Below are 96,462 nucleotides of genomic sequence, written 5' to 3'. Positions count from 1 at the left end.
GCCTGCCAATTTTTGCTTTATACGCTTGTTATTATAATAATAGATATAGTCTTCAATTCTCTTTTTTAATTCCTCAAATGAGCACAGTGCTTCTCCATAATACATTTCCTGTTTCATTAACCCGAAAAAATTTTCCATAGGTGAATTATCTAAACAGTTTCCCTTTCGAGACATACTCTGGAACACCTTGTATTCCTTGAGGGTACTTACCCATTGAATATGTTGATACTGCCATCCTTGATCAGAATGTATAGTAGTTCTGAACTTTGAATCTTTAACTATTTCTAGTGCTTCCCCGAGAGGTCTGAGCACTAATTCTAAGGTTGGACGCATACTTATCCCATATGAAAGAACTTCACCGTTGAACATATCCATAATTGGATTTAGATATAGTTTTACATTGTCTGAACACTTGAATTCTGTGATATCAGTGGTTAACTTTTGATGATAAACATTTGTGTAAAAACGACGATTGATAAGGTTTTTGGCAACATTTCCAGTGGTTCCTCTGTACGAACTATACTTACGTGATTTTCGCCCAAACTTATCTGCTTTGAGTCCAAGTTCATCCATGATTCGTTGAACTTTTTTATGATTGACCTTAACCCCGCGATTCTTCAATTCTAGTTTGATACGACGGTACCCATAATTGCCATTATTTTCGTCAAAAATGGATTGAATACTTTCCTCCAGCCCCTGGTCTGGGTTTTCCTTCTTCATCATTTTAATATGATAATGATAGGAGGACTCGGGAATGCCAACTATTTGTAAAACATCTTTTAGTTTGAAGGTTTCTTTGAGTTCGAGTGATAGCGCTGCTTGTGCTTTTCGAGATAGTTTTCCGGATCCATCTGAAAAGCTCGTAACTTTTTTAAGTATTCTACCTCTAAACGAAGAAGCTCGTTTTCCCGTTCCAATTTTTGTTCGTATGTCATTTCTTTTTCTTCGGTGTGTTTATTTTTTCTATTCTTAGCTTTATCAGACATGGATGGCCGTCCTTTCGGTCTATCCAGGGCTTCAGGACCCCCCTCGAGAAATGCCTTCTTCCAAGAGGCTATCATAGGAGTGTTTGTTAGCCCAAATTTAAGGGCTGTTTCAGTTTCTGAAGAACCTGTTCTCTGCATAAAGCTTAATACATCTAGCTTAAATTGAACAGAATATGTTTCCTTATTTTTCTTCTTCATTAAGCCTTCCACACCAAATCTCTCGTATATTTTTACCCATCTCAAAATTGGTGTACTGTCCTTCATACCATACTTTTTAGCCAAAAGGTTATATCCCAATTTCCCCTTTTGATACTCTTTGACTAGGTTTAACTTAAATTTTTCACTGTATTTAGCCATAAAAATACACCCCGAAAATTAGATTTTACTCTAACTTTTGGGGTGCAGTACAGAATTAGCTTCTGCTTTTTGAAATTGCATAATTATTATTGCTCTGAATTTTGTCTGCCTGTAGGATGTGTTGCCTTTTCCATTTCTTCAGCAGCCATCACATTTTTTGTATTAATCGCGTCGTTACCTGGTTTTCCTTTTTGACCGTTTTGCTTAGATTTTGCCATGATCTCACCTTCCTTTCCCATATCCTGTTATTAAGCTTTCCAACTGAAATGGAATTATGTAATGATAAAAAATACATGCCTTTCGTGATAAAAAGAAAAAGCAAGTCAGTGATTACTGACTTGCTTGGACTAAACGATCATATTTACTCTCAATGTGCCTCGAAATATGTGGACGGATAATATCAACCGCCTTCTTAATACCTTCTAAATCAATACCAGTTTCAATACCCATTTGATGAAGCATAAACACAACATCTTCCGTTGCGACATTTCCAGTTGCGCCCTTCGCAAATGGACAGCCACCTAGACCACCAGCCGATGTATCAAAACGAGAAATACCAGCTTGGAGGGCAGCAAAAACATTTGCTAACGCCATACCCCTTGTATCATGAAAGTGTGCTGTAACTAAGGTATCTGGAAATTCTTCTTTTAATCTAGAAAAAAGCTCATAGCTTTCTTTGGGATTTGCCATTCCAATCGTATCAGCTACACTTAGCTCATCTACACCATATTCTACGAACGAAGAACATAAATTTACAACGTCCTCCACATTCATTTTTCCTTCATACGGACAATAAAAAGAAGTAGAAATACAGGCACGGACGAAAATATCTTTATCCTTTAATTCCTTAATAACGGGTTGCAATTCAAGTAAACTTTCAGAAGTAGTTTTATTTATGTTTTTCTTATTGAATGTGTCACTAACACCAACGAATACTGCAACAGCCATACAGTTTGATTCAAGTGCCATGTCTACTCCTTTACGATTTGGGGCAAGGACGATGTTGCGCGAAGAGTCTTGAACTGCTGCGACAATCTCCTTTGCATCCTTCATTTGTGGTACCCACTTTGGAGAGACAAAGCTCGTAAGTTCTATTTCATTTATTCCAGACGCCTTCAGAGCATGAATAAACTCAATCTTTACATCTGTTGGAACTAAGCTTTTATCGTTTTGCAATCCGTCCCTTGGTCCCACTTCAATGATTGTTGCGTGTTTAGGTAAATTCACGGGTATTCCTCCTGTCACAAAATCAATCTATCTCCTATTCTATTCAATCCTAAATGTGAAAAGCAAGAATAATAGAAAAGTTGACAAAATTAAAGGAATTTTGCCACTTTACTAGAAGTAAATATAGGTGTAGATGGTTTTATTAAGGAGGACAAAAAATGAGTTCAAAAGAAGTAGTTATTGTTAGTGCTGTACGTACCGCTATTGGAAGCTTTAATGGTTCACTTGCTTCTGTAAAGGCGACAACACTTGGAGCAACTGTCATCAAAGAAGCTTTATCACGTGCAGGATTAGCAGCTGATCAAGTAGATGAAGTTATTATGGGGAATGTTTTGCAAGCTGGTTTAGGTCAAAATCCTGCCAGACAAGCAGCAATTGAAGCAGGTTTACCAGTGGAAACCCCTTCAATGACAATTAACAAAGTATGTGGTTCAGGCTTAAAGGCTGTACATTTAGCAACTCAAGCAATTTTGGCAGGAGATGCAGACATTGTCGTTGCAGGTGGAATGGAAAATATGAGCCAAGCTCCATATATACTTAGAGGAGCTCGTGACGGCTTTAAAATGGGAGATCAAAAGCTAGTAGATAGTATGATTCATGACGGGTTATGGTGTGCGTTTAACGATTATCACATGGGAATTACAGCCGAAAACCTTTGTGATCAATATTCTATTTCTAGAGAAGAACAAGATACATTTGCTGCATTAAGTCAACAAAAAGCAGTTGCTGCAATAGAAGCAGGAAGGTTTAATGATGAAATTGTACCTGTCGAAATTAAGACACGTAAAGAAACAATTGTATTTGATACAGATGAGTATCCAAAACCAAATTCATCTGCTGAAAAATTAGGTGGTTTACGTCCAGCCTTCAAAAAAGATGGCTCTGTAACAGCTGGTAATGCATCTGGAATTAATGATGGAGCAGCAGTAGTTATAGTGATGAGCAAGGAAAAGGCTGAAACACTGGGAATTATACCATTAGTAACGATTAAAGCGAACGCTAGTGGTGGAGTAGATCCTTCCACAATGGGTATAGGACCTGTACCAGCAGTGAATAAAGCACTTGAAAAGGCATCTATGTCATTAGCTGATATTGAATTAATTGAAGCAAACGAAGCGTTCGCAGCTCAATCTTTAGCAGTAGACCGTGAACTTCAGTTTAACAAGGAAATTTTAAATGTAAATGGTGGAGCGATCGCACTAGGACATCCAATTGGAGCGAGTGGAACAAGAATTTTAGTTACACTTATCCATGAAATGAAAAAGAGGAATGCAAAAACAGGACTCGCAACCTTATGTATTGGTGGAGGCCAAGGGGTAGCTACTTTACTTGAAAATGTATAAAACGAAAGCGGTTACACAAAAGGAGAGGTGAGCGTATGAAGCAAATATATACTTCTTTTCAAGAGGCAGTGCAGGATATTAAAGACGGTTCAACAATCATGGTTGGGGGCTTTGGATTATGTGGGATTCCTGAAAATTTAATTTTAGCTTTAGTTGAATCAGGAGTTAAGGATTTAACGGTTATTTCTAATAATTGTGGAGTAGACGATTGGGGTCTTGGTTTATTAATGAAAAATAAACAAATCAAGAAAATGATCGGCTCTTATGTTGGGGAAAACAAAGAGTTTGAACGCCAGGTGTTATCAGGTGAAATCGAAGTTGAATTAGTTCCACAGGGTACTTTAGCGGAAAAGATTCGAGCGGGTGGAGCGGGAATTCCAGCTTTTTATACACCAGCTGGAGTTGGAACACCGATTGCAGAAGGTAAAGAAACAAGAGTATATAATGGAAAAGAATATTTACTTGAGGAAGCGTATACAGCTGACTTCAGCTTAGTTCGCGCTTGGAAAGCTGATAAGATGGGGAACTTGATTTATAACAAAACGGCCCAAAACTTTAACCCTATGATTGCTACAGCAGGCAAAATCACAATAGCTGAAGTGGAAGAGCTTTATGAAATTGGAGAGCTGGCTCCAGATCAAATTCATACACCGAGTGTCTATGTTCAAGCCCTTATCGTAGGAAATCAAGAAAAACGAATTGAACGTAAAACGGTGAAAAACTAGGGAGGAGGGTACATATGTCAAATATCCGTGAAAGAATTGCCAAGCGAGCAGAAAAGGAAATTGAAAGTGGTTATTATGTAAATCTTGGTATCGGTATGCCAACATTAGTAGCAAACTTTATTTCGGAACATAAACAAGTTGTGTTGCAGTCTGAAAATGGATTACTTGGAATCGGACCATACCCAACTGAAGAAGGTGTGGATGCAGACTTAATTAATGCTGGAAAAGAAACAGTAACCACAATTCCAGGAGCTGCTTATTTCAACAGTGCAGAATCATTTGCCATGATCCGAGGTGGTCATATTAACATTGCGATTCTTGGGGGCATGGAAGTATCTGAGCATGGTGACCTAGCGAACTGGATGATTCCAGGAAAAATGATTAAAGGAATGGGCGGAGCAATGGATCTCGTTCATGGTGCACAAAAGATCATTGTGATCATGGAACACGTGAATCGTGATGGCGCACCGAAAATATTAAAGGAATGTACCCTACCTCTAACAGGTAAAGGTGTTGTGAATCGAATCATCACCGATCGTGCTGTGATTGATGTGACAGAAAATGGCTTGAAGCTTGTTGAAGTTGCAGAAGGTTATTCAGTTGAAGACATCCAGAACTCAACAGGGACAGAACTAATCCTTGATGAAAATGTGAAACTGAATAGTTTTTAACCTCTATTCAACTCACTTCTTTGATATAATAATTTCATCTGAAAGGGTGAAATATAATGGCAAAGAAACGAAACAAAGGGCATCAGCAGACGAAAAAAGTAGAAGACGATAAGCTTTTACTTCAAGAACGGCTCCAAGGTGATTTAGTTGAAAAACTAAAAGCAAAACAAAAATCACTTCGTGAAGACCAAGAGCGGAAACAAGAAGAAGAACTTGCACGAAGAAGAGAAGAAGCAAGACTCCGAGAAAAAAATAAATCGTTTGAAGAGTTATTGAACGAAAGCTCAATGGATTGGAATAAATACAAATAATTAAACAAGCAGACACTATTTTTATATAGTGTCTGCTTCTGCGTTACTTTCGGTTTTCCGGGACTTCTGTTGTATCAAAATTGGCTGCAAGTTGAGTTAAGTTATCCAGTATGTCATGTCCTGTTAATGGCAAACCATGTCCTGTAATCGCAACAGTAGCATTCAATCCAGCGAGTTTCTTGACAGAGTTTGATGCTAAGCTCCAATCTATTGTGAAATAAGCTGGCGGTCCATGAATTTCTTGCTTTTGTGTAAGTACATCATATAACGATTCTTGTTCCACCGTTACAAATGCATCACCTGCAATTAATGCACCATCTCTTTCGCGGTAAAGAGAAATATGTCCAGGTGTATGACCTGGTGTGGAAAGGTACTTCCAATCTGGTAAAACTGGAATTGATCCATCTTCTGGTAATAATTGCAGTGAATCTGCGATATCAATGCTATGTCTTGGGAAGAATGGAGACATTTTCGCTACAAGTCCTTCTACCTCTGTGTTAGGAGGAGGGTAATCTTCTTTTCCAGTTAGAAAAGGTTCCTCTAGCTTGTGAGCGAAAACTGTGACATTCCATTTTTTGATTAAAGCTTTTAAAGCACCGATATGGTCAAAGTGTCCATGTGTTAATACAATTCCCTTACATTTCGCATTCTGCCCAAAACGGTTTTCAACTTCAGCTAATATCATATCCTCGGAATCAGGCATACCAGCATCAACCAATATAAATTCCTTCGTGTTTGGGTTACCGATAAAGACAATATTGACGATTTGAACAGGAAAACAATATAAGTCTGGCAGCACCTCAATTCCTATTCCACTCGTAATACTTGTTAATGGCATTTTAGACACAATCATACCTCCAATTTATGTTCTAGAAATAGTATGGTTGGGGAAGTAATAAAATATGTTTTAAATGAAGGTTGTTTTCGCATAGATTGTTGTTATTAGGACTAGTCAAGAAAAACATAATAGTAAGATTAAGTGGCATCCTTTCTCAAATGTTAATGGTCCATTTTTTAGACCTATTTAAAATGCCAGGAATTTGATTAAATGAACATTGTTTACGAAGAGAGACTAATTGAAAGGGGTACAGAATGAGGAAAATCGAAGTAGTTCCATACCAGGAAAATTGGAGGAACTTATATCATACCGAGGAACAACTCTTAAGAAACGTTCTAGGTGAACAGTTATCCCAAATTCACCATATTGGAAGTACGTCTATACCTAGAATGATGGCAAAACCTATAATCGATATATTAATTGAAGTAAATAACATCGATAAAGTGGATTCATTCAATCATATATTTATTAAAATCGGCTACGAACCAAAAGGTGAAAATGGAATTAAGAATCGTCGTTATTTCCAGAAAGGAGGAAATGACCGTACTCATCATGTTCATATTTTTCCTGCAGGACATTCAGAAGTTACAAGACACTTAGCTTTTAGAGATTATTTGATTGCACATCCTACTGAAGCAAAGAGATATGAAGAGTTGAAACGAAAACTAGCATCCCAATACATTCACAATCCAAATTTATATAGTGAAGGGAAAAATGAGTTAGTTAAAGAATTAGATAAGAAAGCAAAAAAGTGGTACGAGTAAAGTACCACTTTATCTATGTTGTTGATATTGATCTGCACGTATAATTTCTTTAATTCCGTTGACCTCTTCATCAGTTAGAGGAGCAGACATAGCAGATTTAACATTATCTTCTACCTGCTCGATTGAGCTCGCCCCTGGAATGACAGCTGCTACTGCTTGCTGATACAAACAATATCGAAGGGCATATTCCTGCAGATGTCTCTCCCCTAGAGATTTTTGTAGTGCTTCAATGCTTTGGGTTAATTCCTGATTCGATAAATGTAAATAGCCGTTTGTTGATATTTTCTCCCGCCATTTATCTGTTAAAAGTCCTTTTGCCAATGGACCTCTTGCTATTACACTTACGCTATTTTCAGAAAGCAAGTTGATGATTTCTTCTTCGGGTCTCTGATCTAAGATACTATATTGCATCATTACACTAATTATTGATGATTTCTTTACATACTCACGGATCACATTTGGACGTATCGATGAAATACCGTAATATCTGATCATTCCTTCTTTCTTTAACTCCTCAAATGCCTCAATTGTTTCGTCAATTGGGTCTTCAATGGTTCCGCCATGCAACTGATATAAATCTATATAATCAGTACCAAGCCGGAATAGGCTATCTTTTACAGCCTTTTTTATATAAGCTTTGCTCGGATCCCAGCTCCAGCCCTCTTTGTCATGATCAAACTTATTGCCAACTTTAGTGGCAACAATTACTTCGCTTCGTCTATGTTTAATTGCAGAACCGACAACTTCTTCATTTACACCAAAATCATATAAATCTGCTGTATCTAAATAGTTAATTCCTAAATCAAGAGAACGGTCAATAATTGCCCTTGCTTTATTCTTTTCCGTTCCAAGCGACATACAACCTAATCCGATTTCACTTACTAATAAATCAGAGTTACCAATTGTTCGATAGTTCATGTAATCCCTCCCGTACCACTTTTATCATATCAAAAATTACAATTAATATTAGTCATAAAAATTTATTTTTCATTAAGTAGGACAAACTATTAACAAACAACAGAGAGGAGTTTTTATATGGATTATAAGCAAAGAGATCAATTGCTCGCTGATTTTATTCATTCACTTGAACCGATGTTAGAGAAGTATGATTTAGATGATATAGGTATTTACGAAGAAGAAGGACAAGGCTCGAATTATTTTATGGGGTACACCATTCGCAAAGATGGGAAGGCCTTTATGATTAACCGTCCATACGTAAAAAACGAAAACAAAGAGCTAGCTTTGGAAAAGGATGAATGGACGATTCAAACTGATGAAGGCGATGAAGTGAAAGGAATTCAGTCGATGGAAGAAGTGTTTGAGAAAATCAATAATGGGATATTGCATTGAAATGAGCCAGTAGTATAACTGGTTCATTTCTAATCTAGTTGTTTATCCGGAAATGGAATAACTTTACTACGTTTTTTAGAGGCAACCCTTTCATTTTTAATCCAATCAGAAACCGTTACATAATCTTTACCATACTCTTTTAGCTTTTTTCTAATTTCCCATGACTTTCCAACTAAAGCAACACTAGATTCTTGTATATAGATTTTCAAGCCGCACACCCTCCTAACTAACTATGATAGAATGTATGAAGAGCTTGAAAAAGATAGAACGAGGAGAGAGAAAAATGAACAAATTTGAAGAAAATACTCTATCATCTCAAACCATTTTTCAAGGTAGAGTCATTGACTTAATTGTAGAAGAAGTGCAATTACCAGATGGCAAAACTAGTAATCGTGAAATTGTGAAACATCCCGGTGCAGTTGCTATAATTCCAATTACAGCTGAAGGGAAAATTATTTTGGTTGAGCAATTTCGAAAGGCATTAGAGCGATCAATCATTGAGATTCCTGCAGGGAAGCTTGAAAAAGGTGAACAGCCAGAACATACAGCAATAAGAGAATTAGAGGAAGAAACAGGTTACAATTGCAAATCTCTTACTCATCTGATTTCCTTTTACACGTCTCCAGGATTCGCAGACGAAATCATTCATCTTTATATAGCTGAGGGACTAACAAAGAAACAAGATAAACTAGATCTTGATGAAGATGAATTTGTTGAAGTAATGGAAGTATCTTTAGAAGAAGCTGTCCAGTTAGTAAAAGAACAAAAAATTTATGATGCGAAAACAGCTTATGCTATTCAATATTTACAAATGAAAAGGGTAGTTGAACAAAGATAATGGAAGAGTATTTTGCAGACTTACATATACATATCGGAAGAACGGCTTCTGGGAAACCAGTTAAAATTACAGGTGCTAGGTCGCTAACTATTGAAAATATATTAAAAGAATCTACAAATGTAAAGGGCATCGACATAATAGGGGTTATCGACTGTCATGTCCCGGAAGTGTTAAGTGAGCTACAAGCACTTATACATACAGGCGATGTCGTCGAGTTAGATGAGGGAGGATTACGTTTCCAACATGTAACACTCATTCTCGGTAGTGAGATAGAAATTTATGATGAACATTGTAAAGGTCCCATTCATGTTTTAGCTTTTATCCCAACGATCTCCAAAATGCTTGAGTTTTCTTCATGGATGTCTGATCGAATGAAAAACATTACGTTAAGCTCACAACGAATGTATGAAACAGGGAGAAACCTTCAAGAAAAAGTGAGGGAACTTAATGGGCTATTTATTCCAGCGCATATTTTCACTCCTTATAAAAGTTTATATGGAAGAGGCGTGACGGCTACTCTTGAAGAAGTGTTCCATCCTGATTATATTGATGCAGTTGAACTAGGTTTAAGCTCAGATACAAATATGGCCGATCAGATTGAAGAACTTCATCGATATAGTTTTGTTACGAATTCAGATGCCCATTCATTACCGAAGATTGGACGAGAATATCAAAAAATTAAAATGAAGACTCCATCTTTTGAAGAACTAAGAAAGGCTCTGCACGGAACTGATGGTAGGGAAATTGTTGCCAATTACGGTTTAGATCCGAAGCTTGGTAAATATCATCGTACAACGTGTGACGATTGCTTAACCATCTTAGAAGATACAACGGAAGCATGTTCGAATTGTGGGAAAAGTAAAGTTATAAAAGGGGTTTATGATCGTTTACTCGAGTTAAAGACTCATTCCGGTGATAACCAATCTCGCCCTCCATATATCCATCAAGTTCCTCTTGAATTTATCCCGGGACTTGGTAAAAAAACGATGTTAAAGCTTCGTGATTATTTTAAAACAGAGATGAATATCATACACGAAGCACCAGAAGAAGCACTTCGATCATTGCTGTCAGAAACGGTTGCTGAATCGATAATAAGAGCAAGAAAAGGAACGCTTTCTTTCCAAGAAGGCGGAGGCGGTAAATATGGGAAGGTTAATGTGTTTTAAGTAGAAAGCCCCGTTGGTAGGGGCTTATTTAATTTTAGCAAAAACGCAGGTATCTCTTAACTGTTTTCCTTTCACATCATAAGCGTCATTTCGAAGAATTCCCTCTAAATCAAAGCCGAGTCGTTCTGCCACTGCACGGCTTCTTATGTTTTCAGTGTCACAACGAATTTCAACACGCCTTGCTTCAAGTTCCTTGAAAGCAAACTTTGTAATTCCTTCTACGGCTTCAGTCATATAACCCTTTCCACTATGACGAGTATCAATCCAGTAGCCAATCTCAAACTTACGTACCTCCCAATTAATACGGTGCAATCCTGAAGAGGCGATAAAGTCTCCTGTTTCCTTATGGAAAACTAGTAATCTTAAATCCTCTCTTTTTAAGAACTCTGCATGTGATTCGCGAAGGTTAACTTCGGTTTCTTCCTCGGTTTGCTCCTTTTGGGCGAACGGTAGCCATTCCCTCAATTCATTACGGGAAGCTACAATAGCATCATAAACAACCTTTCCATCACCAGGTAAAGGCCAACGAATTAAAAGACGGTCAGTCGTAAATTCAGTGGGGAAATCTAGCATAATCGGGTTCATCTTTGTTCACACTCCTCAGCTTTTTGAGAGTATATCATATTCTTTACTATATGTGGAAATATTTTCTTCTAGTAAATGGTCATAGATTTCATTTTTCCTCATAGAATCAAGTAAGAGTTCCTTACTAGATTATAAATATACATGTTAGGTGACAATTTGATTCACCAAGCATTTAACAGAATAATATCAAGTTACTTAGAGAAAACAATATAGGAGGATGAAACAATGCGAAAACAATCTTGGAAACATAAAATAGCGCAGCACTTAAAAGACCACTCGTCCATATATTTATTTATCACAGTATTATTTATGATGGGAATTGTTTTTGGGGCGATTGTTGTTAACAGTTTAAGTATTAGTCAGAAGACAGATTTATATTTATATATAAGTCGCTTCTTTGGACAAGTTTCTAATGGAGAGCTTACGAATTCCAATGAAGTATTTATTCAGAGCTATCTTCATCATATTAAGTATGTTGTCTTAATGTGGATTCTAGGAATCTCGATTATTGGTCTACCAGTAATATTAATATTATTATTTTTAAAAGGGATCGTGGTAGGATTCACTGTCGGTTTTCTTGTGAATCAGCTTGGCTGGGAAGGGTTTTTACTTTCATTTGTGTCGGTTTTACCACAAAATTTAATCATAATTCCTGCATTTATCATAACTGGTACAGTAGCAGTTTCTTTCTCTTTACGATTAATCGGACAAATATTAGTAAAGCGAGCGAATATGCCGTTTATGCAGTTTTTTGTTAGATACACTGCCGTAGCAGTTGTTGTGTGTTTATTTATTTTAGTTGCATCTGCTTTCGAAGCATATAGTTCACCTATTTTAATGAAACAAGTTGTTCAAATTATCAATAAATAATTATTATTAAATAAAAATATCTCTAAATATCAGATGATAATTATTTTATTTTGACACTTTCCTCTCATTTGCTATAATTAGGTAGTGAAGGGCGAGGGAGGGAATTTATTTCATGGAAAATAGAATCGACCGGATAAAAAAGCATTTGCATTCTTCCAGTTACAAACTTACTCCTCAACGTGAGGCAACGGTTAGGGTGCTCCTAGAACATGAGGAAGATCATTTAAGCGCGGAAGATGTGTACCTCCTCGTTAAGGAAAAATCTCCTGAAATTGGACTAGCTACTGTATACCGTACGTTAGAATTATTAACAGAACTAAAAGTAGTAGATAAAATTAATTTCGGAGACGGAGTTTCTAGATACGATCTTAGACAAGAGGGAGCTGCACATTTCCATCACCATCTGGTATGTATGGAATGCGGGGCTGTTGATGAAATTCAAGATGACTTATTAGAGGATGTTGAACAAATCGTAGAACGCGATTGGAACTTTAAAATAAAAGATCATCGTCTTACTTTCCATGGTATTTGTTATCGCTGCCATGATAAAGTAGATGCGGAAGAAGAATAATAGTATGTAAAGAGGCTGGGACATAGTATTTCAGCCAATGATAGACCCGACTATTAGGCAATAGCTTTTACCTAATAGTTCGGGTCTTTATTTGTTGCTTTTAATAGATTTGTTTGATTTCGCATACTATTTTAAAAACTAGTGGAATGGAGCGGAAGACACTCGACTCCTGCGGGAAGTAGAGGAAAGGCTGAGACCCCGCAGGCGTAGCCGAGGAGGCTCAGCTTCCTCCCCGCGGAAAGCGAGTGTCTGCAGCGCAATGGAACGAACTAGTTCTTCCACTTAACTGATTAATAAATAACAAAGGGTACGAAAAAAGTATAATATCCAATAGGTAGAATAATTTAGATGTTTTTCGCATTTGAGGATGATTTTTTAGTTATGTCCCAGCCTCTTTACTCATAATTTATTTCAAATACTTTAGACACCAACGGATCATCACGTATGTTGCATTCTAAAGTAATCAAAATCGGATGGTCTGGTGTATTAGGGTATTTTGCCTATCATCAGTAAATTGAACTGTATAATTCACCAATATTTATTGAATAGACAAAATCCATTAATTTATGTATAAAGTTTGTCCTTCTTGGCATATCTTCTAATAAAGAAGAGAAGGTGTATTGGGGGCAATGACATGAAAACGTGGCTTCAACTAGTATTAAATACATTAAAAGTGTTCCTATTGTTTACGGGATGTACAATTATGTTTTATTATGGACTTATGTGGATTAATCAGGAGTATCAAAATTATCATCGCTATGATGAGCCAAAAGGTTCTGCCATCAAGGTAACAGCAAGTCTGACTGAGCCTGAATCTACACTGATTGACCGCTTAATGTTATTTTATAAGTCCGGGGAGTAGAATAAATTGAATGATCAATTACAAGATTTCTTACACTATTTAGTCGTAGAACGAGGACTATCTGACAATACAATTACTTCATATAAACGGGACTTGAAGAAATATATTCAATTTCAAGAAGAAGTAGAGAAGCTTCAATCTTTTGAGGAAGTGACACGCCTACATATTATAAACTTCCTAAAGCATATTAAGGAACTAGGACATTCATCAAGAACAATTGCTAGACATATTGCTTCGATTAGATCGTTTCACCAGTTTTTATTACGAGACAGAGCTGTTTCACACGATCCGTCCGTTCATATTGAAACACCACAGCCTGAACGTACGTTACCGAAAGTATTATCAATGGCTGAGGTTGAGCAGTTATTAGATTCTCCGAGTCTTGATACTGCATTTGGACTTCGTGATAAGGCGATGATTGAAGTTCTATATGCTACCGGAATTCGTGTTTCGGAATTAATTGGGCTAAATTTAGGGGATATCCATTTAACGATGGGCTTCTTAAGATGTATAGGAAAAGGAAACAAGGAACGAATTATACCAATTGGCCGAGCTGCAACCGAATCTCTTGAACAATATATGAATCAAGCAAGAGGCAAGCTAGTCGGTAAAACCAAAACAGATGCATTATTTTTAAATCATCATGGAAATCGACTATCACGACAAGGGTTTTGGAAAATTTTAAAGAGACTGACGGAAGTAGCAAATATTAAAAAGGAACTAACTCCTCATACGTTAAGACATTCTTTTGCCACTCATTTATTAGAGAATGGGGCAGACTTAAGGGCTGTTCAAGAGATGTTAGGACATGCAGATATATCAACGACACAAATTTATACACATGTTACAAAAGCTAGATTAAAAGACGTATATAAAAGCTTTCACCCAAGAGCGTAGTAGAGAAGAGGATTCTCTACTTTTTTTATGTTATAGATTGATAGTTTCCTGAATCAACGTTATACTTTAGTTGTCTGACCTCTGACGTTATTAAACTTGAAAGTTACATAGTAATTGGAATAATGAATGGGAATAATACAAAAACTAAAGAAGTTACTTAAGGAGGTAAAACATGAGTAAGTATCCTTTTAATCGGATTTTTTTAATTGTAATGGATTCAGTAGGTATTGGTGAAGCACCGGATGCAAATAAATTTAATGATGTTGGATCAGATACATTAGGACATATTGCTGAGCATCGAAATGGGTTACACATGCCTAATATGGCAAAGCTCGGTTTAAGTAATATTACAGAAATTAAAGGCATTGAAAAAGCAATGAAACCCCTTGCTTATTATACGAAGATGGAAGAGTCTTCAAATGGTAAGGATACAATGACAGGTCATTGGGAAATCATGGGCTTACATATTGAAACACCCTTTAGGACGTTCCCAAATGGTTTTCCAGATGAATTAATTCAAGATCTAGAAACGAAAACAGGACGCAAAATAATAGGAAATAAGCCTGCTTCTGGCACTGAAATATTAGATGAGTTGGGCAAAGAGCACATGGAAACAGGTGCGTTAATTGTCTATACATCCGCTGACTCTGTATTGCAGATTGCAGCTCATGAAGAAATCGTTCCATTAGATGAATTATATGAAATTTGTGAGTATGCTAGAAAAATTACGTTAGACGAAAAGTATATGGTTGGTCGTATTATCGCTCGTCCTTTTGAAGGGGAACCGGGTAATTTTAAAAGAACGGCGAATAGACATGACTATGCATTAAAACCTTTTGGACGCACAGTTATGAATGAATTGGCTGACAATCATTTAGATGTCATTGCTATTGGGAAAATTTCTGATATCTATGACAATGAAGGCGTAACTAAAACGTTACGAACAAAGTCCAATATGGATGGCATGGATAAGCTAAACGAGACAGTCGCAATGGATTTTACTGGCCTAAGTTTCTTAAATTTAGTAGATTTTGATGCGTTATTCGGACATAGAAGAGATCCGGATGGATACGGCTTGGCATTAGAAGAATACGATGCTCGTTTACCAGAAGTGCTTAACAACTTAAGAAATGATGATCTCTTAATCATCACAGCTGACCATGGAAATGATCCGGTTCATCATGGAACTGATCATACGCGTGAATATGTTCCATTACTAGTATATAGTCCATCCTTTAACGGTGGAAAAGAATTGCCAATCCGTTCTACTTTTGCTGATATTGGTGCATCTATTGCAGAAAATTTCAATGTGACCTTGCCAAAGCACGGCACAAGCTTCTTAAACGAATTAAAATAGGGGGAGATTTAAATGGAAAAAATTCAAATTGAACGTGCCGCTTCTTATATTAAAGATAAATTAACTTCTGGACCTAAGATTGGATTAATATTAGGTTCTGGTCTTGGGGTGTTAGCTGAAGAAATTCAAAACCCAATCACATTGCCTTATCATGAAATACCGGAATTTCCTGTTTCAACAGTAGAAGGACACGCAGGTCAACTTGTCATTGGGGAGTTAGAAGGAATACAAGTAGTTGCCATGCAAGGAAGATTCCATTTCTATGAAGGATATTCATTAGATAAAGTGACGTTCCCTGTACGCGTTATGAAGGAAATTGGTGTAGAAACAGTAATCGTAACGAATGCAGCAGGTGGAGTAAATACTTCATTTAAAGCTGGAGATTTAATGTTAATTACTGACCATATTAATAACATGGGGCAAAACCCTCTAATTGGTCCGAATAATCCTGAATTTGGCGTTCGTTTTCCTGATATGTCTGCTGCTTACTGCCCTAAACTACGTGCAAAAGCAAAAGACGTTGCATCAAGCTTAGGTATATCTTTACAAGAGGGAGTTTACGTTGGTAACACTGGTCCTTCCTATGAAACTCCAGCAGAGGTTCGCATGATCCGTACACTTGGTGGAGACGCGGTTGGTATGTCTACCGTTCCAGAGGTTATCGTTGCACGTCATGCTGGCTTAACCGTTTTAGGGATATCTTGTATCTCGAACATGGCAGCGGGAATTTTAGATCAGCCATTAACCCATGATGAAGTGATGGAAACGACAGAAATGGTAAAAACAAGCTTCCTATCACTTGTAAAAGGAACGGTTAAGGAGATCGGGGGAAACAATTAATGGAGAACGTTTATGGGAAAATGAGAGAAGCGGTTGAGTATATTGAAAGTCAAACAAAGCTTAAGCCAGAATTCGGGCTTATCTTAGGCTCTGGACTTGGGGAATTAGCTGATGAAATTGAAGATGCTATAAAAATTGATTACGAGAACATTCCGAACTTTCCAATTTCAACGGTTGAAGGACATGCAGGGAAGCTAGTAGTTGGTAAACTATTAGGAAAAAATGTTATTGCGATGCAAGGTCGGTTTCATTACTATGAAGGCTATTCAATGCAAGAAGTCACATTCCCTGTTCGTGTAATGAAAGGATTAGGTGTTCATTCAATCGTCGTAACAAATGCTTGTGGTGGAATGAATAAAGACTTTGTACCTGGTGATTTAATGTTAATTGAGGATCACTTAAATATGACAGGGGCAAATCCGTTAATTGGTCCAAACGAAGCAAACTTCGGTCCTCGTTTCCCAGATATGAGCCGCGCCTATTCACCAGAATACATCAAGAAGGCTAAAAAAGTTGCACAAACCTTAAATATAAATGTCCAACAAGGTGTATATGCTGGAATAACAGGACCTACATACATGACACCAGCAGAATTAATCATGCTTCGCAACTTAGGTGCAGATACGATTGGGATGTCCACAGTACCTGAAGTAATTGTAGCGAGTCATATGGGATTAAAGGTATTAGGAATATCATGTGTAACAGATATGGCGATCGGTGAAGAACTAGAGCCATTAACTCACGACCAAGTTGTAGAAGTAGCTAACCGAGCAAAGCCGAAATTCATTAGCTTAGTAAAAGAATTTTTAGCGGTTGTTTAATCAGTCAAAAAAAATGAGGTGTTTGACTAATGAGAATGGTTGATATTATTGAAAAGAAGAGAGACGGAGAAGCTCTTACAAAAGATGAGATTAATTTCGTCATTCAAGGATATACAAACGGAGAAATTCCTGATTATCAGATGAGTGCTTTTTCGATGGCGATTTATTTTCAAGATATGTCGCCTGAAGAGCGTGCCTATCTAACTATGGCTATGGTTGAATCTGGAGACCAAATTGATCTATCCATGATTGATGGGATAAAAGTAGATAAGCATAGTACAGGTGGAGTAGGCGATACGACAACATTAGTATTAGGACCACTGGTGGCAGCAGTTGGTGTTCCGGTAGCTAAGATGTCTGGACGTGGTTTAGGTCATACTGGTGGAACAATCGATAAATTGGAAGCGGTAGATGGATTTACAGTTGAAATTTCGAATGAAAAATTTATTGACTTAGTGAATGAACATAAAATAGCAATTATTGGACAAAGTGGAAACTTAACACCTGCTGATAAAAAGCTTTATGCATTGCGTGATGTAACCGCAACAGTAAATGCCATTCCACTAATTGCAAGTTCAATTATGAGTAAGAAAATTGCCGCAGGTGCAGATGCTATCGTACTTGATGTAAAAACAGGTGCTGGAGCCTTTATGAAAGATCTAGAAGGTTCTAAGCAACTAGCTCAGGCGATGGTTGAAATTGGTAATAACGTTGGACGGAAAACGATGGCGATTATATCTGACATGAGCCAACCTTTAGGGTTTGCGATAGGTAACTCATTAGAAGTTAAAGAAGCAATCGACACCTTGCAAGGAAAAGGACCAAAAGACTTAGAAGAGCTTTGCTTAACACTTGGAAGTTACATGGTTTATTTAGCTAATGAAGCTTCTTCACTTGAAGAAGCCCGTCAAAAGTTAGTAGACGTAATGAATAACGGAAAAGCACTTGAAACTTTTAAAATCTTCTTAACTAATCAAGGTGGAGATGCTTCGGTAGTTGACAATCCAGAGAAGCTTCCTCAAGCCAGCTATATTATAGAAGTTCCTGCTCAAGCGGACGGTCATGTATCCGAAATTATTGCCGATGAAATTGGAACAGCTGCAATGATTTTAGGAGCTGGAAGAGCAACGAAGGAATCTACAATTGATTTGGCAGTAGGTTTAGTCTTAAATAAGAAAGTCGGAGATTCTGTATCAAAAGGAGAATCTCTTGTTACCATCCATAGTAACTCAGAAAATGTGGAGGAAATAAAGAACCGAATTTATGAATCCATTTCAATATCTGATACCAAGGTAGATGCACCAACATTAATTTATACGACAATTACTTCTTAAACTGGGGAAATCTCCCCGGTTTTTCTTTATCTCCTAGACTTTCTCCTCCACTCTTAATGGTCTCAAAAGAAAAAATTGGATATTCTTCCAAAATTCCTGTATAAATGTCATCTGTTTTGAAAATAATGACAGGTATAAAGAATGGAGGGTTTCTGTAATGATGAAAAAACTTTTACACCGTATTGTATACATCTCTATTGCGTTATCATTGTTTTTACCCACTTTTGCAATGGCTGAAGAATCTGAATTGAACTTAGCTGCGGATGCAAAATCTGCAATCCTGATTGAACGTGATACTGGAACAGTTCTTTATGATAAGAATAGTAATGAAAAGCTTCCACCAGCAAGTATGACGAAGATTATGACAATGATTTTAATTATGGAGGCTATTGATAAAGGGAATTTAATGCTAGATGAAAAGGTTCGAACTAGTGAATATGCCGCTTCAATGGGAGGTTCTCAAATCTTCCTAGAGCCAGGTGAGGAAATGACAGTTGAGCAAATGTTAAAAGGAATTGCCATAGCATCTGGTAATGATGCATCTGTTGCAATGGCTGAAAGAATTGCAGGATCAGAAGAGAACTTCGTCAAAATGATGAATGAAAAAGTGAAGGAACTTGATTTGAAGGATACTCACTTTGTCAATCCAACCGGTCTACCTGCAAAGGATCATTACAGTACCGCTCATGACATGGCGTTAATGGCGAAAGAACTATTAAAATACGAGATGATCACAAAGTTTACTAGCCTATATGAAGATTATTTGCGCGAAGGAACTGACAAGAAGTTTTGGCTTGTTAATACAAATCGTTTAGTAAAGTTTTATCCGGGAGTAGACGGATTGAAGACGGGATATACAAGCGAAGCGAAGTATTGCTTAACTGCTACAGCGAAGAAAGATAATATGCGTGTCATTGCAGTAGTTATGGGTGCCTCCACTCCGAAAGACCGTAACGCACAAGTAACAAAGATGTTAGATTATGCATTCAGCCAATACAAAACACATCCAATGTTAGAACGTTCTGCAGTCGTTTCTAAGGTGAAAGTTAGTAAAGGCGCAACAAAGACAGTAGATGCCGTTACATCAGAGAGCATTTCAATATTAACAAAAAAAGGTGAAGCGGTGGATGATGTTACTCAAGAAATCGTTTTAAAGGAGGATCTAAAAGCTCCTGTTAAAAAAGGCGATGAAATTGGACAATTAATATTAAAGAAAGACGATAAGGTAATGATTGATAGTAAACTTGTAGCAGCAAAAGATGTTGAGATGGCATCTTGGTGGCAATTATTTAAACGTACCGTTGGTTTATTCACGAAAACTTCCTAATATGTTGACTAATTTAGGCGAAAAAGCACTAGTTTTGTCAGGTGGGAAGGAATTTGACATCTTTTATAGAAATTGACTCACTAGCTTAAATTAAGGAGGAATAGGTAGTGAGTCTTTCCATCGACTTAGAAGTTAAACACAACGTACTATGCATCCGTCTTGTAGGAGAGTTAGATCATCATACAGCGGAAGAGTTGCGTACAAGAGTTACAGATTCATTAGAAAAGAATTCAATTAATCACATCATATTAAATTTAGAGCATCTTTCTTTTATGGACAGCTCTGGTTTAGGTGTTATTTTAGGACGTTATAAGCAAATTAAAAACGCGGGTGGAGAGATGGTAGTTTGTTCAATCTCACCTGCTGTAAAACGGTTGTTTGACATGTCAGGTTTATTTAAAATTATTCGCTTAGAAGAAAGCGAACAGTTTGCACTCCAAACATTGGGGGTGGCCTAACATGAGAAACGAAATGCATATTCAATTTTCTGCTCTTAGCCAAAACGAGTCATTTGCTCGTGTTACAGTAGCTGCTTTTATTACTCAACTTGACCCAACCATGGATGAGCTAACCGAGATTAAAACAGTTGTATCAGAAGCAGTTACAAATGCGATTATTCATGGTTATGAGAATGATCCAAAAGGAATTGTTTATATCTCCGTTGTATTAGACGAAAATACTGTTCATCTTACAATTCGTGATGAAGGTATTGGAATTTACGATGTAGAAGAAGCTCGTCAGCCATTATTTACAACAAAGCCTGAGCTTGAGCGTTCTGGAATGGGCTTTACCATCATGGAGAACTTTATGGATGATTTTGATATTGATTCTCATGAAACAAGAGGAACTACCATCCGTCTAACTAAGCATTTAACGAACAGCAAAGCGCTTTGTAATTAAGGGAGAATGGTGTATGGATGTGGAGGTCAAGAAAGAGAAGAACGAAACATACTTAAAAGATCATGAAGTAAAAGAATTAATTAAGCGAAGTCAAACTGGTGAGCAAGCAGCTAGGGACTTAATCATTCAAAAAAACATGCGTTTAGTATGGTCAGTGGTTCAGCGCTTCTTAAATAGAGGCTATGAGCCTGATGATTTGTTCCAAATTGGGTGTATTGGTCTCCTCAAATCGGTAGATAAATTTGACCTGACTTTTGACGTGAAATTCTCAACGTACGCAGTACCGATGATTATTGGAGAAATTCAACGATTTATCCGTGATGACGGAACGGTAAAGGTGAGTCGATCGTTAAAAGAAACAGGAAATAAAATTAGAAAAGCAAAGGACGAACTATCAAAAATTCTTGGAAGAGTTCCGACGATTCACGAGATTGCGGAGAAATTAGAAATAACTCCGGAAGATGTTGTTCTTGCTCAAGAAGCGAGTCGTGCTCCATCTTCGATACATGAGACAGTGTATGAAAATGATGGAGATCCGATTACACTTTTAGACCAGATTGCGGACGAAACCGAGACAGGGTGGTTCGATAAGATAGCACTTAAAGAAGCGATTAGAGACTTGGATGATCGGGAAAGACTTATTGTGTACTTGCGATACTACAAAGATCAAACACAATCAGAAGTCGCCTCCCGTTTAGGGATATCACAAGTTCAAGTTTCAAGGCTAGAAAAGAAAATACTACAACAAATGAAAGATCGAATGGGCGTTTAATCCCATTCGATCTTTTTTAATGTTTCCATGCTTTATCACTTTAAAGGAGTGGGGGCCTGTCCCCCACTCCCTTAAAGTGATAAAGCGAAAAGCTTGGTAATTAATGGAGTCTTCGCCATTTGAGAATCAGAGAATCTGTTAACAAGCATACTACATCTACAAGGAAATTCTTGTGTAGGATGTGAGAACGATGGAAGAAACTTTATATATTAGAATGCGCCACAAGATCTTAGTCAAACCTAATCACACCGTAACCATCGGAAATCTTGCGCAGATTATTTCAAGTGAATCGTTAAAAGAAAAAATCGAAAATATGGTCGTTTATCATGTCAATATGAGTGATAAGAACATTGTTGTTATTGATGTGATGACAGTTATTGATAAAATTCACTCCACATACCCTGCTATTGATATTCAGTCCATTGGACCGACACAATCTATTGTCGAAATCGAGTATAGGAAACGGAAGTTCTCACTAGTGTACTTCATTGGTGTTTGGCTACTCCTTTTTATCGGTGCGGCACTTACCATTATGAACTTTCATGAAGATGTTAGTATGAGAGAAGTACATCAACGAATTTACTTTATCATTACAGGTAAACACAATGAAAAACCATTATTACTTCAGATACCTTACTCGTTTGGTCTTGGTCTTGGTATGATTTTATTTTTTAACCATTTATTTAAGAAGCGTATTAATGAAGAACCAAGTCCACTTGAAGTTGAAATGTTTAACTATCAACAAGATTTAGACCGATACGTCATGCTTAAAGAAAACAAAGAAAGTGTAAAGAAGTTACACGATGGTAATTAAATATCTCCTCGTCATATTTATCGGTCTTGCAGGTGGTCTCGCTGTTGGTGCAGGAATTGTTGCCTTTTTATCGGTACTAGGAATTATACCAAGACTAACACAACTTACAAAAACAGTAGCCTATGTACAAGGTTATGAATGGGGAATAGTTGGAGGAGCAATAATTGGTGGGATTCTAAGCTTGAGAGACTATAGTTTCTTTATGTCATCCTATTGGCTAATTCCACTTGGAGCAATGTATGGAATATTTGTAGGTATGTTAGCTGCCGCATTAACAGAAGTGTTAAATGTTTTTCCAATCCTTTCAAAACGCATGGGTATTTATGATCGAATTATCATTTTACTCATGGCAATCGTAATGGGAAAAATTGTAGGTTCACTTTATCATTGGATTTATTTTGTGGATTTATAGAAAGGAGAGAGACGCTTTGGGTAAGAGGACTACAATGAAAAAGGATTACTTAAAGCAAATAAAATCTTTTCACCCCAAAACACCGTATATTTCAAACTGTATAAAGGCCTTCATAGTGGGAGGTTTAATTTGTACACTAGGACAAGTCATTCAAAATTTTTTTATTGACGTATTTGACTTTACAGAAAAAAGTGCGGGTAATCCAACCGTCGCTACGTTAATACTCCTATCATCTATATTAACTGGCTTAGGTATTTACGATAAAATTGGGCAGTTTGCTGGAGCGGGATCTGCTGTTCCAGTGACAGGCTTTGCTAACTCCATGACGAGTGCAGCATTAGAACATCGTAGTGAAGGAATTGTTTTAGGTGTTGCTACGAACATGTTTAAATTAGCTGGGAATGTCATAGTATTTGGAGTTGTGTCTGCCTATATTGTCGGCATTATTAGATATATCATTCGATTCGTTTTCTAAGAAAGATTTGGCTATCCTGGAGGGAAGAGTATGAAGCTAGCTGGAAGACAAACATGGTTGTTTCAAGATGACATTTTTGTTCAATCCACCGGCACAGCAGTTGGTCCAATGGAGTCGAATGGACCCCTAAGTTCTTATTACGATAAAACTTTTAATGACTTATATTGTGGGGAAGAAAACTGGGAGCTTGCGGAAAGACGTCTAATGAATGAGGCGATTGAGTTAAGTTTGTCAAAAGTAAATGCCACAAAAGAAGACGTTGATTTACTTCTAGCGGGAGATTTACTTAATCAAAATGTAACCAGTAATTATGTAGCTAGAACACAGCAAATACCATTCTTATGTATGTTTGGAGCCTGTTCAACTTCAATGGAAACACTGGCGGTAGGATCAGCGTTACTTGATGGTGGTTTTGCTAATCAAGTGATTGCTGCAACAAGTAGTCATAATGCTACTGCAGAACGGCAATTTAGAAATCCAACGGAATATGGTGGACAAAAACCGGATACAGCTACTTTCACGGTTACAGGTGCTGGCTCAATTATGATTTCAAAAAAGAAAAGTCCGATTAAAATAACAAGTGCCACGATTGGAAAGGTGATCGATTACGGTGTAACAAATCCAAACGATATGGGATCGGCAATGGCACCAGCTGCAGCAGATACAATTAAACAACATCTACTCGATTTAAATCGGACACCAGAAGATTATGACTTAATTGTAACAGGTGATTTATCCTCTGTTGGTTCTCCCATTCTTAGAGAATTATTATTAGAAGACGAAATAGACATTTCCGCTGTTCATAATGATTGTGGATTAATGGTGTATTCACCTGATCAAGAAGTATTTGCTGGAGGTAGTGGCTGCGGCTGCTCTGCAGTTGTAACATATTCTTATCTTTTAGATCAAATCAAAGTTGGTAAATATAAACGTATTTTCGTGGTTGCGACAGGTGCCTTATTAAATCCAATTATGATTCAACAAAAAGAAACGATACCTACCATTGCTCATGGTGTTGTGTTCGAAGCAAATCAAGAAGGTGAGAATTCATGGAATACGTAACTGCATTTTTAGTTGGCGGTGCTATATGTATTATTGGTCAGTTGCTTTTAGATTTCGCTAAACTAACACCAGCTCATGTAATGAGTATTTTTGTCGTAACGGGAGCGGTTTTAGATGGTTTTGGAATTTACGACAAGCTGATTGAATTTGCAGGAGCAGGGGCTACTGTACCAATCACAAGCTTTGGACATTCCTTGCTTCATGGTGCAATGGAACAAGCAGATGAACATGGATTTGTAGGAATAGGAATGGGAATATTCGAGCTAACGAGTGCAGGTATTTCTTCTGCAATACTATTTTCTTTTATCATAGCCCTAATCTTTAAGCCGAAAGGATAATGAGGATGGAGAAGAAGAGAAAGGTTATTCTTGTAACAGATGGTGATGAATATGCATTGAGAGCGGTCCAACATGCGGCGACAAGCATTGGTGGACGTTGCATTTCGCAATCACAAGGTAATCCCTCCCTGCTTTCTGGAAAAAAGCTAGTAAACCTTATCTTACAAACTCCATATGATCCTGTTTTCGTTTTATTTGATGACTGTGGCTACATTGGCGAGGGAGCAGGAGAACGTGCCTTGATATACGTTGCGAATCACAGGCAAATTGAGGTTCTAGGGGTTATTGCTGTTGCCTCAAATTCCCACCAAGATGAATGGTCAAAGATTGATGTATGCATTGATCGATTTGGAGAATTAACAGAGTTTGGCATTGACAAAAATGGACTACAGGAACTAGAAGTTGGCAGAATAAATGGAGACACAGTATATTGTCTAGATCAATTAAATGTACCAATTATTGTTGGGATAGGTGACATTGGCAAGATGGCAGGAAAAGATGATATTTCAAAAGGATGTCCAATTACGATGAAGGCAGTTGAAATCATCCTAGAAAGGAATGGACTTAATGAGCGAGAAATCGAAAAGTAATGAACCGATATCTCCAAAACTTGCGGCTAATGAGCAATATTTAAAAGACCGCGTAGGTTTTGGTACTAGCTTTGATTTAGGGATACGGAAATTTAAAATATTAGGAACTAATATTAATATGCTCTTTATAAGCGGGCTAGTTGATTCACAATTTATAGTTGACATACTTAGAGAACTTGTTGACCTGAATGAAAAAGAAAAAGCGAATGGTAACGCTATAGGTGTACTTGAAAACCGTATTAATCATCAACAGGTTGCTGTAATTCGAAATCTTGATGAGGTTGTGGATCAAGTACTTTCTGGTTTAGTTGTATTTTTAGTAGAGGGTGAAGAAAAAGGATTAGTAGTTGACCTTAGAAGCTATCCAGGTCGTTCGCCACAAGAACCAGATACCGAGAAAGTAATTAGGGGAGCAAGAGATGGTTACACTGAAAATTTGATAGTCAATACAGCATTAACGAGAAGAAGAATAAGAGATGAACGACTACGAAACGAGATATTAAAAGTTGGTGAACGCTCGAAGACTGATGTATGTATTTCTTATATATCTGATGTTGCAGACCCGGATCTTGTTGATATTATAAAAAAGGAAATCCAAAGCATTGAAACAGATGGATTAACGATGGCAGATAAGACAGTAGAAGAATTTATCGTTAAACAAGGCTATAATCCATATCCACTAGTTCGTTACACGGAAAGACCTGACGTTGCTGCGGCACATCTATTAGAAGGACATGTCATTATTATGGTAGATACATCACCAAGTGTCATTATTACGCCAACAACGATGTTTCATCATGTTCAGCATGCAGAGGAATATCGTCAAGCTCCATCAGTTGGAACGTTTGTTAGATGGGTCCGTTTTCTTGGTATTATTGCATCTTTATTCCTTTTACCTTTATGGCTATTATTCGTTCTTGAACCACATCTTTTACCTGAACCTATAAGCTTTATCGGACCAAACGAAAAGACGAATATCCCGATAATTGTTCAGATTTTCCTTGCTGATTTTGGTATAGAGTTTTTAAGAATGGCAGCCATCCATACTCCAACTCCATTATCAACAGCGATGGGGTTAATAGCAGCAGCGTTAATTGGACAGATCGCGATCGATGTAGGAATGTTCGTGCCTGAAGTCATCTTATATGTTGCTGTAGCCGCGATCGGATCGTTTACTACTCCAAGTTACGAGTTAAGTATTGCAAACAAAATGTCTAGACTAATTTTGTTAATACTAGTAGCTCTATTCCACGTGCCTGGTTTAATAGTAGGGTTTACGTTATATGTATTATTTCTAGCGAGTATTCGATCGCTCAATACACCATATTTATGGCCATTTTTACCATTTGAACCGATGGCGTTTTTGAAAATCGTGTTCAGACCTTCTGTGCCTGGCTCTAAATATCGTCCTAGCATTGTAAATGCAAAGAACCGTAAAAGACAGCCTGCTTAATCTATTGCATGAATTATCTAAATATGATATCGTTTGTTTAGCGAAGTAAAGTGCTAAACACTATAATTCATACAGTTAATAGCGATGAATCGCTATTAACTGTTTTTTTAAATTGATAATGAAGCTACACTTTGATTATGAGGAGAGAGTATGATGTTCTTACACGGTACGAGTACGGTAAATAATAAAGGTCACCTAGAAATTGGCGGAGTTGATACAATTGACTTGGCTACGAATTATGGAACACCGCTTTATGTTTATGACGTTGCCCTAATAAAGGAACGTGCTCAAGGTTTTATCAAAACTTTTGATAAATTAGGTGTAAAGGCTCAAGTCGCTTATGCTAGTAAAGCTTTCTCCTCAATCGCCGTGTTTCAACTTGTTGAAGAGGAAGGTTTAAGTCTAGATGTCGTTTCGGGTGGAGAATTATATACGGCCATTGCTGCCGGATTCCCAGTTGAACGTATTCACTTCCATGGTAATAATAAAAGTGTTCATGAAATCGAAATGGCTCTTCAAGCAGGAATTGGATGCTTCGTTGTTGATAACTTCTATGAGTTAACACTTTTAGAGGAAACGTGTAGACAACTGCAGAAAAAAGCAAAAATCCTTATTCGAATTACACCGGGAATCGAAGCCCATACACATGATTACATTTTAACTGGACAGGAAGATTCGAAGTTCGGTTTTGACTTGCAAAGTGGACAGGCTGATGAAGCATTGAAGTTAATTCAAACGTTTGATTTTGTCGAGCTACTAGGAATACACTCCCACATTGGTTCGCAAATTTTTGAAACAACAGGATTCATAATGGCTGCAGAGAAGCTATTTGAGAAAATTAATGATTGGAACATCAAGTTTAAGTACACTCCTAAAGTTGTAAACTTAGGTGGAGGATTTGGTATTCGCTATACTTCAGAAGATGATCCTATTCCTGTTTCTCGATATGTTGAGGAAATTGTGGCTGCAGTGAATGTGAAAGTAAAGGAATACAACCTTGAGATGCCTGAAATTTGGATTGAGCCAGGAAGATCTTTAGTTGGAGATGCTGGAACAACGTTATACTCAATTGGTTCAAGAAAAGAAGTACCGAATGTAAGAAAATATGTGGCAGTTGACGGTGGAATGAGTGACAATATTAGACCTGCATTATATGAAGCAAAGTACGAGGCAGTCATTGCGAATCGGATGAGAGATGAAAATGAAGAAGTCGTTTCAATAGCGGGTAAATGCTGTGAATCTGGAGATATGTTAATATGGGATCTTCCGTTACCTAAAAGTACTTCTGATGATATATTAGCTGTATTTTGTACAGGTGCCTACGGTTATTCCATGGCAAACAACTATAATCGCATCCCACGTCCAGCTGTTGTGTTTGTGGAAAATGGACAGGCTGAATTAGTAGTAAAACGTGAAAGCTATGAAGATTTAGTAAAATTAGATGTACCTTTAAAAAAAGTAATAAAACAAAAATAAGAGCCAACCGGCTCTTATTTTTTGTTTGGATTGCTTTCAGATCGTTACGAAAAAAATTAGTTAAATAGAGCTTTAATTGCATCAATAACACTAACTAAAAATTCTTGAAGTTTCGTTAAGAATGATTGACCTTCTTCAGATTGTAAGAAAGTTGTTAGCTTTTCTTTTGCAATATTTAATTGATCTCCTACTTGATTCCAATCAATATTTAATTCTTTCATCTTATTGAATAGGGCAATTAAGCTATTAATATCTTGTTCTGTTAATGTAACACCAAGCTCTGCTGCTGCTGCTTCGATAATTGCGCGCAATTCCGCATCTGTTTTTGGTGCGTTTTTCGCCATTTCTTCTTTAATTTTCGCCATTAGTGCAGCTGCTTCTTCTGTACCTAGCTTATCACCAAGTTCAGCCGTTTTAACCATTTCCTCATTGGCAACTTTTTTTACATCCTCAGGAATTGCTTCATCAGAAGATAACTCATAAGCCTTAATTAACCCTGTAAGGGCTGCTGTACCGGATACATCAAACGGTGCTGTGATGTAGATTGTCGCATCTTTTACACCAGCTGTAATAAGAGCGTTTGTATACATCGCATCTGTTACCCATGTGATGTTGTTCGTCTTTACTTTTAAACCTGAGTTTGGTTCATCTATAGTAATGATCGTAGATGAGATTGCACGAGAACCAATTTGTCCTTTTGGTATGAACTCACCTAAATATTTGTGTTCTTCGTCATTTGAAACTGTTACAACTTGAATATCAGCAGGTGCTTCCATTTCAGCTAACATTGCTGTCTTTTGTTCTTCAGTTAAGTTTTCACCAAGTGTTACAATTTTGTCTCCAACCGCTGCATCAGCCATTGCTGTAATTGGTAGTGTAAATAGTGATAAAAGTAATAGACCAATAAAAAACTTCTTTTTCAAGGATATCTCTCCTTTCAAATTTTCCACCTATACAGTATATACACGTTTTAGGGCAGAATATAAACCATAATTTACTATACCATAAAAAATAGTACCCGTGTCCTATAAAAGGATGTTAAGGTAAAAAATGTAAAAGACCGACTATTATGAATAGACGGTCTTTTGGTAAGTTATGATATAAAATTAAGCTTCAGTAATTTCTACTTTCTCCATTACATCACCATTTCTCATTGCTTTAACATGTTCCATTCCAGAAGTTACTTTACCGAAAACAGTATGAACACCGTTTAGATGTGGTTGTGGGTCATGAACGATAAAGAATTGACTTCCACCAGTGTCTTTACCAGCATGCGCCATTGATAATGATCCTTCAACGTGCTTATGAGGGTTTCCTTCTGTTTCACATTTAATAGTGTAACCAGGACCACCAGTACCAGTTCCATTTGGACATCCACCTTGGCTGACAAAGCCAGGAATAACGCGGTGGAAAGTTAACCCATTATAGTAACCTTCATTTGTTAGCTTTTCAAAGTTTGCAACTGTACCTGGTGCTTCATTTGGATAAAGTTCAAATTCAACTTTTTCTCCATTTTGTAAATGAATAGTCCCTTTTTTTGTAGACATAACGACATCTCCTTTTATGTATCAAAATTAAACAAGTTCTATCATACCATTTTTATATGTAAATGAAAAAGAGTATGGATTATTTATTCAGTTTAAATGGATAACAACTGTATAAACTAAACACTAGATTGAAGAGAAAAGGAGGGATATTTGTGGTAAAACGTAATGAAAAAACCTCAGAACAGGTAGACCAAAAAGCATTAGTGAACGAAAAAGCACATAGAGAAAACAAGCACATCCGCCAAGTTAGCCCAACTGGCGTTCCAAATCAATAAAAAGAGTCAAGGAGCCAAATGGCTTCTTTTTTGTAGGTGAAGTCTTACCCATCTCTAACATATAGCTTTTTGTATTGTGTATAATAGTTGGTTAAAAGATTAATTTAAATGATGTGGATCCACCAGTCTTTCCTCAGTCCAAAAGCTCAAACTAGACAACGAAGGAATGAATTATGCTATAATGATGAAAATTAAATAATTATCCTTCGGGGCAGGGTGAAATTCCCTACCGGCGGTGATGGGTCAATACGATCCAAAGCCCGTGAGCCTTTTATTTTATGTGTCATAAAGAGCTGATTTGGTGAAATTCCAAAGCCGACAGTATAGTCTGGATGGGAGAAGGATGTTAACGTAATAAGAGGTAGTACTATTTAAATAGTATGATTTTCTGTCACTTTGCTCATTTGTAATTTTATATACACATTTGAGGTTTATTTGACATGCACAGAAAACCTTTTATTTATACATACATCTAACTCCTTAGGAAAAACTCCTAAGGTTTTCTTTTTTTACCATATGCTTTTGAACTCATCAAATTAGTCAATAAGATAAAAGTGAATTATACAATTTTTGGAGGTTAAGCTATGACTGACAAAGAGTATATGCAGGTTGCTTTAACTCTAGCAAGAAGTGTGAAGGGGCAAACATCACCAAATCCTCCAGTTGGCTCTGTTGTTGTAAAAAATGGACGTATTATTGGAATGGGTGCTCATTTAAAAGCAGGTGAGGGACACGCAGAGGTTCAAGCGATTAAAATGGCAGGTGGAGAAGTTGAAGGAGCTACTGTTTATGTGACATTAGAGCCGTGCAGCCATTTCGGAAAAACCCCACCTTGCTCTAACCTTTTAATAGATAGTAGAGTTTCACGTGTTGTAGTTGCAACAACTGATCCTAATCCGTTAGTCGCTGGTAAGGGAATTGAACGTATTCGTAAAGCTGGTATTGAAGTTGAAGTTGGAGTTTTGCAAGAGGAAGCAAATGAGTTATATGAGATGTTCTTTTATTATATCTCAACGAAAAAACCATATGTAACTTTGAAAACAGCACTAACTCTAGATGGAAAAACTGCTTCTCATACTGGTAGCAGTCAATGGATTACTGGCGTGGAAGCAAGAGAAGATGTACATAAATATCGTCACACCCACGATGCCATATTAGTTGGTGTAAATACAGTGCTTAAGGATGATCCAAGCCTTACAACGAGGTTGCCTAATGGAGGATTACATCCAACTAGAATTGTGTTAGATCATCATTTGAGAACACCACTCGATGCTAAGCTGGTAAATGATCAAGAAAGTACAACATGGATAGTAGTTAACTCACATGTAACCGAAGAGCAAATGGCACCTTTCATTGATAGAGGAGTAAAAATTATTCAGCAAGCCGGTGAGAAAATAGATATACCTTCGTTATTAGAAAAGCTTGGTGAACTTTCCATTACGTCGATACTAGTCGAAGGCGGCTCTGAAGTGAATGGGAGTTTCTTGCAACATCATGCGTTTAATCAAGTTGTGACGTATATAGCCCCAAAACTAATTGGTGGAAAGCTTGCCCCAGGTTTTATAGGTGGGACAGGAATTGCAGATATGAATGATGCAGCACAATTACAATATAAATCAATTGAGCAACTGGGTGAAGATATAAAGATTGTCGCTGTTCCATATCACTCATAAAAGGGGAGGAACAATTGTGTTTACAGGTATTATAGAAGAAATAGGAATTGTTGAACGTATGGTTCAGCAAGGGGAAGCAATTGTTTTAACCATACAAGCAAATAAAATTTTAACAGATGTTCATCTGGGTGACAGTATTGCAGTTAACGGAGTCTGTCTAACTGTTACTTCTTTTACAAATCATCGTTTTTCAGTAGACATCATGCCAGAAACAGTTCGTTCCACATCGCTCCAACAATTACGTAAAGGTTCGAAAGTGAACTTAGAGCGAGCGATGTCAGCAAATGGACGCTTTGGTGGTCACTTTGTTTCAGGACATGTTGATGGCGTAGGGACAATTGTGAATAAAACGAGAGTATCAAACGCTATATACTATGAAATTGAGCTACCAGAGGAATTAAGTAGATTTGTTTTACTTAAAGGATCGATATGTGTAGACGGTACAAGTTTAACGGTGTTTGGTAAGGCCGATCGTTCCTTTACTATCTCACTTATTCCACATACACTATCTGAGACTATCATCGGTGCGAAAGATGCTGGAGATATAGTCAATCTTGAGTGTGATATGTTGGCAAAATATATTGAGCAGTTTGTCATGATGAGAGAAAGCAATACGAAAAAATCTAGTATATCGGAAGGTTTTTTAAAAGAACAAGGTTATATGTAGAAACATCGGAGAAGAGAGGTTGATGGAAATGTTCGATCGAATTGAAGAAGCAATATATGAATTAATGCAAGGAAATGTTGTTATTGTGTGTGATGATGAAGATCGAGAAAACGAAGGTGACTTTGTTGCAATAGCAGAAAAAACAACACCTGAAGTCATTAACTTCATGATTAAACATGGAAGAGGATTAGTGTGTGCACCAATTACGGAAGAAAACGCTAGAAGGCTGGATTTGCTACCAATGGTAAATCACAATACAGATCCTCACGGAACAGCCTTTACAGTAAGTGTAGATTACAAAACAACAACAACTGGCATAAGTGCGTTTGAACGTTCTGAGACGATTCAAAGACTTATTGATGCGAATGCAAAAGCCGGTGATTTTAAAAGGCCAGGACATATCTTTCCGTTAATCGCAAAAGATGGTGGAGTATTAAGAAGAGCGGGACATACCGAAGCTGCTGTGGATCTAGCAAGGCTTTGTGGATCAGCACCAGCAGGAGTTATTTGCGAAATTATAAATGAAGATGGGACAATGGCACGAGTTCCCGATTTACGTAAAATTGCTGATGAATTTGATATAAAGATGATTACAATAAAAGATTTAATATCTTATCGCAGAAAAAAAGAAAAATTAGTTAATCGTGAAGTTGAAGTAAATTTACCGAGTGAATTTGGTGAATTTAAAGCGGTTGGCTACTCAAGTGTCATTGATAAAAAAGAACATGTAGCCTTAGTAAAAGGTGAGTTTACTGAAGATGAGCCAGTTCTTGTTCGTGTTCATTCAGAGTGTTTAACAGGTGACGTATTTGGTTCAAACCGTTGTGACTGTGGTCCACAATTGCACGCAGCGCTTGCCCAAATTGAGAAAGAAGGCAAAGGTGTTCTCCTTTATATGCGCCAGGAAGGACGTGGTATTGGTCTAATTAATAAAATGCGCGCTTACAAGCTTCAAGAAGAAGGTTATGATACAGTAGAAGCTAATGAGGAGCTTGGATTTGCTCCAGATTTAAGAGACTATGGAATTGGTGCTCAAATCCTTAAGGATTTAGGTATAACCAAGATGAAGCTTTTAACAAATAACCCTAGAAAAATTGCAGGGCTTAATGGATATGGTCTTGAAGTAGTAGAGAGAGTAGCACTTCAATTGCCGTCGAAGAAAGAAAATGAAAGATATTTAAAGACAAAGCATGACAAATTGGGGCATATGCTACATTTTTAAAGTAATTCGTAGATTGCGTTAAAATACAGAGTTATGTATTATACAACATATATACATACGATAACATAGGGGGATCATATAAATTATGAGTAAAGTATTCGAAGGACATTTAGTTGGCACCGGGTTAAAAATTGGAGTAGTTGTAGGGCGTTTCAATGAGTTTATAACGAGCAGATTACTAAGCGGTGCTGAAGATGCATTTAAAAGACATGGTGTAAATGAAGATGATGTAGAAATCGCTTGGGTTCCTGGTGCTTTTGAAATTCCGTTTATTGCAAAGAAAATGGCAGAATCTAAGAAATATGATGCAGTCGTTACATTAGGGACTGTTATTCGTGGTTCTACTCCACACTTTGATTTCGTATGTAGTGAGGTTGCAAAGGGAGTAGCATCAACTTCGATGCATAGTGGAGTACCTGTAATTTTTGGAGTTATCACAACTGATACAATTGAGCAAGCCATAGAGAGAGCTGGTACAAAGGCAGGAAATAAAGGCTGGGAAGCAGCAGTTTCTGCAATTGAGATGGCTAATCTATCTCGTTCTTTTTAATGAATTGTAAATTAAATGTTATTCTTTAGAGAAAGCAGACTTGGTTGTCGATACGAGTAGTGCAACGGACAACCAACTTTCTTTAACTTGAAAAATGTTTAGTTATATAGTATAAAAGCTTTAAAAGTGTTCTATGATGTCTAACTAATAGAAAACATCAAGACGATGATAGAAATGTAAACGTGTTTTCCTAAAAAGAGGATATATCTATCATTTGAAAGTTATTTTAATAATGAGGGGTAACTATGTTAATTCGATACAAAAAGAATTTCGAAAAAATTGCAATGGGTCTTCTTTCTTTCATGCCTACAGAGAAGGATTTGAAGAAACTTCAACAGTCGATTAAGCAGTATGAGAGTGAGGAAAACTGGCAATTATTTCTTTGGAAAGAAGATGACATTATCGGGATCATAGGAATTTCCGCTCAAGATGATAATAAAGTTGAAATTCACCATATATGTGTTAATCCATCCCATCGTCAACAAGGGATTGGAAAGAAGATGGTAAAAGCACTTGGAGAATTATTAGTTGACAAAGAAATTGTTCCAACAGAGCAAACCGCAGCATTCTTTGAGAAGTGTGAAAAAAAAGAAGAATAGATCAAACATGGATGTCCTTAGATGGGCATCCATGTTTTTTGTTAGACTACAAGTTATATTTCCTTTGTTTCATCTTCTTTTGCTGTTCTCTTTCTTCAATAACATCTGATCTGTCACGAAGTTTATGCTTATTCACAATTAACTCATTGTTTAAATCACTGTCACTCAACCATGTTATATCTTTTTCTGAACAAAGATCTAAACAGAGTTTTAATAAAAGACTGTCTTTAATTGGAAGACTGATACTTCTGTAGGGTTCCTTTTTTTCTTGGCTAATCATTTGTTTGCGTATGAGTGCGAGGAGTGCGACATCATCCAATCCAAGCTTTAATATTGCTTCTTTTTCTTTTTCAAAGATTGATAATGCATTTTTCATCATTCTACGAGCGCCACCAAAGTTAGATCGTCGATGGTGATAAAGGGAAACAGCTACTTGGATAAATGCAACCCAATACTCCTTTCGCTTTCCTCTTTCGTCCTCTTTCCAATATTCCTCCAATATTTCATGACACTCAAAATAATCACGATCACCATGAAAATGAACAAGATACTCAATATAAGCACGAGGATACATTCTAATCACACCCTAACTTCACATATTCCTAATTTTGCTTAACTCTTAGTGTACCACAGAACTAATCATCTTTATCACGTTAAAGTGTTTGTGAATTGTTGACTTCGTTGTTTTGTTTACCAAGCTGAACCAATGATGATTAATAAAATAAACAGCACGATGATTAATACAAAGCCTTCATTTCCTTTTACTACGTCGCCCATGTTGTATTGCCTCCTTGTATATGTGTACATGGATAGTATATGCTGGGTGCACTTTACGGTATGGGCATGAGCCCTATTGATGTGTTTATGATGAAAAGAAAGGTTACACAATGATTATCACCGTGGAGTAAACCAAGTTTTTCTAATAAAATACTATTGGACTATGTCGAAATATGGAATATACTAAGTTTATTAGTGTAGGACGAATATGGTGGGATGAATGTGCAACAGTATAGTGTGAAACTGGATGCATTTGAAGGTCCTTTAGACCTTTTATTGCATTTAATAAATCGATATGAAATCGATATATATGATATACCGATGGCTGAATTAACAGAACAGTACTTATTGTATATATACGCCATGCAAGAACTGAAGCTCGATGTGGCCAGTGAGTATTTAGTAATGGCAGCAACATTATTAGAAATTAAAAGTAAAATGCTACTTCCTAAGAAAGAGGAAGAGCTTTTTGATGAGGATTTAGAACTGGAACTTGGTGATGATCCTCGTGAAGAATTAATGCAACGGTTAATTGAGTACCGAAAATATAAAGAAGCTGCTGATGATTTGAAGAGCTTGGAGGAAGAGCGAGGACAAATGTTCACGAGACCGCCAAGTGATTTAAGTGAGTTTAATAGTGATACCCAAGAAGCGCCGTTAGATGTCAATATATACGATATGTTAGGAGCAATGCAAAAACTCCTAAGACGTAAAAAACTACAACGACCGCTTCAAACAAAAATCACGAGACAAGAAATTCCAATAGATGTAAGAATGACACAGATTATTGATGAATTATCACAGCTTAAACCAAATGAAAGAAAGAATTTTCTACAATTGTTCCCATATGAAGACAAGGAGCATATAGTTGTAACTTTTCTTGCACTACTAGAGCTAATGAAAAAGAATACGATTATTCTTGATCAAGAAAATAACTTCTCAGATATCTTTTTATCATTAAAGTAGGCGGTATGAAATGAGACTCAGGGCCTAAAAGAGGGGAAGAGACATAATGGATATTCATAACTGGAAAGCTATCATTGAAGGACTATTATTTGCAGCAGGAGATGAAGGACTTACAACGAAGCAAATGTGTACGGTACTTGAACTGCATCCTGATACAGTGGTTGATATTATTTCAGAAATGCAGCTAGATTACGAGAAAGAAGATAGAGGCATCCGCATTGTTGAAATTGCAGGAACCTTCCAATTAGCAACAAAAAAAGAACATGCACCATACTTTAAAAAGCTAATGGAAAGCCCAACTCATAACACGTTATCACAGGCTGCTCTTGAAACATTGGCAATTGTTGCCTATAAGCAACCAATTACAAGAGCAGAAATTGAAGAAATTCGAGGAGTAAAGACAGAACGTCCACTTCAAACTCTTGTAACAAAGTTGCTTGTGAAAGAAGTCGGACGAGTAGAAGGTACTGGTAGAGCGATCTTATATGGAACAACAAAGGAATTTCTAGATTACTTTGGTTTAAAGTCTATTGAAGAACTGCCACCACTTCCTGAAAATACAACTGAAGAATACGTACAGGAAGAGGCCGATCTATTTTTTGAAAAATTTGCAGAAGCATTTGATGATATTTCATAGACATATGGTAAGATAGTAAAAAATACACATAGAAGGTGAGCGCATGCAAATTTTAGAATGCAAAGGGTATGAGCTTGAAAAAGCTCAACCTAATACCTCTGAAGATTTTTTTAATCGTTCAGAGGTCAGATTTGTTGAAGATGGAGAAGAGAAAACATTTCACCTTTTATACATTCGTTACTTTGATGAAGTGTTTTCACAATTTACTCCATTTCAAGAAGACCCAATATTTAATATTGCAGGTAAAGAGGTATTTTTCAAAGACATCGTTGCGATTGTGTGCCTAATTAAGAACCCAAGCTTCCGTCATCGCAAAAGAGTGTACATTAATACTCAAAAGGAATTTGAACAATATTTTTCAGAAATTAATGTAGATAAGCTCAAGGAATTAGTTGAAGGTGTCCTTCAACATGGAAAATACAACTTAGATTCACCACTATTATTCATTGAACAATCACATTAGACATACATATTGATAAGTAGATATTCGGGAGGAGAACAACATGGGGAATGATATCGTCCAAACTCAGGTCCAACAAGTAGAAGGATTTTTAAAAGAAACGGTCTTCCTAATCTCTGATTATCTAAACGAAGCGACTCTATCATCTATGAAAAAAGAAGGATTAGAGGAAAATGAAGAATATTATAAACAACTGCTATCAGGTCTTCGTCGTTTAGAAGTGTTTTGTTCAGAAGGACTTGATGCTTGTTCTGTTATTATGCGTAATTCTACATTCCGTAAGTCAACAGCAGAACAGACGCTTTATAAAATTTATCATCAATGCATTGAAGAGTTTTTCTCTCCGAAAAATGATACATGGTTTGAAAATAGTCGCTCGGCCTATACAGGTAAAAATGCAATAAAATTTAAAGAAGAAACTCCAGAATCAGTAAAGAATCTATTCTCAAAGCTAGAAGGACGATTCCAGGCGGTTCGTGAAGAATTAGAATATTACGAGACAGATTATCGTACAAAGATGATGCAGTCATAGTAGAAGGCTTATGTTCTGTAAACAATAATTTAAGTGAAGTTGCTTAATAGAAAGAGGTTGACTCACAAGGTCGTTAAATGACGACCTTTTAGAGTCAACTTTTTTTGTTGTTTTTGTAATAAAATGGTTATTTGGTTGTGGTGAATTAATATCAAAAAGGACGTTTTTTTTGAATTGTTTCTTTTCGTACTACTTTTTTATAGTATTCTACTAACTACTACATAGAGTAATGGAGCCGAAGGGCACAGAGATCATTTATAAAATTACAATAAATTACTTATTAGAAGGCTCTTTTCGTAAAGATTGTTGCTATTTGGATAGCTCTGCTAAAACATTGAGTTGATTGGAGCGGAAGGCACTCGACTCCTGCGGGAGATAGAGGGAATCGTGAGACCCCACAGGCGAAGCCGAGGAGGCTCACGTCCCTCCCCGCGGAAAGCGTGTGCCTGAAGCGGAAATCAACGGACCTAAAATAAATTCTTTTTTTGTAAAAATAGCAACAAAGTATGCGAAAACAGCCTATTAGAAAAACAAGGCTGCCCAAAAGTCATCTATTCCTGACTTTAGGTAGCCTCTTTTCTTATGATTTTGTTCTAGGTTTCGTTGGATCGCAATTCGGGTCTCTTACGACCTCTGTTGACTCTGCTAATTTTGTTAAGTAATAGCACTCTTCTCTTGCCATGTGATCGGCCATTAAAGGGGATAATATACTTAGCGTTTGCTTAGATAATTCTAATTCTTCAATCTCACGTAAAAACGCCTTAAAAATGGTCATTTCTAAATCAATTTGATGATGGAAACGAGCTAAAGCAGGAAAAGTAGATAAATTTGTCCTTAAATAACCAGCCATTTCAATTGCTTTTAAATAGAACTCTTCAAACTGTTTCGTAAATATCGAACTCTTTAATTTTAAATCTTTTTCTGTATGATCCAGTCGATCGTTAATAGCTCCTGCATGACCGGCAGCATCGATAAGCCATAGCAAATCATGATGGAGAGGATGTTCAATAGGTGGTACTTTATTTTCCAGATAGTATTTTAATAATCTTATAAATTCTTCCACTTCATTCACCATGTGGTTTATAAACGTCGGTGGTAAAGCAATTGTTACTTCTTTCAACAGTAACTTCTCTAATAGGGTTAACTTCAGTTTCCGTATTTCTAAACTTGATTGGTAAGCTTCTTGAAGTAATCTTGCAAGTTCTTCATCCGTTACATTTCGTTTGGACCGTATTAATAGTTCGTCAAAGGCACGAGTAAAATTATTTGCTTGGTTAATAAATTCTTTTTCTTTCGGGGCTAATGATTCACTTAAAAATCTACCATGATCGCCAAGCACCTGTAACCAAAAATGAAGCTCGAATAACGCGGAGTCTTTGTATGTTCTCAAGAGAGTAACCCTCCTCCTTCCAATAATACTTATGAGTAAAGATGACAGAAAATGTATGTACATCTTCAATAGGTAAAAGCACTTACCATCCTATTTCTTCATACGATAAAAGCGTGATAAAAGTGGAGGAGGAATAGGATGGATATCAAAGGGATTGAAAAGTACTTATACGATGTAAGTAACTGGGTGACTTCCGTATTATCTATTTTAGAACGAGATGGCTTGAGATCTGAGGATGAAAAACATCTTCATACGGAACTTATTGTTTTTTTAAACAAGTTAGAAGATGTTGTAACAAATCGACCAATTACGGTAGAAGAAGTTTCAGAATGTCAAAGAACAGCAAATGAGATTTTTTCCTTCTCACAAATTGTTTTTGATCTAGGAAGTGAAAGAATAAAAACACATAAACGTGTTCCTATCGGTGGACATACGTTGCCGCCTTTACCTTATCCTTACAATGCGTTAGAGCCTTACATTTCTGAAGAAATAATGCGATTACATCATGATATACACCATAAAAGCTATGTGGACGGTTTGAACAAAGCTGAAAAGATGATGGAAAAATCGCGTGCAACCAGTAATTATGACTTATTAAAGCACTGGGAGAGAGAAGCGGCTTTCCACGGTTCTGGTCATTATTTAAACACGATTTTTTGGAACGTCATGAAGCCAAATGGCGGGGGACTTCCAAGTGGCGGATTAGCATCTCAAATTCAGAAAGACTTTGGTAGCTTTAATCAATTCAAAGAACACTTTACAGAGGCGGCTAAAAAAGTGGAAGGTGTAGGCTGGTCATTATTAGTTTGGTCACCACGTGCTCAGCGGTTAGAGATTCTACAAACTGAAAAACACCAACTGATGACCCAATGGGACACCATACCATTACTCGTTTTAGATGTATGGGAACATGCCTATTATCTTCAATATAAAACAGCCAAAGATAAGTATATTAACAATTGGTGGAACATCGTTAATTGGGAGGAAGTAGAGAATCGATTTGAGGTAGCCTATAAATTAAAGTGGGATTCTTATTAAGGGAATATAGTATGCGGCAGATAACAATCGCTTTATATTTGATTAAGAAATGATAAAAAATATAACTTATGGGTCGTTGGAATCCAGTTCCAGCTCCAAGCCCACCTGATGTCAAATAACCAGGAGGGAGGAAAATGGAAGTGCTCCATTTTATTCTCTCCGGAACATTTGCTGTGCATGAAGCTAAACGGTGCGCCATGAGCCTTTAGTTCTTTATTAAGGCTGTTTTCTCATAGATTTTTGTTTATCGAACAAATCTAGAAACACATAATAAGTAAGGTTTTCGGGCATCTTTTCGTCAAAGATAATGGATGTTTCACCTGTAATGATCCATAAAGATGTGAGAATTAAATCAAGATCAAAAATGTTTACGAAAAGAGCCCTTAGTAAAGAAAGAAAAAATCTCCCCAGTAATAGGATGAAAATGTTTTTTTCATTCATAAGTGGACATGTCGTGCATAAACTTGTACAAAACATGGAATAGAAGCGGGGGAATACATAATGAGGATACAATCATCGCTCATATACATACTGCTTATGACAATTTTAATATCAATCATACCAGCAAACAAAGCGATGGCAGCACCAGGTGTAAGTGCAAATGCAGCAGTATTAATTGAACAAGAGTCAGGAAGAGTAATATTTGGGAAACATGAACATGAAAAAAGAAGAATTGCAAGTATTACGAAAATCATGACCGCTATTCTTGCAGTAGAGTCAGGAAAAATGGATGAGACCGTTACAGTAAGTAAAAATGCAGAGGGAACAGAGGGATCTTCTTTATACTTAATTGCCGGTGAGAAAATTAAGCTTCGTGACCTCGTGTATGGATTAATGCTGAGATCTGGTAATGATTCTGCTGTTGCAATTGCTGAACACGTTGGTGGCAGTGTTGAAGGTTTTTCTTATTTGATGAATCAAAAGGCTGAAGAAATAGGAATGAAGAACACAAATTTCCGAAATCCACACGGTCTTGATACACATGAAGATCATTATTCATCAGCATATGACATGGCGATTCTCACTAGATATGCGATGCTGAATAAAGAGTACGAAGAAATTGCAGGGACGAAAGTGCATAGGGCTCCACATCCAGAAGGGAAGTGGGATCGTGTTTGGAAAAACAAAAACAAACTTGTAACAGGGTTATATAAATATTCAACTGGTGGGAAAACAGGATACACGAAACGTGCAAAACGTACGTTAGTATCGACTGCTTCAAAAGATGGAATGAATTTAATCGCAGTTACATTAAATGCACCAGGTGACTGGAATGATCACATTGCAATGTTTGATTACACCTTTAAAAACTACGAGCTTGTTAAAGTGTTGGATAAAGGAGTAATTTCGAAAATTAAAGATCCGTTTTATAAAAATAAAGTGTATTACAATCATGACTTCTCATATCCGGTTTTAAAGGGTGAAGAGAGTAAATTTAAGGTGAAAATAAATTTATTAACAGCCAAAGAATCATGGAAATCTCCAGAAGATATACCGGTACCAGTTGGAAAAGCATTCATATATTTAGGTGACTCCGTTATAGGGGAACAGTCTATCTTCTTTGAAACAGAAAATATGCCACCTCCAAAGGAATCGTTCCTGGATATATTTAAAAACCTATTCTTTACGTTTATGGGTTTAGCCAGCCATGGTTAATATCATTTGGGTTGGTTTAGCGATTATAGGAATCATTTTCGCGATGATTAACGGAACGATGAAACAAATAAATGAGGCTGTGTTCACTGGAGCAGCGGAAGCTGTTACGATTTGTATCGGACTTATTAGTATCCTTGTCTTTTGGCTTGGTTTAATGAGAATTGCTCAAAATGCAGGATTATTAGAGGCGCTTGCTAAATTGTTTAGGCCGATTGTGAGTAGATTATTTCCTGAAGTGCCAAATAATCATCCAGCAATGGGGTATATTTTGTCCAATATGATTGCCAATATGTTTGGTTTAGGTAATGCGGCAACTCCTATGGGGATTAAGGCAATGGAACAGTTGAAGGAATTAAATGGTGGCAAAGATTCTGCTAGTCGATCCATGATTACCTTTCTAGCGATAAATACATCTAGTTTAACACTCATTCCAACGACGGTTATTGCGATTCGAATGCAATATGATTCCGCAAGCCCAACAGAAATTGTTGGAACAACCCTTATTGCTACGTTTCTCTCAACGATTGGAGCCGTAATGATTGACCGCTATTATTATCATAAGAGAACAAAGAAAGGGGATAATCGTAAATGACTATTATATCAGCTATATCGTTATGGTTAATCCCTATTATTATAGGCTTTGTACTCGTTTATGGAACAATCAAAAAAGTACCTACTTATGAGAGCTTTGTTGAAGGTGGAAAAGAGGGAATTACAATTGCTTTTTCAATCATTCCTTATTTAGTAGGGATGTTAGTAGCCATATCCATCTTTCGTGCATCTGGGGCAATGGAATTTTTTACTGGATTGATCAAGCCTTTCTTTGACATGATTGGTGTCCCAGTAGATATTGTACCTTTAGCTCTAATCAGGCCAATCTCTGGAACTGCTGCTCTAGGGATGACGAGTGATATAATAAGTACCTACGGACCAGATTCTTTTATCGGTAGGCTTGCATCTACTCTACAAGGAAGTACAGACACAACATTTTACGTATTAACTGTTTATTTTGGTGCAGTTGGCATAAAAAAAATGGGAGATGCCCTGAAAATTGGTTTACTTGCAGATGTAGTTGGAATCGTAGCTGCAATTGTTGTTTGTACATTAGTCTTTGCATAATTTGATCGTTATTCAAGCTCGTGATTCCTCACGGGCTTTTTTCTGTCCCAAAATATGATTCTTGTGTATTAAGTGTGGACAAGATAATATGTAGTGTGAGGTGAAAAAGAAATGGAACGTTTACAAAAGGTAATTGCACAAGCAGGTGTTGCATCGAGAAGAAAGGCTGAAGAGCTTATACTTGAAGGAAGAGTGACAGTGGATGGAAAGGTAGTTAAAGAACTTGGAACTAAAGTTTCTTCTAATAACAAGATTGAAGTAAATGGTATTCCTCTTGAAAGAGAAGAGCCAGTATATTTCTTATTATATAAGCCAACAGGCGTGATATCAGCCGTTTCTGATGATAAAGGAAGAAAGGTTGTTACAGATTTTTTTCCTTTAATAAAAGAACGTATCTATCCAATTGGACGCTTAGATTATGATACATCTGGTGTACTTCTATTAACGAATGACGGAGATTTTGCTAATCTCCTTATGCATCCAAAGCACGAAGTAGATAAGGTGTATATTGCGAAAGTAAAAGGAATTCCAACTAGAGAGCAGTTAAAGCTATTAGACAGAGGAATCCGTCTTGAAGATGGCTTAACCGCACCGGCTAAAACAAAATTAATAACTTTAGATAAAAAGAAAAACACATCAATTATACAAATCATCATCCATGAAGGCCGTAATAGACAAGTGAGAAGGATGTTTGAGGCAATTGGATGTCCAGTAATGAAGCTAAAACGTGAACGTTATGGCTTTTTAACGGTTCATGGGCTTAAGCCAGGTGAATCAAGAGAATTAACTCCTCATGAAGTAAAGCAACTACGTGCTCAATCTCAAGCTAGTAAATAAAAGGTTAACACGACTAAGAATGTCACATAAGATTCATATTCTTATTTTTGTAGCATCATTTTAGGATGCTATAATAATAGGGTATGACTATATAGGAATGGTGAAAATACTGTTCTTTTCTTCCAACAAACAAGGAGAGAGAGCTTATGAAACAAAAGAGGCTTTGGTTACGCACGAGTATATTAATACTGCTAGCAGGTGCTACAGTCTATACGTTGTATATTAACTTCTTCACTGAAAGAGAGAGAGTACGTGTTGGTAGTACAGCACCGAACTTTATTCTCCAGGATCTTGAAGGGAATAAGTTTGAGTTAGAAGACTACAGAGGTAAGGGAGTTTTCCTTAATTTTTGGGGGACATACTGTAAGCCGTGTGAAGCGGAAATGCCGTACATGAAAAACCAATATAAATATTTTAAAGATCAAGGTGTAGAAGTACTAGCACTCAATGTTGATGAACCTACGCTTGTGATACAAAAATTTGTAGACAGACACGGGCTAACATTCCCAGTGCCGGTTGATAAAGGACTGCAGGTCATGCATGAATACGGCGTGGGTCCGATTCCAACGACGTTTTTGATTGACAAAGATGGAGAAGTAGTCAAGATCATCACAGGTTCTATGACAGAAAAAATGGTGCATGATTATATGAATATGATCAAGCCATAGGATACAAGTAGGTGAAAGAATGAAAGACGTTAAATGTGAGTGTGGTCATATTAATCCGAATGGAACCGTACTGTGTGAATCATGTGGTAAACCAATTGGAGACGTAATGGATCAAAAATTAGTAGATATGCGGTATGACGGAAGTGCGAGACGTTCGCAAGTTTACAAAAAATCGATTATTGACAGAATTTGGAATTTCTTCTCTTCGGTTAAAGTTGGTGTTTGGCTAATTATTATTACACTCATAGCATCAGCTTTTGGGACAATTTATCCCCAGCATATGTACATACCACCGACAGTTAGTCCTTCAGAATATTATGAGGCTACATATGGCTGGACAGGAAAGTTATATTATTTACTAGGCTTTCATGATTTATATGCTTCCTGGTGGTATTTGTTGTTAGTAGCGAGTATAGGAATATCATTAGTCATTTGTTCGATTGACCGTGTAGTTCCCCTTTATCGTGCGTTGAAAAAACAAGGTGTCATTCGCCATGAAGGGTTTATGAAGCGTCAAAAGCTTTTTGGAGTATCAACTAGTCAGCAAATGAATCAAAACTTTGCGACAGCTGAAGCAAACTTGATTCAGCGTAGATATAAAGTACGTAAAGAAAATGGTCACTTATTTGCTGAAAAAAATCGTTTTTCTCGTTGGGGTCCTTATGTTAACCATATCGGACTGATTATCTTCTTAATTGGGGCAATGCTCCGCGCTGTACCAGCTATGTACACAGATGAGGTACTATGGATCAGAGAAGGAGAGACGAAACAAATTCCTGGCACAGAGGGAATGTATTACTTAAAGAGTGAAGCTTTTATTTTAGAAGTGTATGATAAAGAGAAGGATCCAGAAGTGTTTAATGAGGCGTTGGAACGTACAGGATCCGTTGTTAAAAACTATCAAACTGATTCGATTCTATATGAACGCCAAGGAGAGTATGTTCCAGGCGAAGAACCAGAGCTGAAAGAAGTAAAAACACATCCTATTCGTGTAAATGAACCTTTAAAGCACGAAGGATATGCACTCTATCAAGTAGATTATAAACTTAACGAACTAAGAACAATGAGCTTTAACTTAGTGAACAAAGCAAGTGAGACAGGTTTCGGTACATTTACAGTAGATTTGTTTAATCCAAGTGATCAATATGACTTAGGAAATGGCTATCGTGTAGAAGTATTAAGTTATTTTTCGGATTTTTATTTTGATGAAGAAGGAGTTCCTGCATCTAAATCTAAGGTGCCTAATAACCCAGCATTCTTCTTTAAAATGTTCACACCTGATACTCCGGATGGAGAAGTTAGCTTTGTAGCAATTAGAGAGAATAGTGAACCTCTTGGAGAAAATCAATATAAGATTCAGTTTGCAGGAATTGAAACTCAAAATGTTTCCGGTCTTACTGTTCGTAAAGACCATACTCTCTGGATTTTAGGAGTAGGTGGTGCAATCTTTATGATAGGTGTAATTCAAGGAATGTATTGGAATCATCGTCGTATTTGGATTAAGCAAATCGATAACGAAATTTGGGTCGCAGCACATACCAATAAAAATTGGTATGGTGTTAAGAAGGAATTGGAGTTTATTGTAAAAGGTACGGAAATTCAAGTGCCGATAGATCAATCTGAGACAAAAGTGTAAAGGGGGAGCCATAACGTGGTTGCACTTAGTAGTAATTTACTTTATGTATCCTTTGTATTATATTTAGTTGCTACCTTCTTCTTCGGTGGAGCAATTCGAGATAAGCAAAGTGAAACACGTATCAATAAGTGGAGCAAAATCGGTATTGTTGTAACAATTATCGGATTTATTTCACAATTAGGCTATTTCATCACAAGATGGATTGCTGCTGGACATGCTCCAGTAAGTAATCTATTTGAATTCACGACATTTTTCGGAATGGCATTAGTATTAGCATTTATCTTTATTTATTTCATTTACAAAAGCAGTGTATTAGGATTATTTACTTTACCTGTAGCAATATTAATCATTGCTTATGCTAGTATGTTTCCTCGTGATGTAGCACCATTGATTCCAGCACTACAAAGCGATTGGTTGCATATACACGTAACAACTGCTGCATTAGGTGAGGCAGTACTAGCAGTCAGTTTTGCATCTGGATTAATTTATTTAATTAGGGTAGTTGATCAATCAAAGGCTAGCTTACGTACATTTGGTTTAGAAGCTATTTTATATAGTATTCTAAGTGTTATTGGATTTATTGGTGTAACAATCGGGTTCTCAATGGCAGATTATGAAGCGAAATTTAATTGGGAAGATCCTAATCTAAAGCAAGAGATAGAGTTAGTATATAACCTTCCACCACTTGTTGGACCTGCTGGTGGAGATGAAATTTCGACTGATGCAATGCATCCGATTATGGACGCACCAAAATGGATGAAAGGTGAAGCAGCTCCTAAAAAGTTAAATACGCTTATTTTGTCAATTCTTTCTGGTTTAGTATTGTACGGTTTGATTAGACTTATATTAAGAAAACGTATTTCTGCGGCGCTTCAACCACTACTGAAGAATGTGAATCCCCAGCTTGTAGATGAGATCACATATCGATCTGTAGCAATTGGATTCCCAATTTTCACATTAGGAGCATTAATCTTTGCTATGATTTGGGCACAAATCGCTTGGACGCGTTTCTGGGGTTGGGATCCAAAGGAAGTGTGGGCATTAATAACTTGGTTATTTTATGCAGCTTTTCTTCATTTACGACTTTCACAAGGTTGGCATGGTGAGAGATCAGCATGGCTAGCAACACTTGGTTTTGCCATCATCATGTTTAACCTAGTAGTAGTAAACCTAGTAATTGCAGGCTTACACTCTTACGCCTAAAGAAAACAACATGACTATACAAACTTCGAGAATCTGCATACAGTTTAGATTTAAGAAAAACATAAAAAGCCTTCATGTAATGTGAAGGCTTTTTTTGAAAAAGAATAATAATGAGGTGTATTTGAATGAGTCAAGACGTAACGATTTTAGTTGTAGACGATGAGGAACGTATTAGAAGATTACTAAGAATGTACCTTGAAAGAGAAGGTTACATAATTGAGGAAGCAGAGGATGGTATCGAGGCTTTAGACAAAGCGTTAGAAAAAGAATACGACTTGATTCTTTTAGATGTGATGATGCCAGGTAAGGACGGAATTGAAGTTTGTAAAGACCTTCGTGAAAAGAAGGCAACACCGGTTATTATGTTGACAGCAAAAGGTGAAGAAGTGAATCGAGTTCAAGGATTCGAAGTTGGGACAGATGATTATATTGTCAAACCATTTAGTCCTAGAGAAGTAGTATTGCGTGTAAAAGCATTACTAAGAAGATCCTCGAAATCACATTTTGTTCAAAATGATAAATCATCAGTAGATGTACTTGTATTTCCACACTTAACTATCGATAATGATGCACACCGCGTTACTGCTGACGGTAAAGAGGTTAGTTTAACTCCAAAAGAGTACGAGTTATTATACTTCTTAGCTAAATCACCGGATAAGGTTTTTGACCGTGAACAGTTATTGAAGGAAGTGTGGCATTATGAATTTTTCGGTGATTTAAGAACTGTCGATACACATGTAAAACGGTTACGAGAAAAGTTAAATAAAGTTTCCGAAACAGCCGCAAAAATGATTATTACTGTTTGGGGAGTAGGCTATAAATTTGAGGTTATCGAAGAATGAAACTTTGGAATAGCGTTGTAGGAAAGCTTTGGATGACCATCTTAGTCCTTGTGTCATTCGTTCTTACAATTTTAACAATGATGTTATTGCAGTTTTTTGAACAATATCATGTGAACGAAGCTGAAGATGACTTGGAGCAGATTGCGAATAAAATAGCGTTTATACTTGAAGAACACGAAAATCAAGAGCTTGCTCGCTCCATTGCGTGGGAAGTCATTGATCCACTAACGAAAGTATTAATCGTTGAGGATGAAGACCATTATTGGTATTCGACGAGTGAAGAGGAATTGCCTGATCTTCCATTAACCGCAATAAAAGAAGATGAAGAACTTTCAAAAGTGATAACAAACAGTGAAGTTGTGATTAAGAAAGCGTCTAACACATTGCTATCGGAAGCTGAAAAAACGAATAACGAGGAAGTCATGATTGTTGGAGTACCATTTGAATCCAAAAATAATAAAGTTGGTGCTGTCTACCTCTACCAATCCCTAAATGTTATTCAACAAACAACAGAAAAAACAACTCAGTTAATCTTTTTAGCCGCGTTTATCGCATTTGTTTTAACAACCTTCTTTGCCTTTTTCCTCTCATCGAGGATTACTTTACCCTTAATCAAGATGCGTGAAGCAGCCTTTCAAATGGCAAAAGGTAGATTTGAAACCAGATTGCCAATTATGACTCGGGATGAAATTGGTGAGCTTGCCATTGCCTTTAACAAAATGGGAAAGCAGCTTAAGTTAAACCTTGACGCTTTGCGACAAGAAAAAGAACAGCTTTTCAGTATTTTGAGCAGTATGGCAGATGGGGTAATTACATTAAACAGAAGTGGAATTGTGCAAGTCTCCAATCCACCTGCCGAGCGATTTTTGCAAGCATGGTATTATGAACAAGGGATGCAAGACAATATTCCGCCTGAACTTAAAGAACTATTTAATAGAGTAGTATCATTTGAGAGTGAACAGTCGATTGAAATTACATTTCAAGGTAGAACATGGGTTATTGTGATGAGTCCTTTGTATAACGGTTCTCAAATTCGTGGGGCGGTTGCTGTATTACGAGATATGACTGAGGAACGTCGGCTTGATAAGCTAAGAAAAGACTTTATTGCGAATGTATCGCATGAACTTAGAACACCAATCTCTATGCTTCAAGGGTATAGTGAGGCAATTATTGACGATATTGCTGAGAGTGAACAAGAGAAAAAGGAGATAGCTGGCGTTATCTATGAAGAATCGCTTCGAATGGGCAGGCTAGTTAATGAGCTTCTTGATATTGCAAGAATAGAAGCAGGACATATTCAGTTACAAGAAGAAAATATTCAGCTTCAAGATTTTGTAGATAGAGTTGTTCGTAAATTTCAAGGCTTGGCAAAAGAAAAATCCATTTCATTATCAACTACCTGTTCAGATTGTAGTGGAACATTCACGTTTGACGTGGATCGAATGGAACAAGTGTTTACCAATTTAATTGATAATGCAATTAGACATACTGAACCATCGGGTGAAGTAGGAGTATATGTACAGTTACTTGAAGATGGATTAAAGGTAGATGTTCAGGACTCGGGCTCCGGAATACCAAATGAGGACTTACCTTTTGTGTTTGAACGCTTCTATAAAGCAGATAAGGCAAGGACAAGAGGGAAGTCAGGGACTGGTTTAGGTTTGGCTATCGTTAAAAATATCATCGATGCTCATCAAGGAACCATTTCGGTTCATAGCAAAATAAACGAAGGAACGACATTTTCTTTCTTTTTACCTCGAAAATAGAGAGATTTTCGCAGGTTGTGGCGAAGATTCTTGTTTCATAAGAAACATTTTTACCAATTCTAATATGTACAAAATAGGCTGTTCCATGCTTAGAACAGTCTATTTTCTTTTTTATAGTACAAGTTTTTACATTTTTATATATCATATGGTGACAGTTTTTCACATTAGGGTTATAATTACTTTGTCATAAAAAAATGAATAAGCAATAAACAGGTGTTAAGTTATCTTTAAGGAGATTCTTAACTTAAAAGGGAAGTTTGGTAAAAAGCCAACGCGGTCCCGCCACTGTAAATGGGAGCAACCTATATAAAGTCACTGTCTAAATAAGATGGGAAGACATAGGGAGCTATGATCATGAGCCAGGAAACCTGCCTGTTTTTCTGCACCATAAAAACCTACGCGGATAGGAAGGTGTTAAGACGAAATAGGAAAGCGTATGCCATTTCCTGAAATCTTGACAGCATATCCTCGTTTGAGGATTTTTTTTATGTAGTTTTTTACATAGAATAAGTTAGGGGAGAGAAGTATGAAGCTTAAGTTTAAGAGTGTGTTATCAATTTTACTAGCATTCGCATTAGTATTTGGGGTATACCAACCTATTGTACATGCGAATGATTTAAAAGAGACAATTACAGTTATCGGTTCAGGTAATTCTGGTACTCTAGTAACTGAAACAGAATTTACTTACCAAGAAAATATGACAGCCTTTGATGCACTTGTAAATACAGTGGGTCAAGATCAAGTAGAGTTCACACAGTATAGTTTCGGTAAAATGATTACAAGTATTATGGGAGTTGGAGGAGACCAGGATTCTTATTGGACCTTCTATATTAATGGTATTCAGGCTCAAGTTGGAGCAGATAGCTATAGAGTTCAAGACGGTGATGAACTAAGCTTTAACTATGTAAATTCAAAGGTAGCTTCTACGAGCGAGGCAATCTTGGAGGTTAGTAACAAAGAAGTAGGAGATGTATATAATCAAGCACTTGCTTTTATTAATGAACCAACTGCACTTGATTTGTTAATTGTTGCTCTTGGACATGAAAATGTACTTACTACTAAATATCCTTTTGGAGTAATGATTGATTCTATTAACGGTATATCAGCTACTAGTAGCAATTACTGGATGTTGTATATTAATGGTAAATCTGCTGATGTTGGAGCAGATGGCTATAAGATAAAGAATGGTGATACTATAAGCTTTAAATATGAATCATCTGGAGATCCGACTGAAGGGGAAGAAACTCCAACTACAGGTGATGTAAAACCAGTATCAACAGAAGAAATTAAAAAGAGTATAGATAATGTAACTACCTATATTGCAACAAATAATATAGGGGAGTGGGAAGCTGTTTCTCTAAAACAAGCAGGCAAAACAATTCCAGCTAGTTATTTAGAAAATATAAAAAAAGTTATTAAAGAAAAGCAGGGGAAATTTTCTAAGGTTACAGATACAGAAAGATATGTTCTAGGAATTCTAGCTGCTGGCGGAAATCCTTTAAATATTGAAGGATACAATCTTGTAGAGGCGATTTACAATGGTAACTTAACAAAGCAAGGTCTTAATGGTGTAACGTATGGCCTTATTGCATTAGACAGTGCAAACTTTGAAGTTCCTCAGTCTGCAACATGGACACGCGAAAAGCTAGTAAACCATTTATTGACAAACCAAAATTCAGATGGAGGTTGGTCTTGGGATGGTGGTAGCACCAGTGATTTAGATACGACTGGAATGGTACTTGCTGCATTGGCACCTTATAAAAATCAGTCACATGTAAAACAGCCAATTGAGAATGGTGTAAACTATTTATCAACTCAATATAAAGCTGGAAAAGTGGATAATAGTTCTACTGCAGCGCAGCTTGTTATTGCTTTATCAGCGTTGGGAATTGACTCAGCTGGTGCTTCATTTACAAAAGACCAAGCAGCTGCAAACACTGTTACAGCACAAGCTACTAGTACCGCGGAAAACTTAATTTCATATTTGGTTTCTTTCCAAAACAGTGATGGTGGCTTTGATTGGCAAGGAGGAGACACGAGTGATTCATTTTCTACAGCTCAAGCCGTTCAAGGGCTAGTATCTTATCAGTTATTCTTACAAGGTAAGGGATCACTCTATCAGTTGCCGTTACTTGATCAAGCACCACAAACACCAATTGAAGAAACTCCAATTAAGCAACCAAATTCAAACGAAGCTGGTGGTAAATTACTTCCGAACACTGCAACCAACACGTCTAATTTAATCGTAATTGGAATGCTTTTACTATGTATCGGAATAGTAAAGCAAATTGTGGATAGAAGAAAGAAGGCTTAATACATGAAAATTAAATCCTCCCTCTTGTTTATAGCAGGAGGGCTCTTTTTTATCATAGTAGCTGGATATCAGTATTTTGATAGCACTCATAAACAAGGTGAAGCTTTAGAGCAAGCTAAATTGATGCTTAGCAAAGGAAAAGGTACATCAGAAGAAGTAGAGCTAGAAGAAATTCCAACACTACAAGATAAGGATGTAATCGGTATTCTCAAACTTCCGACACTTAATGAAATATTACCTATCATAAAAGGAACTACAGAAGAAGCTTTGGATAAAGGTGTTGGCCATTATGAGGGCACAGCCCTGCCTGATGGAGAGGATCAAATTGTTTTATCGGGTCATCGTGATACAGTATTCAAGAGATTAGGGGAATTAGAGGTGGGAGATGAGTTAGAGGTTGAGATGTCTGATGGAACTTTTACCTACGTGATTGAAGAGACTTTTATTGTCGAAGCAGATGATAGGACAGTTATTAAGTCTACTTATCCTACAGAGCTTTTAACAGTCACTACTTGCTATCCATTTAATTTTGTCGGGGATGCGCCACAGAGATACATTGTGAATGCTAAAAGGAAGTTATAGGAGGATATACAATGAGAAAACATATAAAATTGCTTTCAATCATTCTCTTTTCTTTATTGATTGCTGTCTTTAATGGCTGTGAAAATAATCAGATGAGCACAGCAACTGACTCTTCAAAGGAGAAATCAGTTGAAGTAAAGGAAAAAGATGAAATAAAAGATACCAATGAAGGAAATATATCTGAGCAAGCAGATCTGTCACAAACTGAACAAACTCCATCTGTGCAGGCTAAGGAAGGAGCTAATAGTACAGATCAGCAAGCTGCAAATACACCTAAAGGAGAGTCGCCGAAATCAACGATCACTAAACCATCTAAACCTAATAGTGAGAGCAACACTGCCCCTTCCTCTCCAGCAGTGCAATCACCAAAAGTAGAAGAGAAAAAAGAAGAAAAACCGGTAACACCACCAGTAGAAGAGAAGAAGCCTGAGAATTTACTAACTGTTTCAACTGTAATTAAAGGACCTAAAGATGTGGGTACGATTGCAGGTTCGACTACAGTAGAGGTTAAAGAAGGTGCTACAATTCTCGATGTTTTACTTTTAGTAGCAAAAAATAAAGGTATTATGGTCGGTTATACTGGTAATGGTCCTACTGCTTATGTTGAAGGAATTCACAATATCTATGAATTCGATTATGGACCTAAAAGTGGTTGGACCTGCCAGAGAAATGGTGTAACGTTAGATAGAAGTGCAGATGCCATTCAAGTAAAAAATGGCGACCATATAGATTGGATTTATAAGGAAGATTAATTGGAGGAGTAAACATGTATTACAGCTTTGATCGCTTTCATCCCTTTGTAACGTTTCTTTATTATGTGGCTAGTATTACAGCGTTTACACTCTGCATGCATCCATTCTTCATAATTGTGGGTACAGCCATTATACTTCTACTAAATTTTGCACACGACCGAGGTCATGCGCTACGAAAATGGATTGCCTTTATTATAACTACCGGAGTTATTATATTTATCATGAATCCTCTCTTTAATGAGAGAGGGCTTCATGTAATGATGGTGTTATTTAACCATGTAATTACATTAGAAGCTATTATATACGGTTTTATGGCCGCATTTTCATTAATTGGTGTAACGATGATCTTTGTAAACTACAATGAAATTATGACCCCTAATAAACTCCTTTTTCTTTTTTCTAAATCTCTTCCTAAGTTCTCAATATTACTTATGTTAACACTCCGCTTTATTCCTTTGATGAGAAGAAGGCTAGAGGAAATTACTAATATCCAAAGGAGTAAAGGGATATCGTTAAGCAAAGGAAAATGGAAGGATAAAGTGTCTAATGGATTATCAATTGTTCAAGTATTAACGACTTTTTCTCTTGAGGAAGCAATACAGACTGCAGATTCAATGAATGCACGTGGATATGGAACGAATCAACACAGAACGAGCTACAATCATTTTATATTTAAGAAGAAGGATCTATTTCTAGCGATCATTGTTTTATCGCTGTTGCTAATGATCATTCTCGGACGTGTAAATGGAGCAGGACATTTAACAGTCTATCCGGTTATGGACCCACTGTTATTAAGTCTACATGAAGAAATTATTTTATTACTGTATAGTGTGTTACTAGGAATTCCAATTTTATTAAAAGCAGGGGGCTACTTAATTTGGCGCATATCAAAATAAACAATCTTTCTTTCACCTATCCAGAACAAGATAGTCCATCTCTCATTGATAATACTATTTCAATTGAGCATGGGGAATTTGTAGTCTTGTTTGGCCCTTCTGGTAGTGGGAAGAGTACTTTGTTACGATCGTTAAAAAAAGATATTACCCCACATGGTGTAACTTCTGGGGAAATTTTAATTGATGGAGTTTTGATACAGAAAATAGATTCATCAGATATAGGATACGTTTTTCAAGATCCTGAAAATCAAGTTGTAGCCGACGAAGTCATTCTTGAATTAGTTTTTGGGCTTGAAAACTTGGGGATGAAAACGAGCGAAATGAGAAACAAGGTAGCCGAAATGGTTCATTTTTTTGGTATTGAATCCTTAATTCATAGAAAAACACATGAATTGTCAGGTGGACAGAAGCAAATGGTAAACTTGGCTTCAATTTTATTAATGCAACCCAAGATATTGTTGTTGGATGAGCCGACTGCTCAACTTGACCCGGTAAGTGCTAAGGAATTTATTAATATTTTAGTTCACCTTAATGAAGAGTTTGGAATGACTATAATACTTGCAGAACATCGATTAGATGAGGTGTGTTCCTTGGCAGACAAAGTGATATTGATGGAACGAGGAAGAATCTCTGAACAAGGAGACCCAAGAGAGGTACTAAGAAAACTATGGAATACAGCAAATCAATCATTTATTCCGAGTATCCCTAAAGCCGCATTGGCTCTTTCGATGGTTATTAGTGAAAAGCTGTTACCACTGAATGTAAAGGAAGGCAGAGTATGGTTAAATGATGTATCCTTCAATCAGAATTTAGTACATGAAACTATACAAAATGCTGGAACGCCACACATTACCGCACAAAATATTTACTATCAATATTCAAAGGGTACACATGTTTTAAAGGAGCTGGATTTATCGGTAAACAAAGGAGAACTGTATGCTCTACTTGGTGGGAATGGAACTGGTAAATCAACACTATTACGAGTGTTAGCAGGAATTATCAAACAAAATCATGGAAAGGTGTTTCTTGATGGTAAGGCAGTATCCTTCAAAGGTGAATTTGATTTTGTTAAAAAAGTAGGTTATTTACCTCAAAGTCTTAAACCCTTCTTTATTCATGATACAGTTCAATTAGAAATATATGAAACAATGAAGCAATTTAATATTACAGATCAACAGAAGCTAAATGTGTTACTAGACCAATTGGACGTCCGTCATATACTTGATAAACATCCATACGATTTAAGTGGTGGAGAACTACAGAAGGCAGCACTAGTCTGTTTACTCGTAAGAGAACCGGAGTTGTTAATACTAGATGAACCGACAAAAGGTTTGGATGCTATATCCAAAGAAAGATTAGCTAGTATCTTAACAGAATTAACGAACAAAAACATAACCGTTCTTTTTTCAACACATGATGTTGAGTTTGCTGCCAGATATGCAACAAGATGTGGAATGTTGTTTGAAGGTCAAATAACATCTGAGGAAACTCCTAGGGAATTTTTTAAAGGGAACTTCTTTTATACTACAATGATTCAACGGTTACTAAGACATAAAAAGGATAATCAAATTGTCACACTCGAGGAGGCAATCTCAGCATGCTCACTAAAAACAGAGTAAGTCTCATTTTACTCTTACTCATTTTTATTTTTCTGTATCTTGCTCTTCAGTTAGAAGAACATTATTTATGGATAAGCTTTGGCTTTATTATTTTTACAATTCTATTGGTTCTTGTTCGCTTTGAACGCGGCTCATTAGAAGCTCGTGAAATTGTTTTATTGGCCATTTTAGCTGCAATTGCCGCTGTTGCCAGAATTCCTTTTGCTAGCATCCCAAGTGTGCAACCTACAACCTTTATAATCATGATGTCGGGTCTTGTTTTTGGTGCACAGAGTGGCTTTTTAATAGGTTTGGTTGCTGCTCTTGCATCTAATATGATTTTAGGTCAGGGACCTTGGACTCCATGGCAAATGGCAGCGTGGGGGATGGTAGGACTTACAGCAGGAATGTTGCGAAACACACCTTTATTAAGATATAAATGGGGAAAAGTATTGTTTGCTATAATTTGGGGATTCTTGTTTGGTTGGATCATGAATCTATGGGGGCTGCTTACAGTAACAGGTTCAGGGATGCCATTAGATCGTAATGTGTTTCTAACGTACTTTGCTGCTAGTGCATTGTTTGATACGATGCACGCTGCCTCTAATGTATTCTTCTTATTATTATTCGGTGATACTTGGATTAAAATATTATCCCGATTTAAGAAGAAATATGGATTACTTTATGAAGTGTAGTTTAAGATAAATACTTGTTCTTCAATTAAGGGGTAAGGTTACTTATCCTTTTTTTTATTTATTTTTTTAGTTTATGTTTAAGAGAAAGAAGACTCTCAATGTTTCTAAGAATGTTATGGTCATAGATTCATATCAAATGCTACAATATGGTGGACATCATAATTTTTTTACAAATTTTTGTAACCTATTTCATTATATAACGACTAATTTATTGTACGGGGAGGGTAAGGCATGAACACCGTATTTCAGGAGCTTTATGATAAGTACCACCAAGATTTATTTCAGTTCCTATTCTACATGGTTCGAAATCGTGAACAAGCTGAAGACTTAGTACAAGAGGTGTACATTAAGGTGTTAAAAGCGTATGAAAGATTTGAAGGGAAAAGCAGTGAAAAAACATGGCTTTTCTCCATTGCACGACATGTTGCAATTGACCATTTTCGTAAGCAAAAGGGCTGGAAGCAACGATTGATGGAAACATTTGATTGGAACACACAACAAGTAAAAGACAATCAACCTTTACCTGAAGAAATAACTTTACAAAATGAAGAAATAAAACAAATGTATTATTGCTTAGACCATGTCACAGTAGATCAAAGAGCAGTAATCTTATTAAGGTACATGCAATCATTATCTATTACAGAAACTGCGGAAGCATTAGGCTGGACAGAGAGCAAAGTGAAAACAACACAACATAGAGCATTAAAGCAACTTAAAGCCTACATGGAAGAACAAAGGGCAAAGGAGGGGAGTACAGATGAAAAAATCAGAGTGGAACGATAAGCAACTTGAAGAACTTCTAGAAAGCATGCCTAAAGTATCCGACCGTCAAAGTCCTGATGCCCTCTATCGTAAGATTCAAGCACGTTTACAAGAAGACGAAGTAAAATATACAAAGAAAAAGAAGACGTGGGTACTCCCAAGCATTGCAACTGTTGCTGCGTTATTCCTTATATTCCTAATCGGTTCAAATATGATGGACATTCAAAACCTTGGCAATGGAAGTAATGATAAATTACAAATGGAAAAGAGTGCAGTTCAAGATCCGGAAAAACCTGAATCTGAAGGCAGTATTGATTCTAGAGTAGCGGAGAATAGTGATGCTGCTGCTTTAAAAGATGATAGTGGAGAAGCTGAGCAAAAGAGCTTAATGATGAGTGTGGAGGAACAGACTGTTCCTTTGGTGAATGAAGTGACTGATGATCAGACTTTAATAACTGTAGGGGTTAAGGATGAGCAAGTGCAAATTGTATTTCCAGTCAGTTTTTTACACAGAAATAATGAGATTACGAAAACGGAGATGTTACAAGATATTATTTCTAGATTTCCAGAAGGTGAATTTGGTGTATTACACATAATTAGGGAATTCAAGTTCGAACAAATTACTGAAAGTGAAGTCAAAGTAATCGTCCCTAATAATCTAACTTTAAGCTCCCCAGGACAGGATATTAAAGAACCAATAATTGAAACATTAAGATGGATGGGGTATAAAAAAGCCCAAGTTGTTTATGAAGACGGTCGTCAAGTTGAAGATGCAATGTCAGGAGGAACTGTAGGTCCCATCGAAATACAAAGTCAAATGAAGGGATATGTGATTCACCGAACAACAACTAATAAAGTGTTTCTAGTACCAACATTATCCCCTAGTACTAGTTTTGAAAATGCTTTAGAAATAATGAGTCAGCCAGGATTTCAGATTGAACCTTCAATTGAACAAGGATTAATTAATAATGTAATAGTGGAAGATAAAACGGTCACAGTTAGTTTTACAAAAGAAATTGAGAACTCAATTCAAAATGATTTAATGATCAAAGCAATCTTACTATCTGCTAAAGAGTTCGGATATGAACAAGTAAAATTTGAAAATACCGTTGAACAAATCGGTGAGTATCCTTTAAAAGATCCAAAGGGTAATTCATTAGCAATAAGTGTACCAATCGCACCAAACTATATGGAAATCCCTAACAAATAATAGAGACTTTAAGTCTCTATTATTTTTTTTAGTTCTACTCGTTTGCATGTCCTCATAAGTTATAACGATAAACGATAGAGGAGGACAATCATGCTAGATTTATCAAGGCGTCTATTAATCGTAATTATAATGGGATTTTGTATTGCTTGTATGTTTTTAAGTGTGAAAACGGTAAAAGCGGAATCTAATTCTGTACATATATTATCAGAAACAAAGGAATGGGTATGGCCGATTGAAGAAGGCCGAATTAGTGATCATTTTGGTACGAGGCATGGAAGACATGATGGCTTAGATGTTGCAGCACCAAAGGGTACACCTATATATACGGTTGATGCTGGAACTGTAACAAAGTCTTATTATTCTTCCTCGTATGGGAATGTTATTTTTGTTATGCATCCGAATGGCTATGAGACGGTATATGCACATTTAAGCAAGCGTTTAGTAAAAGAAGGTGATATCGTCACCAAAGGCCAACAAATAGGGAAAGTCGGTAATACGGGTAGATCTAGAGGTGCTCACTTGCATTTTGAAGTGCATAAAGGAGAATGGAATATCAAAAAATCAAATGCAATCGATCCTCTCCATACTCTCGATGTATCGGTATTCATTGGTGAAGGTAAAGAAAAAAATGTATTGGCTGAAAAGAAACAGGAAGTAAAACTAGCAACTCTAGAAAAAATTTATAAGGAACAAAATGTATCTGACCTCATGCTAACTGACGATTCATCTAATCAACTACTCGCTAGCTCTGTAGTCGTTTCTAATGATCTGCAGGAAATTGATGTCATAGAGGAAGTGGAAAAGTTAATAGTATCTAGTGAAAAAGTAGTTACTCTTACTGTAGAAGAAAATATGACGCTGTGGCAATTAGCGAATCAATATCAAGTCACGATTGAATCGATTAAAATATGGAATCAATTACAATCTGACATGATCCAAATAGGTGAAAAGCTTATAATTTATCCTGATCTAGAAAAAGTGTACATAGTAGAATCGGGAGATACGCTCGAAATGATAGAGTCCAAAACAGGTGTATCTATTAACGAAATAAAAGAATTCAATAGCTTAGAGAATGACAATCTATATCCTAATCAAGTGTTATCGATTGTAAGTGAAAATCAACAATAAGCTTTTGTTTACGTATTGACTCACTTATAGAAGTTTGTAACGAATCTTAATAATATTGAACTCTGCTGCGCCTGTCCATTGACAAGGCGCTACAAGTCGTGCCAATTTTTATAAGTTTTTGCAAAATAAAAAACCTCTGATTTCACAGAGGTTTTTTACACGATACCGAGAATAAGTATACTATTCAAATTTTAAAGCGTCACCATCAAATGGCTCATCAGCAACTTTAATTGAGTCTGTTGGACAACCTTCAAAAGCATCCATCATATCCTCTACTAACACATCTGGAATTTCAACGATACCAGCATTGTCATCTAAAGTTACAAATGCAATACCTTCATCATCGTAATCATAAATGTCTGGTGCTGCTGCTCCACAAGCTCCACATGCGATACATGTTTCCTTATCAACGATTGTATACTTTGCCATCAAAAAAACCTCCTGAAAATTATTACACATTTAGTTTATGCTAGGATACCTAGTATTGGTGACCCATCTAAATTACATAATTGTAAAAAGTGAAATTTAGATAGTTTTTATTTCCACATTCATTATTGTAAAACTGTTTGGCCAACTTTTCAACAATAAACTCATTGAGAATGCTTATCACATAAGGGTTTACTCTATATTAATACCCTTAGACGCTATTTCTAAACTAACCTATATCGATCAAAATTTGCTAAAATGAAGTGTAGGACATGAAAGGGAGTATTCAAGTGAACTACTTTCCATTAGTAATTTTATACTGTATTAAAAAAAATAAAGGGGAAAGAAGTATCTCCTCGATTTATCATTTGTTAAAAGGAAAAAGGTCTGCACAAACCATTCAAGATGCAAAGCTTTATCAAACATTTCATTTGTTTGGTGTTTTTCCTTTACTCGATAGAAATGAACTTGAAGAAAATGTCTTCCTGTTGCAAAAGAAGTGTGCAATAGAAAGTGATTCAGACAACAGCTTTGTTATCACTAAGTATGGTGAGGAGTTACTGACTACTTTTTCTCTTCCTTCTTCACTTAACGGGTGGAAATACGCTCAAGAGACATCAATTTTTTGGGGGCGGTTGTCACTACTCGTTCAGGTTTGCTCAAACTTAATGAACCATGAAACACGTTATATTCCTATATCAAGAGATGTGCATCTTCTCCAATGGGTGAAAAAGTACCTAAATAATATGAGTTTCACAAGAAATGACTTTAGTCAGAAGCTCTATAACGAGTTTGTAAATGTTTTAGAAAACATGGATGAAGTAAGGGCTAGTATATTTGTCTCTAAATTAACAGGACATAACCGCATAGGCAGTACGAATGAACAGGTTGGTGAACAATTATCGTTAAGTTCGTTTGAAGTGTCTGTTTTATTTACTTCAACAATCCATCATATTTTAGCTTTAACCGAAAACGAGAAAAATAAATATCCATTGTTATCTAATATAATGGGAACAAGTCATAAAAAGTTAACCTTAACACAATCAACTGAAAAGACGTTTGAATTAGTGAATCAAGGATATAGCATTGAAGCAATTGCGAAGATACGTCAGTTAAAGAAAAATACAATTGAAGATCATATTGTTGAAATTGCATTATCTGATGAAGCTTTTGATATCTCACCCTATATTAAGTCTGATACATTTAAACAGATTGAAGAGTGTATTATGCGATTAAAGACAAATCAGCTTAAATTAATAAAAAATAGTCTAGAAATTCCTGTTGGTTACTTTGAAATACGATTAGCTTTAGCGAAAGTAGGTAGTACAAATGCAACTTGAGCAAATACTCTTGGACCGGTTTGGTTTTACCGCCTTTCGAGAAGGTCAAAAAAGTATTATTGAAGCAGTCCTAGATCAAAAGAATGTTGTTGCGATGCTCCCGACGGGTGCTGGAAAGTCACTATGCTACATTTTACCAGGTTATGTGTTGGAAGGAAGTGTAGTAATCGTTTCTCCTTTACTATCTCTCATGGAGGATCAAGTACAACAGCTACAAATGATAGGAGAAAAGAGAGTCATTGCGATTAACAGTTTTTTGAGTTATGAAGAGAGGATGACAACCCTACAATCGCTAGGAAAGTATAAATACATTTTTGTATCTCCTGAGATCCTTCAAAGCACAGCTTTGAAAAAACAATTGAAGAAAATAAAAGTTTCATTATTTGTCGTAGATGAAGCACATTGTATTTCTCAGTGGGGGCATGAATTTAGAACGGACTACCTAAAGCTAAATGAAGTGATAAAAGAACTAAGTACCCCGCCAGTTCTAGCGTTGACAGCTACTGCGACGAACAAAGTGATTTATGATATTGTAAGCTCATTAGGACTTGAGGATGTCTCTTATCATCTTCATTCTATTGATCGACCAAATATTGCGATTCATGTAGAAAAGTTAAACACGATTGAGGAAAAGAAAAGTAAACTTCTAGAGTGGGTAAAAACGTTACAAGGTCCCGGCATTATTTACTTTTCAAGTAGAAAGTGGTCAGAGCATATTAGTGCCTATTTAAAGGAAAATGGAATTAGCGGGGTATCTTATTATCACGGTGGGATGGAAGCGAGTGAACGAATACTTATTCAACAGCAATTCTTAAATGATCAAATCCAATTAATTTGTTGTACGAATGCATTTGGAATGGGAGTCAATAAACCGAATGTGAGGTACGTGATTCACTTTCATTATCCGAGCAATATGGAATCGTATTTGCAAGAAATAGGTCGCGCTGGAAGAGATGGGAAAAGTAGTATTGCCATACTTTTAGCCAGTCCTTCTGATGAAGAGATACCACAAGCATTAATTGGACAAGAGTTTCCTGCGATTGATGAGCTAGAACATTTATTGCATTTAATAAATGAACAGTATAGTCAAGGGTTAGCTGTAAATGAAGAGTATATACTGTCACGTTCTACACTCACGGAAACACAATGGAGATTTATAAAATACCAGCTAGAAGTAAATGGATGGTTGGAAGATTACGATATAATGCGCAAACTTGAAGTCGACATTATTATCAAATCAATTGAAACGGTTATTAAGAATAGGTTACTCTACAAGAAATCAAAGCTACATGAAATGAAAAGGTGGTTAGAGTCTATAACTTGTAGAAGAGAGGCATACCTTTCAATTTTCAATGAAACATTAACGAAATCTATAGATCAATGCTGTGACCTATGTTCGCTTCAATATGAGGGGTATACTAAATCTACAGAGTTCATAAATCCAGTACACTTTAAGGAATGGAAAAATGAATTACAACTAATTTTTAAAGTAGGTGGGAAAAGTGCAAAGTCAAGCTGATATGGTAAAACAACTTTCAGAACGAGAGCTGCTTTTCCACCTATATGTAACCCAACTTATCTTGATTATTACCTCTGCAGTTTTAAGTTTGTTTCTATTTCAGGATGTAAATGCCTTTCAGGCTATTTGGGAGCTGAATATAAGAGATATTTTGTTTTATGGAGGACTTACTGGCTCATTAGTCGTTATTATTGATTTCATCTTAATGAAGGTACTCCCAGAGCACTTTTTTGATGACGGTGGAATTAATGAAAAAGTGTTTCAGCATCGTTCTATTATTCATATATTCTTCTTGTCATGGATCATCGCTATTTCAGAAGAATGGTTATTTCGAGGGGTTATACAAACTCATTTCGGTCTTGTTTTTGCCAGTCTCGTCTTTGCGATGTTGCATGTTCGATATTTAAGAAGATGGTTTCTGTTCACAATTGTTATGACGTTAAGCTTTATTTTAGGTTTACTGTATGAATACACAGAAAGTCTTTGGGTAACAATCTTTGCGCATTTTTTAATTGATTTTATATTTGGGGTTAAAATACGACTAGACTATGTACGGAAGCAAAAGGGGTGACATACGTGTCCAATCCAAGGGATCCGAATGATCAAGCAAATCAACTAAGAGAAAAGATGAAGACAAAAATTAACCCAAAAGCTTCGTCGCAGGATGTTCTTGCACTTCCCCCAAGAAGCAAAGTTCATAATGTGAGAGATGAGAAAAAGAAGACAAAGGTAAAATTTAAGTACCCACTCGTACGGTTTTTAGCGTTCTTGTTTGTGTTATTACCTGTTGCTATTTTGGTTTATACATTTTATCTGAGCAGTGAGCTTCAAGAGAAGAAACAATTGCCGAAGAAGAGAGAACAATCTCCATATAAAGAGGAAATTTCAATAAATCTTAATAATGATGAAACAATTATACATTCTCAAGGCTATGAAGAAGAATCATCAGCTGTAAACGAAGAGGAATATAAAATCTTATTCCATACTGTTCAAGCAGAAGAAACCCTTTATACAATTTCACAACATTATTATAACAGTCGTGAAGGAGAGGCACTCATTAAAGAGTGGAATGATTTAGACACAAACGAAGTAACAAATGGACAAGTGTTAAAAATACCGTTGAAATAGTCCTTTTAGGGCTATTTTTTTATGAGTTGTTGCAATTTATATCAAAAAATTCTTTTAAAAAGCAATGATAACTTTTTTATACTATTTATTAGGACAAGTGAATATATGTTAGTAAAGTACGGTTTTTTTAGGAGGCTTACATTGTGGAACAATTTATTAAAGACTTTGGTAGTCATACAGATGAGCCGACAAAGGTAATGTTACAAAATGTGTATAACCATAAAAAGAAATTTGATAAATTTAAGCAAAAGTTAATTCTTTGTACATGGGGGTCTTTAGTCACTTTTCTTTTTCTATTTTTCTATATGAACTATTTTATAATCAAACCCAATGCAGCAAGTGCAGAGAAGATCTTTTTAGTGATTGTTCAAGATAGTTTGTTATTTTTACTAATCGGGATTTTGATTTTTATGAGCGGGTTAGGTACGTATTATAAAAAGAAAAAAGATAAACATGAAAAAGAGTATCAGGAACTGCGAAAAGAAATAGTAAGCAAAGCGCCTCTTCAATGGAGATATCCATTTGACTGGGAGAAGAGAAATGAAGTGTTTACAAAGATGAAGGAAATGAAAGATATTAATTTATATCATGAAAATAAATGAGGCTGGATTTGTTTGATTTTTCATACCATTTATAAATACTAGTGGAATGGAGCGGAAGACACTCGACTCCTGCGGGAAGTAGAGGAAAGGCTGAGACCCCGGAGGCGTAGCCGAGGAGGCTCAGCTTCCTCCCCGCGGAAAGCGAGTGTCTGCAGCGCAATGGAACAAATTAGTTCTTCTACTTAACTGATTAATAAATCAACAAAAGGTACGAAACAAGTATACTTAATAGGTAGAATAATTTATTCTACTTTGAGGATGATTATATTTAGTTTTCCAACAACAAATAAAGACCCGAACTATTAGGTAAAAAATCGTTCGGGTTTATCAATTGCTGAGTACTTAAGTCCCAACCTGAAAATTATAGATAATTAGAAGACTTTCTTTTTGCCTTGATCATCTTTTAATATTTCTACAGCTTCGCGGAATCTTTGTGAGTGAATGATCTCTCGTTCGCGTAAGTAGCGTAAACCGTCATTTAAATCAGGATCATCGCTCATATTAATAATCCATTGATAAGTGGCTCTAGCCTTTTCTTCAGCCGCAATATCTTCGTATAAATCAGCAATTGGGTCACCCTTAGCTTGAATATAAGACGCCGTCCAAGGAACACCAGCGGCATTATGATAGAAGAGAGCACTATCGTGATTTGCGTAATGGGCATCAAGACCTGCTGCCTTCATCATCTCTGGAGTTGCATCTTTTGTTAGCTTATAGATCATTGTTGCAATCATTTCAAGATGTGCAAACTCTTCAGTTCCAATGTCTGTTAATAACCCAATTACCTTATCAGGAATTGTATATCGTTGGTTTAAGTAGCGGAGTGCCGCTGCTAATTCTCCATCAGCGCCACCATATTGTTCAACTAAAAATTTTGCCAACATCGGATTACATGTACTTACTTTAACAGGATATTGTAGCTTCTTCTCGTATATCCACATTCTAAAGCTCCCCCCTTAATCAGTTTAAAGTTGCCAAGGCCAAGGACCGTCATCCCAATTCCATGGATATCCTGAATAACTATTTCCATACTGTTGAAGAGGTCCAAATTGTGATTCAATTTGCTTTTTTAATAGCCCTCTTTGTTTCGCAAACTGATTAAACTGCCTTATCGCTTCATAATCATTCGGATGAGTATCTAAATACAAAGTTAAGTCAACTAAAGCAAAATCAACTGCCTGTAAATCCTCCATCAACGCATAAAATTCTGGCGGAAGCTGTTTCACGTTAAGCATCCTCCCTTACAGGTTTTTCATATGGACTGAAGTAGGGATCATAAAAAATCGGCCACAACGTCCCTTTGCATAACGCTTCTTTTGGAGAATACTGTGGTAAGCCTTGTGGCTGAAATCCTACGTAAAGATTTGGCGGTGTCGAATATGTTTTTACTGGAATTGGCGGACATGGATCGAACGGACTCGCGTACGGATACCATTTTTTATAATGAGTAAACATAAAAATAAAACCTCCTATTCTTGATGAGATCATGATTTCGTGATGAAAAGGTTTTCTTCAATCATTGTATGGGCGAGTTTAATAAAAAATGTTTCAGTGTGAAAGGTTTTTTTGAGTGAATGTTGAATATAGTGAGTGTAAAGGAATTGAAAGAAAATGTTTTTGGGTATTGTTGATAAATAAGGGGAGTGTCATTATGTTCGTAAAAAGTATTATGATTGCAAATCACCACAGTTTTACTGTTGATTTTAATTCATCATTAAGTGATACGTTAAACTTTCTAGAAAAGCATGATGTTGATGGTATGCCAGTATTACAAGAGGGGAAGTATGCTGGTATCATTACAAGATTTCACGTATACGAAGAATTCTTTAAAAGTCCTCAAGATAAAGAAACATTCCTAGCAGAGAAAACTGCAGGTGAAGTTGCAACACGAAAAGATATTTATCTTAATGGGGAAGAGATTTTCGAAAATACGTTAGTTAAGCTAAAGGATACACCTTTATTAGCTGTTGTTGAAGAGGATTTAACATTCTTAGGGATTGTTACTCGTTCAGATGTTCTTGAACAATTCGAAAGTGCATTTGGCTTGCACCGTCCAGGAGTAAGAATTGCATTTACGTCTGTTGAAACAGAAGGCCGTATCGCTAGATTAGCTGAAATTGCTAAACATTATCATGAAAAGATTATCTCACTTGCAACGTTTGATGAAACAGATAAATTAGTTAGAAGAATTGTAATGAAGGTTGAAAAGAACGATAATATGGATAAATTCGTTAGCAAACTAGAAAGTGCTGGCTTCCGTGTCTTAGATATTCACGAAGATTAATTCGAAGTATCATCTTCATCCCTCTTGCCTCATACATGTAGGTAGGAGGGATTTTTATGTTTACTTATGTTCTATATAATTCAGCAGGTTTTATGTGCAGTTTACTTTCAGCTATCCTAATTCCACCCTTTTTATTTAATTACTCAACGCAATTTATTTCAGCAGTCATATTAGATCCTGCATCGTTTGTCATTGGGATGTTCTTTTTCTTAATCGGATTTCTTGCAAGTAGCGCACTATTTAGAAATAGTATTGAGTTACTATACGCTTATAGTAAAAAGGGAAATATAAGCCTTGGTGAGATTTTTGTTTCTTCCCTATATTTATTAAACTTTATTGTTTTATTTTTATTAAATTTTTCTGTTTTCCTGTTGTTTTTTCTAATGACCGTGATCTATGGTATGATTTCTATAAACTTAAAGAGACATTTATCGTATGAAAGAAGTAGGGAGGAACTATGACTTTATTCATAACCATCTTTATAGGAGCATGTTTATCCATGCTTCTACTTTTATATATGTATTTTGAGGCACATAAAAATGTAATAGTATCTTCTGAATTATACTTCAATGATTTTCCAGATAGTTTTGGGAAAATTAGAATCTATTTTATATCAGATATTCATAAGCGTGACATCTCTTCTTCGATGTTAAATTCGATTGTAGATAATGTAGATTTAGTGATTATCGGTGGAGATTTAACCGAGAAAAATGTTCCGTTCACAAGAGTAGAAGAAAATATCAAAAAGCTACGAGCGTTAGGACCTTGTTATTTTGTTTGGGGAAACAATGATTATGAAGTAGATTACAGGAAGCTTGACTCCATCCTGTTAAGTAATGGAGTCAAAATATTAGATAATACATCAGTAACATTTGAGTCAAGTACCGGTGAAAAAATTTGTTTGCTTGGAGTAGACGATATTGCTAAGGAACGGGACCGCTTAGATCTTGCAATCCTTGATTCGCATGACCCTAGTTTTAAAATTTTAGTCAGTCATAATCCACAAATTGTAAATCAATTGAAACTTGAATATCATATTCGACTAATTTTGAGTGGGCATACTCATGGTGGACAAATCCGCATAGGGAAATTCGGACCATACAAACGTGGAGGAGTTTTTACATACGGGCATTCAAAGCTTCTTATTAGTAATGGGTATGGAACAACCGCAATACCATTAAGGTTAGGAGCACCTGCTGAAACTCATTTACTAACCATTGCTCATAAAAAATAACTTGAAGCAGTGTTGAATCTAAATTGATACAATGAATATAAAAAAAATAATAAACAAAAGTTATACAAAGTTTACACACAACTGAAGTTGGGCTATACTTCTAACAAGAAAAAGTATTTAATGCCCTTTTGCAACAAGTTTTCGACGGTATTCTAAAGAATACAAACTTATGGTTGGGCATAGTATAGTAATTGTTTATTGGAGGACCAGTGTTATGTCAGAACCAAAAGGAAAATATAATATTAAAGCTGTATCACAAATGCTCGGTATTCAAGCTGGTACCCTTCGTGCATGGGAGAGAAGATATCATATCATCGCACCTGTTCGCAATGAAGCAGGACATCGTCTATACACGGAAGAGCACGTAAAACTACTAAAATGGCTTATCCAAAAAATAAACAAAGGGTTTACCATAAGCCAAGCCATAAACTTATTAGAAAATAGTGGCTTAATTACTGAGACATCCAATCACAGTGAATCAGAAGGCTATTTTGATGATGAACTTGCAGACAAGCTATTAGATGCTCTAATGCATTTTGATGAAAATAGTGCACATGAGTATTTAAATCAGGCCTTTAGCTTTTATTCAATCGATAAAGTGGTCATTGATATACTGGGAGCTGTCTTAGTTCGGACAGGGGATTTATGGGAGAGAAAGAAAATAACAAGTGCTCATGAGCATTTTGCTTCTTCTTTTCTCAGATCAAGAATTGGGAATATCATGCATTCACTACCTACAAACTCATACTTACCAAAAGTAGTGGCGGTCTGTGGACCGAATGAATTACATGAATTTGGCTTACTAATTTTCACCCTTTATCTCCGTAGAAAAGGATATGAAGTAGTCTATTTAGGTGGCAGTATAGCACCTGAGGATGTGGATATAGTGTTAAAAGAGGTAAATCCTAAGTTCCTCTTCTTATCGTGTACACTCGGTATGAATTTACCTGAAACCTTGATACTAGTTGATCGATTAATAAACGAATTTCCTACTGTCGAAATTGGAGTTGGAGGAAATGCTCTTCAATTTACAACACAAGATCAAAAGGATTTATATCAGAGGCACATAGTTGGAAATACAAAAGCTGAGTGGGATTCTTGGCTAGAATCTAGAATGTAGAAGAGAATTTGCGATGAACCATCTTACTATCTTCTCATATAGTATTAGTAAGGGTGTGGGAGTTGGTAGTAGGGAGGTTACCCAATGCGCTTAGAACGTTTAACCTACAATAAGATTAAAGTATTCCTCACATTTGATGACCTTTTGGAACGTGGATTAACGAAGGAAGATTTATGGCAGGATGCTCCAAAGGTTCAACAATTGTTTCAAGATATGATGGATGAAGCGAGTATTGAGCTTGGATTTGAAGTAGATGGCCCACTTGCTGTAGAGGTATATTCATTGCAAGCTCAAGGAATGGTTGTAATTGTTACAAAAGAGGGAGTACATCTTGAGGATGATGACGACTTCTTAGATGAATATATTGAAATGCAAGTAACAGTTGATGAGAGTTTGGATATTTTCTATGAATTTAATTCGTTTGAAGATGTTATCTCATTATCCAATCAATTGATTGCACTAGAAATTGAAGGAGGCTCATTATACTTCTTTCAAAATCACTATTATTTATTATTTCAAGATAGTGATATAACAGGTCGCTTAATTGATGATGTAATTCCAGTTTTAGCTGAATTCGGAAACTCGGCAACTGTTACAATTTATCGAGTATGTGAGTATGGTAAGGAAATAATGAGTGAAAATGCTGTTAAACAGATTTACACGCATTTTATAAAAAATCAATAACCTTTACAGTTTCCTATAGCTGTAAAGGTTTATTATTATCTCCCGAAAATGAATAAAAACGAAGATTGCTTGGTAAAATAGAAAAGGCAAAAACCGTTGTAAAAATACAAATTTTCTAAGTATTCAGTCCTCTTCTTCCTTGATGTATATATAATGAAATCGTTTACAAAAAACTTTCGAAAAGTTTATTTTTCTATCTTTGCATAAACTAATTGAAGGTGTATACTATGTACGGGTAGCTAGACAATACTTATTAGTTGAAAATTTTTGGGAGGTTTACAGATGGTAGCCGAAAAGAACACAGATCAATCTCATGATGGTGAAGATAAACTAGACGTTTTAAAATCAACTCAAACTGTCATACATAGTGCATTAGAAAAATTAGGATACCCAGAAGAAGTTTATGAACTATTAAAAGAACCGTTACGTTTAATGACTGTTAAGATTCCAGTAAGGATGGATGACGGTTCTGTTAAAATATTTACAGGATATAGAGCTCAACATAACGATGCAGTTGGACCTACAAAGGGTGGTATTCGTTTCCATCCGAACGTAACAGAAAAAGAAGTAAAAGCATTATCTATTTGGATGAGCTTAAAGTGTGGTATTGTCGATTTACCATACGGTGGTGGTAAAGGTGGAATTGTCTGTGATCCACGTGAGATGTCATTTAGAGAGCTTGAACGTTTAAGCCGTGGATATGTTCGAGCAATTAGCCAAATCGTTGGTCCAACAAAAGATATTCCAGCTCCAGACGTATTTACAAATTCACAAATTATGGCTTGGATGATGGATGAATATAGTCGAATCGATGAATTTAACTCACCTGGATTTATTACCGGTAAGCCGCTTGTACTTGGTGGTTCACATGGTCGTGAATCTGCAACGGCCAAAGGTGTTACGATTTGTATTAATGAAGCAGCTAAGAAAAAGGGAATCGATCTTGTAGGAGCTCGTGTTGTCGTACAAGGGTTCGGTAATGCTGGTAGTTTCTTAGCAAAATTCATGCACGATGCAGGAGCAAAGGTTATCGGTATTTCAGATGCTTACGGTGCACTTCATGATCCGAAGGGATTAGACATTGATTATTTATTAGATCGTAGAGATAGCTTTGGAACTGTAACAAAACTATTTAACAATACAATAACAAATAAAGAACTTCTTGAGCTTGATTGTGATATATTGGTTCCAGCTGCCATTGAGAATCAAATTACAGAAGAGAATGCACATAATATCCGTGCAACGATTGTAGTTGAAGCAGCTAATGGACCTACTACTTTAGAAGCGACTAAAATTCTTACTGAGCGTGGAATTCTGTTAGTTCCTGATGTACTTGCTAGTGCGGGTGGAGTTACGGTGTCTTACTTCGAATGGGTTCAAAATAACCAAGGTTATTACTGGACAGAAGAAGAAGTTGAAGAAAAGCTTGAAAAAGTGATGGTCAAATCATTTAATAACATTTATGATACTGCGCAGTCCCGCCGTGTTGACATGCGTTTAGCTGCCTATATGGTTGGTGTTCGTAAAATGGCTGAAGCTTCTCGTTTCAGAGGCTGGATTTAATTCTTTGCAATAACTTTAAATAAACCCTATCATAATTTGTATGATAGGGTTTTTGCTTTGTATTTTCTACAAAAAGAGGAGGACTAATATGCAGAGGGAAGATGTCATAATTATTGGTGGTGGTCCTTGCGGGTTAGCTGCAGCAATAGCTCTAAAGGAAGTCGGCTATTCTCCATTAATTATAGAAAAAGGAAACATCGTCAATGCGATTCATCATTATCCGACACATCAAATGTTTTTTAGTACAAGTGAAAAATTATCAATAGGAGACATACCATTTATAACTGAAAATCGAAAACCTCTACGTTCACAAGCACTAGCTTACTATAGAGAAGTTGTCAAGCGAAAAGAGCTTCGAATTCACTCTTATGAATTGGTTACACAAGTAAGAAAGGAAAACGAACTCTTTACAGTTTCAACTTCAAAAAACACATATGAAACGAAATATGTAGTAGTTGCGACTGGATACTATGATCATCCCAATCGTTTACATGTACCTGGTGAAGAGTTAGATAAAGTTTCTCATTATTTTAAAGAAGCACATCCTTATTTCGATAGGGACGTTGCCGTTATTGGTGGTAAGAATTCCTCTGTTGATGCAGCCCTAGAACTAGAAAAGGTAGGAGCTAGAGTTACTGTTTTATATCGGGGTAATTCATATTCACAAAGCATTAAACCATGGATTTTACCTGAGTTTGATTCATTAGTGCGAAATCAGCTTATTACAATGAAGTTTAACGCCAATGTAGTGAAAATAACTGAACAAGATCTAACTTATGAAGAAGATGGTAAGGAAACAACGATTAAAAATGATTTTGTGTTTGCTATGATTGGGTATCATCCAGACCATTCATTTTTACAATCTATGGGCATTGGGATTGATGAAGAGACAGGCAGACCAACTTATGATTCAAAAACAATGGAAACCAACGTTGAAGGAATTTATATTGCAGGTGTGATTGCTGCAGGTAATAATGCCAATGAAATATTCATTGAAAATGGCCGCTTTCACGGAGGGCTTATTGCATCGTCTATCAAAGAAAAAGACCCTATCCATTAAAATGGAAAAGGTCTTTTGGTTATTATTCTAAAAAAAGTTTTTGAAGCTCACTAAATTCTTTCGTTTTCTCTAATGCTACCATTAATTTGATTCGTGCTTTTTGACCACTTAAACCATTTGAGAAAATCACACCAAAATCTTTTAATTGTCTTCCTCCGCCATCATAGCTGTATGTGTCTTGTACAATTCCGTTAAAACAGCGTGAAACTAAAACAATTGGTATGTTGTGCTGAAGAAGTTCTTTTATTCCTGGAATCATTGCAGGTGGTAGGTTACCTTGTCCAAGTGCTTCGATTACGAGCCCGTTTATATTCATGCTTTTTAGACCGTACAAAAGTGTGGAGTCCATACCAGCATATGCTTTTATAAGCATGACCCGATTTTTAATTTCTTGGATATCATAATTTTCTCGATACATAGGATAGTGATGGAAGAACACGCCTCGTTTTGTTACAATTCCTATCGGCCCATATTGTGGGCTTTGGAATGTAGATACATTACTTGTATGTGTTTTTGTGACGTTTTTCGCCGTATGTATTTCGTCATTTAAGACAACGAGTACCCCTTTATTAGCGGCGTCATTACTAGCAGCTACTTTTACAGAAGATAGTAAATTGTATGGACCGTCAGACCCTATTTCATTACTAGATCTCATTGCACCAGTAATTACGATTGGAATACCTGCATTTAGTGTTAAATCTAAAAAGTATGCCGTTTCTTCAAGTGTGTCAGTACCGTGAGTAATAACAACACCATCAACTTGTTCTGTTTGAGATGCTTGTTCAATTCTTTTCTTTAATAAAAACATCTCTTTATGGGTGATATGAGGGGAAGGGAGTTGAAAAACTTCTTCCGACTCGATATTTGCAATTTGATTCAAAGAAGAAAGGGATTCCTGCAAAGGATTCTCACCCTCAGGGCTAACTGATCCTGTATTCTTATCTTCTTTCATTGCAATCGTTCCACCTGTATGAAGTAAAAGAATTCTTTTCATAAACCCTCCCATAATTTCCTAATAATTTCAAAATGATACATTCTCTTTTCCCAAATATCATGTTACGATAAGTTAGGAGTCTTGGCTAGAAAAAAATCACTCATTTTCAGATTAGAATAGAAATGAGGAATTAAATATGTTAAGTATCATAACAGCTGGTATTGCTCCAGGTGTTGCATTACTTTGTTACTTTTATTTAAAAGATGAATATGAAACAGAACCTATTTCTATGGTATTGCGAAACTTCATTATTGGAGCTATTTTAGTATTTCCAATTATGTTTATTCAATATGTCCTTGAGAAGGAAGGCATCTTTGTTTCGGGACTCATGCATGCCTTTTTCATAGCAGGATTTTTAGAAGAATATGCAAAATGGTTTATTGTGTTTTATGTCGCTTATAAACATGCGGAATTTAATGAAGTATATGATGGAATAGTATATGGGGCAGCTGTTTCACTAGGCTTTGCAAGCGCAGAAAATATATTGTATCTAATCGCACATGGAGTAGATTTTGCATTTGGTAGAGCACTATTACCTGTCTCAAGTCATGCACTATTTGGTGTAATAATGGGATATTATCTTGGTAAAGCCAAATTTTCAATTGGTAAAACAAAACTACAATTTATCATTTTATCTTTAAGTGTACCGTTTTTCTTACATGGTTTTTATGATTTTATTATCTATTCGATAAAAAAATGGGAGCTTTACATTGTACCTTTTATGATCTTTCTATGGTGGCTAGGACTTCGTAAAGCTAAGCTTGCTCGTAAATACCATGACTACGCAGGGAGTCATGTAAATCAGTAATTTACCTTTAATTAACAACTGTGCATTGTGCAGTTGTTTTTTTATTTTTGGCTGTGTGCACTATCTCTGTTAATTATGAAGCAGTAGTTGATTGAAGTAAAAACTCTCATTATTAATAACAACAGTATGAGAGAATAAGTCGCTTAATGATAGATAGAACTGTAAATCATAACTTCTCTGAATAAAATTATCTTCTTATACAGAAAATACTTGTAAGACATCTTAGAATTTGGTTAAGGAGGTAAAAGAAGATGAGGTTTCAATCTTTCTGGAGATTTCCTCTAGTTTTTGTCATTATTCTTTGTTTTGCCGTTACTCTTTTCCCAGCACAGCCTAGCTATGCATTTAGCGATCAAGTGATACAACGAGGCGCAACTGGAGAAGATGTAATAGAATTACAGGCTCGCTTGCAATATAACGGATACTATCACGGACCTATTGACGGTGTATTTGGTTGGTCAACGTATTGGTCTGTCCGTAATTTCCAAAAGGAGTTTGGTCTAGAAACGGTAGATGGTTTTGTAGGGCAAAAATCGAAAGATATGTTAATTAGAGCTACAAAGTATTATAAAGATTATGTTTATCAACAGATAAATCAAGGTAGACGTTTCACTCATTACGGGGGTATGCCGTTAAATATTCAAAGTGCCCCAAGCCAAGCAACCATAACGAAAGCTAGAAAAGCAGCAGAGCAAAACCGACAAACGGCATTAAACACTGCACAAAAGCAAGGAGCAAAGGCGCCATCTGGGCAGCAAATACAAAAAGGAAAAGCTCAAACGCCAACTCCACAAAAAGCACCAAACAAAACAATACAAAAGACAAATGAGCAACAAGCAGCTCAGCAAGGAACAAAAGCTCCCGAGCAACAAAAGCAACAAGGGCAACAAGGAACCCCAACTCCTGCTAAAACGCAAGGACAAAAAGGGGCAAAGACACCTGCTCAAAAGCAGGGACAACAAGGAACTCAAACACCAGCACAGCAACAAGGAACCCCAACTCCTAAGCAGGAGCAACCTGCGAAACAGGAACAGCCAAAACCAGCAGCGCCAGCACCAACGCCGAAAAAACAAGAAGCTGCACCTGAGGCACCAAAAGCTACTGCTGTAAACATGCCTAATGGATTCTCTCAAAATGATATTCAGCTATTAGCAAATGCCGTTTACGGTGAGGCAAGAGGGGAGGCGTATGTAGGGCAAGTTGCTATTGCGGCTGTTATATTAAACAGAATCAATAGTCCTACCTTCCCAGATACAGTATCAGGTGTAATTTTTGAACCAGGTGCGTTTACTGCGGTGGCAGATGGTCAAATTTGGTTAACTCCGAATGAACAAGCAAAAAAAGCTGTATTAGATGCGATTAATGGTTTTGATCCAACTGGAGAGGCTATGTATTATTTTAATCCTGATACAGCTACAAATAAATGGATTTGGAGTCGTCCTCAAATTAAACGAATCGGAAAACACATCTTCTGTAAATAGAGAGGTGAGATGATATGCTTAGAGGAATATTAATAGGAGTATTAGTCGTAGGGGTAGCAGGAACTGCCTACTGGGGCTACCAAGAACATATAGAAAAAAATGCAGTTTTAATACATGCAGAAAATAATTATCAACGCGCATTTCATGATTTGAGCTATCAAGTTGACTTGTTAAACGATAAAATCGGATCTACATTAGCAATGAACTCAAGGCAGCAACTATCTCCTTCCTTAGCTGAAGTGTGGAGAATTACGTCTGCAGCACATTCTGATGTAGGTCAGCTACCACTAACACTGTTACCGTTTAATAAGACGGAAGAGTTCTTAGCAAATGTCGGTGATTTTAGTTATCGTACTGCCATTCGTGACCTAGATAAAGAACCTCTTACAGATGACGAATATAAGACATTGCAAAGTCTTTATGAAAAGTCTGCTGATATTCAAAAAGAACTTAGAAAGGTACAACATCTTGTATTAGAAAATAATCTAAGATGGATGGATGTGCAGTTAGCGTTATCGACAGACGACCAACAGGACAATTCGATCATTGATGGTTTCAAAACGGTTGAGAAAAATGTAGAGGCATATTCAGAAGCTGATTTCGGTCCTTCTTTTACATCTATGAATAAAGAGGAAAAAGGATTTAAATATTTGACTGGAAATGATATTTCTAAACAACAGGCGATAAAAGTTGCACAAGATTTCCTTGGTTTACAGGGAAGTGAAGAAGTAAAAGTTACTGAAAACGGTAAAGGTTCGGATTATGGATTTTATAGTTTATCAATTCAAGATCCAAAATCAGAGGCAACGATCAATATGGATGTCACAAAAAAAGGTGGATATCCAATATGGGTGCTGAGAAGTCGTGACGTAAAGGAACGTAATATCAGTTTGAATGAAGCAATGGAAAACGCAAAAAAATATTTGAATGAACACAAATTTAAAAATCTAGAATTAAATGAAAGTGCACAGTTTGATAATATCGGTGTTTTTACCTTTTCTTCAGTCAAAGACAATGTGCTCATATATCCTGATACGGTTACGATGAAGGTAGCTTTGGATGATGGAAATGTTGTAGGCTTTTCTGCAAAAAATTACTTAATGGCACACCATGACAGAAAAATACCGAAACCAGCAATTTCAGTTGAAGAAGCAAGGAAGAAGATTAATCCCGGAGTAGAAGTAATGGAAAATCGATTGGCTATTATTATCAATGATCTTGAAAAAGAAGTTCTTTGTTACGAGTTTTTAGGGACAATTGATAATGATACGTATCGGATTTTCATAAATGCTGAAACTGGTCAAGAAGAAAAGGTTGAGAAATTTAAAAACCCAGAAACGGTATATAATAAAACAGATGTCTAAAAATGAGTAAGGAAAGGTCGTTTTATGACTTTTCCTTTTTCTTATTCCATGAGATAATAAGGACAAGTAATGGTGTAAAGTTAGTGAGGGGTTATCATGATTAACATAGGTGATACATTAATACTAGAGCCCAAATATTCTTCAGAACACGAAAAATATAAATGCAAACTAGTTGAGAGAAACGGAGAGCAGTTATATATTGACTATCCGGTTTCTATAAATACAGGGAAAACCGTATTCTTACTTGATGGAACACAGTTTAAAGGTTCTTTTGTAGGCAAAGATAACACCGTGTATTTGTTCGAAACTGAGGTACAAGGAAGAACAAAACAACAGATCCCAATGATTGCAATATCGTATCCAGGTAATGAGAACTTAATAAGAGTACAACGTCGTCAATATGTTAGGGTGGATACACCTGTAGACGTGGCAGTTCATCCAATAGAAGGCCAGTTTTCTCCGTTTGTGACGATCACATCAGATATTAGCGCTGGAGGAGCTGCACTAATTCTTCCTCCTAATGTAAAGTTAGAAAGCGACACAATAATAGATTTATGGGTTGTGCTCCCTATGCAATCTGGTGATTATCATAATCTAGTATTAAGGTCCAGAGTCATTCGAGTTATACCAGGTCAAAATGGAGAACGTGATAAAATGCCAATCGAATTTTTGAGCATAACAGAGAGTCAACGTCAGCTTCTAATTAGATTTTCTTTTGAAAGACAATTAAATTTAAAAAGAAAAGGCTTATAACAAGTATAAAAATACATTTTCCCCCTAAAACTATAATAGACTCGTGAAATGGGGGATTAGATGAAACGCTTTGAAAGTATTTTAGTTAAACTTGTAATCATTCAATTCATATTTTTAATTGTTGCGCAATTTGTCATGATGAACGGTCAGGTTTCTCCTTATTTATCAAAAGTAATTCAATATGAAGGGGTAACAAAAGATACGTACACGAAAATTGTAGAAACATTTAATCAGTAATTATGGTAAAATTGGAACGAACTGAGCTTATTAAATATGAGCTATCTGTATAAATAATAACAGCAGGTAGAACCTGCTTTTTTTCTTTTGGATTTGTTATTGTACGGTGTTGGTCTCGATAGAGAAAAAATTACTGCAGGCTTTTCATCACATTACAACAATGAAAAAACCCAATTGAATTTTAACAACATGTATTTGGGAGGAACTATGAGTAAAAAAATTTCAATCGCAATCGATGGACCAGCGGCTGCAGGTAAAAGTACTGTAGCAAAGAAAGTTGCAGAGAATTTATCATACATATATATTGATACAGGTGCGATGTATCGAGCTCTTACATATAAAGCATTAACTAATGAAGTAGACGTAGACGTACATAATGAAGAGCAACTTGCAAAAATGCTAAGGTCTACAACTATTAGCTTAAAGCCATCAGATAATGGCCAGTTAGTTTACCTGGATGAAGAAGATGTTACTGAAGAAATTCGTACGAATTCTGTAACAAATAATGTTTCATTTGTTGCGCAACATCGTCTAGTTCGAGAAGATATGGTTAAGAGACAACAAGATATGGCAACTGAGGGCGGAGTTGTAATGGATGGAAGAGACATTGGAACAGCGGTTCTTCCACATTCTGAAGTTAAAGTGTTTTTATTAGCTTCAGTAGATGAACGCGCACGACGAAGACATGAAGAAAACCTGAAAAAAGGATTTGAATCAGACTTAAATCAGCTAATACATGAAATTGAACAACGAGATAAAATTGATTCTGAAAGAGAAGTCTCTCCTTTAGTAAAGGCAGAGGATGCAGTCGAAATCGATACAACTTCTTTATCAATCGCACAAGTAGTAGACAAAATCATGACGTTAGCTCTTGAAAGGATTGGTACGGAGTGAACCTTTATAACCTAGGTAAAGCATTATGTAATGGTGTTTTACGCCCTTTGCATAGATTAGAAGTAATAGGAGCGGAGAATATTCCAACAACAGGGGGAGTATTACTATGCTCTAATCATATTGATAATCTTGACCCTCCTATTGTAGGGATTTCTTCTCCGAGAACGATACACTTCATGGCAAAAGAGGAGTTGTTCAGATTACCTATTTTAAAGTCAATCCTTCCTAGCATTAACGCATTTCCAGTTAAAAGGGGAATGAGCGATAAACAAGCGCTTAGAACAGGTCTTCAGGTTTTAAAAGATGGTAACGTTTTAGGATTATTCCCAGAAGGAACAAGAAGTAAAACAGGAGAACTAGGTCAAGGGTTATCTGGTGCGGGTTTTTTTGCCTTACGTACAGATGCAACAGTTGTACCGTGTGCGATTATTGGTCCCTACAAAATGTTTAAGCCACTAAAAGTAGTTTTTGGGAAACCATTAGACTTTCATGAACTTCGTGAAAGAAAAGCGACAGCAGATGAAGCTACGGAATCGATCATGAACTCAATTCAAGAGCTACTAGAAAAAAATAAGTAGTGGAAGGTATATTACTTGACAAAAAAATGTATTTATTAGAAGTTAGAATAAATGATCATTCATATCTACCCATCAAATAATTGTGTAACTTAACTAAGTAAGTCAGTTCATTAATAATGAGAAGGGTATTTACCTTCCTTTTTCATACATATAAAAAAGTGGAAAAATCATGCAACGATAAAACTGTTGTGGATTTAAGGAGGTATTTTCAAGTGGAAGAAATGAACCAAGAAGTTATGGATTTAAAAGCAATTGAAGTAGGAGATGTTGTTACAGGTACCGTAACAAAGGTAGAAGAGAAGCAAGTACTAGTAAACATTGGCTACAAATCAGACGGTATCGTACCCATTAGCGAACTATCAAGCGTACATATTGAATCAGCAGGTGAAGTTGTAAATGAAGGTGATTCATTACAACTTAAGGTAACAAAGATAGAAGACGATGCTGTTATTTTATCAAAACGTGCTGTGGACGCTGAAAATGCTTGGGAAGAGTTGGAATCGAAGCTTAACTCTGGAGAAGTGTTTGATGTAGTCGTGAAGGAAGTTGTGAAAGGTGGACTTGTTGTTGACCTTGGGGTAAGAGCTTTTATTCCAGCATCACTAGTCGAAGCACATTTTGTCGAGGATTTCTCTGATTATAACGGTAAAACACTTGCGGTTAAGTTAGTTGAACTTGATAAAGAAAAAAACCGTATCATTCTTTCCCATCGTGCAGTAGTGGAAGAGAAACAATCTGAGCAAAAGCGTAAAACAATAGGATCGCTTAAAGTTGGTCAAGTGTTGCAAGGAACTGTTCAACGTTTAACAGACTTTGGTGCTTTTGTGGATATTGGAGGAATTGATGGATTAGTTCATATTTCTCAATTATCACATGACCACGTAACTAAACCATCTGATGTTGTGGAAGAAGGTCAAAGCGTACAAGTAAAAGTGCTAAGTGTAGACCTTGATAATGAACGAATCTCATTATCAATTAAAGAAACGCAAGCAGGTCCATGGGAGCAATTGTCAAAGGAACTACAGGTTGGTTCTGTAGTAGAAGGAACAGTGAAGCGATTAGTGTCCTTCGGAGCATTTGTTGAACTATTCCCTGGTGTTGAAGGTTTAGTACACATCTCTCAAATTTCAAATAAACACATTGCTACTCCTCAAGAGGCACTGCAGCAAGGTGAAAAGGTAAAAGTGAAAGTCCTTGACATTAATGAAGATAATAAGCGTATTTCTTTAAGTATCCGTGAACTACTTGAGGAAGATGATAAGGCTGACTTCCTTGAATACCAACAAAAAGAAGAGGCTACTGGATTTAGCTTAGCTGATTTAATAGGTGATAAATTAAATAAATTGAAGTAATGGTGATACAATGAGCAGAGCTAGACGAAAGGTTGACCATATACAACATGCCGTGCAAACTGGTCAAAGTCGGTCACATGGATTTGAGGACATCCAATTCATCCATCAAAGTCTACCTAATTTGTCTGTCCATGATATATCTATTGCGAGTAAAATAGGCGAACTTTCCTTAAGTTCGCCTATAATTATAAATGCAATGACTGGTGGAGGCGGAAAGGAAACAGCTGAAATCAATCAACAACTTGCTTCAGTAGCAAAAGAGTGCGGTCTAGCTATGGCTGTTGGAAGTCAAATGTCTGCCTTAAAAGACCCTTCTGAGTGTTTCTCTTATGAAGTAGTAAGAAAAGAAAATCCTAATGGGATAATCTTTTCTAACCTTGGGAGCGAGGCAACAGTTGAGCAGGCGAAGAGAGCACTCGAAATGATTGAAGCGGATGGATTGCAAATCCATTTAAATGTTGTACAAGAACTTGTTATGCCAGAGGGAGACCGTGATTTCACAGGGGCACTGAAGAGAATTGAACAAATCGTTAATTCCGTAGGTGTTCCTGTAATTATAAAAGAAGTCGGATATGGTATGAGTAAAGAAACTGCGAAGAGACTGTCTGAAATAGGGGTAAGTATCATTGACGTCGGTGGATTTGGTGGGACAAACTTCTCGAAAATTGAAAATGAGAGAAGACAAAGACGTCTTCAATTTTTTGACGACTGGGGTATTCCAACGACGGTATCTCTAGTAGAAGTTGTTTCATCAGCTCCTACATTAACTGTGATTGCTTCTGGTGGGATTATGAATGCATTAGACGTTGTAAAGTCAATAAGGCTAGGTGCAAGTGGTGTAGGGATGGCAGGATATTTCTTGAAGCTACTTGTTCAAAAAGGAGTATTGTCGGTCATTGAAGAAGTTCATGATATCCATGAGGATATAAAGTACTTAATGGTAGCATTAGGAAAGAAGGATATACAAGCATTGAAAGAAGCGCCAATTATTATGAAAGGTGCTACGCATCACTGGCTATCTGAACGCGGGATTATTACTAAAAACATATAGTCACAGTAAAACAGCTCATTTATGTTGAGCTGTTTTTTTGATGAACGCTCTTTATCATGATTTTGATTTCCGTTCCAGCTGCAGCTTACCACGGGGCGCTCTGTGATTATCCTAGGGCCATTGTATTTGCGAGATCACCTGTCTAGCTGCTCTCGAAGGAGTCCATCACCTTCCGATAAACTCAACAATCACCAAAATCATCAACAATAATATTTAACACAACCTTGTTAATGAAAATAGACTAGCACCAACACGAATTCGATGTGGAGCTAGCCTATTGCTTTTTTTAGTTTAATGAAATGATCCCTTTTTCTCGTTTCTTGCTCTTGCTTCATCTGGACCTTCCATAGTTGTTGCACCAGGATAATTTAGTTGTTGATCACGATCTGATTCAACACGTTTAGAAGCCTTCAGTTTATTCTCTTGTCGATCCTTACCCACTTATATCCCTCCTAACCTTTTTCGTCTATCCCGTTCCAACTGGCGCAAACACCCCACTCCAAAATACAGGTTAATTCGACATGTTTAAGCAAGTGGTAAGCGCCAGTGAGAACCCGATTGCTTCAACTACCGACTAATGAGGAAGTGAATTCTCATTAGTTGAAGTTTCACTTTATTATCGTTACCTATTGTACGTTCCTACATTCCACATTTGAAACTGATTAATTTTCATGAAATGTAGTCATAATGGAAATGATAGGAGGGTGGACAATGGAAGGCATTTGGTTTTATTGGTTTACTTGGATTGGATGGATTATTGTAACGTTTTTTCATAAGAAGAATAGTACTAGAACTTATCTAACAATATTATTCCTATTCCTTATCATTACAGCAGATATTTCATGGGTGTTTATTAATTTTGAAATTACTCTCGGTTACATTACTTTATTTATCTCTGCTTTCATCTACTCCTCAAAGATACCAAATAAGAAACTCCCATACCTTCTTATTTGTACATTGATTCTGACAATGGCCTATGTATGCTTTTATTTATTTAGTTTATTTGATCCAGTTTGGGTACTATTTAATCCTAAGTTTATGCTAGGAGCATTGCTTACCTACATCGTTCTTCTCCTAATGAAAGAAAAGGAATTAAGGTTTCTTACATTTGCTTTCGGGGTTTGTTATGGAGAACTTGTTCATTTTTGTATTATGAAATATTATTCATTTCCATATATACTTGGTAGCCTGAGTTTCTTCGATGTAGCAGCTCTAGGGTTATTATTTATCTCAAGTTGGAATGGCTTAGAAATAGTAACATCTCATTTTAACCATAGTATGAATAAAACGAATAAGCGAAAGGCTGGGATATTATGAATGAGTACACATACCCAATTCTTTTTGGAGTTGTGATTGGTACTTTAACTAGATTGTATATGCTTCGGACAGATTATCGTCAATACCCTACCTATTTACATGGTAAGATTATTCATCTTGCACTTGGATTTATAGCAGCAGGACTCGGAACAGTTGCAGTACCATCCATAATGGAAGAGGACTTCACAGCCATTACATTTTTAACATTAGCAGCCTCTCAATTTCGAGAAGTTCGAAATATGGAGCGTAATACTTTAGCCCAACTTGATTCATTTGAACTAGTACCGAGAGGAAATACATACATAGAAGGAATTGCTGTTGCATTTGAAGGAAGAAATTATCTAGTTATTTTTACTTCGTTTATTTGTACTTTTAGCTACTTAGTGTGGAACATTTGGGTAGGAATAATTGCGGGAATTATCGCGTTGTTCATATCGAAGAAGTTAATGTCAGGTGGTAAGTTAAAAGACATTGTTGATATCGAACATGTTAAACCACATTTTGATGGTGCTGGATTATATGTGGATAACATTTATATTATGAATATTGGTATTCCAGAGAGACAAGAAGAAGTATTGAAATATGGGATGGGATTTGTTCTAAAACCTAAGAATTTTAATGTGAGAATGACCATTGCAAATCTCGGTCAAAGACAAGCGATTTTACATGATATCTCAACTGCATTGGGTGTTTACCGTGATTCGGGAACGCCTGCGCTAGTGCCATTAGCGAAGCGGGACTTAGATGATGGTCGTGTAGGAGTATTTGTATTACCACATGTGAAGGACGTCGAAAAGGCCATTGAAGTGATTGGTCAAGTTCCAACCCTTGAAAATGCCATACGTATGCCAACTGAATCGAAAGCAAATGAAAAGGGGAGAAAAATTAAGTGAATTTAGAGAAATATATATTAGCAGTTGTAACGACTGATTCAAGTAAAGTTACTGGCGGTACTGCCATATTTATTTGTAGTGAGACAAAAGAAATGGATGATTATGCAAAAAAATTAGAAGCCATCTTGGACGGAATTGCCCACAAAATTAGTGAGGATGTATATATCATCGTTAAGCATTAAAGGAAAAGATTGTTCTCCTTACACATTTTTGGTAGGATATAAAGGTTAGTATGGACAATCCCTTCTTCAAATAGAAGGGATTTCGTAGCATTCAATCTAAGTTTTTAGGGTGACTGCTGTTACAGAATAGAAAGGAAGTTATGTTATGCCAAAACCAGTTGTTGCGATAGTTGGTAGACCAAACGTAGGAAAATCAACTATTTTTAATAGAATTGTTGGTGAAAGAATATCTATAGTAGAGGATATTCCTGGAATTACAAGAGATAGAATTTATAGCTCGGGAGAATGGATAAACAAGGAATTTAATATCATTGATACTGGTGGAATTGAGATAGGTGATGCACCATTCTTAGCAGAGATCCGTCAACAAGCAGAAGTTGCAATTGATGAAGCGGATGTTATCATTTTCATGGTAAATGGCAGAGAAGGGGTAACTGCTGCGGATGAAGAAGTAGCGAAGATTCTTTATCGTTCTGATAAGCCTGTAGTATTAGCTGTTAATAAAATTGATAACCCGGAAATGCGCAGTGACATTTTTGATTTTTATGCACTAGGCTTTGGTGAGCCTATGCCAATCTCAGGTTCACATGGTCTTGGATTAGGGGATCTTCTTGATGCAGTATTTGGACACTTCCCACAACAAGAGGATGAAGAATATGACGAAAATACAATTAAGTTTTCTCTAATCGGAAGACCGAATGTAGGGAAATCCTCATTAGTTAATGCATTATTAGGAGAAGAGCGTGTAATCGTTAGTAATATTGCAGGTACGACTCGTGATGCAATTGACACTCCGTACTCAAAAGATGGCACTGACTATGTCATTATTGATACAGCGGGTATGAGAAAAAGAGGGAAAGTGTATGAAAGCACCGAAAAGTATAGTGTGCTACGTGCACTTAAGGCAATCGAACGCTCCGATGTGGTATTAGTTGTGTTAGATGGAGAAGAAGGTATTATTGAACAAGATAAAAAAATTGCAGGGTATGCTCATCAAGCGGGACGAGCTATTGTCATTGTCGTTAATAAATGGGACGCAGTTGAAAAAGATGAGAAGACGATGCAAGAATATGAAAAGAAAATCCGAGCTCATTTTCAATTTCTTGACTATGCTCCTATTGTGTTTCTCTCTGCAAAAACGAAAAGAAGAATTCAAACACTTCTTCCAGTTATTAATACAGCTGCTGAAAATCACAACTTACGCGTTCAAACGAATGTATTAAATGATATTATTCTTGATGCGGTAACGATGAACCCAGCACCAACAGATAACGGAAAGCGTTTAAAGGTTTATTACGCAACACAGGTTTCGGTAAAGCCACCAGCCTTTGCAGTTTTTGTTAACGAACCAGAGCTTATGCATTTTTCATATGAGCGATTCCTTGAAAATCAAATACGAGCAGCATTTGGATTTGTAGGGACTCCGATCAAAATTTTTGCAAGAGCACGTAAATAATTCTGTAGTGGAGGGATGATGGTGAAAAACGTAGCGGTTATAGGTGCAGGAAGCTGGGGAACGGCATTAGCAATGGTCTTAGCTGATAATGATTATACAGTTCGTTTATGGGCGCATAAAGAAGTGCAAATAAAGGAAATTAATGAAGCACATACAAACGAAAAGTACTTACCAGGTGTCACACTTCCTACTAACGTTATTGGGTACTCTTCTTTATCAGAAACGTTAAACGGAATTAGTACAATGATTCTTGCTGTACCAACGAAAGCAATCAGGGAAGTTCTAGGAAAAATACGAGAAACACAAACAGAGCCAATTACAATTGTACATGTTAGTAAAGGAATTGAGCCTGAAACATTTAAACGTGTATCGGAAGTGATTAAGGAGGAAATGCCTCTTCACTTATTAAAGGATGTTGTTGTACTTTCTGGACCAAGTCATGCAGAGGAAGTTAGCAGACGTCAGCCGACAACTGTAACGGTTGCCTGTGAGAATATGCAGGCTGCGGAAGAAATCCAGGATATGTTCATTAATGGAAACTTACGAGTTTATACGAATCCAGATGTTGTTGGAGTTGAAATTGGTGGTGCCTTGAAGAATATTATCGCGCTTGCTGCCGGGATTACGGATGGTCTTGGGTATGGAGATAATGCAAAGGCAGCATTAATCACTAGAGGTCTTGCGGAAATTGCAAGACTTGGTGTAGCGATGGGGGCTAATTCTTTAACATTCGCAGGTCTAACTGGTATAGGTGACTTAATTGTAACTTGTACAAGTGTGCATAGTCGTAACTGGAGAGCGGGAAATTTATTAGGTAAAGGTCACAGTCTAGATGAAGTGCTTGAGAACATGGGAATGGTGGTAGAAGGTGTTCGTACAACGAAAGCAGCCTACCAACTCGCAAAAAAGATGAATGTAAGTATGCCTATAACGAATGCGCTCTATGATGTGCTATTTAATAATAAAGATCCAAAAGAAGCAGTGGATTCCTTAATGGCTAGAGGGAAAACACACGAAATTGAGGACCTTGCATCTATTTTAGCAAAAGAATAGCGTACAAGTTCAATTTCCAAGCCTAAAAAACAATCACAGAATCTTCTTCTTTGCATACGATATGGTGAGTCATATGCGAAGGAGGAAGTAAGGATGAGTCTTTTTGACAATATTGAAAAGAAAACAAATATAAAAAAAGAGGATATCTTTAAAGTAGCAGATTCTGTGAAAGATGCTAATTTTCAAGATGAAAAAACAGTTCGTCAGTTAATTAAGCAAGTATCTGCTCTTGCAGGTAAGCCTGTATCAAAGGAAAAAGAGGATAAAATTGTGAAGGCAATTGTAAGCAATAATTTGCCAATGGATATGAATACAATTGGCAAAATGTTTAAAAAATAGGCCAATTACAATACGATCCGTGATGGAAATCACTTAAAGGGTCTATCCCTTTATTACTTACAGGAAAACTTGCAGTCCAGTTCAAATAAAGGATAAAAATAGTTTAGATATTTAGGCTTTTTGAAGATGCAAATGCAAGGCAAGATGCATAAGTTACTATGAAGCAAACTTTGAGTTGAGCTGAAAAGATGGGTTCATTTAGTCGATGGCTGAAGTAGGGTCGCCCCCCTTACTTCAGTTTTTTTGTGAATCTTAAAAGTTGTAGTTTTAAATAGCCTGAAACAAAGGGGGAAATTCTTTTTTCAAGTTTGTTTAGACTAAAGCGAACATAATTAGAAGTCCTACATAGTGAATGGAAGCTTATTTTATGGTATAATTTTGTCGATTCCTTAGAAGGAGTGAGAAAAATGTCATCAGGGTTAATTAAAATGTGGTTTTCTTTCGGTTCAATGGGTTTAATGTTTCTAGCGATTATAACCATCATGCTAAGTCGATATAAACTTAAAGGAATATTCAAATGGGTTACCAGCTTTTTAGCTTATAGTTTTATGATTATAGCCGGCCTCATTATGATTTTCGTTGTTTTAAGTGGACCTGTTAGTGAATAACTACATAAGCAAAAAGACAAGGCGGAAAAAAATGAAAAAAACTAGTATATTATTAATGTTTCTTACACTAATTTTGTCAGGGTGTCTATATCCAGAGGATCGCTTAACGCAAAAATCGATTCCGTATGAAGATCAATTACAGTCAGTTCAGAGAGCAGTTGATCGATTCAAGGAAGATAATGGTGGTATTATTCCGATTAAAGACCGTGATATGGAAACACCAATTTATCAGAAGTATCCAATTGATTTTGGGAAAATTACACCTCAATATATTCCCGAACCACCTTCAACAGCTTTTGAAAGTGGTGGGATATACCAGTATGTTCTAGTCGATGTTGAGGAAAATCCTACTGTTAAATTAATTGATTTACGATTAGTAGATAAAATTAGAGAGTTAAAATCAAGGATACTTGTGTATAAAAGATCAAACGGGTTTGCGCCATTTGATAAAGAATTATCCAATAATGTCTACTCATTAAATTATGAAAAGCTAGGTTTTGAAAACCCACCTACCGTTGAAAGTCCATATTCCAGTACAAGTCTTCCGTTCATTATTGATCATGATGGTGAAGTTTATATTGATTACTCAATTGACTTAAATACGTACCTTCAAAAGAAGGAATATGATTTTAAACCAGGTCAGGATATTCGTGATTTACTCGTACAGGAAAGTGTATTTGTACCAGCTTTTTCAGTTCCTTACTCTATTGAAAATAATGAACCTGTCTTTCATCATTCAAGTAAATCAAATTAATCTTCTGGACAAATAGTGTAGAAAGACTCATTAAACTTTAAAAAAATAGTCATGAACCCCTCATAAGAGAATAAACTCTTACAGAGGGGTTTTTGTTTTCTTCATTTAAGCCTCTTGCTAGTGCTTTGTTAAAGAATTGAAGCCCTATTTTTCTTGCGGCTTTAACATAGCAAAAATAGTAAAAAAGAAATTTTTCTAGAAAGATAGTCATATTTAAATAGGACAACATCATAAGATATACTGTCCTAGTTTTACTAATCATTTTTGGATAATTATATCCCAAGAGTTTGAAGATCGGGAGGGGATCACTTGGAAAAGGTAGATATTTTTAAGGATATCGCTGAGCGCACTGGTGGCGATATATATTTAGGAGTTGTGGGTGCAGTTCGAACAGGGAAATCTACTTTTATTAAAAAGTTCATGGAATTAGTAGTTTTACCTAACATTAAAAATGAAGCTGACAAAGCACGCGCACAAGATGAGTTACCTCAAAGTGCAGCCGGAAAGACAATCATGACTACGGAACCAAAATTTGTTCCAAATCAGGCTGTTGCACTTCATGTTTCAGAAGGTCTTGACGTAAATATTCGTCTAGTTGACTGTGTGGGATACACAGTTCCTGGAGCAAAAGGCTATGAAGATGAAAATGGTCCAAGAATGATTAACACGCCGTGGTATGAGGAGCCAATTCCTTTTCATGAAGCGGCAGAAATTGGGACGAGAAAAGTAATTCAAGAACATTCAACTATTGGTGTTGTAGTTACAACAGATGGTTCTATTGGGGAGATACCTCGTAGTGATTATTTAGAATCCGAAGAACGTGTCATTAATGAGCTTAAAGAAGTTGGTAAGCCGTTCATTATGGTTATTAATACAGTTCATCCACACCATCCTGAAACAGAACAATTACGTCAATCACTTGTTGAAAAGTATGATATTCCTGTTTTAGCGATGAGTGTAGAAAGTATGAGGGAAACAGATGTATTCAACGTACTTCGTGAAGCGTTATATGAGTTCCCAGTACTTGAAGTAAACGTAAACCTTCCTAGTTGGGTAATGGTACTTCGTGACAATCACTGGTTACGTGAAAGCTACCAAGAGGCTGTTCAAGATACAGTGAAGGATATTAAGCGCCTTCGTGATGTAGACCGAGTGGTAGGTCAATTCAGTGAGTATGACTTCATTGAACATGCAGGGCTAGCAGGAATTGAAATGGGTCAAGGTGTAGCAGAAATCGACCTTTATGCACCTGATGCTCTTTATGATCAAATCCTAAAAGAAGTAGTAGGAGTTGAAATTAGAGGGAAAGATCATTTACTACAATTAATGCAGGATTTTGCGTATGCAAAAGCAGAATATGACCAAGTAGCTGATGCGTTAAAAATGGTAAAGCAAACAGGTTATGGAATCGCTGCTCCAGCATTATCTGACATGGTTTTAGATGAGCCGGAAATCATCCGTCAAGGCTCAAGATTTGGTGTGAGACTGAAGGCAGTTGCTCCATCCATTCATATGATTAAGGTAGATGTAGAGTCTGAATTTGCACCAATTATTGGAACAGAAAAACAAAGCGAAGAGCTTGTGAGATACTTAATGCAAGACTTTGAAGATAACCCACTTTCAATTTGGAATTCGGATATCTTCGGACGTTCGCTAAGCTCTATTGTACGCGAAGGAATTTCAGCGAAACTTGCCTTAATGCCTGAAAATGCAAGATATAAGCTAAAAGAAACACTAGAAAGAATCATCAACGAAGGATCTGGTGGATTAATTGCTATCATCCTATAAAATTACATGACTCCGTTTCGGGGTCTTTTTTTTTGACTTTTAGTTGATAGTTGACCTTTTTTATCTTGATTTTTATTCCATGTGTAAGTAATAAGAACCTACGTGCGACTCTTCGGAGAAGTCTGTGAATTCAATTTAAGCGTGGTAAGAATGCCATTAGTGGAAATCACGTAATTGTAAACAGCAGCCTATCAACTTTCTCTCTCTTGAACTCCTTCAATTCATACTAATTTTACAGGTAGTATTGCCTATGAATTTAATTATAGTAGATACTAGTTTTTGTTGAAGTATGTCGAAAGCCTGCGAAACCTTGATACTGCTTGATTTGTGATACTTTTTATGATAATCTTTATTTCGTAACATAGATGAAATTCTTGCCAGTTCTTATGATGAACGATATTTTACAAGATATTAGGAAATATATCATATATTGGTGAAAATTGACTAAATATGAAATATTTCTATTAAAATGTATTGAAATATGTCAAAATATCGTTTAATATAAGCCTTGTCAATGATTTGCTTGTTACAACAAGTATAGAATGATTGAAATATGTGAAATAATGGTGGTAAGCTTTATTTTACATGAAGTTGACTGAAACTGTGTGAAACTAGATTTCACATATGTGAAAAAAATTCTTGTAACGTATTACTCTATCCTAGAGTAAAAACGTGCCCAATATTTCTTTTGGGAGGAGGTGAATGGCATGAACAAGACAGATTTAGTTAATGCAGTTGCTGAGGCAAGTGAACTTTCTAAGAAGGATGCTACAAAAGCAGTTGATGCTGTTTTTGATTCAATCTTAGAAGCACTTAAAAACGGTGATAAGATTCAACTAATTGGTTTTGGTAACTTCGAAGTTCGTGAGCGCGCTGCTCGTAAGGGACGTAACCCACAAACTGGTGAAGAAATCGAAATTGCTGCAAGTAAAGTTCCTGCATTCAAACCAGGAAAAGCACTTAAAGATGCAGTAAAATAATCCTTACATATAGGGAGAGAGAGTCGCACTGCGAGTGCGGCTCTTCTTTTTTGCTTATCTATACCACCTGTGCTAAAATTTAAACATACATGATAAATTTCCATAATCTATTAACTAAGATGCAATACATATAAACATTACAATTTTAATTGGGGGATCAACATGGCTAAAGTGAATCACGAACAAATAGAACAGGCTGTTCGTTTAATTTTAGAAGCAGTAGGAGAAGACCCAAATCGAGAAGGACTGCTAGATACACCTAAACGTGTAGCTAAAATGTACGCAGAGGTTTTTTCTGGCTTAAATGAAGATCCAAAGGAACACTTCCAAACGGTCTTCGGAGAAGATCATGAAGAGTTAGTTCTTGTAAAGGATATTCCCTTCTTTTCAATGTGTGAACATCATCTAGTACCATTCTTCGGGAAAGCACATGTTGCTTATATTCCTAAAGGTGGTAAAGTAACCGGACTTAGCAAGCTGGCTAGAGCGGTAGAAGCTGTTGCTAAACGTCCGCAACTTCAAGAACGAATTACATCAACTGTAGCTGATTCAATTATAGAGACTCTGGATCCACATGGAGTAATGGTTGTGGTCGAAGCTGAGCATATGTGTATGACGATGCGTGGAGTAAAGAAGCCAGGTGCGTCTACTGTCACAACAGCAGTACGAGGTGTGCTAAAAGACGATCAAGCTGCAAGAAGCGAAATCTTAACATTAATTAAACAATCATAATAACAGGAGATAAGGGGGCTTTTTATATGAAAGATGTACCCAATAATGACTTCTTTGTTATAAAAGCAAAAGAAAACGGTGTAAATGTGATAGGTTTAACACGGGGATCGGATACGAGATTTCATCACTCAGAGAAGTTAGATAAGGGTGAAGTAATGATTGCTCAATTTACTGAGCATACATCCGCTGTTAAAATTAGAGGAAAAGCAACAATTCAAACCGCTCATGGCGAAATGGATACCGAAGTAGAATAATTAATTTTATCAAGCAGGATCTCCTGCTTTTATTTTTGCCTAGATTTTTGCCTAGAAATTTAAAAATAATCACTTGTGTATAACTATGTGTGGTCGTTAGAATCGAGCTCCAGCACATAGCCCGCCTTTGGTCAAATAGAGAAGAAAAGGGAAGTACACCCTATTATTTTCTCCGGAACATTTGCTGTGCCTGAGGCTCGTGGTGCCCCGAGTCTTTTGTTCTTATCTTTATTAACTCTTCTAAGCTAAAGGAATACCTTTTTTTAATGACTATGTTATAATGAATGTTGCCGAAAAAATTAATAACAAAAAGAAATTATAACAATACTAACACTAAGTTAGTTTAGATTTAAATGGGGATAAAGGGTGATACATGTGAAGGACATCAATAGAATAAAGACAGATATGTTCAAACAAATAAATGAGTGTATTCACCATTCCTATCTAAAAAAGTATCTTCACGCACCAAAAGTGGACGAGGATAAATTAACTCTTCTCGTTGCAATGTGTAATGAGCTTAACGTGGAAGAGAAAGTACTACATACATATATCATTACTACGATGCTCGTACAAATTGCGTTAGATACGCATGAACTTGTTGCAGTCGGTAGTAATTCGAGTGATAAACAGCAAAAAGTACAACAGCTAACTGTATTAGCTGGAGACTATTTTAGCGGATTATATTATAAGCTGCTTGCAGATATTGAAGATACACAAATGATTAAGCTTCTCGCTGAAAGTATTAAGCTAATTAATGAACATAAAATTAGAGTTTATAGACATGATTTGACCTATCCAGAACCTTTATTTGATAGCATTAAAATAATTGAAGGTCAGCTTTTTAAGAATATTGCAAAGACATTTCAACTCTTATTTTGGGGAGAAATCATACCTGAAATCTTACTTTTAAAGAGACTGTATAAAGAACAGTCAGAACTATCTAGTAGTGGATATTCTGCTATTTCTTCCTACTTATTGAAAGAAACTTATGAAGTACAACCAAATATTCAATATTCTAGTCAAGAAATTGAACGTGAAATTCTTGAGAAATTTGAGGAAGCAATTTCAATAAGTAATAAGAAAATAACAAATCTTCTAGCTAGTCAAAATATCTCATCCACTCTTAAAGTAGAGATAACATCAATGATTAAAAAGTTTGTGAGTCAAGTTCATGTAATTGTGGAAGAAGGGTGAAAAATGCCAGAATCAAAAGAGCAAAGAGTACATCGTACCTTCGAAAAGATATCTGAAAAATATGATGTGATGAATTCAGTCATTAGCTTCCAACGCCATATTGCATGGCGAAAAAAGACGATGGAACTTATGGATGTAAAAAAAGGATCTTCTGCACTAGATGTTTGTTGCGGAACAGCTGATTGGACAATAGCTTTGGCAAATGCGGTAGGAACAGAAGGAAAGGTTATTGGCCTTGACTTTAGTGAAAATATGCTTAGTGTGGGAAAAGAAAAAGTAGCTCACTTAAATCTTGATCACATTGAATTAATACACGGCAATGCAATGTCATTACCTTTTGATGATAATTCCTTTGATTATGTTACGATCGGCTTTGGTCTTCGAAACGTACCGGATTATTTGCAAGTCTTACGTGAAATGTATCGCGTAGTAAAACCAGGTGGCATAGCGGTCTGCCTTGAAACTTCGCAACCAGAGCTTCCTGTTATTAAACAAGGCTATTACCTTTATTTTAGACACATCATGCCATTGTTTGGAAAGCTTATTGCAAAGAGTTACGAAGAATATTCATGGTTACAAGAATCGGCAAAGGATTTCCCTGGTATGAAAGAATTAGCTAAAATGTTTAAACAAGCAGGATTCCAGGAGGTTGATGTTAAGCCTCATACGTTCGGTGTAGCTGCAACTCATATTGGTTATAAGCAATAATAATTTTTAGATCTGAAAAATGTGAACTTAGGTGAAGGAAATGAAGCTAAATCGAATGTATTCATTTTTGAATTCGGATTTAGAGAAAATCGAAAATGAACTTCAACTTACAATTAAATCAGAACATTCTCTGCTCCAGGAAGCTTCATTACACACGTTACAAGCAGGCGGGAAAAGACTGCGTCCAGTTTTTGTATTATTAGCAGGTAAATTTGGACAATATGAGCTAAGTACGATTAAAAATGTGGCTGTGGCATTAGAACTCATTCATATGGCCTCTCTTGTTCATGATGATGTGATCGATGATGCAGATGTTAGGCGTGGACAGCCTACAATTAAAGCAAAATGGGATAATAAAATTGCGATGTACACAGGTGACTATATATTTGCTAGATCTCTTGAATTAATGACAAATATTGAGAACCCTGAAGCACACAAAATCCTTGCTCATACAATTGTAGAAGTCAGTCTTGGTGAAATTGAACAGATACGAGATAAATATAATTTTGATCAGAATTTCAAAACATATTTTAGGCGTATTAAAAGAAAGACAGCACTGTTAATTGCTGCAAGCTGTCAGTTGGGAGCAATTGCTTCAGATGTTCCTAAGCACCTTCATGAAAAACTCTATCTGTTCGGTTATTATGTAGGGATGGCATTTCAAATTACGGATGATATTTTGGATTTTGTAGCAACTGAAGAACAGTTGGGGAAGCCAGCAGGAAGTGATTTAATTCAAGGAAACATTACACTCCCTGTACTCCTAGCGATGAGAGATTCTGAGTTGAAAGAGCTCATTACTTCTGTGAATGAAGGAATGGATCCGAAAGAAATTGTGCAAATAATAGAAGCAATTAAAGCAAGTGGTAGTATCGAGCTATCTATTGAGTATAGTGATTGGTACTTAAAGAAGGCACTTTCTGTCATTAAAGAATTTCCATCTGGGAAAGCAAAACTTGCACTAACTAACATTGCAAAGTTTATCGGAAAACGAAAATTTTAATGTGTTAACCTCAGCCTGACGAAAATGTCATTTTGAGGTTTTTATTTGCTCAATATACGGTAAATGTATTTGCGTAAGCCTTAAAACAATGGTACTATTTGAGAGGGCTTACATTTGTGAGCTTATACATAATGTAACAGGAGTGGAGATTACAATGGAAAAAACGTTTCTAATGGTTAAGCCTGATGGCGTACAACGTAACCTTATCGGTGAGATTGTTGCTCGCTTTGAGAAAAAAGGATTCAAACTTGTAGGAGCTAAATTAATGAACATCCCTACAGAACTAGCTGAAACTCATTATGGCGAACATAAAGAGCGTCCATTTTTTGGTGAACTAGTTAGCTTCATTACATCTGGACCTGTTTTCGCAATGGTTTGGGAAGGTGAGAATGTGATCTCA

111 protein-coding genes, 2 pseudogenes and 2 riboswitches (1 of these 115 cut by a window edge) are annotated in these 96,462 nt (G+C 36.4%); of the genes and pseudogenes, 94 read left to right on the top strand and 19 right to left on the bottom strand.

Going from position 1 to position 96,462, the window contains the following annotated elements:
- The 4 genes from JR050_RS20110 to JR050_RS20100 all read right to left on the bottom strand — a co-directional run.
- Window positions 1-879, bottom strand: an 879-nt coding sequence (locus JR050_RS20110; protein ID WP_346726756.1) for an IS3 family transposase, incomplete at its 3' end; no start/stop codon positions are given.
- Window positions 780-1,343, bottom strand: a complete 564-nt coding sequence (locus JR050_RS20105) for a helix-turn-helix domain-containing protein (protein ID WP_204203384.1) — start codon at window positions 1,341-1,343, stop codon at window positions 780-782. The genes JR050_RS20110 and JR050_RS20105, both read right to left, overlap by 100 nt.
- An 86-nt stretch (window positions 1,344-1,429) precedes the next feature.
- Window positions 1,430-1,561 (bottom strand): hypothetical protein, encoded by a 132-nt coding sequence (locus JR050_RS20625; protein ID WP_283244099.1) that lies wholly within the window; start codon window positions 1,559-1,561, stop codon window positions 1,430-1,432.
- A 112-nt stretch (window positions 1,562-1,673) separates the two neighbouring features.
- Entirely contained in the window at window positions 1,674-2,570 is an 897-nt protein-coding gene (locus tag JR050_RS20100) for a hydroxymethylglutaryl-CoA lyase (protein WP_204205444.1), read from the bottom strand.
- A 158-nt stretch (window positions 2,571-2,728) separates the two neighbouring features.
- On the opposite strand from JR050_RS20100, the gene JR050_RS20095 reads away from it, so the two are divergent.
- The 4 genes from JR050_RS20095 to JR050_RS20080 are packed head-to-tail and all read left to right on the top strand — an operon-like array spanning window position 2,729 to window position 5,620.
- Window positions 2,729-3,913, top strand: coding sequence for an acetyl-CoA C-acetyltransferase (locus JR050_RS20095; RefSeq protein WP_204205443.1), 1,185 nt, complete (start codon window positions 2,729-2,731; stop codon window positions 3,911-3,913).
- A 35-nt stretch (window positions 3,914-3,948) separates the two neighbouring features.
- Entirely contained in the window at window positions 3,949-4,638 is a 690-nt protein-coding gene (locus tag JR050_RS20090) for a CoA transferase subunit A (protein ID WP_204205442.1), read from the top strand.
- Window positions 4,639-4,652: 14 nt separating this feature from the next.
- Window positions 4,653-5,309: a CoA transferase subunit B gene (locus JR050_RS20085; protein WP_204205441.1), complete on the top strand. Its 657-nt coding sequence runs from the start codon at window positions 4,653-4,655 to the stop codon at window positions 5,307-5,309.
- Between the two features lie 56 nt (window positions 5,310-5,365).
- A complete protein-coding gene (locus JR050_RS20080; RefSeq protein WP_204205440.1) occupies window positions 5,366-5,620 on the top strand; it encodes a YqkE family protein in 255 nt (84 codons plus the stop codon).
- Window positions 5,621-5,663: 43 nt separating this feature from the next.
- Here the strand turns inward: JR050_RS20080 and JR050_RS20075 are convergent, their stop codons facing one another.
- On the bottom strand, window positions 5,664-6,473 hold the full coding sequence (locus JR050_RS20075; RefSeq protein WP_204205439.1) for an MBL fold metallo-hydrolase: 810 nt from the start codon (window positions 6,471-6,473) through the stop codon (window positions 5,664-5,666).
- A 239-nt stretch (window positions 6,474-6,712) separates the two neighbouring features.
- Between JR050_RS20075 and JR050_RS20070 the strand changes: the two genes are divergently transcribed.
- Window positions 6,713-7,222, top strand: a complete 510-nt coding sequence (locus JR050_RS20070; RefSeq protein ID WP_204205438.1) for a GrpB family protein — start codon at window positions 6,713-6,715, stop codon at window positions 7,220-7,222.
- A 9-nt stretch (window positions 7,223-7,231) separates the two neighbouring features.
- Here the strand turns inward: JR050_RS20070 and JR050_RS20065 are convergent, their stop codons facing one another.
- Window positions 7,232-8,140, bottom strand: coding sequence for an aldo/keto reductase (locus JR050_RS20065; RefSeq protein WP_204205437.1), 909 nt, complete (start codon window positions 8,138-8,140; stop codon window positions 7,232-7,234).
- Between the two features lie 117 nt (window positions 8,141-8,257).
- On the opposite strand from JR050_RS20065, the gene JR050_RS20060 reads away from it, so the two are divergent.
- A complete protein-coding gene (locus JR050_RS20060) occupies window positions 8,258-8,572 on the top strand; it encodes a DUF5634 family protein (protein WP_239454499.1) in 315 nt (104 codons plus the stop codon).
- Between the two features lie 98 nt (window positions 8,573-8,670).
- On the opposite strand, the pseudogene mciZ reads toward JR050_RS20060, so the two are convergent.
- A pseudogene (gene mciZ, locus JR050_RS20420) lies at window positions 8,671-8,781 on the bottom strand (Z-ring formation inhibitor MciZ); the annotation flags it as partial.
- A gap of 74 nt (window positions 8,782-8,855) precedes the next feature.
- On the opposite strand from mciZ, the gene JR050_RS20050 reads away from it, so the two are divergent.
- A complete protein-coding gene (locus JR050_RS20050) occupies window positions 8,856-9,410 on the top strand; it encodes an NUDIX hydrolase (protein ID WP_204205435.1) in 555 nt (184 codons plus the stop codon).
- The gene (locus tag JR050_RS20045; RefSeq protein ID WP_204205434.1) at window positions 9,410-10,576 is read left to right on the top strand and encodes an endonuclease Q family protein; all 1,167 of its coding nucleotides are present in this window, start codon (window positions 9,410-9,412) and stop codon (window positions 10,574-10,576) included. The genes JR050_RS20050 and JR050_RS20045 overlap by 1 nt, the downstream gene beginning before the upstream one ends.
- 24 nt (window positions 10,577-10,600) lie before the next feature.
- Here JR050_RS20045 and JR050_RS20040 read toward each other — a convergent pair whose 3' ends face one another.
- Entirely contained in the window at window positions 10,601-11,161 is a 561-nt protein-coding gene (locus tag JR050_RS20040; RefSeq protein WP_204205433.1) for a GNAT family N-acetyltransferase, read from the bottom strand.
- A gap of 225 nt (window positions 11,162-11,386) precedes the next feature.
- On the opposite strand from JR050_RS20040, the gene spoIIM reads away from it, so the two are divergent.
- The 20 genes from spoIIM (at window position 11,387) to lysA (ending at window position 28,332) form a co-directional block, all read left to right on the top strand.
- Window positions 11,387-12,031, top strand: coding sequence for a stage II sporulation protein M (gene spoIIM / locus JR050_RS20035; RefSeq protein ID WP_204205432.1), 645 nt, complete (start codon window positions 11,387-11,389; stop codon window positions 12,029-12,031).
- Between the two features lie 112 nt (window positions 12,032-12,143).
- Window positions 12,144-12,602, top strand: coding sequence for a ferric iron uptake transcriptional regulator (fur, locus tag JR050_RS20030; protein ID WP_204205431.1), 459 nt, complete (start codon window positions 12,144-12,146; stop codon window positions 12,600-12,602).
- Between the two features lie 634 nt (window positions 12,603-13,236).
- Window positions 13,237-13,464 carry a YqzK family protein gene (locus tag JR050_RS20025; protein ID WP_204205430.1) on the top strand — a complete coding sequence of 76 codons (228 nt, stop codon included), beginning with the start codon at window positions 13,237-13,239 and terminating at the stop codon, window positions 13,462-13,464.
- A gap of 6 nt (window positions 13,465-13,470) precedes the next feature.
- Window positions 13,471-14,361, top strand: a complete 891-nt coding sequence (gene xerD / locus JR050_RS20020; RefSeq protein WP_204205429.1) for a site-specific tyrosine recombinase XerD — start codon at window positions 13,471-13,473, stop codon at window positions 14,359-14,361.
- 172 nt (window positions 14,362-14,533) lie between these two features.
- On the top strand, window positions 14,534-15,718 hold the full coding sequence (gene deoB, locus JR050_RS20015) for a phosphopentomutase (RefSeq protein WP_204205428.1): 1,185 nt from the start codon (window positions 14,534-14,536) through the stop codon (window positions 15,716-15,718).
- Window positions 15,719-15,730: 12 nt separating this feature from the next.
- The gene (locus tag JR050_RS20010; protein WP_204205427.1) at window positions 15,731-16,558 is read left to right on the top strand and encodes a purine-nucleoside phosphorylase; all 828 of its coding nucleotides are present in this window, start codon (window positions 15,731-15,733) and stop codon (window positions 16,556-16,558) included.
- Entirely contained in the window at window positions 16,558-17,379 is an 822-nt protein-coding gene (locus tag JR050_RS20005; protein WP_204205426.1) for a purine-nucleoside phosphorylase, read from the top strand. The genes JR050_RS20010 and JR050_RS20005 overlap by 1 nt, the downstream gene beginning before the upstream one ends.
- A gap of 29 nt (window positions 17,380-17,408) precedes the next feature.
- Window positions 17,409-18,713: a pyrimidine-nucleoside phosphorylase gene (locus JR050_RS20000; protein WP_204205425.1), complete on the top strand. Its 1,305-nt coding sequence runs from the start codon at window positions 17,409-17,411 to the stop codon at window positions 18,711-18,713.
- 160 nt (window positions 18,714-18,873) lie between these two features.
- On the top strand, window positions 18,874-20,040 hold the full coding sequence (locus tag JR050_RS19995) for a D-alanyl-D-alanine carboxypeptidase family protein (RefSeq protein WP_204205455.1): 1,167 nt from the start codon (window positions 18,874-18,876) through the stop codon (window positions 20,038-20,040).
- A gap of 107 nt (window positions 20,041-20,147) precedes the next feature.
- Window positions 20,148-20,498: an anti-sigma F factor antagonist gene (spoIIAA, locus tag JR050_RS19990; protein WP_204205424.1), complete on the top strand. Its 351-nt coding sequence runs from the start codon at window positions 20,148-20,150 to the stop codon at window positions 20,496-20,498.
- A 1-nt stretch (window position 20,499) separates the two neighbouring features.
- A complete protein-coding gene (gene spoIIAB / locus JR050_RS19985) occupies window positions 20,500-20,940 on the top strand; it encodes an anti-sigma F factor (RefSeq protein ID WP_204205423.1) in 441 nt (146 codons plus the stop codon).
- A 13-nt stretch (window positions 20,941-20,953) separates the two neighbouring features.
- Window positions 20,954-21,712 carry an RNA polymerase sporulation sigma factor SigF gene (gene sigF, locus JR050_RS19980; RefSeq protein ID WP_204205422.1) on the top strand — a complete coding sequence of 253 codons (759 nt, stop codon included), beginning with the start codon at window positions 20,954-20,956 and terminating at the stop codon, window positions 21,710-21,712.
- Window positions 21,713-21,902: 190 nt separating this feature from the next.
- The gene (locus JR050_RS19975; RefSeq protein ID WP_204205421.1) at window positions 21,903-22,526 is read left to right on the top strand and encodes a stage V sporulation protein AA; all 624 of its coding nucleotides are present in this window, start codon (window positions 21,903-21,905) and stop codon (window positions 22,524-22,526) included.
- The gene (locus JR050_RS19970) at window positions 22,516-22,938 is read left to right on the top strand and encodes a stage V sporulation protein AB (RefSeq protein ID WP_204205420.1); all 423 of its coding nucleotides are present in this window, start codon (window positions 22,516-22,518) and stop codon (window positions 22,936-22,938) included. The genes JR050_RS19975 and JR050_RS19970 overlap by 11 nt, the downstream gene beginning before the upstream one ends.
- Window positions 22,939-22,972: 34 nt before the next feature.
- Window positions 22,973-23,413: a stage V sporulation protein AC gene (gene spoVAC / locus JR050_RS19965; protein ID WP_204205419.1), complete on the top strand. Its 441-nt coding sequence runs from the start codon at window positions 22,973-22,975 to the stop codon at window positions 23,411-23,413.
- Between the two features lie 30 nt (window positions 23,414-23,443).
- Window positions 23,444-24,475: a stage V sporulation protein AD gene (gene spoVAD / locus JR050_RS19960; protein ID WP_204205418.1), complete on the top strand. Its 1,032-nt coding sequence runs from the start codon at window positions 23,444-23,446 to the stop codon at window positions 24,473-24,475.
- Window positions 24,463-24,813, top strand: a complete 351-nt coding sequence (gene spoVAE / locus JR050_RS19955) for a stage V sporulation protein AE (protein ID WP_204205417.1) — start codon at window positions 24,463-24,465, stop codon at window positions 24,811-24,813. Before spoVAD ends, spoVAE begins: the two co-directional genes overlap by 13 nt.
- Window positions 24,814-24,818: 5 nt before the next feature.
- Window positions 24,819-25,403 (top strand): stage V sporulation protein SpoVABEA, encoded by a 585-nt coding sequence (gene spoVAEA / locus JR050_RS19950; protein ID WP_204205416.1) that lies wholly within the window; start codon window positions 24,819-24,821, stop codon window positions 25,401-25,403.
- Complete coding sequence (locus tag JR050_RS19945; RefSeq protein WP_204205415.1) at window positions 25,381-26,856, top strand: spore germination protein; 1,476 nt, start codon at window positions 25,381-25,383, stop codon at window positions 26,854-26,856. The genes spoVAEA and JR050_RS19945 overlap by 23 nt, the downstream gene beginning before the upstream one ends.
- A 153-nt stretch (window positions 26,857-27,009) precedes the next feature.
- The gene (gene lysA / locus JR050_RS19940; RefSeq protein ID WP_204205454.1) at window positions 27,010-28,332 is read left to right on the top strand and encodes a diaminopimelate decarboxylase; all 1,323 of its coding nucleotides are present in this window, start codon (window positions 27,010-27,012) and stop codon (window positions 28,330-28,332) included.
- A 56-nt stretch (window positions 28,333-28,388) separates the two neighbouring features.
- Here lysA and JR050_RS19935 read toward each other — a convergent pair whose 3' ends face one another.
- Both JR050_RS19935 and JR050_RS19930 read right to left on the bottom strand, forming a co-directional pair.
- Window positions 28,389-29,255: a DUF1002 domain-containing protein gene (locus tag JR050_RS19935; protein WP_239454498.1), complete on the bottom strand. Its 867-nt coding sequence runs from the start codon at window positions 29,253-29,255 to the stop codon at window positions 28,389-28,391.
- Window positions 29,256-29,438: 183 nt separating this feature from the next.
- Window positions 29,439-29,879, bottom strand: a complete 441-nt coding sequence (locus JR050_RS19930; RefSeq protein WP_204205414.1) for a peptidylprolyl isomerase — start codon at window positions 29,877-29,879, stop codon at window positions 29,439-29,441.
- A 152-nt stretch (window positions 29,880-30,031) separates the two neighbouring features.
- Here JR050_RS19930 and JR050_RS20620 point away from each other — a divergent pair, with 152 nt between their 5' ends.
- The 6 genes from JR050_RS20620 to JR050_RS19905 all read left to right on the top strand — a co-directional run bounded on the left by JR050_RS20620 (window position 30,032) and on the right by JR050_RS19905 (window position 34,865).
- Window positions 30,032-30,154 (top strand): hypothetical protein, encoded by a 123-nt coding sequence (locus JR050_RS20620; protein ID WP_283244098.1) that lies wholly within the window; start codon window positions 30,032-30,034, stop codon window positions 30,152-30,154.
- 198 nt (window positions 30,155-30,352) lie between these two features.
- Window positions 30,353-30,502: riboswitch (FMN riboswitch) on the top strand.
- Window positions 30,503-30,738: 236 nt separating this feature from the next.
- Window positions 30,739-31,827 (top strand): bifunctional diaminohydroxyphosphoribosylaminopyrimidine deaminase/5-amino-6-(5-phosphoribosylamino)uracil reductase RibD, encoded by a 1,089-nt coding sequence (gene ribD / locus JR050_RS19925; protein WP_204205413.1) that lies wholly within the window; start codon window positions 30,739-30,741, stop codon window positions 31,825-31,827.
- A gap of 16 nt (window positions 31,828-31,843) precedes the next feature.
- Window positions 31,844-32,494: a riboflavin synthase gene (gene ribE / locus JR050_RS19920; RefSeq protein WP_204205412.1), complete on the top strand. Its 651-nt coding sequence runs from the start codon at window positions 31,844-31,846 to the stop codon at window positions 32,492-32,494.
- Window positions 32,495-32,522: 28 nt separating this feature from the next.
- A complete protein-coding gene (locus tag JR050_RS19915; RefSeq protein ID WP_204205411.1) occupies window positions 32,523-33,716 on the top strand; it encodes a bifunctional 3,4-dihydroxy-2-butanone-4-phosphate synthase/GTP cyclohydrolase II in 1,194 nt (397 codons plus the stop codon).
- 85 nt (window positions 33,717-33,801) lie between these two features.
- Window positions 33,802-34,266 carry a 6,7-dimethyl-8-ribityllumazine synthase gene (gene ribH / locus JR050_RS19910; RefSeq protein ID WP_204205410.1) on the top strand — a complete coding sequence of 155 codons (465 nt, stop codon included), beginning with the start codon at window positions 33,802-33,804 and terminating at the stop codon, window positions 34,264-34,266.
- Between the two features lie 245 nt (window positions 34,267-34,511).
- Window positions 34,512-34,865, top strand: coding sequence for a GNAT family N-acetyltransferase (locus tag JR050_RS19905; RefSeq protein WP_204205409.1), 354 nt, complete (start codon window positions 34,512-34,514; stop codon window positions 34,863-34,865).
- 46 nt (window positions 34,866-34,911) lie between these two features.
- On the opposite strand, the gene JR050_RS19900 is transcribed toward JR050_RS19905, so the two are convergent.
- Entirely contained in the window at window positions 34,912-35,439 is a 528-nt protein-coding gene (locus JR050_RS19900) for a DUF309 domain-containing protein (RefSeq protein ID WP_204205408.1), read from the bottom strand.
- A 116-nt stretch (window positions 35,440-35,555) separates the two neighbouring features.
- Window positions 35,556-35,672, bottom strand: coding sequence for a YjcZ family sporulation protein (locus JR050_RS19895; RefSeq protein ID WP_204205407.1), 117 nt, complete (start codon window positions 35,670-35,672; stop codon window positions 35,556-35,558).
- A 186-nt stretch (window positions 35,673-35,858) separates the two neighbouring features.
- On the opposite strand from JR050_RS19895, the gene JR050_RS19890 reads away from it, so the two are divergent.
- From JR050_RS19890 to JR050_RS19875, 4 genes are read left to right on the top strand one after another with little or no spacing between them, the layout of a single operon-like run.
- Window positions 35,859-36,608, top strand: coding sequence for a segregation/condensation protein A (locus tag JR050_RS19890; RefSeq protein ID WP_204205406.1), 750 nt, complete (start codon window positions 35,859-35,861; stop codon window positions 36,606-36,608).
- Window positions 36,609-36,654: 46 nt separating this feature from the next.
- Window positions 36,655-37,245 (top strand): SMC-Scp complex subunit ScpB, encoded by a 591-nt coding sequence (scpB, locus tag JR050_RS19885; RefSeq protein ID WP_204205405.1) that lies wholly within the window; start codon window positions 36,655-36,657, stop codon window positions 37,243-37,245.
- Between the two features lie 43 nt (window positions 37,246-37,288).
- Window positions 37,289-37,708: a hypothetical protein gene (locus JR050_RS19880; protein WP_204205404.1), complete on the top strand. Its 420-nt coding sequence runs from the start codon at window positions 37,289-37,291 to the stop codon at window positions 37,706-37,708.
- 40 nt (window positions 37,709-37,748) lie between these two features.
- On the top strand, window positions 37,749-38,237 hold the full coding sequence (locus JR050_RS19875; protein ID WP_204205403.1) for a DUF3907 family protein: 489 nt from the start codon (window positions 37,749-37,751) through the stop codon (window positions 38,235-38,237).
- 580 nt (window positions 38,238-38,817) lie between these two features.
- On the opposite strand, the gene JR050_RS19870 is transcribed toward JR050_RS19875, so the two are convergent.
- Window positions 38,818-39,627: a DUF2935 domain-containing protein gene (locus JR050_RS19870; protein WP_239454497.1), complete on the bottom strand. Its 810-nt coding sequence runs from the start codon at window positions 39,625-39,627 to the stop codon at window positions 38,818-38,820.
- Between the two features lie 411 nt (window positions 39,628-40,038).
- On the opposite strand from JR050_RS19870, the pseudogene JR050_RS19865 reads away from it, so the two are divergent.
- The 19 genes and pseudogenes from JR050_RS19865 to JR050_RS20905 form a co-directional block, all read left to right on the top strand.
- Window positions 40,039-40,665, top strand: a pseudogene (locus JR050_RS19865) (superoxide dismutase); the annotation flags it as partial.
- 501 nt (window positions 40,666-41,166) lie between these two features.
- A complete protein-coding gene (locus tag JR050_RS19860; RefSeq protein ID WP_204205401.1) occupies window positions 41,167-42,321 on the top strand; it encodes a D-alanyl-D-alanine carboxypeptidase family protein in 1,155 nt (384 codons plus the stop codon).
- Window positions 42,314-42,913 carry a nucleoside recognition domain-containing protein gene (locus tag JR050_RS19855; RefSeq protein WP_204205400.1) on the top strand — a complete coding sequence of 200 codons (600 nt, stop codon included), beginning with the start codon at window positions 42,314-42,316 and terminating at the stop codon, window positions 42,911-42,913. Before JR050_RS19860 ends, JR050_RS19855 begins: the two co-directional genes overlap by 8 nt.
- Window positions 42,910-43,440 carry a spore maturation protein gene (locus JR050_RS19850; protein WP_204205399.1) on the top strand — a complete coding sequence of 177 codons (531 nt, stop codon included), beginning with the start codon at window positions 42,910-42,912 and terminating at the stop codon, window positions 43,438-43,440. The genes JR050_RS19855 and JR050_RS19850 overlap by 4 nt, the downstream gene beginning before the upstream one ends.
- Before the next feature lie 111 nt (window positions 43,441-43,551).
- Window positions 43,552-44,277 carry a pseudouridine synthase gene (locus JR050_RS19845; protein ID WP_204205398.1) on the top strand — a complete coding sequence of 242 codons (726 nt, stop codon included), beginning with the start codon at window positions 43,552-43,554 and terminating at the stop codon, window positions 44,275-44,277.
- A 146-nt stretch (window positions 44,278-44,423) separates the two neighbouring features.
- On the top strand, window positions 44,424-44,945 hold the full coding sequence (gene resA, locus JR050_RS19840) for a thiol-disulfide oxidoreductase ResA (RefSeq protein WP_204205397.1): 522 nt from the start codon (window positions 44,424-44,426) through the stop codon (window positions 44,943-44,945).
- A gap of 19 nt (window positions 44,946-44,964) precedes the next feature.
- Window positions 44,965-46,581: a cytochrome c biogenesis protein ResB gene (gene resB / locus JR050_RS19835; protein WP_204205396.1), complete on the top strand. Its 1,617-nt coding sequence runs from the start codon at window positions 44,965-44,967 to the stop codon at window positions 46,579-46,581.
- A gap of 15 nt (window positions 46,582-46,596) precedes the next feature.
- Window positions 46,597-47,784 (top strand): c-type cytochrome biogenesis protein CcsB, encoded by a 1,188-nt coding sequence (ccsB, locus tag JR050_RS19830; protein WP_204205395.1) that lies wholly within the window; start codon window positions 46,597-46,599, stop codon window positions 47,782-47,784.
- 125 nt (window positions 47,785-47,909) lie between these two features.
- Entirely contained in the window at window positions 47,910-48,626 is a 717-nt protein-coding gene (locus JR050_RS19825) for a response regulator transcription factor (protein WP_204205394.1), read from the top strand.
- Entirely contained in the window at window positions 48,623-50,392 is a 1,770-nt protein-coding gene (locus JR050_RS19820; RefSeq protein WP_204205393.1) for an ATP-binding protein, read from the top strand. The genes JR050_RS19825 and JR050_RS19820 overlap by 4 nt, the downstream gene beginning before the upstream one ends.
- Window positions 50,393-50,586: 194 nt before the next feature.
- Window positions 50,587-50,782: riboswitch (cobalamin riboswitch) on the top strand.
- Between the two features lie 136 nt (window positions 50,783-50,918).
- Complete coding sequence (locus JR050_RS19815) at window positions 50,919-52,706, top strand: DUF4430 domain-containing protein (protein WP_204205392.1); 1,788 nt, start codon at window positions 50,919-50,921, stop codon at window positions 52,704-52,706.
- Between the two features lie 3 nt (window positions 52,707-52,709).
- Window positions 52,710-53,288 carry a class D sortase gene (locus tag JR050_RS19810; RefSeq protein WP_204205391.1) on the top strand — a complete coding sequence of 193 codons (579 nt, stop codon included), beginning with the start codon at window positions 52,710-52,712 and terminating at the stop codon, window positions 53,286-53,288.
- Between the two features lie 11 nt (window positions 53,289-53,299).
- On the top strand, window positions 53,300-54,040 hold the full coding sequence (locus JR050_RS19805) for a DUF4430 domain-containing protein (RefSeq protein ID WP_204205390.1): 741 nt from the start codon (window positions 53,300-53,302) through the stop codon (window positions 54,038-54,040).
- 14 nt (window positions 54,041-54,054) lie between these two features.
- A complete protein-coding gene (locus JR050_RS19800; protein WP_204205389.1) occupies window positions 54,055-54,936 on the top strand; it encodes an energy-coupling factor transporter transmembrane component T in 882 nt (293 codons plus the stop codon).
- Window positions 54,918-56,555: an ABC transporter ATP-binding protein gene (locus JR050_RS19795; RefSeq protein ID WP_204205388.1), complete on the top strand. Its 1,638-nt coding sequence runs from the start codon at window positions 54,918-54,920 to the stop codon at window positions 56,553-56,555. The genes JR050_RS19800 and JR050_RS19795 overlap by 19 nt, the downstream gene beginning before the upstream one ends.
- On the top strand, window positions 56,534-57,229 hold the full coding sequence (locus JR050_RS19790) for an ECF transporter S component (RefSeq protein WP_204205387.1): 696 nt from the start codon (window positions 56,534-56,536) through the stop codon (window positions 57,227-57,229). Before JR050_RS19795 ends, JR050_RS19790 begins: the two co-directional genes overlap by 22 nt.
- 231 nt (window positions 57,230-57,460) lie before the next feature.
- Complete coding sequence (gene sigX, locus JR050_RS19785; protein WP_204205386.1) at window positions 57,461-58,012, top strand: RNA polymerase sigma factor SigX; 552 nt, start codon at window positions 57,461-57,463, stop codon at window positions 58,010-58,012.
- Window positions 57,987-59,201 carry a GerMN domain-containing protein gene (locus tag JR050_RS19780; RefSeq protein WP_204205385.1) on the top strand — a complete coding sequence of 405 codons (1,215 nt, stop codon included), beginning with the start codon at window positions 57,987-57,989 and terminating at the stop codon, window positions 59,199-59,201. The genes sigX and JR050_RS19780 overlap by 26 nt, the downstream gene beginning before the upstream one ends.
- A 90-nt stretch (window positions 59,202-59,291) precedes the next feature.
- Window positions 59,292-60,329 carry a M23 family metallopeptidase gene (locus JR050_RS20905; RefSeq protein WP_204205384.1) on the top strand — a complete coding sequence of 346 codons (1,038 nt, stop codon included), beginning with the start codon at window positions 59,292-59,294 and terminating at the stop codon, window positions 60,327-60,329.
- Window positions 60,330-60,509: 180 nt separating this feature from the next.
- On the opposite strand, the gene JR050_RS19770 is transcribed toward JR050_RS20905, so the two are convergent.
- Window positions 60,510-60,758 carry a ferredoxin gene (locus JR050_RS19770; RefSeq protein ID WP_149217864.1) on the bottom strand — a complete coding sequence of 83 codons (249 nt, stop codon included), beginning with the start codon at window positions 60,756-60,758 and terminating at the stop codon, window positions 60,510-60,512.
- A gap of 287 nt (window positions 60,759-61,045) precedes the next feature.
- Between JR050_RS19770 and JR050_RS20730 the strand changes: the two genes are divergently transcribed.
- The 5 genes from JR050_RS20730 to JR050_RS19745 all read left to right on the top strand — a co-directional run bounded on the left by JR050_RS20730 (window position 61,046) and on the right by JR050_RS19745 (window position 65,344).
- A complete protein-coding gene (locus JR050_RS20730) occupies window positions 61,046-62,095 on the top strand; it encodes a helix-turn-helix domain-containing protein (protein ID WP_204205383.1) in 1,050 nt (349 codons plus the stop codon).
- A complete protein-coding gene (locus JR050_RS19760) occupies window positions 62,085-63,614 on the top strand; it encodes a RecQ family ATP-dependent DNA helicase (protein ID WP_204205382.1) in 1,530 nt (509 codons plus the stop codon). The genes JR050_RS20730 and JR050_RS19760 overlap by 11 nt, the downstream gene beginning before the upstream one ends.
- Entirely contained in the window at window positions 63,598-64,185 is a 588-nt protein-coding gene (locus JR050_RS19755) for a CPBP family glutamic-type intramembrane protease (protein WP_204205381.1), read from the top strand. Before JR050_RS19760 ends, JR050_RS19755 begins: the two co-directional genes overlap by 17 nt.
- A gap of 5 nt (window positions 64,186-64,190) precedes the next feature.
- The gene (locus JR050_RS19750) at window positions 64,191-64,742 is read left to right on the top strand and encodes a LysM peptidoglycan-binding domain-containing protein (protein ID WP_204205380.1); all 552 of its coding nucleotides are present in this window, start codon (window positions 64,191-64,193) and stop codon (window positions 64,740-64,742) included.
- A 143-nt stretch (window positions 64,743-64,885) separates the two neighbouring features.
- Window positions 64,886-65,344 (top strand): DUF2663 family protein, encoded by a 459-nt coding sequence (locus JR050_RS19745; RefSeq protein ID WP_204205379.1) that lies wholly within the window; start codon window positions 64,886-64,888, stop codon window positions 65,342-65,344.
- Between the two features lie 371 nt (window positions 65,345-65,715).
- Here JR050_RS19745 and JR050_RS19740 read toward each other — a convergent pair whose 3' ends face one another.
- Genes JR050_RS19740 through JR050_RS19730 form a run of 3 tightly spaced genes read right to left on the bottom strand, consistent with a single transcriptional unit; the run spans window position 65,716 to window position 66,799 of the window.
- Window positions 65,716-66,285: a manganese catalase family protein gene (locus JR050_RS19740; protein ID WP_149217858.1), complete on the bottom strand. Its 570-nt coding sequence runs from the start codon at window positions 66,283-66,285 to the stop codon at window positions 65,716-65,718.
- 24 nt (window positions 66,286-66,309) lie between these two features.
- The gene (locus JR050_RS19735; protein WP_346726789.1) at window positions 66,310-66,570 is read right to left on the bottom strand and encodes a spore coat protein CotJB; all 261 of its coding nucleotides are present in this window, start codon (window positions 66,568-66,570) and stop codon (window positions 66,310-66,312) included.
- Between the two features lies 1 nt (window position 66,571).
- Window positions 66,572-66,799 carry a spore coat associated protein CotJA gene (locus JR050_RS19730; RefSeq protein WP_204205377.1) on the bottom strand — a complete coding sequence of 76 codons (228 nt, stop codon included), beginning with the start codon at window positions 66,797-66,799 and terminating at the stop codon, window positions 66,572-66,574.
- Between the two features lie 196 nt (window positions 66,800-66,995).
- On the opposite strand from JR050_RS19730, the gene JR050_RS19725 reads away from it, so the two are divergent.
- The 7 genes from JR050_RS19725 (at window position 66,996) to JR050_RS19695 (ending at window position 73,289) form a co-directional block, all read left to right on the top strand.
- A complete protein-coding gene (locus tag JR050_RS19725) occupies window positions 66,996-67,628 on the top strand; it encodes a CBS domain-containing protein (protein ID WP_204205376.1) in 633 nt (210 codons plus the stop codon).
- A gap of 56 nt (window positions 67,629-67,684) precedes the next feature.
- Window positions 67,685-68,089: a hypothetical protein gene (locus tag JR050_RS19720; protein ID WP_204205375.1), complete on the top strand. Its 405-nt coding sequence runs from the start codon at window positions 67,685-67,687 to the stop codon at window positions 68,087-68,089.
- On the top strand, window positions 68,086-68,862 hold the full coding sequence (locus JR050_RS19715; RefSeq protein WP_204205374.1) for a metallophosphoesterase: 777 nt from the start codon (window positions 68,086-68,088) through the stop codon (window positions 68,860-68,862). Before JR050_RS19720 ends, JR050_RS19715 begins: the two co-directional genes overlap by 4 nt.
- Window positions 68,863-69,076: 214 nt before the next feature.
- Entirely contained in the window at window positions 69,077-69,982 is a 906-nt protein-coding gene (locus JR050_RS19710; RefSeq protein WP_204205373.1) for a MerR family transcriptional regulator, read from the top strand.
- Window positions 69,983-70,066: 84 nt separating this feature from the next.
- Window positions 70,067-70,666, top strand: coding sequence for a genetic competence negative regulator (locus JR050_RS19705; protein WP_204205372.1), 600 nt, complete (start codon window positions 70,067-70,069; stop codon window positions 70,664-70,666).
- Window positions 70,667-70,948: 282 nt separating this feature from the next.
- A complete protein-coding gene (locus tag JR050_RS19700; protein WP_204205371.1) occupies window positions 70,949-72,229 on the top strand; it encodes a Glu/Leu/Phe/Val family dehydrogenase in 1,281 nt (426 codons plus the stop codon).
- A gap of 88 nt (window positions 72,230-72,317) precedes the next feature.
- The gene (locus tag JR050_RS19695; protein ID WP_204205370.1) at window positions 72,318-73,289 is read left to right on the top strand and encodes a YpdA family putative bacillithiol disulfide reductase; all 972 of its coding nucleotides are present in this window, start codon (window positions 72,318-72,320) and stop codon (window positions 73,287-73,289) included.
- A gap of 22 nt (window positions 73,290-73,311) precedes the next feature.
- Here JR050_RS19695 and JR050_RS19690 read toward each other — a convergent pair whose 3' ends face one another.
- Window positions 73,312-74,283, bottom strand: coding sequence for an asparaginase (locus tag JR050_RS19690; RefSeq protein WP_204205369.1), 972 nt, complete (start codon window positions 74,281-74,283; stop codon window positions 73,312-73,314).
- Between the two features lie 136 nt (window positions 74,284-74,419).
- Here JR050_RS19690 and prsW point away from each other — a divergent pair, with 136 nt between their 5' ends.
- From prsW to fni, 9 genes are all read left to right on the top strand, one after another.
- A complete protein-coding gene (prsW, locus tag JR050_RS19685) occupies window positions 74,420-75,091 on the top strand; it encodes a glutamic-type intramembrane protease PrsW (RefSeq protein ID WP_204205368.1) in 672 nt (223 codons plus the stop codon).
- A gap of 251 nt (window positions 75,092-75,342) precedes the next feature.
- Window positions 75,343-76,572, top strand: a complete 1,230-nt coding sequence (locus JR050_RS19680) for a cell wall hydrolase (RefSeq protein WP_204205367.1) — start codon at window positions 75,343-75,345, stop codon at window positions 76,570-76,572.
- 14 nt (window positions 76,573-76,586) lie between these two features.
- Window positions 76,587-77,936, top strand: coding sequence for a germination protein YpeB (ypeB, locus tag JR050_RS19675; protein WP_204205366.1), 1,350 nt, complete (start codon window positions 76,587-76,589; stop codon window positions 77,934-77,936).
- Between the two features lie 96 nt (window positions 77,937-78,032).
- Window positions 78,033-78,689: a flagellar brake protein gene (locus tag JR050_RS19670; protein WP_204205365.1), complete on the top strand. Its 657-nt coding sequence runs from the start codon at window positions 78,033-78,035 to the stop codon at window positions 78,687-78,689.
- 60 nt (window positions 78,690-78,749) lie between these two features.
- The gene (locus tag JR050_RS19665) at window positions 78,750-78,926 is read left to right on the top strand and encodes a YpfB family protein (RefSeq protein ID WP_204205364.1); all 177 of its coding nucleotides are present in this window, start codon (window positions 78,750-78,752) and stop codon (window positions 78,924-78,926) included.
- 207 nt (window positions 78,927-79,133) lie between these two features.
- On the top strand, window positions 79,134-79,820 hold the full coding sequence (gene cmk, locus JR050_RS19660; RefSeq protein ID WP_204205363.1) for a (d)CMP kinase: 687 nt from the start codon (window positions 79,134-79,136) through the stop codon (window positions 79,818-79,820).
- Window positions 79,817-80,398: a 1-acyl-sn-glycerol-3-phosphate acyltransferase gene (locus JR050_RS19655; RefSeq protein WP_204205362.1), complete on the top strand. Its 582-nt coding sequence runs from the start codon at window positions 79,817-79,819 to the stop codon at window positions 80,396-80,398. Before cmk ends, JR050_RS19655 begins: the two co-directional genes overlap by 4 nt.
- 221 nt (window positions 80,399-80,619) lie before the next feature.
- On the top strand, window positions 80,620-81,750 hold the full coding sequence (rpsA, locus tag JR050_RS19650; protein ID WP_239454504.1) for a 30S ribosomal protein S1: 1,131 nt from the start codon (window positions 80,620-80,622) through the stop codon (window positions 81,748-81,750).
- A gap of 10 nt (window positions 81,751-81,760) precedes the next feature.
- Window positions 81,761-82,801: a type 2 isopentenyl-diphosphate Delta-isomerase gene (gene fni, locus JR050_RS19645; RefSeq protein ID WP_204205360.1), complete on the top strand. Its 1,041-nt coding sequence runs from the start codon at window positions 81,761-81,763 to the stop codon at window positions 82,799-82,801.
- Between the two features lie 291 nt (window positions 82,802-83,092).
- On the opposite strand, the gene JR050_RS19640 is transcribed toward fni, so the two are convergent.
- The gene (locus JR050_RS19640) at window positions 83,093-83,242 is read right to left on the bottom strand and encodes a YpzI family protein (protein WP_204205359.1); all 150 of its coding nucleotides are present in this window, start codon (window positions 83,240-83,242) and stop codon (window positions 83,093-83,095) included.
- 270 nt (window positions 83,243-83,512) lie between these two features.
- Between JR050_RS19640 and JR050_RS19635 the strand changes: the two genes are divergently transcribed.
- The 16 genes from JR050_RS19635 to ndk form a co-directional block, all read left to right on the top strand.
- Entirely contained in the window at window positions 83,513-84,118 is a 606-nt protein-coding gene (locus tag JR050_RS19635; protein ID WP_204205358.1) for a YphA family membrane protein, read from the top strand.
- On the top strand, window positions 84,115-85,011 hold the full coding sequence (locus JR050_RS19630; RefSeq protein WP_204205357.1) for a YIEGIA family protein: 897 nt from the start codon (window positions 84,115-84,117) through the stop codon (window positions 85,009-85,011). Before JR050_RS19635 ends, JR050_RS19630 begins: the two co-directional genes overlap by 4 nt.
- Window positions 85,008-85,193 carry a capping complex subunit for YIEGIA gene (locus JR050_RS19625; protein ID WP_204205356.1) on the top strand — a complete coding sequence of 62 codons (186 nt, stop codon included), beginning with the start codon at window positions 85,008-85,010 and terminating at the stop codon, window positions 85,191-85,193. The genes JR050_RS19630 and JR050_RS19625 overlap by 4 nt, the downstream gene beginning before the upstream one ends.
- A 145-nt stretch (window positions 85,194-85,338) precedes the next feature.
- Window positions 85,339-86,649 (top strand): ribosome biogenesis GTPase Der, encoded by a 1,311-nt coding sequence (der, locus tag JR050_RS19620; protein ID WP_204205355.1) that lies wholly within the window; start codon window positions 85,339-85,341, stop codon window positions 86,647-86,649.
- A gap of 18 nt (window positions 86,650-86,667) precedes the next feature.
- A complete protein-coding gene (locus JR050_RS19615) occupies window positions 86,668-87,702 on the top strand; it encodes an NAD(P)H-dependent glycerol-3-phosphate dehydrogenase (RefSeq protein ID WP_430392904.1) in 1,035 nt (344 codons plus the stop codon).
- Between the two features lie 93 nt (window positions 87,703-87,795).
- Window positions 87,796-88,041, top strand: a complete 246-nt coding sequence (locus tag JR050_RS19610; protein ID WP_204205353.1) for a stage VI sporulation protein F — start codon at window positions 87,796-87,798, stop codon at window positions 88,039-88,041.
- Window positions 88,042-88,448: 407 nt separating this feature from the next.
- Window positions 88,449-88,649: a DUF2768 domain-containing protein gene (locus tag JR050_RS19605; protein WP_204205352.1), complete on the top strand. Its 201-nt coding sequence runs from the start codon at window positions 88,449-88,451 to the stop codon at window positions 88,647-88,649.
- Window positions 88,650-88,680: 31 nt separating this feature from the next.
- Window positions 88,681-89,403 (top strand): hypothetical protein, encoded by a 723-nt coding sequence (locus tag JR050_RS19600; RefSeq protein WP_204205351.1) that lies wholly within the window; start codon window positions 88,681-88,683, stop codon window positions 89,401-89,403.
- A gap of 309 nt (window positions 89,404-89,712) precedes the next feature.
- A complete protein-coding gene (gene spoIVA / locus JR050_RS19595; protein ID WP_204205350.1) occupies window positions 89,713-91,191 on the top strand; it encodes a stage IV sporulation protein A in 1,479 nt (492 codons plus the stop codon).
- Between the two features lie 707 nt (window positions 91,192-91,898).
- Window positions 91,899-92,171 (top strand): HU family DNA-binding protein, encoded by a 273-nt coding sequence (locus JR050_RS19590; protein WP_149217831.1) that lies wholly within the window; start codon window positions 91,899-91,901, stop codon window positions 92,169-92,171.
- A gap of 162 nt (window positions 92,172-92,333) precedes the next feature.
- Window positions 92,334-92,903, top strand: coding sequence for a GTP cyclohydrolase I FolE (gene folE / locus JR050_RS19585; protein ID WP_204205349.1), 570 nt, complete (start codon window positions 92,334-92,336; stop codon window positions 92,901-92,903).
- A gap of 26 nt (window positions 92,904-92,929) precedes the next feature.
- Window positions 92,930-93,157, top strand: coding sequence for a trp RNA-binding attenuation protein MtrB (gene mtrB, locus JR050_RS19580; RefSeq protein ID WP_204205348.1), 228 nt, complete (start codon window positions 92,930-92,932; stop codon window positions 93,155-93,157).
- Window positions 93,158-93,532: 375 nt separating this feature from the next.
- On the top strand, window positions 93,533-94,351 hold the full coding sequence (locus JR050_RS19575; RefSeq protein WP_204205347.1) for a heptaprenyl diphosphate synthase component 1: 819 nt from the start codon (window positions 93,533-93,535) through the stop codon (window positions 94,349-94,351).
- A 3-nt stretch (window positions 94,352-94,354) separates the two neighbouring features.
- Window positions 94,355-95,059 carry a demethylmenaquinone methyltransferase gene (locus tag JR050_RS19570; RefSeq protein WP_204205346.1) on the top strand — a complete coding sequence of 235 codons (705 nt, stop codon included), beginning with the start codon at window positions 94,355-94,357 and terminating at the stop codon, window positions 95,057-95,059.
- A 40-nt stretch (window positions 95,060-95,099) separates the two neighbouring features.
- The gene (gene hepT, locus JR050_RS19565) at window positions 95,100-96,062 is read left to right on the top strand and encodes a heptaprenyl diphosphate synthase component II (protein ID WP_204205345.1); all 963 of its coding nucleotides are present in this window, start codon (window positions 95,100-95,102) and stop codon (window positions 96,060-96,062) included.
- A 154-nt stretch (window positions 96,063-96,216) separates the two neighbouring features.
- Window positions 96,217-96,462, top strand: the 5' portion of a protein-coding gene (gene ndk / locus JR050_RS19560; RefSeq protein ID WP_204205344.1) for a nucleoside-diphosphate kinase. Its footprint extends 201 nt past the window's final position; the window shows 246 of its 447 coding nt (coding positions 1-246); it begins with the start codon at window positions 96,217-96,219; its stop codon lies beyond the right edge, outside the window.

The organism is Bacillus suaedaesalsae (assembly GCF_016890225.1).
In the GTDB taxonomy this organism is placed as follows: Bacteria; Bacillota; Bacilli; order Bacillales; family SA4; genus Bacillus_BS; species Bacillus_BS suaedaesalsae.
The sequence above is the reverse complement of the archived record's forward strand: the minus strand, read 5'-3'. Positions and strand labels throughout refer to the sequence as shown.

Coding starts and splice junctions, on each gene's coding strand:
- JR050_RS20105 (WP_204203384.1), bottom strand. CDS start 1,343: ATGGCTAAATACAGTGAAAAATTTAAGTTAAACCTAGTCAAAGAGTAT.
- JR050_RS20625 (WP_283244099.1), bottom strand. CDS start 1,561: ATGGCAAAATCTAAGCAAAACGGTCAAAAAGGAAAACCAGGTAACGAC.
- JR050_RS20095 (WP_204205443.1), top strand. CDS start 2,729: ATGAGTTCAAAAGAAGTAGTTATTGTTAGTGCTGTACGTACCGCTATT.
- JR050_RS20090 (WP_204205442.1), top strand. CDS start 3,949: ATGAAGCAAATATATACTTCTTTTCAAGAGGCAGTGCAGGATATTAAA.
- JR050_RS20085 (WP_204205441.1), top strand. CDS start 4,653: ATGTCAAATATCCGTGAAAGAATTGCCAAGCGAGCAGAAAAGGAAATT.
- JR050_RS20080 (WP_204205440.1), top strand. CDS start 5,366: ATGGCAAAGAAACGAAACAAAGGGCATCAGCAGACGAAAAAAGTAGAA.
- JR050_RS20075 (WP_204205439.1), bottom strand. CDS start 6,473: ATGATTGTGTCTAAAATGCCATTAACAAGTATTACGAGTGGAATAGGA.
- JR050_RS20070 (WP_204205438.1), top strand. CDS start 6,713: ATGAGGAAAATCGAAGTAGTTCCATACCAGGAAAATTGGAGGAACTTA.
- JR050_RS20065 (WP_204205437.1), bottom strand. CDS start 8,140: ATGAACTATCGAACAATTGGTAACTCTGATTTATTAGTAAGTGAAATC.
- JR050_RS20060 (WP_239454499.1), top strand. CDS start 8,258: ATGGATTATAAGCAAAGAGATCAATTGCTCGCTGATTTTATTCATTCA.
- JR050_RS20050 (WP_204205435.1), top strand. CDS start 8,856: ATGAACAAATTTGAAGAAAATACTCTATCATCTCAAACCATTTTTCAA.
- JR050_RS20045 (WP_204205434.1), top strand. CDS start 9,410: ATGGAAGAGTATTTTGCAGACTTACATATACATATCGGAAGAACGGCT.
- JR050_RS20040 (WP_204205433.1), bottom strand. CDS start 11,161: ATGAACCCGATTATGCTAGATTTCCCCACTGAATTTACGACTGACCGT.
- spoIIM (WP_204205432.1), top strand. CDS start 11,387: ATGCGAAAACAATCTTGGAAACATAAAATAGCGCAGCACTTAAAAGAC.
- fur (WP_204205431.1), top strand. CDS start 12,144: ATGGAAAATAGAATCGACCGGATAAAAAAGCATTTGCATTCTTCCAGT.
- JR050_RS20025 (WP_204205430.1), top strand. CDS start 13,237: ATGAAAACGTGGCTTCAACTAGTATTAAATACATTAAAAGTGTTCCTA.
- deoB (WP_204205428.1), top strand. CDS start 14,534: ATGAGTAAGTATCCTTTTAATCGGATTTTTTTAATTGTAATGGATTCA.
- JR050_RS20010 (WP_204205427.1), top strand. CDS start 15,731: ATGGAAAAAATTCAAATTGAACGTGCCGCTTCTTATATTAAAGATAAA.
- JR050_RS20005 (WP_204205426.1), top strand. CDS start 16,558: ATGGAGAACGTTTATGGGAAAATGAGAGAAGCGGTTGAGTATATTGAA.
- JR050_RS20000 (WP_204205425.1), top strand. CDS start 17,409: ATGAGAATGGTTGATATTATTGAAAAGAAGAGAGACGGAGAAGCTCTT.
- JR050_RS19995 (WP_204205455.1), top strand. CDS start 18,874: ATGAAAAAACTTTTACACCGTATTGTATACATCTCTATTGCGTTATCA.
- spoIIAB (WP_204205423.1), top strand. CDS start 20,500: ATGAGAAACGAAATGCATATTCAATTTTCTGCTCTTAGCCAAAACGAG.
- sigF (WP_204205422.1), top strand. CDS start 20,954: ATGGATGTGGAGGTCAAGAAAGAGAAGAACGAAACATACTTAAAAGAT.
- JR050_RS19975 (WP_204205421.1), top strand. CDS start 21,903: ATGGAAGAAACTTTATATATTAGAATGCGCCACAAGATCTTAGTCAAA.
- JR050_RS19970 (WP_204205420.1), top strand. CDS start 22,516: ATGGTAATTAAATATCTCCTCGTCATATTTATCGGTCTTGCAGGTGGT.
- spoVAC (WP_204205419.1), top strand. CDS start 22,973: ATGAAAAAGGATTACTTAAAGCAAATAAAATCTTTTCACCCCAAAACA.
- spoVAD (WP_204205418.1), top strand. CDS start 23,444: ATGAAGCTAGCTGGAAGACAAACATGGTTGTTTCAAGATGACATTTTT.
- spoVAE (WP_204205417.1), top strand. CDS start 24,463: ATGGAATACGTAACTGCATTTTTAGTTGGCGGTGCTATATGTATTATT.
- spoVAEA (WP_204205416.1), top strand. CDS start 24,819: ATGGAGAAGAAGAGAAAGGTTATTCTTGTAACAGATGGTGATGAATAT.
- JR050_RS19945 (WP_204205415.1), top strand. CDS start 25,381: ATGAGCGAGAAATCGAAAAGTAATGAACCGATATCTCCAAAACTTGCG.
- lysA (WP_204205454.1), top strand. CDS start 27,010: ATGTTCTTACACGGTACGAGTACGGTAAATAATAAAGGTCACCTAGAA.
- JR050_RS19930 (WP_204205414.1), bottom strand. CDS start 29,879: ATGTCTACAAAAAAAGGGACTATTCATTTACAAAATGGAGAAAAAGTT.
- ribD (WP_204205413.1), top strand. CDS start 30,739: ATGACTGACAAAGAGTATATGCAGGTTGCTTTAACTCTAGCAAGAAGT.
- JR050_RS19915 (WP_204205411.1), top strand. CDS start 32,523: ATGTTCGATCGAATTGAAGAAGCAATATATGAATTAATGCAAGGAAAT.
- ribH (WP_204205410.1), top strand. CDS start 33,802: ATGAGTAAAGTATTCGAAGGACATTTAGTTGGCACCGGGTTAAAAATT.
- JR050_RS19905 (WP_204205409.1), top strand. CDS start 34,512: ATGTTAATTCGATACAAAAAGAATTTCGAAAAAATTGCAATGGGTCTT.
- JR050_RS19900 (WP_204205408.1), bottom strand. CDS start 35,439: ATGTATCCTCGTGCTTATATTGAGTATCTTGTTCATTTTCATGGTGAT.
- JR050_RS19895 (WP_204205407.1), bottom strand. CDS start 35,672: ATGTACACATATACAAGGAGGCAATACAACATGGGCGACGTAGTAAAA.
- JR050_RS19890 (WP_204205406.1), top strand. CDS start 35,859: ATGAATGTGCAACAGTATAGTGTGAAACTGGATGCATTTGAAGGTCCT.
- scpB (WP_204205405.1), top strand. CDS start 36,655: ATGGATATTCATAACTGGAAAGCTATCATTGAAGGACTATTATTTGCA.
- JR050_RS19880 (WP_204205404.1), top strand. CDS start 37,289: ATGCAAATTTTAGAATGCAAAGGGTATGAGCTTGAAAAAGCTCAACCT.
- JR050_RS19875 (WP_204205403.1), top strand. CDS start 37,749: ATGGGGAATGATATCGTCCAAACTCAGGTCCAACAAGTAGAAGGATTT.
- JR050_RS19860 (WP_204205401.1), top strand. CDS start 41,167: ATGAGGATACAATCATCGCTCATATACATACTGCTTATGACAATTTTA.
- JR050_RS19855 (WP_204205400.1), top strand. CDS start 42,314: ATGGTTAATATCATTTGGGTTGGTTTAGCGATTATAGGAATCATTTTC.
- JR050_RS19850 (WP_204205399.1), top strand. CDS start 42,910: ATGACTATTATATCAGCTATATCGTTATGGTTAATCCCTATTATTATA.
- JR050_RS19845 (WP_204205398.1), top strand. CDS start 43,552: ATGGAACGTTTACAAAAGGTAATTGCACAAGCAGGTGTTGCATCGAGA.
- resA (WP_204205397.1), top strand. CDS start 44,424: ATGAAACAAAAGAGGCTTTGGTTACGCACGAGTATATTAATACTGCTA.
- resB (WP_204205396.1), top strand. CDS start 44,965: ATGAAAGACGTTAAATGTGAGTGTGGTCATATTAATCCGAATGGAACC.
- JR050_RS19825 (WP_204205394.1), top strand. CDS start 47,910: ATGAGTCAAGACGTAACGATTTTAGTTGTAGACGATGAGGAACGTATT.
- JR050_RS19820 (WP_204205393.1), top strand. CDS start 48,623: ATGAAACTTTGGAATAGCGTTGTAGGAAAGCTTTGGATGACCATCTTA.
- JR050_RS19815 (WP_204205392.1), top strand. CDS start 50,919: ATGAAGCTTAAGTTTAAGAGTGTGTTATCAATTTTACTAGCATTCGCA.
- JR050_RS19810 (WP_204205391.1), top strand. CDS start 52,710: ATGAAAATTAAATCCTCCCTCTTGTTTATAGCAGGAGGGCTCTTTTTT.
- JR050_RS19805 (WP_204205390.1), top strand. CDS start 53,300: ATGAGAAAACATATAAAATTGCTTTCAATCATTCTCTTTTCTTTATTG.
- JR050_RS19800 (WP_204205389.1), top strand. CDS start 54,055: ATGTATTACAGCTTTGATCGCTTTCATCCCTTTGTAACGTTTCTTTAT.
- JR050_RS19790 (WP_204205387.1), top strand. CDS start 56,534: ATGCTCACTAAAAACAGAGTAAGTCTCATTTTACTCTTACTCATTTTT.
- sigX (WP_204205386.1), top strand. CDS start 57,461: ATGAACACCGTATTTCAGGAGCTTTATGATAAGTACCACCAAGATTTA.
- JR050_RS19780 (WP_204205385.1), top strand. CDS start 57,987: ATGAAAAAATCAGAGTGGAACGATAAGCAACTTGAAGAACTTCTAGAA.
- JR050_RS20905 (WP_204205384.1), top strand. CDS start 59,292: ATGCTAGATTTATCAAGGCGTCTATTAATCGTAATTATAATGGGATTT.
- JR050_RS19770 (WP_149217864.1), bottom strand. CDS start 60,758: ATGGCAAAGTATACAATCGTTGATAAGGAAACATGTATCGCATGTGGA.
- JR050_RS19760 (WP_204205382.1), top strand. CDS start 62,085: ATGCAACTTGAGCAAATACTCTTGGACCGGTTTGGTTTTACCGCCTTT.
- JR050_RS19740 (WP_149217858.1), bottom strand. CDS start 66,285: ATGTGGATATACGAGAAGAAGCTACAATATCCTGTTAAAGTAAGTACA.
- JR050_RS19730 (WP_204205377.1), bottom strand. CDS start 66,799: ATGTTTACTCATTATAAAAAATGGTATCCGTACGCGAGTCCGTTCGAT.
- JR050_RS19725 (WP_204205376.1), top strand. CDS start 66,996: ATGTTCGTAAAAAGTATTATGATTGCAAATCACCACAGTTTTACTGTT.
- JR050_RS19720 (WP_204205375.1), top strand. CDS start 67,685: ATGTTTACTTATGTTCTATATAATTCAGCAGGTTTTATGTGCAGTTTA.
- JR050_RS19715 (WP_204205374.1), top strand. CDS start 68,086: ATGACTTTATTCATAACCATCTTTATAGGAGCATGTTTATCCATGCTT.
- JR050_RS19710 (WP_204205373.1), top strand. CDS start 69,077: ATGTCAGAACCAAAAGGAAAATATAATATTAAAGCTGTATCACAAATG.
- JR050_RS19705 (WP_204205372.1), top strand. CDS start 70,067: ATGCGCTTAGAACGTTTAACCTACAATAAGATTAAAGTATTCCTCACA.
- JR050_RS19700 (WP_204205371.1), top strand. CDS start 70,949: ATGGTAGCCGAAAAGAACACAGATCAATCTCATGATGGTGAAGATAAA.
- JR050_RS19695 (WP_204205370.1), top strand. CDS start 72,318: ATGCAGAGGGAAGATGTCATAATTATTGGTGGTGGTCCTTGCGGGTTA.
- JR050_RS19690 (WP_204205369.1), bottom strand. CDS start 74,283: ATGAAAAGAATTCTTTTACTTCATACAGGTGGAACGATTGCAATGAAA.
- prsW (WP_204205368.1), top strand. CDS start 74,420: ATGTTAAGTATCATAACAGCTGGTATTGCTCCAGGTGTTGCATTACTT.
- JR050_RS19680 (WP_204205367.1), top strand. CDS start 75,343: ATGAGGTTTCAATCTTTCTGGAGATTTCCTCTAGTTTTTGTCATTATT.
- ypeB (WP_204205366.1), top strand. CDS start 76,587: ATGCTTAGAGGAATATTAATAGGAGTATTAGTCGTAGGGGTAGCAGGA.
- JR050_RS19670 (WP_204205365.1), top strand. CDS start 78,033: ATGATTAACATAGGTGATACATTAATACTAGAGCCCAAATATTCTTCA.
- JR050_RS19665 (WP_204205364.1), top strand. CDS start 78,750: ATGAAACGCTTTGAAAGTATTTTAGTTAAACTTGTAATCATTCAATTC.
- cmk (WP_204205363.1), top strand. CDS start 79,134: ATGAGTAAAAAAATTTCAATCGCAATCGATGGACCAGCGGCTGCAGGT.
- rpsA (WP_239454504.1), top strand. CDS start 80,620: ATGAACCAAGAAGTTATGGATTTAAAAGCAATTGAAGTAGGAGATGTT.
- fni (WP_204205360.1), top strand. CDS start 81,761: ATGAGCAGAGCTAGACGAAAGGTTGACCATATACAACATGCCGTGCAA.
- JR050_RS19635 (WP_204205358.1), top strand. CDS start 83,513: ATGGAAGGCATTTGGTTTTATTGGTTTACTTGGATTGGATGGATTATT.
- JR050_RS19630 (WP_204205357.1), top strand. CDS start 84,115: ATGAATGAGTACACATACCCAATTCTTTTTGGAGTTGTGATTGGTACT.
- der (WP_204205355.1), top strand. CDS start 85,339: ATGCCAAAACCAGTTGTTGCGATAGTTGGTAGACCAAACGTAGGAAAA.
- JR050_RS19615 (WP_430392904.1), top strand. CDS start 86,668: ATGGTGAAAAACGTAGCGGTTATAGGTGCAGGAAGCTGGGGAACGGCA.
- JR050_RS19610 (WP_204205353.1), top strand. CDS start 87,796: ATGAGTCTTTTTGACAATATTGAAAAGAAAACAAATATAAAAAAAGAG.
- JR050_RS19605 (WP_204205352.1), top strand. CDS start 88,449: ATGTCATCAGGGTTAATTAAAATGTGGTTTTCTTTCGGTTCAATGGGT.
- JR050_RS19600 (WP_204205351.1), top strand. CDS start 88,681: ATGAAAAAAACTAGTATATTATTAATGTTTCTTACACTAATTTTGTCA.
- JR050_RS19590 (WP_149217831.1), top strand. CDS start 91,899: ATGAACAAGACAGATTTAGTTAATGCAGTTGCTGAGGCAAGTGAACTT.
- folE (WP_204205349.1), top strand. CDS start 92,334: ATGGCTAAAGTGAATCACGAACAAATAGAACAGGCTGTTCGTTTAATT.
- mtrB (WP_204205348.1), top strand. CDS start 92,930: ATGAAAGATGTACCCAATAATGACTTCTTTGTTATAAAAGCAAAAGAA.
- JR050_RS19570 (WP_204205346.1), top strand. CDS start 94,355: ATGCCAGAATCAAAAGAGCAAAGAGTACATCGTACCTTCGAAAAGATA.
- hepT (WP_204205345.1), top strand. CDS start 95,100: ATGAAGCTAAATCGAATGTATTCATTTTTGAATTCGGATTTAGAGAAA.